Raw genomic sequence first — 113331 nt, forward strand, 5'->3', positions numbered from 1 at the left:
CCTATTCCCGCAGGTCAACCAGCAAGGTAGCGTGAGATCAACTTATCGACCCTGTCCGTCAAGCCGGGTCAACCCCACGCAGCCTACGACCGGGTCCACCTGGTCACGCTGAGGACGACCTTCCAGGACTCGGTGGCCATCCAGGTGCCGGCGACCTCCCAACCCATAGCGGTACGCGCCTCCTGCCGGCTCGCAGTCCTGCACACCAGCAGCGCGAACTCCGTGCTCGAACTGGACCTGTCATGGACCCGTACCGGCGGAACACGGCCGACATCCCGGAAACCCAGGGCGCCCAGTACCTGGCCTGCCCGTCCCCTGACAGCCAGCACCTGACCCGGACCATCGACCCTGCCTGGCTGCCCCGGGCCGAAAACCAACTCCGGCTCACCTGGCGACAGCTGGACACCTTCGCCGACACCCCCTCGGCCTCCCCCGCCTCCTGGGCCCTCGCCGTCTACACCGCCCCCTAAAACCGAACTCCACCCACCTACAGCGGGTTGATCATGAGGTTGACGGCACTCATTGATCTCCACACTGCCGTCAACCTCATGGTCAACGGAGGCAGCGTCTGCGCGCGCGACGTAAGCGCTTGGCTGTACGGATGGCTGTAGTCGGACCGAGATCAGCCAAGGGAAGTGCTGGTGGAGCCCAGGGGACTCGAACCCCTAACCCCTGCCTTGCAAAGGCAGTGCTCTGCCAGTTGAGCTAGGGCCCCGTAGCGGCCAGAGCCGCCAAGCGGTCGGAACCTACGCGATCAGCGCAGGTCCGGCGAGGTGGTCGCCTCGTGCCAGAGGGCACGCTCGTCGTTGGCTTCCTTGATCTTCATGGCCACCACGGCAGCCACGCCGACGACACCGGCCAGGATCAGCAGCTTCTTGAACATCGGGGCTACCCCTCACGCTCGACGTGGCCGTCGGACCAAGTGCGGTGGGGCTAGCTGGAATCGAACCAGCGACCTCAGAGTTATCAGCTCTGCGCTCTAACCGACTGAGCTATAGCCCCGCGTAGCGACGAGCAACATTAACCCATCCGCCCACGCCGCCCCAAATCGGGGTCGGCCTGGAGCCCTGCTCAACGCCGTCGCCCCTGAACCTACCGGAGAGCACGCGCCGAGCCCACCGAGATACCTGTGCCGGCGGAGTCCAGTCGGGCGACGACGGGAGACTCTTGCCCATTCGCGCGCCTCCGGCGAGGACCAGGCACGGTGATCGACTCCGTTACGCCGAAACGGTGGCTTCCCAGCGCCATGCACCCCGCCGTTTCGGCGTAACGGCGGGGTCAGGCGCCCACGTCAGCGCCCCACTTCGGTGGGAGACAGTCAGCCGGGCCGACCCTTGGGTCGGCCCGGCTGAGATGTCCAGAAGGGCTGTCAGTCGCGCTCGGCGAGGGTCAGCTCGATGCCGCCCACCAGGTCCGCGCAGACGTTGTAGACGAAGGCGCCGAGGGTGGCGAGGGCCGTGAACAGCACGACGTTGACCGCGCCGATCAACATCGAGCTGAAGATCACGCCCTTGGCGGTGATCTGGAAGCCGTTGGTGCCCTGACCACCACCGGCGTTGACCAGATCGCTCAGGCTGTCGTTCACGCTGGAGAACACGCCCATCGCATCCAAGGCCAGGTACAGCACCGAGGTCGCGACGACGATCACGATGAACAGCACCACCGACACGGCGAAGGCGAACTTCATCACGGACCAGGGGTCGATCCGCTTGAGGTTCAGCCGAGCCCGGCGAGGTCCACGCGAGGCAGCCGAACTCACCGAGGAACGGGCGGCGCGTACCGCCTCACCCACCCGCGCCGCTCCCACTGCGGCCGTGCCGACCCCCGGGGGCAATCCGCCCCCGCTGGCCGGACGACCGGTGTTCAGCGGGCGGGAGGGGTCCGGCTTCGGGGCCAGTCCGGTCACCCGCGGCTGGCTGCCGGTCATGCCCGTACCGGTCGTCGGCAACACACCCGTGGTGCCCGCCGAGGCGGGCTGGCCGGCTCGGGTGGTGATCGGCTGGGTGACCGAGGGCTTACCCGCAGCGCTGGCGGACCCCGCCGCAGCGGCAGCCTCGCCACCCGACTTCTCGTCCGCCCCCGCCTCGGCCGCCTGGTCGCCGCCGGGCTTGTCAGGCGGCGGAGTCATGCCGGGAGCTCGTGTGAACTTCGGGGCAGGCGCGTCGGCGGGAACGGTGGCCCGGCCTACGGCCGCACGGCCGGTCGCTGGCGTGCCGTTCTGCGCGGCCTCCTCGTCGACCGGGTTGGCCGAGGTCCCCGCGTTCCCCGACTTCGCCTGTGTCTCCGTCATTCAACTAGTCCTGTTCGTCAGGCTCGTCGGCATTGCGAGCAATCGCCACGATAGTCACGCCATCCGGAAGGTCCATCAGCTTGACCCCCATTGTGTTCCTGTCACGCGTGCGGCGTACAGGCTTCACCGGAGTCCGGATGACGCCACCGTTGCTGGTGATGGCGAACAGCTCGTCGTCCGGGTCGATCACCACAGCGCCGACCAGACCACCGCGCCGCTCGGTGATCTTCGCAGTCAGCACACCCTTACCTCCCCGGCCCTGCACCGGGTATTCCTCGATCGGGGTACGTTTCGCGTACCCGCCGTTCGTGGCCACCAGAACGTCCAGGCCCTCCCGGACGACCTCCATGGCCAACAACTCGTCCTCATCGCTGAACCGCATACCGATCACACCCGAAGTGGCCCGCCCCATCGGCCGCAGCGCCTCGTCGGTGGCGTTGAACCGGATCGCCTGGGCGTTCTTGGAGACCAGCAGCAGATCATCCGTGGGGCCGGCCAGCGCAGCGCCGACCAGCTCGTCCTCATCGCGCAGGTTGATCGCGATGATGCCGCCGGACCGGTTGGAGTCGAACTCCTCAAGCCGCGTCTTCTTCACCAGGCCGTTCTTCGTCGCCAGGACCAGATAGGGAGCCACCTGGTAGTTCGGAATCTCGATGATCTGCGCGATCTGCTCATCCGGTTGGAAGGCGAGCAGGTTCGCCACATGCTGACCCTTGGCCACCCTACTGGCCTCAGGAAGCTCGTACGCCTTGGCCCGGTAGACCCGCCCCTTGTTGGTGAAGAACAGCATCCAGTCGTGCGTCGAGCACACGAAGAAGTGGCTGACGATGTCGTCCTGCCGCAGGGTCGCCCCGCTGACACCCTTGCCACCACGTCGCTGGGAGCGATACAGGTCGACCTTCGTCCGCTTGGCGTACCCGGTGCGGGTGATCGTGACCACCACGTCCTCCCGGGCGATGAGGTCCTCCATGGAGACCTCGCCGTCGAACGGGATGATCTGGGTACGCCGATCGTCGCCCCACTTCGCGACGATCTCGCCCAACTCCTCCGAGACGATCCGCCGCTGCCGCTCCGGCTTGGCCAGAATGTCCTTGAGGTCGGCGATCTCCAGCTCCAGCTTGGCCAGGTCGTCGAGGATCCGCTGCCGCTCCAACGCGGCCAGCCGACGCAACTGCATGTCCAGGATCGCGGTCGCCTGGATCTCGTCGATCTCCAGCAGCCGGATCAGGCCCTGCCGGGCGTCCTCCACCGTCGGCGAACGCCGGATCAGGGCGATCACCTCGTCCAGGGCGTCCAGCGCCTTGGACAGACCGCGCAGGATGTGCGCCCGCTCCTCCGCCTTGCGCAGCCGGAACGCCGTCCGCCGCCGGATCACCTCGATCTGGTGCTCGACGTAGTAGCGGAGGAACTGCGCCAGGTTCAACGTGCGCGGCACCCCGTCGACCAGCGCCAGCATGTTGGCGCCGAAGGTCTCCTGAAGCTGGGTGTGCTTGTAGAGGTTGTTCAGCACCACCTTCGCGACCGCGTCACGCTTGAGCACCAGCACGATCCGCATACCGGTACGCCCGGAGGACTCGTCGCGGATGTCGGCGATGCCGGCTAGCTTGCCCTCCTTGATCAGCTCGGCGATCCGCTCGGCCAGGTTGTCCGGGTTCACCTGGTACGGCAGCTCGCTGACCACCAGGGCCGGCCGCCCGCGCTTGTCCTCCTCGACCTCGACCACGGCCCGCATCCGGATCGAACCCCGACCGGTCCGGTACGCGTCCTGGATGCCCGCCTGGCCGACGATCAGACCGTAGGTGGGGAAGTCCGGACCCTTGACGATCCCGAGCAGCGCTTCGAGGGTGGTCGGCTCGTCCGCCTCCGGATTCTCCAGGCACCACTGCACCGCCGCGCCGATCTCCCGCAGGTTGTGCGGCGGGATCTTGGTGGCCATGCCGACCGCGATGCCCTCGGAGCCGTTGATCAGCAGGTTCGGGATCCGCGACGGCAGAATGGTGGGCTCCTTGGCCCGGCCGTCGTAGTTGTCCTGCAGGTCGACGGTGTCCTCGTCGATGTCCCGCAGCATCTCCATCGCCAGCGGGTCGAGCTTGCACTCTGTATAACGCATGGCGGCAGCCGGATCATTACCGGGCGAACCGAAGTTGCCGTTGCCGTCGACCAGGGGGTAGCGCAGCGACCAGGGCTGGGCCATCCGGACCAGGGCGTCGTAGATGGCCGAGTCGCCGTGCGGGTGGAACTGGCCCATCACGTCGCCGACGACCCGGGAGCACTTCACGTAGCCGCGGTCGGGCCGGTAGCCCGAGTCGAACATGGCGTAGAGGATCTTGCGGTGGACCGGCTTGAGCCCGTCCCGGACGTCCGGCAACGCCCGCCCGACGATCACGCTCATCGCGTAGTCGAGGTAGGAGCGCTGCATCTCCACCTCGAGCCCGACCGGCTCGATCCGGTCGTGCGAGACGACGGCGGCCAGTGCCTCGGGGACCTCGGGCTCGTTGGGTGTGGACTCGGGAGATTCGGTCACTGTTTACCCTTATCAGACTCAGAGTCGTACTTGTGCTGTGGATAACAGCTGTGGATAGCGGCCAAGCTGTGGATAACTCTGTGGACCGACGGCCGGCGCGGATCGACTCCGGCCGGCCGCCGGGCCGCTCAGATGTCCAGGAAGCGGACGTCCTTGGCGTTGCGCTGGATAAATGAGCGGCGCGCCTCGACGTCCTCACCCATCAGCACGCTGAACAGCTCGTCGGCGGTCGCCGCGTCGTCCAGGGTGACCCGGCGCAGGGTACGGGTGGCCGGGTTCATCGTGGTCTCCCACAGCTCCGGGTAGTTCATCTCACCCAGGCCCTTGAACCGCTGGATGTCGTCCGGCTTGGCGTTCGGCTTCTTCTGCTGGCGCAGTGCGATCAGCCCGTCGCGCTCCCGGTCGGAGTACGCGTACTGGGCGTCGTCACCCTTCTTGTTCCACTTGATCTTGTAGAGCGGAGGGGCGGCCAGGTAGACGTGGCCCAGTTCGACGAGCGGGCGCATGAACCGGAACAGCAGGGTCAGCAGCAGGGTCTGGATGTGCTGGCCGTCGACGTCGGCGTCGGCCATCAGCACCACCTTGTGGTAGCGCAGCTTCTCCATGTCGAAGTCGTCGTGGATGCCGGTGCCCAGGGCGGTGATCAGCGCTTGGACCTCGTTGTTCTTCAGCACCCGGTCGATCCGGGCCTTCTCCACGTTCAGGATCTTGCCGCGGATCGGCAGGATCGCCTGGGTACGCGGGTCGCGGCCCTGCTTGGCCGAGCCGCCGGCCGAGTCGCCCTCGACGATGAAGACCTCGGATTCGCGCGGGTCGGTGGACTGGCAGTCGGCCAGCTTGCCGGGCATCGAGCCGGATTCCAGCAGCGACTTGCGCCGGGCCAGCTTGCGCGCCTGCTGGGCGGCGATGCGGGCGCGGGCGGCCTGGGAGGCCTTGGTGATGATGATCTTCGCCTCGGCCGGGTTGCGGTCCAGCCAGTCGACCAGCCGGTCGTTGCAGACCCGTTGGACGAAGCTCTTGACCGGGGTGTTGCCGAGCTTGGTCTTGGTCTGACCCTCGAACTGCGGGTTGGTCAGCTTGACCGAGATGATCGCCGCCAGGCCCTCGCGGATGTCCTCCCCGGAGAGCTTCTCGTCGCCCTTGAGCAGCTTCTTGTCAGCACCGTACCGGTTGACCACGCTGGTCAGCGCGGCCCGGAAGCCTTCCTCGTGGGTGCCGCCCTCGTGGGTGTTGATGTTGTTGGCGAAGGTGTAGACCGACTCGCCGTACGACTCGTTCCACTGCATTGCGATCTCGAGGGACATGCCGTCTTCCTCGGCCCCGAACTCGATCACGGTCTTGTGCATCGGGTTCTTCGAGGCGTTGAGGTGTCGGACGAAGTCGGCGATGCCGCCGTCGTACTTGAAGGTGACCTCGCGCGGCTTGCCGTCCTCGTCCTCGGCGACCCGCTCGTCGAGCAGGTGGATGGTGAGGCCGCGGGTGAGGAAGGCCATCTCCTGGAGGCGCCGGTAGATGGTCTGGAAGTCGAAGTCGGTGGTCTCGAAGACGTCCGGGTCGGGCCAGAAGGAGACCGCCGAGCCGGTCCGGTCGGTGGGCTCGCCCTTCTCCAGCGTGCTCGGCTTGGAGTGGTCGTACTGCTGCCGCCAGACGAAGTCGTCCTTGTGAATCTCGACGGCCATCTTGGTGGAGAGCGCGTTCACCACGGAGACGCCGACGCCGTGCAGGCCGCCGGAGACGGCGTACGCCTTGCCGTCGAACTTGCCGCCGGCGTGCAGTACGGTCAGGGCGACCTCGACACCCGGCTTCTTCAACTTGGGGTGCAGGTCGACCGGGAAGCCACGGCCGTTGTCGGTGACCCGGACCCCGCCGTCGGCGAGCAGCACCACGTCGATGGTGTCGCAGTGTCCGGCCATCGCCTCGTCGACCGCGTTGTCGACGACCTCCCACACCAGGTGGTGCAGTCCGCGTTCGCCGGTCGAGCCGATGTACATACCGGGCCGCTTGCGGACCGCCTCCAGCCCTTCGAGGACGGTGATCGACTCGGCCCCGTACTGCTGATTTTCCTGCGCTGCCACCCTCGGCCACTTTCTCGCACCCGGCGTGCCGGCAGGCACGTCGGACGCGGGTTCGGCGGACAGGGCGCGACGTCGGCGCGCGGACCGGTACCTGGGACAATTCCGGAGTACGGGTCGAACGCGCCGGTCGCCGCGGTTGCCCGCGGATCGCGATCGGCTCGACCCGAGTCGGACAAGTTTCGCCGGCCCGCACCGGGCCCACGAAGCGTCGCTCCGCACCGGGTCTTCGTCTCACGCCAATCTTACTGTGCGCGGGCGATAGAACCACCACTCGGCACCCCTTCGCGCGGGCTCAGATTCACGTAGCGGGCCGAACCGCGCCGTCTGCGACTCCCCCTACACGCCAAGGCATGATCAGCCGATCTGCCGCGTGACGGCGATGCAGGCCGGGGGTCCGACACTCCCCGACCCGGAGCCGGTACCGTCCACGGCGGGCGTTTTCCGGCACCAGGGTCAACGGCCGGCCTTGATCTTTTTGGGCCGGAACCGGACGATCGACCCGATCAGACTCGACCTGTGCATGTGAGAGGTGGACACCAGATGGGGCTGGACAACGTCGCGGTCCAGTGGCCGCGGACCGGCCGCTTCTACGACCCGGTCGCACCGGCCGAGTTCGTCGACTTCGGCGACATCGTCGATGTGCCGGGGATCTCGGCGCCGACCGCCGCGCTCGCGGAACTGATCGCGAAGACCGGCACCGTCCGGGCGACCGCGTACACCGAGGTGGTGGATCTGATCCTCGGCCTGGACGGGGTGCTCTACGCCACCGAGGCGGCGGCGGAGGACGAGGACCCGGTCATCGACCCGGACGGGTGCGCCTGGATTGCCGGCGGCATCGAGCGGTTCGTGGCGGCGCACCGGCCGCACGGCGAGGCCGTCAGCTTCGAGTCCGTCGGGGTGGTGCTGCGCTCGTTGCTGGCCGACGGTCGCTTGGCCGAGCAGCAGCTGCGTTGGTTGGACAGTCGGCTGGAGGCGCTGCGCGACGACAGCGGGGCCGCGCCCCAGTGGACCTTCACCTGTGCGGAGCTGAGTGTGGTGGCGGCCTTCTACCGGCGCTGCGCGGACCGGGGCTTCGCGGTGTACGCGGACTCGGCGGCGCCGCGCCGGGCGGTCCAGCCGTAGGCCGCCAGCCGTCAGCCGTAGGTGTCGCGGGGGCCTCGGCCGCGTACCCGGCGGGGGCCCCGGGACCAGGAGGGCGCGGCCGGGCCGTGGATGTGCAGCTTTCGTACGACGTTGTGGCCGATCTCACGGCCGATCTGTTGCAATAGTGAGCCGGCGAGCAGGCGCAGTTGGGTGGCCCAGGCGGTGGATCGGGCTTCCACGGTCAGTTCGCCGTTCTCCAGCTTGACCGGTCGGCTGTGTTGGGCCACCTCCGCTCCGACGACCCGTTCCCAGGCGCCGAAGACGGTCGCCTCGGCGGCCGGTTGTTGCCAGCCGCGTGCCTTGACCAGTCGGTTCAGCACGGCGCCGAGGGGTTGGGGGTCGCGGGGGTCCGGTCCGGGGCCGGAGTAGCCGCGCAGTCGCCGTTCACCGCCGGCCCCGTCGGTCGTACGGCGGCGGGGCCGTGCGGCCGCGGCCCGGCGGGCCTTGGCCGCGTCGAGTACCGCCCGGGCCAGTTCCGGCCCGGCCACCCCCTCCGGCATCTCGGGAGTCCCGCCCGGTGTCCGGTCGCCGCCCTCGGCGGGGTGTTTCGACTCATCCGGCACGTCGTACCGTCCCCTCCGCCACCTCGTACCGGGCGCCCCGGAGGGCCTCGGGTACGTCGTCGGCGACCGCGCAGGTAACCAGCAGTTGACTGGCCCCACTGACCAGTTCGGCGAGCCGTTCCCGGCGGCCGGCGTCCAGTTCGGCGAAGACGTCGTCGAGGACGAGTACGGGTTCGAGGCCGTCGTCGCGCAGCAGGTCGTAGCCGGCCAGCCGAAGGGCCAGGGCGTACGACCATGATTCGCCGTGGCTGGCGTACCCCTTGGCGGGTAGTGGCCCGAGGCTGAGGGTGAGGTCGTCGCGGTGCGGGCCGACCAGGGTGGTGCCCCGTTCGATCTCGGCGGAACGTTGCTGCTCCAGGGCGGCGGCGAGCAGTTTGGCGAGGTTCTCCCGGTCGGTGATCGGCTCGGTCAGTTCGACGCAGGGCCGGTAGGCGATGGTGGCCGCCCCGCGCCCGGCGGCGACCGCCTCGTACGCCCTGGCGACGTGTGGGGTCAGCGCGGCGACCAGTTCCAGCCGCCCGGCGAGCAGTTCGGCGCCGTGTCGGGCCAGGTGGGTGTCCCAGACGGCCAGGGTGGACAGGTCACCGCCCCGGGTGCCGCCGGTCTTGCGGGCCAGGTACGCGGTACGCAGCAGGGCGTTGCGTTGTTTGACCACCCGGTCGTAGTCGGCCCGGACCCCGGCGTACCGGGGTTGGCGCAGCACCAGCAGGTCGTCGAGGTAGCGGCGGCGTTCGGCGGGGTCGCCCCGGACGAGTTCGAGGTCCTCCGGGGCGAAGAGCACCAGCCGTAGGGCGCCGAGCACGTCCCGGGCGCGGCGGGCCGGGGAGCGGCCCAGTCGGGCCCGGTTGGCCTTACCGGGCACGATCTCCAACTCGACGAGCAGTTCCCGGCCCTCGTGTACGACCGCGCACCGGATCACCGCGGCGGAGGCGCCCATCCGGACCAGTGGGGCGTCCGTGGCGACCCGGTGCGAGTCCAGGGTCGCCACGTAGCCGAGCGCCTCGACCAGGTTGGTCTTGCCGACACCGTTGGCGCCGATCAGGATGTTCGGTCCCGGTTCGAGGTCGACACCGACCCGCTCGTACGAGCGGAAGTCGACCAGTTCGAGCCGGCGGACGTACACGGGGCCGGGTGCCGGTCAGCGCTTGCGTACGGCGTGGCCGCCGAACTGTTGGCGCAGTGCGGAGACGGCCTTCAGGGCCGGCGACTCGTCCTGGCGGGAGCCGAACCGGGCGTACAGCGAGGCGGTGATGACGTGCAGGGGTACGGCCAGGCGGACCGCCTCGTCGACCGTCCAGCGGCCCTCGCCGGTGTCCTCGGTGTAGTCGGTCAGCTGGGCCAGTTCCGGGTCCTCGTCGAGCGCCCGGTCGAGCAGGTCCAGCAGCCAGGAGCGCACCACGGTGCCTTCCCGCCAGGACTTGATCACGCCGGGCACGTTGGTGACCAGTTCGGAGGCGGTCATCAGCTCGTAGCCCTCGGCGTAGGCGTGCATCAGGCCGTACTCGATGCCGTTGTGCACCATCTTGGCGTAGTGGCCGGCACCGACCGGACCGGCGTGCACGAAGCCGTACTCGCCTTCGGGCTTGAGGGCCTCGAAGATCGGCATGAGTCGGTCGACGTGTTCCTGGGAGCCACCGACCATCAGGCCGTAGCCGTTCTGCCGGCCCCAGACGCCCCCGGAGACACCCACGTCGACGTAGCCGATGCCGCGCTCGTTGAGGCGTTCGGCGCGGGGGGCGTCGTCGCTGAATCGCGAGTTGCCGCCGTCGATGATGATGTCGCCTTCGCCGAGTACCTCGGCCAGTTCGTCGATGGTGGCGTCGGTGACGGCGGCGGGCACCATCACCCAGACCGCGCGGGGGGCCGCCAACTTCTCGGCCAGTTCCGCGGCGTTCGCGACATCACTCAGCTCCGCGTTGTGGTCCAAACCGACCACCTCGTGTCCGGCGGCGCGCAGTCGCTCGCGCATGTTGCCGCCCATCCGACCGAGGCCTACCAGGCCGAGCTGCATCTCGTGGTTACCTTTCGTGGGGTGCTGGTGCTCTGCGATCAGCGGGATACGCGGATCGGCATGATGAGGTACCGGTACCCACCGATGAGCTCGCCATCCTCGCCGGCAGGAGATATCACCGCGGGCTTGAAGGCGTCGACGAACTGAAGTACGGCGAACTGGGCGCCGAGGTTTGACAGCCCGTCGATGAGGTACTGCGGGTTGAAACCGATGGTCAGGGCCTCGCCGGTGAAGGTGGCCTCCATCGCCTCGCTGGCCCGGGCCTCCTCGGTGCCGCCGGCCTCGACGACCAGTCCGTCGGCGCTGAAGCTGAGCAGGACGGGGGTGGTGCGTTCGGCGACCAGGGCCACCCGCTTGACCACCTCGATGAGGGTGCTCACCGGCACCCGGGCCTCGGCGTTGTGGCTGGCGGGGAAGAGCGAGCGCACCGGCGGGTAGTTGGCGCCGTCGAGCAGCCGGCTGGTGGTGCGCCGGGTGCCGCCGGAGAATCCGATCATCCCCTCGCCGGCCGAGCCCTGGGACAGGGCCATGGTGACCTGGCCGCCGAGCGGCCCGAGGGCCTTGGCGGTGTCGTTGAGGGTGCGGGCCGGGACCAGTGCGTTGATGCTGATCTCCGGGTCGTCCGGGTTCCACTCCATCTCGCGCAGCGCCAGGCGGTAGCGGTCGGTGGCGAGCATGGCCAGGGTGCCACCGGACAACTCGACCCGGACCCCGGTCATCATCGGCAGGGTCTCGTCCCGGCTGGCCGCGACGGCCACCTGGGCGACGGCGGCGGCGAAGGCGGCCGCGTCGATCGTGCCGGCGCTTTCCGGCATCTCCGGCAGGGTCGGGTAGTCCTCCACCGGCATGGTGGGCAGGGTGAACCGGGCGCTGCCGCAGACCAGTTCGAGGTGTGCCCCCACCGCGGCGATGTCCACCGGCTTGCCGGGCAGGGCCTTGGTGATCTCGGCCAGTAGGCGGCCGGAGACCAGCGCGGCGCCGTCGGCGTCGCCCTGCACCTCCACGGTCACCTGGCTGGAGACTTCGTAGTCGAAGCCGGAAACCTGCAGGGTGCCGTCGGTGACACGGAGCATCACGCCGGCCAGCACCGGTACGGACGGCCGGTTGGGCAGGCTCTTAGCGGTCCAGGCCACGGCCTCGGCGAGCGCGTCGCGCTCCACTCGGAACTTCATCAATGCCTCCGCGTCGACGTCGACGTCGTCAACTCTCTCATGCCGGCCGCTGCCCACTGACCCGCCTGGCGTGCGGTACCCCTCGCACCTTAGGGCGCGAGGGTATCGGCTGTGTGTCCGACCCCGTGGATCGTGTCGGTGCTGATGCGGTCTGCGGCAGCAATCGAGACGATCCACAGGAAGTCCAACGGTGATGATTGGTTTTCGTTCTTTTAGAAGAGATAACCCATCGTCTTCATCGCACCTGTGCAAACTGTGGAGAACTCTCGTCTGCCCTGGTCAGGGCGCTGCGGGCCGGTGGTTTTCTTGTGGACAACCCGGGGTACAACCCGCTGCTTCGTCCACAGGTGGTCTCCGCGTCCCCAGTTGTCCACCGTCGTCCACTGGTTATCCACCGGTTATCCACCGACTTTCTCCCCAGCCCTGTGGATCGGGATGGAGAGGATCGGGCTCGTTTTCCCCAGAACCTTCAACAGGTTGCCCACAGGGGGGTCGTGGGCGGTGGACAGAGTGAGCGGTTGTCCACAGGCGTCCACAGGCGTCCACAACCTTGTCCCCAGCTTTTCTCCACAGCCTGTGGGTAACCGGCCATATGCAGCGCGTGGTTATCCACAGCCTGTGGGCGACAAGTTGTGGACAACGAGTGGGCGCCTGTGGGGTCACGGCCTCGATGCTGTGGTCTACACCTCGTCGAGAGTCAACTCGTCGACACCAAAAAGCCCGGCCGGATGGTCCCGGCCGGGCTCCTGTGGAGACGTACGTCTCCTCTAGGTGTTCTGCTTGATCCGGTTGGTCAGCTCGGCGATCTGGTTGTAGAGCGAGCGGCGCTCGGCCATCTGCTGACGGATCTTCCGGTCGGCGTGCATCACGGTGGTGTGGTCCCGGCCACCGAAGGCCTGACCGATGCGGGGCAGCGACAGGTCGGTCAGCTCGCGACACAGGTACATGGCCACCTGGCGGGCGTTGACGAGCACCCGGGAGCGGGAGTGGCCCCGCAGGTCCTCCAGGCTGACGCCGAAGTAGTCGGCGGTGGAGACCATGATCTGGTCGGCGGTGATCTCCGGGCCGGCGCCGTCCGGGATGAAGTCCCGCAGCACCTCCTCGGCCAGCGACAGTTCGACACTGGAGCGGGTCAGGCTGGCGAAGGCGGTGACCCTGATCAGGGCCCCCTCCAACTCCCGGATCGAGTTCGACACCCGGGAGGCGATGAACTCCAGGACGTCCGGCGGGGCGTACAGCCGCTCCTGCGCCGCCTTCTTCTGCAGGATCGCGATCCGGGTCTCCAGGTCCGGCGGCTGGATGTCGGCCAGCAGGCCCCACTCGAAGCGGGTCCGCAGCCGGTCCTCCAGGGTCGCCAGCTGCTTCGGCGAGCGGTCCGAGGTGATCACGATCTGCTTGTTGGCGTTGTGCAGGGTGTTGAAGGTGTGGAAGAACTCCTCCTGGGTCCGCTCGCGGTTCTCCAGGAACTGGATGTCGTCGATCAGCAGGATGTCGACGTCGCGGTAGCGGCGCTGGAAGGCGCTGGTCTTGTCGTCCCGCAGGGAGTTGATGAAGTCGTTGGTGAACTCCTCGGTCGAGACGTACCGGACCGAGCGGGCGTTGCCCAGGGTGGTGGCGTAGTGCCCGATGGCGTGCAGCAGGTGGGTCTTGCCCAGCCCGGAGCTGCCGTAGATGAACAGCGGGTTGTACGCCTTCGCCGGTGATTCGGCCACCGCGACGGAGGCGGCGTGGGCGAACCGGTTGGACGAACCGATGACGAAGGTCTCGAACATGTACTTCGGGTTGAGACGGTTACCGCTGCTGTCCGCACCGGCCGCCAGCCGCCGGTCGTCGCGGGAGCGATGGTCCGGGCCACTGCGGCCGGGACCGCTGTCGGTGCCGCCGTCGCCGGGCATCGGGCGGATCAGGTGTTGGTCGCGAGGGCTCTCGCCGTACCGGCCGCCGTATCCGTGTGTGGACGGCGGGTCCACCCGGCCGGCCTGTTCGGTGTAGCCGAGTCGCTGGGCTGGCCGCCGGGCTTCACCCGGCCGGCTCGGTTCGACGAAGGCCGTACCGAAGAGGGTTTCCTGACCCTCGGCCACGGGCGGACCGGTACGCGGGCCGGTGGTGGCGTCGGGGTGGGGAGCCTCCGGTGCGGGACGATCGAACCGGTGGGGGTGGTGCTGCTCGGGAATGAGCGGCAGCTGCTGGCGGTCGTCGGCCGTCGCGTCCGGCGCGGCAGGGCCGTCGAAGCCGACCGGGCCGCTGTCATGGGCCCCCGCACCCGACTCCTGGGCGCTGCGGTAGACCGTGCCTTCGGTACGGCCGTCATCGGGCAGCCGAACGGTGACCGCCACCTGGATCGGTCGACCGAGTCGGCGGGTGAGTGCCTCGGTGATGGCCGGCCGCAACCGCGACTCGATCACGTCTCGGGTGAAGGCGTCGGGCACGGACAGCAGCACGGTGTCCTCGACGATGGCCCGCAACCGGGTCAACCGCAGGTACGCCCGCTGCTGCGCGGAGATGATCTCATCGGCGAGTTCATCCGTGGTCGCCGTCCACACCGCGGCAAGGTCGGTCGTACCGGCCACCGTCGTGCCACCCCCTCGCCTCTGCTCCCGGATGCCGCCGTCCCCCCGGAGGCCCAGTGCCGGGCAGGTGTGACCGGTAGCTCACCCGTCGTCCCACCCGGTCGTTCTCCACAAGTTATCCACAGCCTGTGTACCGACCGATTGTGGCCGCCTGCCGGGCGTGGGTCGGACCTACCCCCTGCCGTGGCCGGGTGCTGAAGCGGGGTTCACCGTGCCGAACGATTCACCACCGTGTCCGGTCTTGCCCCGCCGACGACATCCCGGACCTGGAGACGCGGACCGCAATCGGGCACGGTAACAGCGATGTCGCCGCGTCATCAACCGTCGACGCGCCTGGCGCCTTGTCGGTATCAGTGAAAACGGCCGCTTCGGTCCTCCTTCGCCCCAGGTGACCGTACGGGTCGGCCGGTTTGACGGTGATTGCACCCCGACCTACGCTGGAGGGGCTGCTCTCACGCCCTCTGCTAGGGTGATGGGTGCTCGCTGCCTGTGGGGGGCTCCCGACGTTCCTGAGATGTCGCGGAGTGTGCGCTCGTCGCACCCGTCCGGGCAGCACCGATCGAGGCCGCCATGCGGCGGCCTGGCCCACCATGACCTCGGCGATTCGTGCCGTGGCCGTCCGACAACGGAGAGCCTGACGTGAGCAAGCGCACCTACCAGCCGAACAACCGCCGGCGCGCGAAGACCCACGGCTTCCGGCTGCGTATGCGCACCCGGGCCGGCCGCGCCATCATCTCGACCCGCCGCGCCAAGGGTCGCGCCCGCCTGTCGGCCTGAGGCCGACCGGGCCCGCTCCCGGGGAACTGGCAGTCGTGCTGACAGCCGCGCATCGACTGCGGCGCAGTAGCGACTTCGCCGCAGCGGTTCGCGGTGGCCGTCGGGCTGGTCGAGGCACCCTGGTGGTGCACCTGACACTACCGACGGCTACCGGAGGTACACCCGACGTAGCACCGGAACCGGCACGGGGTGGCACGGAGGAAGACTCCGCGCCGGTGTCCCGTGCCGGTTTCGTGGTTTCCAAGGCCGTGGGCCCGGCGGTGGTCCGGAACAAGGTCCGTCGCCGGTTGCGGCATCTGGTCCGGGAGCGGCTCGCGGACCTGCCGCCCGGGAGCACCCTCGTCGTACGGGCCCTGCCGGCCGCCGCGGAGGCCACGTACCAGCGCCTCGGTGCCGACCTGGACGACGCCCTGAGCGCCGCCCGGACCAGCCGGGGACGGCGACGGTGAGCACCCAGCCGCCGATGGGTCCGCCGACCAGCGTCGGTGCCCGGATGCTGGCCCTGCCCATCATCGCGTACCGTCGGTGGATAAGTCCGGCACTGCCGGCCCGCTGTCGGTTCTACCCGTCGTGTAGCGCGTACGCCCTGGAGGCGGTCACCCGACACGGAGCCTTTCGGGGAGCCGGACTGACGGTCCGGCGGCTGTCGCGCTGCCATCCATTCAATCCTGGTGGATACGACCCGGTACCGGAGCCGGGCGACCGCCGAGCTGCCGACGTGACTGGAGCCTGAGTGTTTAGTCTCGACTGGATCTACTACGCGATCTCGTGGATCCTGCTGGCCTGGCATTCGGCCTGGGACGCCATCGGGGTGCCGGACACCACGGTCATCGGTACCAACTGGTCCTGGATCCTGGCCATCGTCTTCCTGGTGGTCACCGTCCGGGTGATCCTCTTCCCGATCTTCGTCAAGCAGATCAAGTCGCAGCGGGCGATGCAGGCGCTTCAGCCGCAGGTGAAGGCCCTGCAGGAGAAGCACAAGGGTGACCGGGAGACGCTCCAGAAAGAGATGATGGAGCTCTATCGGAAGGAAAAGGCCAACCCGCTGATGGGCTGCCTTCCGATGTTCCTCCAGATCCCGGTCTTTCTCGGCCTCTTCCACGTGCTGCGCCGGTTGAACCCGGACCCGGGGAAGACCAACAAGGACATCTACGGCTGGACGGTCGAGCAGTTCAACAGCGCCTCGGACGCCACCCTGTTCACCGCCCCGATCGCCAGCAAGTTCGGCTCCACGGCGGCGGAGCTGGCCCAGCTCGGCGCCAACGGCACCACCGTCAAGATCATGGCCGGGGTGCTGGTGCTGGTGATGATGGGCACCACCTACCTCACCAGCCGTCAGATGATCCTCAAGACCGGCTGGGCGGAGGATCCCCAGCAGCGGATGATCCAGCGCCTGATGCTTTACGGCATCCCGCTGTCCCTGTTGGTCTCCGGCGCGATCTTCCCGATCGGTGTGATCATCTACTGGGTCACCAACAACCTCTTCACCCTCGGCCAGCAGCAGTGGGTGCTGCGGAAGTTCCCCCCGCCGGTGACCGCGACCAGCAAGCCGGGCACCGGTAAGCAGCAGCCGGCGAAGACCACCGGCCTGTTCGGCCGCAGCAAGCCCGCCCCGGAGCCGACCAAGCCGGCTGCGCCGAAGGTCGCCGGCCCGAAGCCGGGGGCCAAGCCGGCCAACCCGAAGAAGGGTCGCCCCGCCAAGCGGCAGGGCTGAACCGTCCGGGCCGTCGCCGGGAAGCCGGTGACGGCCCGTCGCGTGACGTGCTGCCGCCGAGAGGCCGGCGCCGCAGGCGGGAAGCGCCGCGCAGGTCGCGGTGGAGGGGCGAGACTGCCCTACAGACGTGCCCGTGGGCACCGGCGAGGTCCCGCCGGCCCCGGGGAACCAGCGGACCGCAGGTCCGGCCGAGCGAGTACGGAGATGAACCGTGACCGACACCAGCATCCCCCGCGCCGACCAGCCCACGGACGACGAGCCGACTGCGGCGGCTCCGGTGGACGCCGAGCCTGAGGCGACCGAGGCGGCGCCGTCCAAGAGTGAGGGCGACCTGTTCCGGCAGAGTGAGATCGCAGCCGACTACGTCGAAGGGCTCCTCGACATCCTCGACTACGACGGCGACATCGACGAGTTGGTGTCCGGTGGTCGTCCGGTGGTCGAGGTGGTCGGCGGCCGTCTGCAGAATCTCGTCGGCCAGCGGGGTGCCACCCTCGAAGCCCTCCAGGAGTTGGCCCGGCTGGCCGTGTTCCGGCAGACCGGGTCGCCCAGCCGACTACTGCTCGACGTGGGTGGCTACCGGGCCGGCCGGCGCAAGGAACTGGCCGCGGTGGCGCGTAACGCCGTCGAGAAGGTCAAGGAGCACGGCGAGGCGGTGCGGCTGGAACCGATGTCCGCCTTCGAGCGTAAGTGCGTGCACGACGTGGTGAACGCGATCGACGGGGTGGAGAGCGAGTCTGAAGGTGTCGAGCCCAACCGGCGGATCGTCGTCCGCCCCGCGGACTGAGCGGGTGAACCGAGACGACCTCCAGGGTGTCCCGACCGGCCCGGGTGGTGCGCCGCCCGGGCCGCCGGCTGTCCGGCCTGGACACCGCGCCTCGGCCGATTCCTCGCCCGACCCGGCCGTGGCGGTGTTGCCACCGGAGTTGGCCGAGGCGGCCGGGCGACTCTTCGGTGATCGGCTCGACCTGGCTGCCGCGTACGCCGAACTGCTGGCCACCGACGGTGTCGTACGCGGCCTCATCGGGCCCCGGGAGGCACCTCGGATCTGGGACCGGCATCTGCTGAACTGCGCGGTGGTGGGTGAGCTGATCCCGACCGGCGCCACCGTGATCGATGTGGGGTCCGGGGCGGGCCTACCCGGGCTGGTGCTCGCCATCGCCCGTCCCGACCTGCGGGTGACCTTGCTGGAACCGCTGGCTCGTCGCACCGCCTTTCTCACCGAGGCGGTGGAGGAGTTGGGGCTGGACGTTCAGGTGCGGCGAGGACGGGCCGAGGAGGTCGCGACGGGACCCGACCCATTGCAGGCCGACGTGGTGACCGCCCGCGCGGTGGCGCCGTTGGACCGACTGGCCGCCTGGTGTCTGCCGCTGGCGGTGCTGGGTGGCCGGTTGGTGGCCCTCAAGGGCGCCTCTGCGGCAGACGAGATCGTCGAACACGCCCCGGCGGTGCATCGCCTGGGCGGGGCGGAGCCCGTGCTGCACCGGTGCGGCGAGGACCTCATCGATCCGCCCACCGTCGTGGTCGAGATCGCGCGAGATCGCCTGGTGGGTCCCGCGGCCCGTGCTTCGGTCAAGAAGGCCCGGGGCAAGAGGTCCCGCCCACAGCGGTGAGCGGGGTTCACATCCCACTCCGGGTGGCGGTCAATGTGGGTGTAATCCGGCGGGTTGCGAACCCAACATGGACCGGCCACGCCCATGGGCCGTAGGCTGACCGCGCGTCGATAGTGTTGGAGCGGGCGGCGATGGATCTTCTCTTGGCCTGCCCCTCCTGCCGGGCGACACCTCTGCGAGACAACGCGAGTGGCCCGGCTGACGGGTGCGGACCGACCATCCGAAGCGGGCAGGGATGACAGGTGCATGACGACGGCAGGTATGACGATCCGCGCGTGACCGGGTCCGCGAGTGACCCTGTTTCACGTGAAACCGAGCACCCGGGTTGGCGGCCCTCCGGGGCCGCGCAAAACCCGTCGGACCCTCAGGCGGGGGGGTCCCCGGCGGATGCGCCGTGGCCGAGCAGCGGAGAGGCGGCATCGGGTCGGGAGGGGCCGGACTCAGCGGCTCGCCCAGGCAATGCCACCCCGGAGGCGCGGGTGATTCCTATCCGTCGTAACACCTCCGCCTCGGCACGGTTCGAGGCGGCACCCTCGTACCAGCCCGTGCCGGATCCGCGGCCTGCATCCGACACGCCCGCCGGCCCCTACGAGCCGGCAGCACCTGAGGCCGCGTACGTTTCACGTGAAACCCCGACGCGCGAAGAGGATGACCCACCGTTGGCTATGGAGGCGATGCGCGCCGTGCAGATCCTGAATCCCAGTGGCGAGGTGACCATGCCTCGGCCGGAACGGACCCGGGTGATGTGCGTCGCCAACCAGAAGGGCGGCGTGGGGAAGACCACGACCACGGTAAACCTTGCAGTGGCGCTGGCCCTGCACGGCAACCGGGTACTAGTGGTGGACCTCGACCCGCAGGGCAACGCCTCCACCGGGCTGAACGTTCCGCATCACACCGGGGTGCCGGACGTGTACGACTGTCTGATCAACAGCGTGCCCCTGGAGGAGGTGGCGCAGGGGGTCGAGGGCATCCCGAACCTCTGGTGCGTACCGGCCACCATCGACCTTGCCGGCGCCGAGATCGAACTGGTCTCCGTGGTGGCCCGCGAGTCCCGGCTGGCCCGAGCCATCGCCGCTTACCCCGGGCACTTCGACTACGTCTTCATCGACTGCCCGCCGTCGCTGGGCCTGTTGACGGTGAACGCCCTGGTGGCCGCCCAGGAGGTGCTCATCCCCATTCAGTGCGAGTACTACGCGCTGGAAGGGCTGAACCAACTGATCAACAACATCAACCTGGTCCGCCAGCACCTCAACCCGCGGCTTGAGGTGTCCACCATCCTGCTCACCATGTACGACCGGCGTACCCGCCTCGCCGACGCCGTCGAGCAGGATGTGCGGAACCACTTCGGCGACAAGGTGCTGCAGGCGGTCATCCCCCGTAACGTCCGGGTCTCGGAGGCGCCCAGCTACGGCCAGTCGGTGGTGACCTACGATCCCGGATCGCGGGGGGCGACGAGTTACTTCGAAGCCGCCCAGGAGATCGCCGAGCGGGGCGTCAAGGAGCCGGTGGGCCGGAATGCGTAGTGCGGATGAGGCGCTGGGAGGCGTGGCATGAAGAACCGTCCTAGGGGCGGTCTGGGACGGGGCCTGGGGGCCCTGATCCCGACCGGGCCGGCACCGGATGCCGGTGCTGGTTCTGCCGCGATCCCGGCCGAAGCGAGCGCGGCGCAGGCCGTCGAGGTGGCACCTGCCGCGCTGTCGCCGACTCCGGCGATCGCTCCTGATCCGATCCTGACCCCGGTGCCCGGCGCACGCTTCGCCGAGATCTCGGTCGACTCGATCGTGCCCAACCCGAAGCAGCCTCGGCAGGTCTTCGACGAGGATGCCCTGGAGGAGCTGAAGATCTCGATCCGGGAGGTCGGCTTTCTCCAACCGATCGTGGTCCGGCAGCTTGACGACGAGAAGTTCGAACTCGTCATGGGCGAGCGGCGCTGGCGAGCAGCCCAGGCGGTCGGCCGGGAAACCATCCCGGCGATTGTCCGGGACACCCGCGACGACGCCATGCTCCGCGACGCGCTGCTGGAGAACATCCACCGGGCCAATCTGAACCCCCTGGAAGAGGCTGCGGCCTATCAGCAGCTGCTGGAGGAGTTCGGGGCTACCCACGAGGAGCTGGCCCGCCGGATCGGCCGCAGCCGGCCGCAGATCTCCAACACGATCAGACTGCTGAACCTGCCGGCACAGGTGCAGCGCCGGGTCGCCGCCGGGGTGCTCTCGGCCGGACACGCTCGGGCGCTGCTGAGTCTGGAGGACTCAGAGGCCCAGGAGCAGCTGGCGCTGCGGATCGTGGCCGAGGGCCTGTCGGTACGAGCGACGGAAGAAATCGTCGCACTCTCGCTGAGCGAGGACGCCGGAAAGAAGGAGCCGAGCAAGCGTCGGGCCAAGCCGCACGCCCCCGGGCTGAACGATCTGGCCGACCGGCTCTCCGATCGCTTCGACACCCGAGTCAAGGTCGACATCGGCCGGAGCAAGGGCAAGATCACTATCGAGTTCGCCACGGTCGACGATCTGGAGCGAATCGTCGACCTCATCGGGGTGGACCGGAAACAGCCGGAAAGCTGAGGGCAACCGCCCGGCGACAACGGCCGCATCTTCTTCGGAAGGTGCGGCCGTTGCGCGAGGCGAGTTTCACGTGAAACCGCGCCGAAGACCGCCGCCTGAGCGCATGGAACGCTCGTTCCGAGCCGAGTGCGGGCCGGCAGGGTCGCGGCGGGCGGGAAGGCCGAGGAGCGTCGTCCCGCTGAGTGGCGCTCCGGGTTGAGTGAGGTCTGGCGGAACGAGGGCTGGACCGGAGTGGCGCGCCGGGTTGAGTGAGGGCCAGTTGGAGGGCCGGCACCGTCGTGGTCACCCTGAGGGCTGGGATGAGGGCCAGAGTGATTGGGAGCCAGTGCGGTGGGTGGTGGGGTGGGTGCCGCACCAGCGTCCGGGCGGTTCTCAGGGGCGACCCGCGGCGGTGGTCCGCAGCGCCCGACGCCGCGTCGAACTCCCTCGCCCGTCAACGGCCAGGCCGTTGGCGCAGGTGCTCGGTTTCACGTGAAACGGCACTCCCCTTTGTCCGGCGCAGGCGCGGCCTCAGGTCACCCGGGCCTGGAAATGTTATCCACACCCGTTATCCACAGCCTGTCGTCGTTTCACGTGGAACAAATACCGAAAGCCCTTGATGAAGCAGGGCTTGCCGGTCTGCCGAGACCATCGGACAGCCTGTGGATATCCCTGGGGACAACCGCCAGGGACGTCCCGAGTCGACGCCGACGCCGCCGGCTGAGGCGAACTCGATGCGGGTAGGGACAGGGGGTGCCGGACTCGGTTAGGGTCAGCCTCGTGCCCGACACCCCTCCCTCAGTCCCGGACTTCACCCAGTGGCCGTCCTTCCCCTTCGAGGGCGACCTGCGGGTCAAACGCCTCAACGATCCCGTTCCGGTCGAGCCGCCCCGCAAGGGCGAGGCGCACCGGGAATGCACCGCCTGCCAGGCGCCCGACGACGCCTACATCTGGGTCGGTGAGCGGTGGCGGGTACGCGCGATGGACCGTCCCACCGGCCTGCCGATGGTCCTCATCCTGGAATCCCGATCCCATCTGGACCTGGGGGACCTACCCAACCTGCTCGCCGCCGAGCTGGGTGTGATGACCGTCCGACTGGAACGCGCCATCCGGTCCCTGGACGGGGTGGCCCGGGTCCATGTCAACCGCTGGGGTGACGGCTCGGCCCACCTGCACATGTGGTTCCTCGCCCGCCCGTACGGGCGGCTTCAGTTGCGGGGCACCTTCCTCTCCCTCTGGGATTCGATTCTGCCGCCCATCTCGGAGGGGAGGTGGCGGGAGAACCTGGCCATGGTCGCCGCCTGGCTGGCTGAGTTCGGTGGACGCCCGCTGGCCGAGCCGCCCCGTATTCAGTGGCAGGCACCGTCCAGCATCGCCGCGCAGTCGGCCCCGGCCAAGGGTGAACCGACTGAGGGCGGGTCGCTGCTGGACGCCATCGGGGAGACCGCGGAGCCTCCCGACGCGCCGGGCGGAGTGGTCGAGCATTCCGCTGAGGCACCGACCACCACCCCCTCAGCCGAGGCGGCCGAGGTGCCACCGCAGCGCAGCATTCCGGAACAGGAGGCTGGGTCCGACGCGGAGGAAGTCCCGGCCGAGCCGGGACAACAGCCGGCCGAGGAGGCCGATGCGGTGACCCCGGCCGGGCCTACCGCGGGGAATGAGAATTCGACCCCCGGCCCGTAGGGATGAGCGAACGGCCCCGGCAGGCACCAGCGAACCCGCGCCCGCAGGCGTAGGTCAACGGCCCCGGCAGGCGCGAGCTAACGGCGTGAGGAGCCGCCCAGGCCGAGCGGGCAGGCAATCGGGTACCCGGGCCAGAGGGCCGTCGAGCTGGCCCAGGAGCCCAGGCTGTAGCCGGGACGCCGTGCCGTAGCTGGCGTGCTGCGGCTGGCGTGCTGCGGCTGGCGCGCTGCTCGCGCGGTAGCGGGTCAGCGGCGAGCTGCGGCGCGGGCGACCAGGGAGCCGATCATCCGGCCGAAGTTCAGCCCGGCAGCCTGCACGGCCAGTGGCAGCAGCGAGGTCTCCGTCATCCCCGGGGAGACGTTGACCTCCAGCACATGCGGATGCCCGGCCGAGTCGACGATCAGGTCCACCCGGCTGAGGTCGCGTAGCCCGAGTGCCGTGTGGGCGGCGAGCGCTACCTGGCCCACCGCCTCGGCGACGGCCGGTTCCAGTCGTGCGGGGGTGTACCAGGTGGTCCGGCCGGCGGTGTAGCGCGCCGCGTAGTCGTAGACGCCGTTGCGTGGCACGATCTCGACCGGCGGCAGAGCCTGGGGCCCGTCACCCAGGTCGATGACGGAGACCGCGACGTCCATGCCGGGCACGTACCGCTCCACGAGCGCGGTGGGGTCGTACGCGAAACAACCGACCATGGCGGCCGGCAGCGACCCTGCGTCCCGGACCACGGCGGCGCCCAGGCCGGAGCCGCCCTGGGCGGGCTTGACCATCAACGGCAGTCCCAGCCGGTCGACGATGCGATCCAGCACCGCCACTGCACCCAGCTCGCTGAACCGGTCGTGAGGTAGCGCCACCCAGTCCGGGGTGGCGATGCCGGCCTCCCGGAGCACGGCTTTGGCCGAGGGCTTGTCCCAGGCCAGGCGGGAGGCCCGGGCGTCGCATCCGACGTACGGGACGCCGCAGAGGTCGAGCACCCCGCGCAGCGAGCCGTCCTCGCCCGTGGCTCCATGCAGGGCGATCACCATGGCGTCCGGCGGATCGGCGGCCAGCGCCGGCAGTAGCGCCACGTCGGCGTCGCGCAGTTCGGCCTGTACCCCGACCGACCGCAGGGCGTCCAGCACCCGGCGGCCCGAGCGCAGCGACACGTCCCGTTCGTACGACAGGCCACCGGCCAGGACGACCACGTGCAGGTCTTCGGCGGTGGGACCGGACACGTCAGTTCCTTCGGTAGCGGCAGCACCCATGTCGGGCATCATGCCAAGTCGGGTCCCGGGGTGTCCGAGCCGGCCTGGCCACGCCGGGTGCCCGGCCCGCCTACCGTGCCGAACACCCGCCGCATGGCGATGTCCTGCTCCATCACGCCGGCCAGCCGGCGCACCCCTTCCCGGATCCGCTCCGGCGGTGGGAAGGAGAAGTTCAGCCGGATGTTGCCGGCCCCGTTGCCGTCGGCGTAGAAGCCGGTGCCCGGCACGTAGGCGACCCGGGCGGCGATGGCCCGCGGCATCATCGCCTTCGAGTCCAGCCCATCCGGCAGGGTCGCCCAGACGAAGAGACCACCTGCCGGGTTGGTCCACCTGGTTCCGGCCGGCATCAGATCGGCCAGGGCGGCTAGCATCGCGTCCCGCCGTTCCCGGTAGACCTCCTGGTACACCTTCAGCTGCTCACGCCAGGGCATGGTGCTCAGGTAGGTGCTGACGGCCGCCTGCGCGTACGCGCTGGGGCAGAGGATCTGGGCCTCGCTGGCGATGACCAACTTGTCGCGTACGGCGTGCGGGGCCAGGATCCAGCCCACCCGCAGCCCCGGGGCGAAGGTCTTGGAGAAGGTGCTGAGGTAGAAGACGCCGTGGCGGCGCCGGGCGCGCAGGGGTGCGGGGGCCGGTCCCTCGAAACCCAGCTGCCCGTACGGGTCGTCCTCGACCACCAGCAGGCCGGCCCGCTCGCAGATGTCCAGCACCCGCTCCCGGCGCTCCTCGGTCAGCGTCACTCCGGCCGGGTTCTGGTAGGTCGGAATGGTGTACAGGAACTTCACCCGCCGACCGGCCCGGGCCTGGTCCGCGATGACGGTCTCCAGGGCCTCCGGGATCAGACCGTCCTCGTCCATCGGTACGTGCACGACCTGCGCCTGGGCGGCCTGGAAGACACCGAGCGCGCCGACGTAGGTCGGCCCCTCGGCGAGTACCACGTCACCCGGGTCCAGGAAGAGTCGGGCCACCAGGTCGAGGGCCTGCTGCCCTCCGACGGTCACCACCACGTCGTCCGGTGAGGCCCCGCAGGAGGCGTCGATGCCGGAGAGGGACATCACCTCGCAGATCCGCTCGCGCAGTTCCAGGGCGCCCTGGCCGATGCCGTACTGGAGGGTGGTGGTCCCGTGCTCGCTGCTGAGCCGGCCGAGCATCTCACCCACCGCGTCCAGCGGCAGCGCGGCGATGTACGGTGCACCACCGGCCAGGGAGACGACCTCCGGTCGGCTCGCGACCGCGAACAGGGCGCGGATCTCCGAGGCGGTCATCCCCCGCACCCGGCGGGCGTACCGGTCGGTGTAATCGTCGAGTGTCGTGCCGGTCATGACATCACCTCGATGCTGCGCAGACGGCTCCCGCCCCGGATACCCGGGACTACGGCGACCATGGCGGTACGGCGCGCCGAGTGCCGATCCTAGCCGCCGAACAGCGCCGACGGCTCGTGTGATTCTTCGCCCGTCCACATACCGGACCGGCCTGCAACCGTCCTGAGGTGGGCGTTTAGCTGTCCTCTCCCGCGTAGCCGATCGGCGGCGTACGATCGCTCGTCGGGGCGGGATGCGGCGGGTGGCGGCCGAGCCTGCCCCATTGCCGAGCCTAGTGTGGGGAAGCACTCAATGTCGCGACGTCTGGTCAGCCTGACCCTGGACACCCTGGAGGACCTGCCCCGTCCGTGCCGGCAATGTGTCTACTGGGAGCTGGATCCGGTTTCCGCCGACCGTGCCTGTGCGGCTGGTGACCCCGGCCTGGAGAAGGAGGCCTGGGTCTCGCAGACCCTGCTGGAGTGGGGTTCCTGCGGCAAGCTGATCTACGTCGACGGGATGCCGGCCGGGTTCGTCATGTACGCCCCACCGGCGTACGTGCCCCGTTCGATGGCGTTTCCGACCTCACCGGTCTCCGCCGACGCGGCGCTGCTGATGACGGCGAACGTAGTTCCCGCCTTCGCCGGCGGCGGGCTGGGCCGGATGCTGGTGCAGGGGGTCGCCCGTGATCTGACCAAGCGGGGGATCAAGGCGATCGAGGCGTTCGGCGACGCCAAGTTCGGCGACGCGGCCGACCCGGCGGGTGCCTGTGTCGCCCCTGCCGATTTCTTCCTCTCGGTCGGCTTCAAGACCGTCCGGCCGCACCCCCGCTATCCCCGCCTGCGACTGGAACTGCGGACGGCGTTGAGCTGGAAGTCAGACGTCGAGTACGCGCTGGAGAAACTGCTCGGCTCGATGAGCCCGGAGTCGCTGCTGCGCCCCGTGCGCCCCACCCCGGCCACCCGCTCGACCACCGTCTGAGGCAGCGGGCAGCGGGCAGCGGTGCGGGACGGCGGCCGTCAGTCGACCACGTTCCCGGCGGCCACGGCGGCCCGCAGTTCGCTGACATCGAGGGATCCGGTCGGTACGTCCCGTTCGTCCGGTAGATACATCCGTTGCACCCCCGCCACGATCGCCTCGACCAGGGTGTCCCGGAACCGGGGTTCGATCAGCCGGGCGCGATCCGTCGGTGAGGTGAGGTAGCCGACCTCGATGCGTACCGCCGGCATCCGGGTGAGTCGCAGCAGGTCCCATGCCTTGGCGTGGGTACGGCAGTCCCGCAGCCCGGTACGAGCCACGATCTCCCGCTGCACCAGCCCGGCCAGCCGTTCCCCGGTGGCCGAGGTAACCCCGTTGTCGGTGCCGTAGTGGTAGGTGGCGACCCCCTCGGCAGCCGGATTGGGGTGCTCGTCGGTGTGCAGGGAGACGAACACGTCCGCGCCGAGGGAGTTGGCCAGGTGCGCCCGGTCGATGTCGGGCAGGCAGGTCTCCGGCGCCGGTCCCCGGGTGAGCTGCACCCGGACCCCCGAGGCGGCGAGTCGACCCTCAAGCCGGCTGGCCAGGTCGTGCATCAGATCCGCCTCGGTCCACCGCAGGGGCCCGTCGGGTACGACCACCCCGCAGTCGGTGCCGCCGTGGCCCGGGTCGATGACCACCGTCCGACCGACCAGGGTGGGACCGGACTGCCGGATGGCGTCGGATTCGCGCAGCCACTGCGGTCGACCGCCGACCACCTTGCGGCCGAGTCGGCGTAGCGCCCCCATGGTGTGCGGGCCGCAGGTGCCGTCCGGGGTCAACCCCACCTCACGCTGGAACTGGGCCACCGCCCGGGAGGTACGGATGCCGTAGATGGCGTCGGCTCGGCCGGTGTCGTACCCCATCTCCAGGAGTCGTTCCTGTAGCGACCGGACATCTTCACCGGTGAGCGGCACCGGCACCGCGTGGTAGAGGGTGCGGGCCCCTAGGCGCCAGCGGGCGGCGTCCAGGGCCCGCCAGGTCTCGGCGCCGACCCGACCGTCGACGCTGAGCCCTCGGGACTGCTGGAAGGCCCGTACCGCCCGCTCGGTGGCGGCGTCGAACTCGTCGTCGTACGGGCCGGTGGTCTTCGAGAGGAGGTCCAGGCCGGTGAGTACCGCGCGGATCTCGATCACCGCGGGTCCCCGGTCACCGGGACGGATCGGACGCACGCACGACCCCCTCTGTGTACGGTCGGTGGCTGGCCGGGCCCGTCGGCGGCACGTGCACCACGGACGAGGACCAGGTGGTCACCGGCCTCCGGCGGCCTCCCGGTTCGAGGTTATGCGCTGGCGATCCGCAGGGATGCAAAACGCCTCGACCCCGTGCCGGCGGGCCGGGCACGGGGTCGAGGCAGCGGTGCTGCGAAGCTCAGAGGGCCGACTGGATCAGCTTGACCAGCTCGCCCTTGGGCTTGGCGCCGGCGATCGACTGCACCGGCTGGCCGTTCTTGAAGACGGTGAGGGTCGGCACCGACATCACCCGGTAGGCGCGGGCCGTCTCCGGGTTCTCGTCGATGTTGAGCTTGACGATGCTGACCTGGTCGCCCATCTCAACGGCGATCTCTTCCAGCAGCGGCGACACCTTGCGGCACGGTCCGCACCATTCAGCCCAGAAGTCCACCAAGACCGGCTTGTCGGACTGGAGTACGTCGACAACGAAACTAGCGTCGGTGACCGACTTGGTTGCTCCCACTGTTTGGCTCCTCCTGCATCGGTGTGTCTCGTTCAGCCCTGAGGCAGCGTGGCGATGAAGCGTTCTGCGTCGAGTGCGGCGGCGCAACCGGTGCCGGCTGCGGTGATGGCCTGCCGGTAGGTGTGGTCGACCAGGTCACCGGCGGCGAAGACACCCGGGATGTTGGTCCGGGTGCTCGGTGACTCGACCTTCACGTACCCCTCGTCGTCCATCTCCACCTGCCCGCGGAACAGTTCGCTGCGGGGGTCGTGGCCGATCGCCACGAAGACGCCGGTGACGTCGAGCACCTTGGTCTCGCCGGTGTGCACATTGCGGACCCGGGCCCCGGTGACCTTGCCGTCCGCGCCGAGGATCTCCTCCACCACGGAGTTCCACTCGACCTTGATCTTGTCGTTGCTCAGCGCGCGCTCGGCCATGATCTTGCTGGCCCGGAAGGAGTCCCGGCGGTGGATGATGGTCACCGACTCGGCGAAACGGGTGAGGAAGTCGGCCTCCTCCATCGCGGAGTCACCGCCGCCGACCACCACGATGTGCTGGTTACGGAAGAAGAAGCCGTCGCAGGTGGCGCAGGAGGAGACACCGTGGCCCAGGTACTCCTGCTCACCCGGTACGCCCAGCGGACGCCAGGCGGAGCCGGTGGCGAGGATGACCGCCCTGGCCCGGTAGGCGCTCTCGCCGACCCAGACGGTGCTTACCGCGCCCGGGTGGCCGGTGTCGGTCAACTCGACCCGGGTGACGTCATCGGTGAGGAACTCCGCGCCGAACCGCTCGGCCTGCTTGCGCATGTTGTCCATCAGCTCGGGGCCGAGAATGCCGTCGGCGAAGCCGGGGAAGTTCTCCACCTCGGTGGTGGTCATCAGTGCGCCGCCGGACTGGACGCCCTCGATGATCAAAGGCTTGAGGTTGGCACGGGCGGCGTAGACCGCCGCGGTGTAGCCGGCCGGCCCGGAGCCGATGATGATGAGGTTGCGGACCTCGTCCACTGCCGTCTCCCAATCGTGTTGACTTAGTCGGCAGCGGCGGATGTGCCGATGCCGAGCCGAGTGCCGACGCGGCGGCAACTGACTTGCAGAACGTCATCGTAGGAACCGGGGATTCCCGAGCCGGTCATCCGGTGGGTCGCGTCACGGGGGCGGCCAAACTTCTCGCCGGCCGCGGACTCACCCTACCCGCGTCCGATAGCGGCTGTCCGAGCCGGACCCGGGGATGCCACACTCGGGACCGCTGACCCACGCCCAGCGGGCACCGGAGGCGTCGACGAAACGGATCACCAGCGCCGGGAGCCCTTGGAAGCGGGCGTACTCGATGTCCTCGAAGACCAACGGCCGGGCACCGTGTTCGGTGCCGATGTCGGCCAGGCAGGCGGTCAGCGCCGACTGGTCGTCGAGTCGGGCCAGGTCGGCGGGACCGGCCATCCGCTCGTCGCCGGTGTCCGGTGCCGCGGTACCGGCGAAGGTGCTGATCTTCGCCTCCGGCTCCTGCGCCAGTTCCTGCGGGGTGTAGTCCCGGGCGGTGTGCCGTTGCGGGGTGCCTTGCGTGACCGGGGCCCGGTGCGGTTCGGCACCGGCCGCGGCCTGCTCGGGGCCCTCCTGGCCCTCGTGCACGTACGGGCTGGTGACCGGCTCGTTCAGCGCGGTGTCCGCCGTCATGTCTCCGCCGGAGTCCGGCCGGACCAGTTGCAGGGCTCCCAGGCCGACGACTGCCGCGGCGGCGAGGGCTACCGGCCCGGCGACCCGGGCCCAGCGTCGGCTTCGCCGAGCCGGCCGGGTGGCCGTACGGTCTCGACCGGGTCGCGGTGCGCCCTCCGGACGGCGGCCCCCGAGCGGCTGGGCCGGCACCAGGGGCGGTAGCCCACCCCCGGCCGAAGCGTGGTCCACATCCGTGGCCGGGAACTCCGGGTCCGGCAGGTCGGGGCCGGCGCCGGCCGGCAGGTCAGCGGCGTCGAGCGCGGCGAGGATCCGGTCGGCGACGTCGACCGGCATCGTCAGGGTGGGTTCACCCCAGCCCAGCAGATCGGCGCGGACCTCGGCTACTGCCGGCGCGAGCAGCGCGTACGCCTGCGCCCAGGACGGATCCTGAGCGATCAGCCGGGCCACCTCGTCCTGTTCCGGGGTGCCCTCCAGGGCGCCGCCGAGGTAGTCGGCGAGCAGGTCGTGGTCGACCTCGCTGAACTCCTCGGCAGTCACGCTTCCTCCTGGTCGACATCCGGCCTCCGGGACCGTCCCGACCCCGATCGGACGCCCCGCCGGGCTTCCGGGTTCCCTCGGGTGACCGTCGGCACTACCGGGGCCGGCTCGTCGCCCCCGGTCCGCAGGTTGCGCAGGAGCACCGCCAGCCGGGCCCGACCGCGGGCGCACCGACTCTTGACCGTCCCCTCGGCCACGCCGAGGATCAGGGCTACCTCGGCCACCGGGTATCCCTGCACGTCCACCAGAATCAGCGCGGCCCGCTGCTCGACCGGCAGGGTAGCCAGGGCCGCCCGGACGGCCAGGGCGGTGTCGTGGTCGCGTACGGGTGCGGCCGGCTCCACCCCGCCGGTGCCGTGCCCCTCGCGCGGCTCCCGGGTACCGTCGGGCAACGGCACGGTCGGATGTGCCTGGCGTCGACGGATCCGGTCCAGGCAGGCGTTCACCACGATCCGGTGCAGCCAGGTGGTGACGGCCGCGTCGGCGCGGAATCGGTCGGCCGCCCGGTGCGCCGACAACATGGCGTCCTGGAGGGCGTCGGCGGCCTCCTCGCGGTCGCCGAGGGTACGCAGGGCAACCGCCCAGAGCCGGTCCCGATGCCGTTGGAACAGCTCACCGAAGGCATGGCGGTCACCGGCCACGTGGGCGCGCAGCAGGTCGAGGTCACTGACCGTCGCGTCCACCGCCGCTCCACCCGTCCGGCCCGAACCGGCACCACCCCTCGCTGTCGCCATCGTCAGGCCCGGTCGGGGCACCGGTCCGGTCGGACCCGGCTCATGACCCCTGGACCGTGATCTCGTTGACCCCGACCTTGTAGCCACTGCCGTTCGGGGGCAGGTCGGTGATCCAGAACAGCAGGTAGCGGTACTTCTTGTCGGCGTCGAAGCCGTTGAAGGTCATCGTCGTGCCGTCGTGCTCCTCGAAGGGCTGACCGATCGGGTTCTTCTTGTACGCCTTGAGGATCTCGTCGTCGCCCTTGTTGGTCGAGGGCTGGTCGATGGTGCCGGTGAGCAGTTCCGCAGAGGCACCGGTGTCGGAGAGGTTCACCTGCACCGACTTGACGGTGTGCTCGCCACCCAGGTCGATCCAGACGCCCATGCCGCGCTTGTAGTTGCCGAAGTTGCTGGTACCGCGGTAGGTCTGGGTCGACCAGCCTTCGTCCCGGTTGCCGTCGAACACCTTCTCGGCGTCACGGACCTCGGCCCGGTCCCGGCTGTCCGGGTCGATGATCCGGGCCGCACTGATCTTCAGATTCCGGACCGCGGGTGCTGCGGGTTCCTCACTCAGCGGCGCGCTGGAACTGGGGGCGGCGACCGGGCTGGTCTGTGGCTTGTCCTCGTCGTCGCCGAGGGTGCTGATGCCGATGAGCAGGCCCACCAGGGCTACCGCGAGCAGGCCCGCGATGCCCAGGGCGACCTTGCGGCCACCGGCGGCGGCCAGGGGCGAGGGCTCCTCACCGGTCTCGGCGGCGAAGCGCAGCGGACCGTGGGTGTCCAGGTAGTCGTCCTCGGGCACGTCGAGCCGGGCCAGTTCCGCCGCCAGGACGTCCGAGGACGGCGGGGCGGTGTCGGCGTCGAGCAGATCCATGGTGAGGTCGTCCAGGTAGGCCGGCACCCCGGCCCGGACCTGACGGGGAGCCGCCGCCGCACCGTTGGCGTCCCGCACCGCGTCGGGGATTCCCGCCCTGCCGTGCCCGGCGGTGGCGCCTCGCAGCGGTGCCTCGGTGTGCGGCCAGTAGCCGGTCAGGGCGAAGTAGAGGAGGCCGCCGACCGCTCGGACATCGTTCTCCTGGCTGTCGGCGCCGTCGGTACGGGCGTCGGCCAGCACCACCCGGCCGTCATCGCTGATCATCACGGTGCCCGGGTGCACGTTGCCGTGCACCATGCCGGTGGCGTGTACGGACGCCAGAGCGCTGGCGACCGCGTTGCCGACGGCGGTGGCCCGCGCGGCGTCCAGGGGGCCGTCGGAGACCAACTCCCGTAGCGACTGACCATCGACCCACTCGCGTACCACGTAGGCCCGCTCGGCCTCGTCGATCGCGTCGTAGACCCCGACGAGATTGGGGTGGATGACCCGACTGGCCGCGACCGCGGCTTGGAGCATCTCGGTGGCGGAATCGCCACCCGGGTAGCGCATCACGACCGCTACGGGACGGCGCAGCACGACATCGACCCCACGCCACACCAACCGGCCGGCACTGTCGTTGTTGATGTGCTCGACCAGTTCGTAACGCTCGGCGAGGACCTCACCGGCCGTCGGAGCACCGAAGGTCATGACCGACGGAGTGGTCTCGTCCGCGTCCTGACCCTCGCCGACCTGGGTCACCCGTCCTCCCTCGGTGATCTTGTCGATCGATGGACCCGCGCTGCTGGGCATGTGACTTCCCGCTCCGCATTCGTCTGGCACGGGGCGACCGGTTCCGACGCGAGCCGGTGCCTGCCGTACCCGTCGAGAGCGACCTTACCTGGATTGGCCGTCTCCCCGACATGTCATCTTCCCGCCGCGACCAACAGGGGAGTCCGCCCTACGGCGTACTCGTCCGGTTACGACCGATGTCAGCCACGTTGCTGGTACATGTACCAGCCAATCTAGAGGCCGCCGCCGACCAGCCGTCGCCGGGGCGGGACAGGCAGTAGGCGGTGGGTAAGGCGTCAGCGGGGTTCCCGTCGACCGGCCGAACACACTCCGACTTCCGGTTGGTTATCCACAGGCCGATCCGGTAGTTGAGCGGCGACGCGCGGAGTTATCCACAGGCCCATCCCCAGCCTGGTGATCCTCGATCACGCTCGGTGAATATCCGGCGATCAGCGCCCGAGTCGACGCCGGACCATGGCGACCACATCGGTGATCTCGGAGATCCGCAGCACCATCGCCAGGCCCAGGTAGGTACCACCGATCACCGCCCCGCCCACCACCAGTTGGACGAGGGCCTCCAGGCGGGTCGGCGTGTCGCCACCGGGCAGCAGGGCGACCACCAGCAGACCGACCAGGGCGGCACCGAGGGCGGCCACCGCCACCCGCCCCAGGGTGCGCACGATGCCGCCCAGCCCGATCCGACCCACCCTCGGCCGCAGCAGCCAGGCGGAGGCGATCGCGGCGGCCAGGTACGAGATCGTGTTGCCGATCATCATTCCGGAGGCCGCGAAGCTGGCCGAGAAGGCCGCGAACAGTCCGATCTGCACCAGCGCCCGCAGCGCCACCACCGGAATGTTGATCAGGGCCGGGGTGCGGGTGTCCGGCAGCGCGTAGAAGGCGAAGGTGAACAGCTGACTCACCGCGAAGGGCACCAGCGCCAACGCGGCGAACAACAGCACCGGGGCGGTCGCCCTGGCGTTCTCGTCGGTGAAGGCCCCCCACCGGAACAGGGTGAAGGCGATCGGGGTGGCCAGCACGGCGTAGCAGACCGCGATCGGGGCCAGCACCGCGGACACGGTGCGGGTGCCCCGGGACAGGTCGGCCGCCAGGTCGGCGAACCGGCCGTCGGCGGCGGCGGCGCTCATCCGGGGCATCAGGGCGGTGATGATCGAGACGGCGATGATGCCGTGCGCCATCATCAGCAACAGGAACACGTTGTTGTAGATCAGTGCCCCGGCCGCCTGCCCGCTGGTGCGGCTGAGCAGGTTGAACACCACGATCAACCCGATCTGGCTGACCGCCACGTAACAGAACATCCAGGCGCCCAGCCGGCCCAGCTCACCCAGCCCCAGGGCCCGGAAGTCGAACCGGAACCGCCACCGGAAGCCGACCTTGCGCAGGGCGGGCAGCAACCCGGCGGCCTGGACGGCCACCCCCAGCAGGGTGCCGCCGCCGATCAGCAGGATCCGCCCGGTGGTCATCTCGTCCGGGGCGAGGATGTCCGTGCTGAAGATCGCGATGTAGAGGCCGGCGGTGGCGATCACCACGATGTTGTTCAGGATCGGTGCCCACATCGGGGCGGCGAAATGCCCCCGGGTGTTGAGTACCGCGCTGATCAGCGCACTCAGGCCGGTGAAGAAGATCATCGGCAGCATCAACCGGGCCAGCGAGGTGACCAGCGCCTGGTAGTCGGCCGGTGCCTCGTCGCTGGCGTACAGCCAGGTGAGCACCGGTGCCATGGCGACCGCCAGCAGGGCCGCCGCGCCGAGGGCGACCACCGCCAGGGTGAGCAACCGCTGGGTGTACGCCTGGCCGCCGTCCGGGTCGAACTTGCGCCGACGCACCAGCACCGGGATCAGCACGCTGGTGAGGATGCCGCCGAGCAGGAACTCGTACACCATCCCGGGCAGGATCTGAGCGGTGGTGTACGCGTCACCGATCGCCGAACCGAGCGCGGCGGTGATCGCCAAGGTACGCAGGAAACCCGTACCCCGGCTGACCAGGCTGCCGATGGCCATGACCGCGCTGTTGGTCGCGGCGCTGCTCTCGGCTACCTGCTCCGGAGGTGGGGCGACCGACTCGGCGGCGGGTTGGTTGAGGGGATCGGCGGAGATGAACGTCGCGCCGTCACCCGGCCGGCCGCCGGGCGCACCGTCGCGCTGGGCATTCGCGCTGCGGTAGAGCCCGCCGCTCATCAGTGCCTCCAAGGAGTAGGCCGGAGCCGGCACCGGCCCGCACGTTCCAAACCTTAGTAAACCCCGGCCCGCTTCCCGCGCCCGGCGGAGGAGATGCCCGTCAGGACCGATAGGCTGCTGATCCGATGTCCGACGCCGCCGCATCCCACGCCACCGACCGCCGCGAACTCAGCGCCGCTCAGCGCAACGCCGTCGCCGAACTGCTCCGGGTCTCCCCGGTCGCCGACGAGTTGGGCCGCCGGTTCGCCGCCGCCGGTCACGAACTGCATCTCGTGGGCGGTTCGGTACGTGACGCCCTGCTCGGCCGCCTCGGCGAGGATCTCGACTTCTGCACGGATGCGCACCCGGATCAGACCCTGGGCATCCTGCGCGGCTGGGCCGAGGCGATCTGGGAGACCGGACGCGAGTTCGGCACCATCGGCTGCCAGCGCGACGGCCTGCGGCTGGAGATCACCACCTTCCGCGCCGAGTCGTACGACCAGGTCAGTCGCAACCCGCTGGTCGAGTACGGCACCAGCCTGACCGAGGACCTGCGGCGGCGGGACTTCACCATCAACGCGATGGCGGTGAGCCTGCCGGATCACCGGTTCACCGATCCGCACGGCGGCCTGGCGGACCTGGCGGCCAAGGTGGTGCGTACCCCGGGCACCCCGGCGGAGTCCTTCGGCGACGACCCCCTGCGGATGCTGCGGGCCGCCCGCTTCGCCGCCCAACTGCGCTTCGCGGTCCACCCGGACGTGTACGCGGCGATGACCCGGATGGCGGCCGACCTGGACCGGATCACCGCCGAGCGGATCCGGGACGAGTTCACCAAGCTGCTCTGTGCCGCCGACCCGATCACCGGGCTGCGCCTGCTGGTCGACACCGGGCTGGCCGAGCGCTTCCTGCCGGAGTTGACCGGCCTCAAGCTGGAGATCGACGAGCACGCCCAGCACAAGGACGTCTACGAGCACACCCTTACGGTGGTGCGCAACGCCATCTCGTACGAGCAGGACGGTCCGGACTTCATCCTGCGGATGGCCGCGTTGATGCACGACGTCGGCAAGCCGGCGACCAAGGCGGTCGGCTCCGACGGCCGGGTCAGCTTCCATCACCACGAGGTGGTCGGGGCCCGGCTGACCAAGGCGCGGATGAAGGCCCTGCGCTACCCGAAGGACATCACCGCCAAGGTCACCGCCCTGGTCGCGCTGCACCTGCGCTTCTACGGGTACGGCCGGGGCGAGTGGACCGACTCGGCGGTACGCCGGTACGTCACCGACGCCGGTGACCTGCTGTCCCGGCTGCACAAGCTGACCCGGTCGGACTGCACCACCCGCAACCGGCGCAAGGCGGCCCAGTTGGCGGCGGACTACGACGCCCTGGAGGAGCGGATCGCCCGGATCGCCGCCGAGGAGGACCTGGCCCGGGTCCGCCCCGACCTGGACGGCAACGCGATCATGGAGTTGCTCGGCGTACCGCCGGGTCCGATCGTCGGACAGGCCTGGAAGCATCTGAAGGATCTGCGCCTGGAACGCGGGCCCCTGGACCGCGACACGGCCGAGGCCGAACTCCTGCGCTGGGCCCGCGAGCAGGGCATCGGTAGCTGACGGTCGCCCCGCCCGCATCGGCTGGGGTCGTCCTGGATCGACGGTCGCTACGACGAAACGCCCACGTTCCGACCAAACGGTGGAACCGGAGCTTGCGCGGTTCATTCATGATGTTGGAGCGTCCCTACTCGCGTAGTGGACAATTCCATTGCCCGTTCGACCGCTGATGACGGTCGACGACAAACGGGGAGATCGCCTAGTGAAACGACGTGGCGTACTGCGCCGCACGGCGGTAGCGGGGCTTGCCCTCGCCACCGCCTCCTCCATCCTGACCGTCGCCACCGGCGGCGTCGGAATGGCTGCTCCCGCCGACCCGGCCCGCGCCGAGGTACGCGGCAGCGACGGCACCGGTGTCGTGCCGGGCCGCTACATCGTCGTCCTCAAGGACAAGAAGGCTGGCTACAGCGCGGCCCGCGCGCTCGCCTCGCAGCTCGCCCAGCAGCACGGCGGCAGCGTTCGGCAGGTGTACGAGAAGGCTCTCGTCGGCTACTCGGCCGCGATGAACCAGGGGCAGGCGGACAAGGTCGCCGCGGATCCCGCAGTGGCCTACGTGGAGCCGGTGCGCCGACTGTCGGCCAACGGTACCCAGAGCAGCCCGCCCTGGGGCCTCGACCGCCTGGACCAGTACACGGCGAAGCTGAACAAGACCTACAAGTACCCGAACACGGGCAGCAAGGTCACCGCGTACATCCTGGACACCGGCATCAACGTCAAGCACCAGGACTTCGGCGGCCGGGCCACCATGGGGTACGACGCGATCGACCCGCCGCCCCCGCCCCCGCCCACTCCGACTCCCACTCCCGACCCTGAGCCGACCGACCCGCCGAGCGGCGTGCAGGCCAACGCGAACGGGGACTGCCACGGTCACGGTACCCACGTGGCCGGCACCGTCGGCGGCACGAAGTACGGTGTCGCCAAGGGCGTCAAGCTGGTCGGCGTCCGGGTGCTCGACTGTGACGGCTACGGCACGACCGAGCAGGTCATCGCCGGTGTCGACTGGGTGACCGCGAACGCGAAGAAGCCGGCCGTGGCCAACATGAGCCTCGGCGACGTCGTCGCCATCCCGTCGCTCGACGAGGCCGTGAAGCGCTCGATCGCCTCCGGCATCACCTACGCGCTCGCTGCCGGTAACTCGATGATGGACGCCTGCAAGACGTCCCCCGCCCGGGTGCCGGACGCGATCACCGTCGGGGCGACGGACCGGGTCGACATGCGGGCCTGGTTCTCGAACTACGGCAAGTGCCTCGACGTGTTCGCGCCGGGCGTCAGCATCGTCTCGGCCCGGCACGACAGCAACACCGGCAGTGTGGGCTTCAGCGGCACCTCCATGGCCGCTCCGCACGTGGCGGGCGCCGCGGCGCTGCTGCTGCACTCCAACCCGACCTGGAAGCCGAAGCAGGTCCGCGACCGCATCGTCACCACCGGCGTCGCCGGGGCGGTCTACGACACGAAGGGCTCGATCGACCGGATGTTGACGGTCGGCTCGGTCACCTCGACCCGCAGCGGCTTCGGCTTCAAGGCCAAGTCCAACGGGAAGTTCGTCACCGCCTCCAGCACCAAGAAGGCGCTGGTCAACAACGGCAAGAGCCTGGGCACCTCGCAGCTCTACGACTTCGTCAACGCCGGAAGCGGCCTGATCGCGCTGCGCTCCAAGACCACCGGCCGGTACGTGGTGGCGCCGAGCAAGGGCACCAAGCCGCTGATCGCCAGCCACAAGACGATCGTCACGTCGGCGAAGTTCCAGATCATCAACCACACCGACGGTACGGTCAGCCTCAAGTCCAAGATCAACGGCAAGTACGTCACGGCGCCGAAGTCCGGTACCTCGTCGTTGAAGGCGAGCAAGACCAGCATCGGTACGTCGGAGAAGTTCACCGTCGACCGGCCGGCTCCGGTGATCAGCATCAAGTCGAAGGCCAACGGCAAGTACGTCGTGGCCGGCAGCAAGCCGCTGATCGCCAGCAGCAGCAAGGTCACCAAGTCGACGAAGTTCCAGATCGTCAACATCGGTGACGGCTTCTTCGGCCTCAAGGCCCTGGCCAACGGCAAGTACGTGACCGCCGCGAGCAAGGGCACCAAGCCGTTGATCGCCAGCGCCAAGTCGCGCGGCGTGTGGGAGAGCTTCGACTTCCTCGACTACAACGGCGACGGCACGGTCTTCTTCCGGGCCAGCGACAACCAGGCGGTCTCCGCCGGATCGGCCGGCACCAAGCAGCTGATCTCGAACAAGAACATCAAGTGGTTCGAGTACGAACTGGGGCTGAGCAAGGGCGAGAAGTTCACCGTCTCGGCCGCGTAGCACCACCCGCACCACCCGGCGCCCGCCGGAGTACCCCGATTCCCGGGGCCGCTCCGGCGGGCGTCGCCCGTTGAGCCACCCGCATCCGGGCGTCGCCCGTTGGGGCTCCCGCATCCGGGCCGCTCCAGTTGTTGGGGCGTCGCCCGTTGGGGCACCGGCACACTCGGGCCGCTCCAGTTGGGTGTCGGCTCGCCCGGCGTGGGTCGGTGGCCTCCACCACCGCCCGATGAAGATCACGCTTGATCTGGGATCGAGTGGCTTCCTCGGCTCGGGAGACCACTCGATCCCAGATCGAGTGCCAGTCGAGTGGGGGTGATGGGGCTGGCGGGCGGGTGCAGGCGGGCGGGGGGCGGCGGGTTGGTGGTCGAGTGGCCGTTGGGCGGGGGCGGTGGGGTTGGCGGGCGGGTGGCCGTTGGGCGGGGCGGTGGATTCGTGGATGGGTGCGGCGGGGGCGGGGGCGGGGTCGTGGGTGCGGAGTCGGGCGTCGGGGAGAATGGGGGGATGCGTTGGACGCTGCTCGACCTGCCGATCGGAATCTTCTGCGTGGCCACCGACGGTGACGCCGTGTGCGGGGCGCACTTCGGGCCGGTCGAGTCCGCGAGCGAGACGCCGGCCGGCCCGATCGCGGCGCGGGCGGTGGCGGAGCTACGGGCCTACTTCGCTGGAGAGTTGACCGAGTTCAGGACGCCGGTGCGGGTGCCGCGCGGCTCGGACTTCGAGCGGGCGGTGTGGCGGGAGATGACCCGTATTCCGTACGGGGAGACGCTGACCTACGGGCAGGTGGCCCGGCTGGTGGGTGATCCCGGTGCGGCACGGGCGGTCGGGGTGGCCTGCAACCGCAACCCGATCCCGGTCATCGTGCCCTGCCATCGCATCATCGGCGCGGGCGGCAAGCTGGTCGGTTTCGGCGGCGGCCTGGACCTCAAGGTCAAGCTACTGGAGTTGGAGGCCGGGGTAGCCCTGCAGCAAGCCTGGTCCTGACCGCCACCTGAGGGGACTTGCCCTGATGGCCGCCTAGGCCCCTGTTCCTGACGTGCGCGCAGCCCTGGAGCCCTGGGTCCTGACGTGCGCGCAGCCCGAGTTCGGCGAGGCAGGGCAGATCGACTCCGTATCGCCGTAACGGCGGGGTCCGCCGCAGCGGGAGACCGCCGTTACGGCGATACGGCGACGCCCATGAACACGGCGCGCGCCAGTGCGACGGTCGGCCAGGAGAGCGAGGCAGCCCGTCAGGAGCGACGGCGGGTGGGTCAGCCTGGGGCGGGGAGGCATCCGCCGTCGGCGACGCGGGTGCCGAACTCGACCGTGACCTTTTCGGAACGGACGCTGCCGAAAACGCAGGCCCGGCCGGTCCATCCGGAGAAGAGCAGCCCGTCGCCGGGGCCGAGGTCGAGTCGGCCCGGCGGGCGGACGGTCACATCCATCAGCCCGGTGCCGGCCACCGCCTGCCGTACCGTCTCCTCGCCGGGCGTCTCCTGATCGTCAGCGGTCAGCAGGTCGAGGACGTACTGCACCTGCACCGCGCAGGTGTGGGCGCCGCCGGCCGCCGCCGGATCCAGGGTGCCGCGCTGTCGGAAGGCCTTGTTGGCCGCCTGCTGGCGCAGGAACTCCTCCTCGCGCAGTTGCTCATCGGTCATCGGATGTCCGCTGCCGGCTGCGGTCGGGGCGGCCGGGGAGGTGACCGTCCCTTCGGGCTCGGCCCCTACCTCCGGCGGGGTGCCGGCCCCGACCGCACAGCGGGCCTCGACGACCGGGGTCGCCGACCCGTCCGGTCCGGCCGACGGGTCGGTGCCGGGCAGGGCACAGGCGGCCAGGGTGGACACGAGCAGGAGGCCGACGACCGCCCGCCACCCCACCCCGGCATCACGAAAGTCGTCGATGGACAGCACGGGGCTCAGCCTAGCCCGGGTCTGGTACGAGAATGCCCCTTCCGTACCGGACGGCGAAGGGCCGGGTCCGTGTGGACCCGGCCCTCACAGATGTTGCTGCCTCAGCGCTCGATCTCGCCGGCGATGAACGCCTCGACGGCGGCGTGCGCGTCGTGGTCGGCGTACTGCACCGGGGGGGACTTCATGAAGTACGACGAAGCCGACAGGATCGGGCCGCCGACCTTACGGTCCAGGGCGATCTTGGCGGCGCGGACCGCGTCGATGATGACACCGGCCGAGTTCGGCGAGTCCCACACCTCGAGCTTCAGCTCGGCGTTGAGCGGGGTGTCACCGAACGAGCGGCCCTCCAGGCGGATGTAGGCCCACTTGCGGTCGTCCAGCCACGGCACGTGGTCGGACGGGCCGATGTGCACGTCGCTCTTGGCCATCTCGTGCGGGATCTGGGAGGTGACCGACTGGGTCTTCGAGATCTTCTTCGAGATCAGGCGGTTGCGCTCCAGCATGTTCATGAAGTCCATGTTGCCGCCGAAGTTGAGCTGGTACGTGCGCAGCAGCTCGACACCGCGGTCCTCGAAGAGCTTCGCCAGCGCGCGGTGCACGATGGTGGCGCCGACCTGGCTCTTGATGTCGTCACCGACGATCGGCAGACCGGCGTCGGTGAACTTCTGCGCCCACTCCGGGTCGGAGGCGATGAAGACCGGCAGCGCGTTGACGAACGCGCAGCCGGCGTCGATCGCGGCCTGGGCGTAGTACTTGGCGGCGTCCTCGGAGCCCACCGGCAGGTAGGCGACGACCACGTCGACCTGGGCGTCACGCAGCGCCTTGGCCACGTCGACCGGCTCGGCGTCCGACTCCTCGACGATCTCGCGGTAGTACTGGCCGAGACCGTCGAAGGTCGGGCCGCGCTGGACGGTGACGCCGGTCGGCGGCACGTCGCAGAGCTTGATGGTGTTGTTCTCGCTGGCGACGATCGCCTCCGCGAGATCCATGCCCACCTTCTTGGCGTCGACATCGAACGCCGCGACGAACTGCACGTCCGAGACGTGGTAGTCGCCGAAGGTGACGTGCATGAGACCCGGGACGCGGTCGTTCGGGTCGGCGTTCCGGTAGTACTCGACGCCCTGCACGAGGGACGAGGCGCAGTTACCCACACCGACGATGGCGACGCGGACGGAGCCCATCGCGTGTGCCTCCTTCTTTTCTGTCACGGCCGCTCTTTCCTGGACTCTCCAGGCGGAGGCGGGCTGTTGTCTTCTCGTCGGCCACCGGCCGTCCCGTCGTTCGGGACCGTCGGGGCACGGCCGGAGCGCTCGTTGGCGATGAGCTCCTCCAGCCAGCGGACCTCACGCTCACAGGCCTCCAGGCCGTGGCGTTGCAGCTCCAGCGTGTACGCGTCGAGGCGCTCGGCCGCTCGGCCCAGCATGTCGCGAAGTCCTTCACGACGTTCCTCGATCGTGCGGCGGCGACCTTCCAGGATGCGCAGTCGGGTCGCCTGGTCGGTTCGGGAAAAGAACGCGAAGTGCACGCCGAATCCGGTGTCGCCGTACGTTTCCGGTCCGGTCTGCGCGATGAGCTGGGCGAAGCGTTCCTTGCCCTCCGCGGTGATGGTGTAGACCACCCGACCTCGTCGGCTGGTCAGCGCGGGAACCTCCTCGGCGGTGGCGGGTGTCTCGGCGGCCTCGGCGATCCAGCCCGCCGCCTGCAGACGGCGCAGAGTGGGATAGAGCGAACCGTAACTGATCGCTGCCCGGATCGCCCCAAGCTTGGCGGTGAGCTCCTTGCGCAGCTCGTAGCCGTGCATGGGTGCCTCCTGGAGGAGGCCGAGGATGGCCAGCTCAAGCATCGGACCACCCTCCCCATTACCCTGTGCGTGGATCGCTAACCACACGATGTATCGGACCGATACATCGCACCGTAGCGTCTCGGTTCGACTGGGGCAAACCCCCTCCGGTAAACCCTCGTATCCGAGGTCTGCTGATCACAGATCGTGACGGTGGTCGCCTCGTCTGACGAGACCGCGTACCCTTTGCCGCATGCGTACGCAGCGGCAGGTCGTCGACTACTCGCTCCGGAGGCGAGCGCTGCTGCGTGAACTCGTCGCCGGTCGGGTCGGCACCTACGACCTGTGTGACGCCTCTCCGTACCTGAAGAACGCGGCTCGGTTCCACGGCGAGCCCACCGACCAGCGGTGTCCGATCTGCCGAAGCGAGAACCTCACCCACGTCCACTACATTTACGGCGACGAACTCAAGCAGTCCGCCGGCCAGGCCCGGACGGTGGCCGAGTTGTCGATGTTGGCGATGACGCTGCGTGAGTTCCAGGTGTTCGTGGTGGAGGTGTGCCTCGGCTGTGACTGGAACCATCTGGTGGAGCAGTACCTGCTCGGACGGGACGGACTGACCGACAGCGAGGCGGAGCAGGAAGCGGCCGGCGGGGTAGCCGCCGCTGCTGCTGGCGCGAACGCTCCGCGAAGGCGAGAGGCCCAACGGTGATTCGAGCGCGATCGGCCGGCCCCGGCCGTGAGGTACCTGGCCGGGGTCACCGACAGCTCATAAGTGCGAATGGTCCGAATGATTCGGATCTGATGCCCACTCCACGGCGCCCCCGTGCCGTGCGCGCGGGTGTCGCATCTCACGGCAAACCGGTGGCGGCGCGACAGCGCCCCACTGCGACGGCAGGGTGTGAGGAATGAACTCGTACGGTGATCCCAGCTCCTCGCGCGGCCGGGCCCGAATACCGGGCCAGGACGACCCGGGGCAGGCGGACGACGCGTACCGCGGCCCGAGTGGTGACCCGCGCGGAGTCCACTGGTCGACCGGACCGGAAGGTGCGGGCGACTCGGCTCGTGCCTCGGTCGGCGGGCGAGCCTCTGTCGGCGGCTCGGCGAGCGTTCCGCCGCCGGGTCGACCCGCCGGTTCGGCCTCGGTCGGTCGCGCCGGATCCGGTCGGGCCTCCGTGCCGGTTTCACCGGCTCCGGGCGGTCGAGCCTCCGTGCCGGTCTCACCCGCTCCCGGTGGTAGGGCCTCCGTGCCGGTCTCGCCCGCGCCGGGTAGGGCCGGTCGGGCCTCCGTGCCGGTGTCGCCAGCGCACGGTGGGCCGGCGGGCCGGGCCTCGGTAGGAGCTGCCGCCGTCGGCGCGGCGCCGGCCGGGCGGGCGAGTGTCGGCTCGGCCTCGGTGGGCGGTCGGGCCGCGGTGGCGCGGGCCAGCGTCGGCGGTCCGGGCGGGCCAGGCGGTCCGGGAGGGCCAGGCGGACCCGGTGGACCCGGTGGACCGGGTGGTCCCGGACGGGGTGGGCGCGACCCGAAGGCGGGCGCCCGGGCCCGCAGGCGCAAGCGGATGAACCTGCTGATCGCCAGCTTCGCGGTCTTCATCATGCTGGCCGGCATCGGTGTCGTCGGGTTCACCTACTACTCGACCAACGTGGTGCTGCCCAAGGAGATCCCGCTGCCGCTGTCCACCACGGTCTACGCCAAGGACGGCAAGACCCTGGTGGCCAAGCTCGGCAACGAGAACCGCACCTTCGTCACCATCGAAAACATCCCCCAGCATGTACGCGACGCCGTCGCCGCCGCCGAGGACCGGAACTTCTACCGGCACTCGGGTGTGGACTACAAGGGCATCGCCCGGGCCGCCTGGAACAACCTCTCCGGCGGCGAGAAGCAGGGTGCCTCGACCATCACCCAGCAGTACGCCCGCAACGCCTACGAGAACCTGCGGGACGACAGCTACGCCCGGAAGGTGAAGGAGGCGATCCTCGCCTCGAAGCTGAACGACCAGTTCACCAAAGACGAGATCATGGAGAACTATCTCAACGTGATCTACTTCGGTCGCGGGGCGTACGGCATCGAGGCGGCGGCGCAGACCTACTTCAACACCACCGCCAAGAAGCTGAACGTGGCGCAGGGGGCGGTGCTCGCGGCACTGATCAAGCAGCCCGTGGCCAGCGCCGGCCACAAGGGGTTCGACCCGGAGGTCAACCCGACCGAAGCCAAGACCCGTTGGGATTACGTGCTCAACGGCATGGTCGCGGAGGGCTGGCTGGGTGTGCCGGGTAAGCCCGAGCGCCCGGCCGAGTACCCGAAGATCCAGAAGGTCAAGAAGGACAACGGCTTCGGCGTGGCCTCCCCGCGCGGCAACGTGATCAACTACGTCCGCAAGGAGATGGAGGAGTGGGGGCTGTGCTCCAACTCCGGCGCCGCTGACAAGCCCAGCTGCCGCGACGAACTGCGCGAGGGCGGCTACCGGATCACCACCACCCTCGACCCGAAGATGCAGAAGGCCCTGGAGGAGATCGCCCAGGTCGGCCGCAAGGGCACCTTCCTGGCCGACCAGCCGAAGAACCTGATGCCGGCGGTGGTCTCCGTCGACCCGAAGACCGGCCGGGTGCTGGCCTACTACGGCGGCAACAGTGGTGCGGACTTCGACTACGCGGGCATGAACACCGACCAGAACGGCAACCTGGTCGGCGGTCACCCGCCGGGCTCGACCTTCAAGGTCTACACCCTGGCCGCGGCCATCGACGCCGGCATCTCGGTCAAGTCCCACTGGGACGCCACCCCGTTCACGCCGGAGGGCTACCGGGATCAGATCCGCAACGCCAACCGCGACCTGCGCGGGCAGTGCGACAAGTGGTGCTCCTTGGAGCAGTCGACGATCCAGTCGTACAACGTGCCCTTCTTCCACATCGCGGACAAGATCGGTGCGGACAAGGTCGTCGACTTGGCCCGACGGGCCGGCGTCCGCACGATGTGGGACGACGACTCGAAGCCCTTCGACCTGATGAAGAACAAGCCGGAGGACCTCGCGCCGAAGCACTTCGACCGGGTGGTCGCCTACGGTCAGTACGGGATCACCGTGCTCGACCACGCCAACGGTCTGGCCACCCTCGCCAACGGCGGCAAGTACAACAAGGCGCACTTCGTGCGGACGGTGGAGAAGCAGAACAAGGCAACCGGTAAGTGGGACAAGGTTCCGGGCACCGGTGAGAAGCTCAAGCCGCAGCAGGTGATCCGCCCGGAGGTCGCCGACGAGGTGACCGCCGTGCTCAAGGAGATCCCCGGCAAGAACAACGCCAGCGTGGCCAACCGTCCGCTGGCCGGCAAGACCGGTACCTGGCAGCTCGGCGACACCGGCAAGAACCAGGACGCCTGGATGGTCGGCTACGACAAGAACGTCGCCACGGCGGTGTGGATCGGTAGCCGCGACACCAAGAAGCGGGCCATCCTCGACCGGGGCGGCAGCAACATCAGCGGTGGCGGCCTGCCCGCTCAGCTGTGGAAGCGGTACATGGAGCAGGCCCTCAAGGGGTACGACCCCTCCGACCTGCCCAACATCGCCGGCATCGGAGACGAGGAGGCCGGCAACGGCATCCGGCCCGCACCCCCGGCGAACGAGGAGCCCGACTGCGAGCCGACGGACTTCCTCTGCCGGCTGGGCGGCGGCAACAACGGTGGCGACGGCGGTAACCGTGGCGGCGGCCGGGGCAACAACCCAGGCCCCCCGACCAGCCCTCTGCCCGGGGGCCCCGGTGACACCCGACCGGGTGGCGGCGGCGGCGGGCTGCTGCCACCAACGAGATCGACAGATCGGGATTAGACATCTCGCCCCGTGGGCGGCCGGACACCTGTCCGGCCGCCCACGGCGGTTTCCGGCAAGGGTTCTGCCGGCGGCCGGACGGCGATCTGTGATGTCGGGGCGGTTTCGGCTTCTACCCGGGCAACTGATACGGCAGGATGCACGGTCATGAGCACGAAGTCGACGCCGGGCATCGATGAATCTGATGCCATCGACCACCCGTCCCGCTCCGACGGCTTCGTTCGCGGGCTGTCCGGCCTGATCGGCGGTCCGCTGGGCGACCACGCCGTCAGCCGCGACCGCCAACGCGGCGGGCGGTTCTGGAACGCGGTACGGGTCGTCCTGGCGCTGACCTGCCTGACCCTCGTCCTGCACTGGGTGCAGAAATCACCCTGCCAGGACGGTGCCTGGGCGGACAACGAGCAGTACACCCGGTTCTGCTACACCGACGTGCTGGCGCTCTACTACGCCGAACGGCTCAACGAGGGCGCCGTGCCCTACCGGGATCACCCCGTCGAGTACCCCGTGCTGACCGGGTACTTCATGGGTGCCCTGGGGCTGCCGGTGCACGGCGTCGGTGAAGGCAACCCGGAGATCAACCAGGGGCAGTGGTTCTACAACCTCAACGCACTCGTGCTCGGTGCCCTGGCGCTGGCCACGGTGATGGTGCTGCTGTCGCTGCGCCGCCGACGACCCTGGGACGCGGCGCTGTTCGCGCTCTCCCCCGCGCTGCTGCTCACCGCCACCGTCAACTGGGACTTCCTGGCCATCGGCCTGGCCGCCCTGGGTCTGCTGGTCTGGGCGCGGACCCGCGACGGCCGGTCCGGGCTGATCCTCGCGGCCCTGTCCGGAGTACTGATCGGGCTGGGCGGTGCGGCGAAGATGTGGCCGCTGTTCATCCTGGGGCCCATTCTGGTGCTCGCCATCCGTGCCAACCGGGTGTGGGCCGCCGTGGTGCCAATCATCACCGCAGCGGTGACGGTGGTGCTGGTGAACCTGCCGGCCGCGATTCCGTACCGGGAGAACTGGAACCGGTTCTTCGAACTGAACACCGAGCGTCCGATCGACTGGGGAACCCTCTGGTACATCGCCCGCTACCTGGACGGCAAGTTCGGCGACCCGGCCGCCATCGGCCCGTTCCAGTGGCTGGATGCGAACATCCCCACCCTCAACTACCTGTCGTACGCACTGTTCGGACTGGCCTGTCTCGCCATCGGCGCACTGGGCCTGCTCGCACCGCGCCGGCCCCGCCTGGCCCAACTCGCCTTCCTGGTGGTCGCCGCCTTCCTCGTCTTCAGCAAGGTCTGGTCGCAGCAGTTCGTGCTCTGGCTGCTGCCGCTGCTGGTGCTGGCCCGACCCAAGTGGGGAGCCTTCATCGCCTGGCAGATCGCCGAGGTCGGCTACTTCGTCGCCTTCTACGGTCAACTGCTCGGCTCCGCGACCAGCACCCCGGTCATCCCGGAAGGCGTGTTCGTGCTGGCCGCCAGCCTGCGCCTGGGCACTGTGGTGGCGCTGTGCGTACTCGTGGTCCGGGAGATCCTGCACCCCGAGCAGGACGCCGTACGCCGCAACTATGCCGACGATCCCGACGGGGGTCTCCTCGACGGCACCCCGGACGCGCCCTGGCTCGACCGCTTTCGGCAGCGTCGAGAGGCCCCGGCGGCCGTCACGCCCACCCCGGTCCCGACGAGCTGAGCGTCCGGGGCACCCCGCCCGGGTGCCCCGGAGCCTCAGAGTCGGAACAGGACGACCAAGCCCATCTCCTCGCGGGTGATGTCCAACCCGTCCAGGGGCGCGTCGACACTGACCTCCCACGGCGTACCGGTGATCTCCTCGCGCAGCACCAGCACATTCTGTACGCCGAGGGTGCGCAGATAGTCCACGCTGGTCTGGTCCGGGAAGGTCATGGTCACCTGGCGGACGTCGTTGAGCTGGCGAGGGGTGAACCCGCTGCCGCCGTTGACGATGTCCTGGAACCGGGTGGTGGACCACAACATCACCGGCTGGTCGTGGTTCTGGCTGCTCGGCAGCACCAGCAACGGGCCGTCGACGGTCCGCATGGCAGCCGGCTGCTTCGGCACCACCGGATGCGGGGTGGTGTTCGTGCCCTCCACGATGACCAGCAGCAGCGGCAGCAGAGTGGCCAGCCGCAGCCACGGGCTGGGCCAGGACGGGATCCGCTCGGCGTAGACCTCCCGCACCCGCTGGGAGAAGGCACTCACCGCACCCGCCGCCAGCAACCCGAGCAGCAGGGTGGCCCAGAGCATCAGCCGACCGGGGGTACGGATGCCGTTCCAGCCCGGTAGATACTCGAACAGGGGCACGTAGGTGAAGTCGCCGCCGAAGAACCGGGTGCCCATCGACAGGATCATCGCCACCAGGACCCCGGCCAGCAGGAACAGGCGTTGCCGGATCGTCCAGATCGAGAAGAACAGGCCACCGAGGGCCAGCGCGTAGAGCGCGAAGCCGGGCAGCAGGGTCATCTCCGGATGCCACGGCAGGATGGCCCGGGCCCCCTCGTGCAGCCCACCCCAGATGCGGGACTCCCCCGGAGCGGTGACGAAGCTGCTGGCAGGCGGCGAGTAGGCGGCGATGTCGTCGATGCTGCGCTCGGCGTTCGGATGCAGTTGCGCCACCGTGAAGTAGGGCATGGCCAGCAGCACCCCGACCCCGGCGAAGATCAGCCCGCCGATCAGGTCGGCCGCGAACAACCGCTGACCGAAGGGCCGCTTCACCCGCCAGAAGATCCGCTTGGCGAACCAGATCAGCAGGGCCACGAGGACCGTGCCCGCGAGGACGTACGCGAACGGCAGACCGATGCCGAAGCCCAGGCTCAACTGCCAGGCGGCGACCAGCCAGCCGGTGTAGACCCAGCCCTCATGTCGGCGTTCGGGCCGGTAGCCGTGCCGCAATGACCAACCGTGCCCCCGGGCCAGCATGGCCAGGGCCAACGGAATACCCCCGTTGGAGATCACGTGCAGGTGTCCCGCCTGGGACAGCAGCCAGGGTGCGTAGGCGTAGCTGACCCCGGCCACCGCGGAACCGATCCGGCCCGCCCCGAGCTGACGCGCCAGCACGTACGCCCCGAAGGTGGCCAGCGCGTGGGCCAGCACGAACATGATGTTGTACCGGAGGAGGGCGTCCTCGGGCCCGCTCCCGATCAGCCCAGCCGGCGCGTAGCCGAGCAGGGTGTCGGAGAAGGCGAAACTCCACCGCTCCGGGAAGAAGGCGTTGGAGTGCCACAGTTGGGCCGGGTCGGTGCGCAGGGCCTGCCCCGACCAGGCCATCTGCCACGCCTGCAGGCTCGGGTCCCAGTAGTCGTGGGGCAGGGTGTGGCGGGGGTAGCGCAGGGTGGGCCAGGTCATCAGCACGGCCAACGCCAAGGAGCCGAGTACGGCCAGGGTCCACTCGTGGATCAGGAGCCGACCGGACCTGCGGGCCAGCCGCCCGTACCACCTGGGCACCGGCTCGGGCGCGGGCCCGAACGCCGCCCACGGATCCTTGTCCTCGGCCTTGTCCTTGCCGTCGCTCTCACCCTCGTCGGTCCCCGGCTTCTTGCCCGCATCGTCCTTGGGCTTCTTGTCCTTGCCGGCCGGCTTGCTGCCCGCATCGTCCTCGGGCTTCTTGCCCTCGTCGGTCGGCTTCTTGCCCTCGTCGGTCGGCTTCTTGCCCTTGCCGGTCGGCGGCTCCTCGCTCTCACCGGGCCCTGGTTTCTTGGCCGCACCGGTGGTCGGCTTCGTGCTCGTGCCGGGCTGGTCCGTGGTGCTGGTCGCCTTCCCCGAAGCCTTCTTCTCACCCTTGCCGGAGGGGGCCGTGGGCCCGGTGTCCTTGGCCGTCTTCGCCTCGCCCGGCTTGGCGGTGCCGTCCTTGTCGGCAGGCTTCCGACCGTTGCCGTTGTCGGGCCGTGCTGCGGTGCGGTCGGACTTCGGGTGCTTCGGGGTCGGGTCGATCTCGGCCGGCTTCTCGCCACCGGAGGTCGACTTTCCCGCTACCGGCTCGGTGTCGGGCTGCCCGTCGGCGGGATCGCTGCGGGGCGGATCGTCACCGGTGGTCGGCCGTGGGCTGCCGGAGGAGGACTGATCGGTCGTCATCGCACCGCCGTCTCCGGGTCGAGCTGGGTGCGCAGGAAGGCGATGTCCTCGCTCTGCCCAGTGGTGCCGCCCGGGGTCTCCACGATGACCGGAGCTCCCGCTGCCCGGATCACCGCCACCAGCAGTTGCGGGTCGATCGTCCCGCCGCGCAGGTTGTCGTGGCGGTCCCGACCGGACCCGAAGCCGTCCTTGGAGTTGTTGGCGTGCACCAGGTCGATCCGCCCGGTGATGGCCTTGACCCGGTCCACCAGGTCGAGGAGTTCCTCGCCACCGGCATGGGCGTGGCAGGTGTCGAGGCAGAAGCCGACCTCGTGGTCACCGACGGCGTCCCACAGCCGGGCCAGGGCGTCGAGTCGTCGAGCGCAGGCGTTCTCGCCGCCGGCGGTGTTCTCGATCAGCACCGGCAGTCCGAAGCCGCCCCCCTCCTGGGCGTAGGCCAGGGCCTTGCGCCAGTTGTCGAAGCCGGTCTGCGGGTCGTCACCGGCGTTGACATGCCCACCGTGGACCACCAGGCCCTTCGCGCCGATGGCCGTCGCCGCCTTGGCGTGGGCGAGCAGCAGCTTGCGGCTGGGAATCCGGATGCGGTTGTTGCCGGTGGCGACGTTGATGACGTACGGCGCGTGCACGTAGACGTCGACTTCGGCGGTGCGTAGCCGCTCCGCATCGTCTCGCGGCTGTGGCGCCTTCCAACCCTGCGGGTCGGCGAGGAAGAACTGCACGGCGTCGGCCGCTCGGGCAGTCGCCTCCGCCAGCGGGTCGGTCGGATCGACGTGGGCTCCGATACGCATGCAGGGGAGCCTACGTCGCGTACCTGACAGGCACGGTGACCCACCACCGGGTCGCGTCACCGTGGCTGACCGGAGTCGTTGATCCCGGTGGATGTCGACAACTGCAATCCGGTCGGTAGGAGTGCCGACGGCCGGTGGTTGAGAAATTTGTCGGTAATTCTGGGATTTCGACCGCGAAGCACTGACTTCAGCGATAACGTCAGATAACAACATGATAAAGCTCCGCGGGGCGTCTCCGGTCCAACCTCATCGGTGTGGTCGTTCCTCCCCAGGTCCCACCCAAGGAATGCGGACGAGGCGCCTCGCGGTCATCTGAACCGGGGGTCCGGGTCGACAGCGACGTCGACTCGGACCCCCGGCTCGCTGTGCCCGGTCACCTCGCGGCTGGTGATCGTCTGGGCCGGGTATCCTGGTCAGGTTGTCCGCTCCCGTATCGGGTTCCCCTGGTCGGGGCGGGCGACGACGCACGACCTCCTGCCACGGATGGACCGTGGCCGCATAGCCCACAGGAGGTGAGAAAGTCTTGCGTCATTACGAGATCATGGTGATCCTCGACCCCAGCCTCGAGGAGCGCACCGTCGCCCCGTCGCTCGACACGTACCTGAACGTGATCAGGACCGCGGGTGGCTCGGTGGAGAAGACCGACGTGTGGGGCCGCCGGCGCCTCGCGTACGAGATCAACAAAAAGGCCGAAGGCATCTACGCCGTCGTCGATCTTCAGGCGACCCCGGAGGCCGTGGCGGAGCTGGATCGTCAGCTCCGGCTCAACGAGTCCGTGCTGCGCACCAAGGTCATCCGGCCGGAGATGCGCTAAGCAATCCACCCAGCCCCCCACCCGGATCAGCCTCATCCGTGCTGTCGGAGGGTTCTGAGAACCTGTACGGCATACGCATGAGTGCGCGAGGAGATGGTCATGGCAGGAGACACCACCATCACGGTCATCGGCAACTTGACCGATGACCCCGAGTTGCGGTTCACCCCCTCCGGGGCCGCGGTCGCCAAGTTCCGGGTCGCTTCGACGCCCCGGTTCATGGACAAGGCCTCCGGCGAGTGGAAGGACGGCGAGCCGTTGTTCCTCGCGTGCACCGTCTGGCGTCAGGCCGCGGAGCACGTGGCGGAGTCGCTTCAGCGCGGCGCCCGCGTGATCGTGTCGGGCCGGCTGCGTCAGCGGTCCTACGAGACCCGCGAGGGCGAGAAGCGCACCGTCATCGAGCTGGAGGTCGACGAGATCGGCCCATCACTGCGCTACGCCACGGCGAAGGTGCAGAAGATGTCCCGCTCCGGTGGCAGTGGCGGCGGCTTCGGCGGCGGCGGTGGTGGTGGTGGTGGCCAGGGCGGCGGCGGAGGCAACTTCGACGACCCCTGGGCTTCGGCCGCACCGGCACCCTCACGTTCGGGTGGCGGCAACTTCGATGAGGAGCCACCGTTCTAATGGCGCCGAGCGCCCGTGATCGTAAACCAGGAGCAAGAGCAATGGCGAAGGCTGCGGCACTGCGCAAGCCGAAGAAGAAGGTGAACCCGCTCGACAAGGACGGGATCACCTACATCGATTACAAGGACACCGCACTGCTGCGCAAGTTCATCTCCGACCGCGGCAAGATCCGCGCTCGGCGGGTGACCGGCGTCACCTCGCAGCAGCAGCGGCAGATCGCCCGCGCGGTCAAGAACGCCCGTGAGATGGCGTTGCTGCCGTACACGGCGACGGCCCGCTGAGAGGAGGTGCCGACATGAAGATCATCCTGACTCAGGAAGTGTCCGGGCTCGGCGCCCCGGGCGACATCGTGGAGGTCAAGAACGGCTACGGCCGTAACTACCTCCTCCCGCAGGGCTTCGCGATCGCCTGGACCAAGGGCGCCGAGAAGCAGGTCACCCTGATCAAGCGGGCCCGCTCGGCCCGGGAGATCCGCGACCTCGGCCACGCCAACGAGGTCAAGGGCCAGCTTGAGGCCCTCAAGGTCAACCTCAAGGCCCGTGCCGGCGAGGGCGGTCGGCTGTTCGGCTCGGTCACCCCGGCCGAGATCGTCGACGCCGTCAAGGCGGCTGGCGGCCCGCCGCTCGACCGTCGTCGGCTGGAGGTGTCCGGTCACATCAAGTCGATCGGGTCGCACCCGGTGCGGATCAAGCTGCACCCCGAGGTGACCGCTACGTTCAACCTCAACGTCGTGCAGGGCTGACCCCGCAAGACGGCAACTGACCGGGCCTGCACCATCACTCAGATGGTGCAGGCCCGGTCACGTCAAGTGGGGGTAGGTCCGGTCGCGTCAAGCGCACCATCGCAGGTGCCGGGCAAGCCCAGCGCGTCATCGCAGGTGCCGGGCACGCCTTGGTCGCCGATCCCTCAGCCGATGGGCTGGCCGGTCACCGCGCTGATCAACACCGTCGAGAGGCCGCCACCGACCACCGCCGCCGCTAGCGCCACCGTCGTCGGCTTCCAGGTGGTGCCGACCCGCCGCAACAACATGGCGACCACCAGGCTGCTTACCAACGCCAGTCCGAAGCGGGGGGTTCCCGCCACCATCGCTCCGAAGGCTCGGGCCCGGGGCGACTCGCAGCCCCCGCCGCTGATGTCGGTCACACAGCCCGTCGGCGGTGCACCATCCAAGGTCAGCAGCCAGATGAAGATCACCACTGCGGGTAGCAGATAGCAGCCCGCAGTGTAGAGCAGCGGCAACCAGGGTGCCCCGGGATCCGGGTCCAGCAGGTCGTCTTCCAGCCGCCGGCTCCACCCGCCGGTACCGACCGCCTCGATGCGCCGCCGTACCGAGGCCATACCCGTCTGCCGCGGCGCAGGCGCCGCGACCGGGCGCCGCCGGGCAGTCGTACGCGGGCGAGGCGCGGTGTAACCGACGACCGGCGACCTCGGTGCGGAGGCGCTCGCCTCCACCCACCGCGGATCGTCACCGGCCAATCGGGTGCCGGGCCAGAAACCGTTCTGCACCGGCTCCGGCTCGGCCGGCTCAGTCCAGGACCACTGCCCGGCACCCGAGGTGGCTCGCGAGCCCGGAGGCTGCGTACGGTCCCACCGATCCGGCTCGGAATACCCTTCCCACCGGTTCTCGCCACGCCGCCGGTCCCACTGTTCGGTCTCGGCCGCCGCACCCTCCCACTGGCCGGTGCGGTCCGGCTGAAGCCACTGACCTGTCTGGTCCGGCGCAAGCCACTGGCCTGTCTGGTCGGGCTCAAGCCACTGATCCGAGGCGGAGGTTCGCAGCCACTGACTGGTGCTGTCGGCGTCCCAAGGGTCGGCGGAAGTCGGCTCCCCCCGGGTACCGGCCTCGGCAGGCTGGTGCCAGGCGTGCAGACCGGAGGCGTCCCAGGGATCGACCGCTGGCCGCATGCTTTCCGGTCTGGCCCTGCGCTCCCACGGCTCCGCCGCCCGCTCCCAGGGCTCGGCCGCCCGCTCCCAGGGATCCACCGCCTGGGCGGGAGCGGGCTCCGGGGCGCGACGACGACGCCGCGCCGGCTGCGTAGCGCTCGGCTCCGAGCCGGCTGGCTGCTCACTCTCCTCGGGCAGGTCCGACCAGGTCACCTGGCGGTGCCGGGACTGCGCCCGACGGGGCCGGCTCTGCGGCGCCACACCGGACACCGGGTCATCGTCGGCCGCTCGTCGGCTGCCGACGTACCCGTCGTCCTGGGGTCGGTCGAACCGCCACTCCCGGATGTGGTCCGAGGAGGATTCCTGAGCGGCGAACGGGAAGTCACGTTCCGCCGAACGGGCGGCCCGCCGGCCACGGCCGGTCGTCTCCGGGGTACGACGACTGCCCGCATAGCGGGGACCGGCCTCGTTGTCGGCGTCGGCGTCCGGGGCGGCGTGCCGGCCGCCGCCGTCCACGCTGCTTACGCCCGACTCCAGCGCCCATCGCGGCAGGTACGGCTCGGCAGGCTCGTCCTGTCCACGCTCGATCGCCCGGCGGCGGCTAGGGGTGCGGTAACGCTCGACGGCGGAGTCGTAGCGGTCCTCCGGACCGCTCTCGACGGGATCGGCCCACGACGCGGCCGGCCGTCGCTCACGCGGGCCGTCCTCCCCGCGTGCCCAGTCCCGGTAACTCACGGACGGAGCGTGACCCTTCTCAACCGAAAGTGCAATCCGCTGTCCAGGTGTAGCCGTAGGCCACCGATTGTCCAGGTGTAGCCGTAGGCACCGATCCTACGGGAGTATCGGGACAAAGCCCTACCCGGAAATTCGTATCCACAGGCTGTGGATTATGTCTGTGCAGGTCAGCATGGAAATGCGGAGGGATCTTCAAGAGTTATCCACACCCTGTGCACAACCTGCGCACAGCTCTGCCCGCCGGTGTCCACAGGTTGTCCCGAGGCTCGTCCACCGCGGCGGTTGAGTGCCTGACCTCGGGTTCCGTATGGTGGCCCAAGCCGCCCGCCCGATGGCCCCCGATCGACGCGGACGTCAACCTTGGTGGTACCCCGGGCGAGCCTGCCCGGAGCCGCACCGACGCAGTGGAGGGGGGCCAGTGTCGGTCACCGACGACATGCGGACAGAGCCGTTCAGGGGCGGTCCATCGTCCGGCCCGCCGCAATCCGACGGCCACTTCGACAAGACCCCGCCGCAGGACATCGCCGCCGAACAATGCGTCCTGGGCGGCATGCTGCTGTCCAAGGACGCCATCGCCGACGTCGTCGAGATCCTCAAGACCAACGACTTCTACCGGCCGATGCACGCCACCATCTTCGACATCATTCTGGAGATCTACGGCCGCGGTGAGCCCGCTGACGCGATCACCGTGGCGGCGGCCCTGGCGGACTCCGGTGACCTGGCCCGCGTCGGTGGTGCGCCCTACCTGCACACCCTGATCGCCAGCGTGCCCACGGCCGCGAACGCGGCCTACTACGCGCGGATCGTCAGCGAGCGTGCCGTGCTGCGGCGACTGGTGGAGGCGGGTACCCGCATCGTCCAGCTCGGCTACGGCACCGCCAGTGGCGGTAGCCGAGACGTCGACGACGTCGTCGATCTGGCCCAGCAGGCCGTCTACGACGTCACCGAGCGGCGGGTGAGCGAGGACTTCGCCGTACTCGCCGACATGCTCCAGCCGACCCTGGACGAGATCGAGGCCGTCGGCGCCCAGGGCGGGATGATGACCGGGGTACCCACCGGCTTCACCGACCTGGACCGACTGCTCAACGGCCTACACGCCGGCCAATTGATCATCGTGGCAGGCCGACCTGGTCTCGGAAAGGCGCTCGCCCTCGACACACCCCTGCCGACCCCGACCGGCTGGACCACGATGGGTGAGGTGCAGGTAGGCGATCAGCTGATCGGTGCGGATGGCCGACCCACCACTGTCACCCACGCCTTCGAGGTCCGCCACGGTCGCCCTTGCTACGAGGTCGAGTTCTCCGACGGTTCGGTCATCGTCGCCGATGCCGAGCACCTGTGGACGACGACCACCAGAGCCTCGCGCCGTCAACAGAACGAGCTCCGGCCGCGCCACCAGTGGGACGCTCCGTCACGCGCCAAGGCGGCAGCCGTACACCGGGCCGTCGCCGCCGCCCCTGACCGACTCGTCACCTACCGGGAAGCCGTGGAGATCGCCGGCTCCGAGTTCCGGAACGTCCTGCACGTCGTGGCTGCCAAGGTCGGGGTCGCCGGTACGGTCGAACGTCAGTACTCCCGCAACGGCAGGCCCTGGCGTCGGACGGTCGACGCCTACAGCGCCCACGCGTTGTTCGACGCACACCTGAGCCGGGTGAACCGGGTCATGAACAGCGAGACGACCGTGGCGCACCCCCGGGCCGTCACCACCGAGCACATCGCCGCGACCCTGCGCCATCCGACTGACGGGCGTGCGAACCACGCGGTGGACAATGCTCGGCCGCTGTCCCTGCCGGCCCGCGAAGACCTGCCGATCCCCCCGTACACCCTCGGGGTGTGGCTGGGCGACGGGCACTCCGCAGGTGCCCGATTCACATCGGCGGACCCGGAGATCGCCCAGTACGTCGAAGCCGACGGCTTTCTGGTCACCCCGGGAAGCGGAACCTACTCCTACAACCTCAAGCTGCCGCCACCGGCACCACTCGACGAGCGGTGCTGCGTGGTCTGCGGGGTCACCTTCACTCCCCGCTCGGCTGTGGTGCGGACCTGCGGAAGGACGTGTGGCGCCAGGTCGAGAGGCATGGTCGAGACCGCCGACCGCCAGGGTTGCCAGACCTGCGGTGCGACCATGAAGTCGAGCTGGAACGGTGCCCGCCACTGCGCATCGTGTCGCCGGTTGCACGGCTCGTTCACCGGCCTGCTCCGAGCCGTTGGTGTCCTGAACGACAAGCACATTCCGCAGCCCTACCTCCGAGGGTCGGAGCAACAGCGGCGGCAGTTGCTGGCCGGACTGCTCGACACCGACGGCACGGTCGCACCGTCCGGACACGTCCAATACACCACCACCTCGGAGCGGATGGCCGAGGACGTGTACGAACTCGTCGTCAGCCTGGGCTACCGATGCTCGATCAACCGTAGGCGAGTCAACGGTCGTACTCCCGAGAGCTCGACGGCTTTCACGCTGAACTTCTCGACCTCGGACGAGGTGTTCCGGTTGACCCGGAAGCGGGAGTCGCACGCGGCGCGCCGATCTGCGGTCGGTCGTGCGGGTACCCGGTCCCGCTACATCGTGGACGTGCGACCGGTGCCGAGCGTCCCGGTGCGGTGTGTGACGGTCGACAACGAGGACCATCTGTACCTGGCCGGTCGGTCGATGATTCCCACCCACAACAGCACCGCGAGCATGGACTTCGCCCGGAATGCTGCCATCAGGGCGAACCAGGCAGCGGCCATCTTCTCGCTGGAAATGAGCAAGGTCGAGATCGTCATGCGACTGCTCTCGGCCGAGGCCCGGGTGCCTCTGCACGTGCTGCGTAGCGGGCAGCTCTCCGACGACGACTGGACCAAGCTGGCTCGCTGCATGGGCGAGATCAGCGAGGCTCCGCTGTTCGTGGACGACACCCCGAGCATGAACCTGATGGAGATCCGGGCCAAGGCCCGCCGCCTCAAGCAGCGACACGACCTCAAGCTGATCGTGGTCGACTACCTCCAGCTGATGACCTCACCGAAGCGCACCGAGAGCCGGCAGCAGGAGGTCGCGGACCTGTCCCGAGGGCTGAAGTTGTTGGCCAAGGAGGTCGAGTGCCCGGTCATCGCGGTCAGTCAGCTGAACCGTGGCCCGGAGCAACGCACCGACAAGCGGCCGCAGCTGTCCGACCTGCGTGAATCAGGCTGTCTGACGGCCGAAACCCGACTCATCCGCGCCGACGACAACTCCGAAGTCACTCTCGGTCAGCTTCTCGCGCAGGGGGCCAGAGATGTGCCTGTTTGGGCGCTGGACGAAAGCCTGCGATACACCCCACGCACGATGACGCACGTTTTCCCGAGTGGACGCCGAGCGGTGTTCCGGCTGAGGCTGGCGTCGGGCAAAGAGATCGACGCGACGGCCAACCACCCGTTTCTTACCTTCGCCGGCTGGATGCCGCTCGGCGAATTGACTGCGGGTACGCGTCTCGCCACGCCCCGGCACCTACCGCCACCGTTGAGCGTTCGACCTATGGCTGAGCCGGAGGTGATCCTGCTTGCTCACCTGCTCGGTGACGGGTCGTTCGTCCGGCGTCAGCCGGTGCGATATGCCAGCGTTGACGAAGCCAACTTGCAGGCCGTCGCCGAGGCAGCCAAGCACTTCGGCGTCACGGCTGTCCGGGATGAGTATCCGGCGGCTCGGGTCACCACCCTGCGGCTACCTGCTCCCTATCGGCTTGCCCGGGGCCGCCGCAATCCGATCGCTGAATGGCTTGACGGTTTCGGTCTCTTCGGGCTGAGGTCGCACGAGAAGTTCGTGCCGCAGCAGGTATTCAGCCTGCCCAAGGAACAGGTGACGCTGTTTGTCCGGCACTTGTGGGCCACCGATGGGTGCGTTCACGTCAACAAGTCCGGGCGCGGTGGTCGGATCTACTACTCGTCAACTAGTCGACGGATGCTTGAGGATGTCTCTCGACTGTTGCTTCGGTATGGCATTACCGCGCGTTTGAAGGCCGTACCGGTGGCACGTTACCGCACGCAGTACACGCTCGACGTCTCTGGGCGGGACGACCAACTGCGGTTCCTGCGTGAGATTGGTGTGCACGGAAACAGAGCGATCAATTGTGGGCGCTTGCTTGCTGCCTTGGAATCTACGAACAGCAACACGAACGTCGACACCGTGCCCCGTGAGGTCTGGGAACGAGTCCGCGAGATCCTCGTTGACCGGGGCATGACCCACCGCGAGTTTGCCAGGGCGGTTGGCACACAGTTTTGCGGTAGTGCGATGTGGAAGAGATCACCGAGCCGCTCACGGCTGGCGAGCATCGCCCAGGTGCTCGACGCAGTCGATCTCGACTTGCACGCCACCAACGATATTTTCTGGGACGAGATCGTATCCATCGAACCGATCGGCGAGCAGGACGTCTTTGACGCGACCGTGCTGGGTACGCACAATTTCGTCGCCAACGGAATTGCCGCTCACAACTCGATCGAACAGGATGCCGACGTTGTCATCCTGCTGCATCGTGACGACTACTACGACAAGGAGTCGCCGCGTGCGGGGGAAGCGGATTTCATTGTCGCCAAGCACAGAAATGGCCCGACCGACACGGTGACGGTGGCGGCTCAGTTGCACCTGTCGCGCTTCGTGGACATGGCCATCGTCTGACCTTCCGGCCGTCGAGGCGGCCAGGACTTCCTGCCGACAGCCTCCCGGCTCCGGCGCCGTCTGATCCGGCACCGGAGCGGAGGACCTGCGGGCTGGATCAGCCGAACATGTCGTCGAGGAAGCTCTTGCGCTTCTTACGCCGGTAGTGGCCGTGGTAGCCGTAGTGCTGTTGCCCCTGGCCGTACATGGGGGCGGGCGCGGGATAGCCGGGGGGCGGAGGCACCGCGCCGTAGCCCGGCTGGTGCGGGGCGGGCGGGGGCGGCGGGTAACCACCCGGCGGGGTGACGCGCTGGGTCGGCTGCGGAGCGGGCGGGGTCTGCTGGGCGTTCCAGTTGGCCTCGGCCTCGAACAGCTTCTCCAACTCACCGCGGTCGAGGAAGATGCCCCGGCACTCGCCGCACTGGTCGATGACGACGCCGCTGCGCTCGTACTGGCGCATGTCTCCACGGCACTTGGGACAGGTCAGGCTCATGAATCGAAGGTACCTGGTCGGCTCATGCGGTGGCGGTCAGCGCCTCGGTGACTTCCTCGTCGGAAATCTCGTGGAAGTCGTCGTAGTAGGCCCCGACCGCACCGAAGTCGGCTGGTCGTCGGGCGCAGATCGCCTCGTCGGCCTCGACGTTGAGGATCTCGCAGGCCTCTTGGGCGCCGACCGGCACGGCGAGCACGACACGGCGGGCGCCGAGTTGCCGGGCGACCTGGACGGCCGCTCGGGCGGTCGCGCCGGTGGCCAGGCCGTCGTCGACGATCAGAGCCGTACGACCGGTCAGGTCCAGTGGTGGGCGGCCGGCGCGGTAGAGCCGTTCCCGGCGGTCGAGTTCTGCCTGCTCGCGTTGCTGGACCTCGGCGATGTCGTCGGCATCGAGTTGGCTGGCGACCAGGTCGTTGAGCACCCGTACCCCGCCGGGGCCGAGGGCGCCGAAGGCCACCTCGGGCGCCCAGGGCATACCGAGCTTGCGGACCACGAGCACGTCCAGCGGTGCGCCGAGGCGTTCGGCGACGACCCGGGCGACCGGCACTCCGCCGCGCACCAGGCCGAGCACGGTGACGTCCGGTCGGCCGGTCAGTGCGGTGAGCCGGTCGGCGAGTGCCCGACCTGCGTCGCTGCGGTCGCGGTAGGTGCTCATGTCCTCAGGTGTACGCCTCGCGGAGCCTCTTCGTCCTCCGGTTGCCGGATCCGGGGAGGGTCCAGCGCCAGGGCCCAGACCAGAAACGCGATCGGGTACAGCAGGTAGCCGAACCGGGTGGTGGGCATCAGCAGGATCGCCGTGAGCAGCCCGTACCCGCAGATCAGGCTGGTGGTCCGGGCGGTGCGGGGTGGGCGGCGGGCGAGTCGGACGGCGATGGCCAGGCCGGCCGCGACCAGCAGCGCGGCGGCGACGATGCGACCGGCCGGTACGTTGGCCGCGACCAGGTATCCGGGGAAGGGTGACTGTGCGGGGCTGGCGACCAGGCCGTGCCCGAGGGGGAAGCGCAGCACGTTCTCCACGAGGGCTTCGTGGTCGACCAGCAGGGTGGGTAGCAGCGCCAGGGCGGGCAGCCCGAACGCGCCCGCAGCGACCCGCAGGCCGGCATGTCGGGTGAGTCCCCAGATGACCAGCACCGCGGCGACCGGCCAGGCGAACAGCTTGAGGGCACCGGCCGCCCCGACCGCGATGCCGGCCCAGCCGGGTCGTGCGGTAGCGGCGAAGGCGAGGGCCAGCAGGCAGAGGGCGAGCACGGGCAGGTCGTCCCCACCGGTGGCGAGGGTCAGGGCACAGACCGGGAGTACGGTGGCGGCCTGCGTGGCGCGCAGCAGGGTGGCCGGGTCACCTGCCGGCCCGGCGAGGGCCGGCCGCAGCAGCAGACGCAGGGTCAGGACCAGGGCCAGGGCGGTGCCGACGGCGAACCAGACCCGGGCGTCGGTCCACCAGGCCTCGTGCAGCGCGCGGGGCAGCCCGAACAGGGCCATGCCCGGCTGGTACGGGGTGTAGCCGAGCAGTTGTTCACCCGGTGGCAGGGCGGCGATCGCGTCGGGGCCGAGGTACGGGGTGCCGGTCTCCAGCAGGCGACGACCGGAGTCCTCGACGACCAGTACCTCCTCCTGCGCCCGGTCGGTGCGTCCGGCTGCCCGCTGGACGCTCTGCCAGGTCAGCGGCAGCAGTGCGGTGGCGGCCCAGGCCAGGCCGGTGACCAGCCAGCGGGCCGACACGCCGACAAGGGCGGAGCCGGGGCGCCGGCGACGGACCAGAAGCTGGCCGGTGGCCAGGAGCGCGGCGGTCAGGTAGCCGAGGGCGGCCAGGCCACCCCAGTGCCGGTGCGGGACCAGGGTGGAGGTAGCTGCGGTGATTGCCGCGAAGGCGGCTGAGACGGCGTAGATGCCGAGGTCGACGCTGAGGCCGCCGCCGGTGGAGTCGAGACGGTGCCACCATTTCAGGCGGGAGGGGGTCGCGGTGGCGATACTCACCCGGGTGAGTGTGTCAGGCCGGCTGGTGGCCGCCCTCTGCCACCCTGACGGCGTCCGGGTGCCAGCCGGACCACCGCACCGGCGTCGTGCAGTGCGGTCGCCAGGTGACCTGGACGGCCCGCGGTGCCGCGTTGCAGGGTCGCGAGCAGGGCCCCGGCGGCCAGTGGACGGGCGAAGAGGTGCCCCTGACCGGCGACACAGCCGAGTTCCCAGAGGGCGCGGCGCTGCGGCTCCCGTTCCACCCCTTCGGCGACCACGGCGAGATTGAGGCTTCGGCCGAGGTCGAGAGTGGAGCGGACGATGGCGGCGGCTTCGGCGGAGGACTCCATCGCCGTGACGAAGCTGCGGTCGATCTTCAGCTCGTGTACCGGGATCCGGGAGAGCAGGGACAGGGAGGAGTAGCCGGTCCCGAAGTCGTCCAGGGCCAGGCGGACGCCGGAGTCGCGTAGCCGGGTGAGCACCTGGTCGACCACGTCGAGCTGGCTGAGGGTTAGGGTCTCGGTGAGTTCCAGCATCAGCCGGTCCGGGGGCAGGTCGTGGGCGCGCAACCGGGCCAGCACGGCCCCGGGGAATCGGGCGTCGAGCAGGCTGCGTGGGGAGACGTTCACCGCCACCGGCACGTCGAAACCGGCGTCCCGCCAGGTGCCGGCGGCGATCAGCGCCTGGTCGAGGATCGCCTCGGCGAACGCGGGGAGCAGGCCGGATCGTTCGACCGTCTCCAGGAACCGCAGTGGGTCGATCATGCCGTGGGCGGGGTGACGCCAGCGGGCCAGTGCCTCGGCGGCGATCACCTCACCGGTGCCGAGGTCGACGATGGGCTGGAAGTTGACGGTGAATTCCTGGTCGGCGACGGCGCGGGGCAGTTCCCCACCCAGGGCCAGTCGACCCAGATCGGCGGTGTCCCGGGCGGGTGCGTAGGTGGCGACCCGTTGCCCGGCCCGTTTGGCCTGGTACATCGCCACATCGGCGCGGCGCAGCAACTCGACCATCCCGCCGGCGGCCGGCGCGACGGCGATGCCGCCGCTGGCCTCGACGCTGATCTGGAGACCTTCGATGTGGAACGGTTCGTGCAGCGCTGCCAGCAGGGTCTCGGCCCGGTGTGCGGCCACCGCAGGGGCGGGCAGGGTGCGCAGCAGTACGGCGAATTCGTCGCCGCCGAGCCGGGCGACCAGGTCACCCGCGCGGGCTGCGGCGCGGAGTCGTTCGGCCACCTGGATCAGCATCTGGTCACCGGCGGCGTGCCCCAGGGTGTCGTTGACCTCCTTGAAGTGATTGAGGTCGATGAGGACCAGGGCGGTGACCCCGTCGGCGTGCCGCTGGTGCAGTTGTTTGTTGCCTTCGTCGAGCAGTTGACGCCGATTGGCCAGCCCGGTCAGCGCGTCGTGGGCGGCGGCGTGGGCGTGGGCCTGCGCCACCCGGGCGAGTTCGGCGTACGCCTGGGCGTTGCGCACTGCGGTGCACAGCGCCGAGGCGAAGGTACGCAGGGTGTAGCGCTCCCGTTCGTTGAGCTGCACGGTGCCCCGGAAACGCAGCCGCAGCTCGCCCACGTCGATGGACCGGTCGTGCCCCTCCAGGGGTGCGGGCACGACCGTGCCCGGCGTGGCGGGAGCCGCGGTGGTGGGGCCGTCGTAGCTGATCCCCTCGCAGTTGCCCCGGACCAGCCGGGCGTCGTCGCGTAGTTCCACCTCCACCTCGTCGGCGGAGAAGAGTTCGGTGGCCCGGGTGACCGCGGTGGTGAGGACCTCGTCCAGTCTGACGACATTGAGGGCGTCCGTGGTCTGGGCGAGGCGCTGCCAGGCCTGCTGCTCGGTGCGGCTGCGGACCCGGGCCAGGTAGAGCAGGTGCAGGCTGAGTACCAGCGGGGGTACGGCGAGGAGCATCCGGATGTCGGTCTTGATCATCAGGACCGTGCCGACGATGACGACCAGGCGGGTGACGGTGGCGGCCAGCCGCAGACCCCAGTCCTCGCGGAACAACTTCCCCAACGAAGTGCCGGTGGCCATCGCGATGACCGGCAGGGTGACGAACTCGTCGAGCAGCACGGCGGCGAGGTAGGCGGCCGTCAACGGGACGATGGTGCCGGTGATGTCGGAGTTCGCCGGCGGCCACTGGAACAGTTGCAGGACCAGGCTGGCGGCGGTGGCGACCATCATGTTCTTGCCGATGCCGAAGAACTGTTTGATCGGCGGTAGCCGGATCAGGGTGGTGGCGATCGCCACGCCGAAACCGGTAGCGAGGATCACCACCGACGGGGGTGCCACCGCCAGGCCGATCACGATCGCCGTCTCGGTCCAGGCGATGTGGTGGTTGGTGGAGCGGATTCGGACCCGGACCTTGAAGATGAAGCCGAGCGCCACCAGGGTGATCAGCGCGGGCCAGAGGAGAGTGGCCGTGAGGGCGCCGTAGTTCGGCAGGTAAGCGACGGACACGGCGCCGGCGGTGGCGGCCATAACGACGACGAGACCGACTAGCGGCCGTAGCCGCCGATCGGTCCCGGTCTGTCGGTCTTGCGGAGTCAACCGTCATCCCCATTCGTTACCGAGGGGCTGCGCTCCGCAAGCGTACTGTGCCTGCTTCTCATCGAGAAGCAGGGATCACGCCCACTCGTGCGACTTCATTTCGACCCCCAGCTCTATTCGGCTTGTGCTGCTGCCGAATCTAGAGCGACTCAGGCCCGGTTGGTACCGAAATATGTCGTATTGCGCAGAATGGGCTAATACGGCAATTCTCTGTCACGTTCCGTTCCCAGGGCCCTGACGGAGGGTCTACTCCGTCATCGGGTCGTTTCGACTTCCAGCCTCTCCGTTGGCGGAATTCCTGGTCGGACAAGTGTCCCCAGGCAGGTTTGCCGGCTACATCATCGCTTCGGTCGGGATCGCCGCAACCGGCAGGCGTCAGTCTGACGGCCGAGCGCGCAGCGTGATCCTAGGGCTGCTCATCGCGGTCGCCCGCCAGCCACTGGCCCGGCAGTGGGCCCGGCGGCCGAATCGACTGCGGGGCGACCGCGAGATCGACATCGCCCCAGCAGCCCGGACGCCCGTGGGCTGGGCCGACGGCACCTCGGGCGGCATCCGGAGCGGACCGCCGAAGAGACCCGAACGGGTGTTGATCAGCCGGCCGGTCTGTCCGGCGATGCCGGTGCTGGTGGCATCAAATGTTCAGCGGTCCGTTACGGGCGCCGTCCTTTATCGCGATCAAGTTCGCCACGACGTACGTGATGTTGTTCGACTCGTGGAAGTCGGTGGAGGGGTCGGTGCAGATTCAAATCCTCGGCGGTCTCGCGGTGCGTCACGATTCGATGGTGCTGCCCCTCGGGACACCGAAACAACGGACCGTCCTGGCAATGCTCGTCTGCAATCCGGGGCGACTGGTATCAGTCGATCAACTTATCGACGAACTGTGGCCCGACGGGCCGCCGCAGTCAGCCATACCCAATGTCCGCGTTGGCGCGGTGGTGAGGTGCGGCCCTCGTGGGAGTCGCGCCGCCCCTTCCACTCATCTGGTGGGTGCCCTGCGGTGACAGATAGGCTCGCCGACGTGACGCAGCCCGCCGAACTCACCCATGTCGACCAGGCCGGTGCCGCCCACATGGTCGATGTCTCCGGCAAGGAGGTCACCGGCCGCTTGGCGATCGCCGCCGGCCGGTTGCGGACCACCCCTGAGGTCATCGAGCTGCTGCGCCGCGACGGGTTGCCCAAGGGTGACGCCCTGGCGGTCGGCCGGCTGGCCGGGATCATGGGCGCGAAACGTACCCCCGATCTGATTCCGCTGTGCCACCCGATCGCGCTGCACGGCGTCACGGTCGACCTGGCCCTGACCACGGACACGGTCGAGATCACCGCCACCGCCCGCACGGCCGACCGGACGGGTGTGGAGATGGAGGCGTTGACTGCGGTGGCGGTCGCCGGGCTGGCCCTGGTCGACATGGTCAAGGCGGTGGATCCGGCGGCCAGCGTGGAGGCGGTCCGGGTGCTGCGCAAGGAGGGCGGCAAGACCGGCCTGTGGCAGCGTCCGCAGGACCGGCCGTGATCCGGGCCCGGGTGGTGGTGGCCTCCAATCGGGCGGCCGCCGGTGTCTATGCCGACACCAGCGGTCCCCTGCTGGTCACGGGCCTGCGCGAGTGGGGCTGCACGGTGGACGCGCCCGTGGTGGTGCCCGACGGCGAGCCGGTCGGCCAGGCGGTGCGTGCGGCCGTGGCGGAGGCCGTCGATGTGGTGCTGACCAGCGGGGGCACCGGAATCACCCCGACCGACCGGACCCCTGAGGTGACCCGCGCCCTGCTGGACTACGAGATTCCCGGCATCGCCGAGGCGATCCGCGCCCACAGCCGGGACAAGGTGCCCACGGCTGCGCTGTCCCGAGGGGTGGCCGGGGTGGCGGGTCGTACGCTCGTGGTCAACCTGCCCGGTTCGACCGGAGGGGCCCGCGACGGCCTGGCCGTGCTGGGGCCGATCCTCAGGCACGCGGTCGAGCAGTTGCGCGGTGGCGACCACCAGCCAACCCGATAGGCTCTCGCAGGTGAGCACGGAAACCAGTTCCGACGCTGACCTGGCCGCCCTCTCACCGCCGCTGGTCTGGGCACAGGCACGGTCTCGGGTGTACGAGGTCGGCCTGGCCGCCGCGCTCCCCGCCCTCGATGTGCCACTGGCCGAGGCCGACGGCCACACCCTCGCCGAGCCGCTGGCTCCCCGTACCGATCTGCCGGCCTTCCCTACCTCCAGCGTGGATGGTTGGGCGGTCCGTGGTCCCGGCCCGTGGCGGATCGTGGGTCGGGTGCTGGCCGGCACGACTCCGGCTCCGTTGACCGAGGACGGGACGACGGTCGAGATCGCGACCGGTGCCATGGTGCCCACCGGGGCCTCGGCGGTGCTGCGGGTGGAGGAGTCGAGGCGTACCCCGGAGGGGTTTGTCGAGGGTGTGCCACGGCCGGCGCCGGAGTGGCGGCTGCCCGGCGAGGAGGCCGCCGCCGGCGAGGAGCTGCTGCCGGCCGGGACCCCGGTCGATCCCTCGGTGATCGGCCTGGCCGCCTCCTGCGGACACGACACCCTGCGGGTACGTGCGCAGCCCCGGGCCGCGTTGCTGGTCTTCGGCGACGAGCTGCTGACCAGTGGCCCGCCCGCCGAGGGCCGGATCCGCGACGCCCTTGGCCCGGCCGTGCCGGCCTGGCTGCGACGGTACGGCTGCCAGGTGCGCACGACCGATGTGGTCGGTCCGGTCGCGGACACCCTGCCCGCCCACGAGGCAGCCCTGCGCCAGGCCCTGGCCGAGGCCGATCTGGTCTGCACCACCGGCGGCACCATGCACGGACCGGTCGACCACCTGCATCCCGCGTTGGCGGCCCTGGGCGCGGACTACGTCGTCAACACCGTCGCGGTGCGGCCCGGCTTTCCGATGTTGCTGGCCCGGGTGGTCGGCGCGGATGGGCGGACCCGGTTCATCGCCGGCCTGCCGGGCAACCCACAGTCCGCCGTCATCGCTCTGGTCTCCCTCGTCGCGCCGCTGCTGGCCGGTCTGGCCGGTCGGCCGATTCCGGTGCTCGCGCACGCCACCCTCGCCGGTCCGGTGCCCGGTCGGGGCGACTACACCCACCTGGCCCTGGTCCGGCTCGACCGGGTGGCCGGGACCGCGCATCCGGTGCGGCATGTCGGGTCGGCGATGCTGCGGGGCCTGTCCGGGGCGGACGGGTTCGCGGTGATCGCCCCCGGCACCTCCGGCGCCGCCGGTGACCGGGTGCCGGTCGTACCGTTGCCGTTGTTCCCGGGGGAGCGGACATGGTGATCCTGATCGGGGCCGTCACCGACCAGCCCTTGGAACTCGCCGCGCACGAGGCCGCGGTGGCCGACCACCGGGCCGGCGCGGTGGTCTCGTTCGCCGGGGTGGTCCGCGACCACGACCACGGGCGGGCCGTGGCCAGCCTGGAGTACGAGGGTCATCCCAGCGCCGAGCAGGTGCTGCGGGAGGTGGCCGCCGAGATCGCCACGGACCCCGAGGTGTACGCGGTGGCCGTGTCGCATCGCATCGGGCCCCTGGCCATCGGCGAGGCGGCCCTGGTGGCGGCGGTCAGCACCGCGCACCGAGCCGCCGCCTTCGCCGCCTGCGCCCGCCTGGTGGACGAGGTGAAGGCCCGGCTGCCGATCTGGAAGCGGCAGGTCTTCACCGACGGCACCGAGGAGTGGGTGAACTGCCCCTGAGGCCTACCGACGGCCGTGCAGCAGGGCGTTGCGGGCCGCCCGGTCGGTCAGGAAGGCCGGCTCGGCCCCCGGCCGCCACGGCAGCGCGGCGACCAGCACGATCAGGGCCAGGATCAGGGAGTTCTCCATCAGGGCACCGAACAGGCCGTCGGCGTAGTGCGAGACCTCCGGCAGCTGGTGCTCGTACGGCCAGATCGGCGAGATCAGGAAGAGCAGGTAGAGCCCGACGGCGGCGCTGCCGTGCCGCATTCCGGTCCAGGTCGGGTACCAGATCGGCGGGCGTAGCGCGGACACCCCGGGTGGGCCGCCGTAGGGTCCGGCCGTGGCGCGGGCGATCAGTCCCCGGCTGGCGTCGTGCCGGCGGATCGCCGCGTCGGCCAGCACGATGATCGCCGGAATCACCCAGACGAGGTGGTGGGTCCAGGAGATCGGGCTGATCACGTTGGCGGTCAGGCCGACCAGGGTGAAGGCGGTCAGTTCGTCACCGTCGGAGTGCGAGTTGGCGGCCCGGGACAGACCGAGCGCCAGCACCAGTACGGAGAACGCCAGCCAGAGCAGCCCGGGGGTTTCGATCGAGTCGTAGAGGCGGGCCAGCAGCCCGGACAGGGACTGGTTGGGCGTCATATCGGCCGCGCCCACCCGCTCGGTCTGCCACAGCACCCGGCCGAAGTAGGCCCGAGACTCGGCCCCGACGATGCCGAAGCTGCCCAGGGTCACCCCGATGGCCGTGGCGATGGCGGTCCAGGCCACCCGCCACTGCCGAGTGATCATCAGGTAGAAGATGAACAGGGCAGGGGTCAGCTTGATCGCGGTGGCCAGGCCGATGCCCACACCGGCCCAGGCGCCGCTGTAGACGAACCGCAGCAGTGGACCGTCCGTGTCGGCCTGATGGGTACCGCGGCGGGAGCGCCAGCGCAGGGCCACCAGGTCCGCCATGATCAGGGCGAACAGCAGCAGGTTGACCTGCCCGTACCCGATGGTCTCCCGGGTCGGCTCGATGGCGACCGCCAGCGGGGTGGCGATGGCCACGGTGTACCACAGGGGCCAGCCCATCCGGTCGACGATCGGGCGCAGCAGCGCGGCCAGCACCACGGCCAGGGCGGCGATACTCACCACCGCGTTCACCAACCCGGCCATGGTCACCGGCAGATGGGCCATCGGCAGCATGGCCAGGCCCGCGAAGGGCGGGTAGGTGAAGCCCAGGGTGGTGTCGGGTGCGACGAACTCGTACAACTCGTGACCGCTCGCCCACCAGACCACCGCGCCGTGGTAGATCTTCATGTCGAAGAAGTTGTACGGACGCCCGAACGCGCCGATGGCGAGCCATGCGGCATAGGCGACGGCGGCCACGATGCCGCTCCGTACGACTGTCCTTCGATCGATCCCACGCGTTACGCGACGGACTGCGGCGAGGCGGTCCAGCCCTCTACCGACATTAGTCGGCATGGCGTGGCCACCCCCGTATAAAGATCGTCCTACCCGTCCAGGTCCGGTACGGAGCCTAGAACGGCGCCTCACGTCAGTGCCTCCCGCGTTATGCGACCGTGTCCGATCCCACACCATGTTTTGATATTTCCACCGCGTTAACGCCTAGCGGGCGGTTCAGGTGATTCGCGGCCTTATTCGAGGGGTGTGGGCCGTAGTCGCAGCTCAGCCGGGGAGTCGGCGGGCGGTCGCGGCGGACACGGCGGCGATGCGGGCCTCCCGACGGGCGGTCCGCACGGCGCGACGCACGGACCGTCGAGAGTGGCCGATCCGGTGCCCGGCTCGCCAGCGCAGTCCCGGCTTGCCCTCGGTGTCGGCGGCGGCGAGCAGCAACCCACCGAAGAGGCCGAGGTTCTTCGCGAAGTGGGACTGGTGGTTGTAGCGCTGTGCGGGATCCTCCTGTCGCCAGAAGGGATGCCCGGCCAGGGTCACCGGGATCAGGGTCCCGGCCAGGACCAGGGCCGCCGGCCGGGTGAACCGCCCGGTGGCGAGCATCAGCCCGGCACCCAGTTGGACGGCACCGGTGGCCCGGACCAGGGTCATAGTGTCGGTGGGGAGGCGGGGGGCGACCCGTTCCAGCAGTGGGGTCACCCGATCGGTGACCGGCTTGGCCACCGGCACCAGTCGCTGCGGGTTGGCGACGCTGCGGGCACCGCTGATCACGAAAATGCCGCTGAGCATGGCGCGGGCGAGAGACCGTACGGGCGTCATGGACCAGTCATACCCCCTGCGACCCGAGGTCAAGCCCCACAACGGCGGATATCGATCGACCGGGTGATGCCCGAATCGGCGCGCCGATTCGAGCGACCGTCTCGGATGGACGGGCCACAGGCGGTAACCTCGCCGCGTGACGACCCTGCGGCTACGACCCGAGGACACGGCCGACACCGGCGCGGTCCGGCGGGTGCTGGCCGCGGCCTTCGCCCGTCCCGACGTGGCCACCCCGCCGGAGGTACGACTCGTCGACGAGTTGCGCGGCAGCGATGCCTGGCTGCCGGAGCTGGCGATGGTGGCCGAGTACGGCGGCGAGATCGCCGGCTACGCCTTGTTCACCCGGGTCACCGTCAGCGCGCCGGGGCAGGTCGCCTCGGCCCTGGCTCTCGGCCCGGTGGCGGTGGCCCCCCACCGTCAGCGGATCGGCCTCGGCGGGGCCGTCGTGCAGGCCGGCCTGGAAGCCGCCACGGAACTCGGGGAACGGCTGGTCGTGGTGCTCGGCGACCCGGGCTACTACCGGCGCTTCGGGTTCAGCCGGGCCGACCGGATGGGCCTGACCAGCCCCTGGTCCGGGCTGGGCGAGCCCTGGCAGGCCCTGGTGCTGCCCCCCTCGACCAGCGACGAACCCGCTCCCCCGCAGGGTGAGGTCGTCTTCCCACCCCCCTGGTCCAAGGTCTGACCGTCGTTTCAAAAAACCCGCCCCGAGACCGTGACGGGGGAGTGCCACGGGCCCGGGGCGGGAGTCTTCACTTCGAGCGGCGGACCGGTACCCAGTCCGTGAACCTCCGGTGCAGGCTCTCCGGTGGCACGCCCGAGGTCAGTTCGGCTAGTTGTTCAGCGGCTTCCTCCCTGAGTGCCACCAGGTAGACCATCAGGGATGGCATGTTGTCCGCGTACTCGGTGAGCAGGCGCAGCTTCGCCGGTTGACACGGCCACGGTGCGCCGCAGGCCCGGCAGCGCCACGCGGGGCGGGCCGGGAGGTGCTCCCCGTACGGGCAACTCCGGTCCGGGGGTCCCGATGGTCGGTCACCGCACATCGCGGCGGGAATGCTGTGCGGACACGGTGGCCCTCCTCGATCGGTGGATCTGGAGGGGCCGCCCCGGAGGTGCTCGCCGGTCGGGGCGGCCCCGACAGCGTGACCAGCGGGTTCGGGTCCTCCACTGGCCGCGCCGTCCTGACTTCCACCTTTCCGGCTCTCGCCTCCCGCATACACCCCGTATCGCAGTGGATACTGAGCGTCCCCGGACGTCCAGGAAGGAACTGTGCAGTGAACCGTGCTGTTGTCGCAGCCATGACCGAGGCGGGCGAGACCGCCGATTCCCTAGCGGCCCAGGTCGGGGTCGACCCGAAGACCGCCGCGCGGTGGGCAAGCCATGGACGCATCCCGCGTCCGCAGACACGCAGGAGGGTCGCGTCGGTGCTCGGCCGCGAGGTGACCGAGCTGTGGCCGGACGTTCTCAAGCGGCGCGAGCCGGCGTGGTTCCGACGGTGGGTGGACATCGAGCGCGAGGCGGTGGCGCTGCGCGCTTTCCAGTTGACCTGGGTGCCGGGCCTGCTCCAGACCGAGGCGTACGCGCGGGCGACACTGGCCGGCGAGAAGCTGACCACGGACGATGTCGGACGATTAGTGGAGGCCCGCCTTCAGCGGCAGGCCCTCCTGCGGCGGGACAACCCACCGATGCTGGTCGTGGTGATGGACGAGTTGGTGCTGCGTCGGTCCGCCTACGGTGACCGGGCCCTGATGCGGGAACAGTGTGAGCACCTGGTGGCCTGCGGCACCCAGCCCACCACCACGATCCACATCGTGCCGGCCTCGGTCGGCATGTACCCCGGCCTGGGCGGACCCTTCACCCTCGCCGAACTGGACGACGGCAGCGTGCTCGGTCATGCCGACAGCCAGGCTGAAGCGAAGATCGTCGATCAAGCCGCAGATGTTGCTACCCTGGGCCGCAGGTGGGAACGCATCCGTGGCGAGGCCCTGTCGCGGACGCAGTCCCTGGAGCTGATCAGGGAAGCGGCAGCATCATGGACATGACCGGCGCCCAGTGGCGTAAGAGCAGCAAGAGCGGCAACAACGGCGGCGACTGTGTCGAGGTGGCCGACAATCTTCCCGGCGTCGTCCTGGTCCGGGACACCAAGGACCGCGACGGCGGGACTCTGGCCTTCGAGTCGGCGGCCTGGCGCTCCTTCGTAGCCCTGACCAAGGCCGGCAGCCCGACCGCCTGACCCCCTCAACCGGAGCCCTCGCCCCGCGTGGTCGAGGGCTTCGCTGTGCCTGACCCCCCGCTTCGTGGCTGGTCCCGGTGCGGCCTGCGCTGCGGATCAGGACTGGGACGCCGCAGTGAGCTTCGCGAAGTCGGGGGCGTAGACGGTCATCCAGTGCGGATGTAGCCGGTAGTAGACCACCTCGTTTTCCCAGTCGAAGAGGTCGTCGTCGTAGAAGTCCTTCAGGTACGCGAGCAGGTCGGGCCAGTCCGCGGCTGGCTCGCCGTCCTGGGGGTTGAGGATCTCCACCTTGCCGTGCGTGAACACGCCCAGGTCCTCACCGCGCATATGGGCGGCGCTGACGGCAGGACGCGCCGCGAGATGGCGCGCCTTGACGGCGTTGCGCGCCGTGCCAAAGTGCCACTTCCCGTGCAGGAAGTGCCCGTCCACACCGCTGATCCGGGGCTCGCCCTTCGCCGTCACGGTGGACAGGGCGAGGGTGCACATGCCGGTGAGGACCTGGGTGAGCTGCTCCGCGGTCAGTGCGCTTTCCGCCTTGATGATCGAGCGGAGGTGCGAGGAGGAGCGGGAGAGGGAGGCGTCAAGGAGGGCCTGAAGCTCTTGGAGATCTGCTGAAGTTTCGCGCATGGAGGTCCTCACCTGTCCCATATGTAACGGTCGTGCCCAGTCCGCGCCATCGACACCGACCGGTGAAGCCATCCTCGCCCCAAACCCTGACACCATGCGTCAGTCTTTCTCCCTCCGTCTTGCGGCCACCCCCGGATGCCCGAGCCCAACACCACCTACCGTGGCAGTGGAGCTGTACGACACGCCGGGTGATGAGCTGCTGGAGTGCCACAGCCCGGGTGGTGACTGCGGGCCTCAGGCCGGTTGGGTGCGCAGGTAGCGGCCGAAGTGGGGGACGGTGAAGGCGACCGTGCCGCGTTCACCGGAGTAGATCAGGCCCTTCTTGATCAAGGCGTCGCGGGCCGGGGAGAGGCTGGCGGGCTTGCGGCCGAGGGCCCGGGCGATCTCGGCGGTCGGTACGGCCGCGTCCATGTCGTCCCGTCCACCCCCCTCAGTCGCCCCCTCGACCAGGGAGAGCGCGGCCATCGCCCGCATGTACTCCCGTTCCGCCGGGGTGGCCCGCTCGAAGCGGGAGCCGAAGAAGCCCACCGCCAACTCCGCCTCGGCCTCCGGGGCGGCCACCCGTACGTCCGCCGCGGTGATCGGGGAGCGGGGCGCGTGATCCCAGGTCGCCTTGCCGTACGCCTGGACGAAGTACGGGTACCCGCCGGACTTGTCATAGAGCAGGTCCAGCGCCTTGGCTTCGTACTCCACGTCCTCGCGCTGGGCCGGGGCGCAGAGTGCCTGGTCGGCGGCGATCCGGTCGAGCCGGTCGATGCGCTGGTAGCGGAACAACCGCTCGGAGTACGACTTGGCCGCGCTCAGCACCGCCGGCAGGTGCGGCAGGCCCGCGCCGACCACGATCAGGGGTGCGCCGAGTTGGGACAGCTCGTGGCAGGCGGCGCAGAGGGCGGAGACCTCCTCCGGCCCGAGATCCTGCATCTCGTCGATGAAGATCGCCACGCCGGTGCCGACGTCACTGGCGACCGAGGCGGCGTCGGTGAGCAGCTCCACCAGATCGATCTCGATGTCACCGGAGTCGGCACGTCCGCTGGCCGCCGGTACGTCGATGCCGGGCTGCCACCGGTCCCGCAGCTTGGGGGCGGTGCCGCCCCGGCCGGTCGTCGGGGCCCCCCGGTGGGCGAAGGCCTTCAGCACCCCCAGGAAGGCGTCGATGCGGTCCGGTGCCCGGTGCCGGGGAGCGAGTTCCCGGACGGCCATGTGCAGGGCGGCGGCGATCGGTCGGCGCAGGGACTGATCCGGCCGGGCCTCGATCTTGCCGCTGCCCCAGAGCCGGTTGATGGCCTGCGACCGGAGGGTGTTGAGCAGGACGGTCTTGCCGACGCCCCGCAGGCCGGTGAGCATCAGGCTGCGTTCCGGTCGGCCGCGCGCGATCCGCTCCAACACGATGTCGAAGACGTCGAGTTCCCGCCCCCGCCCGGCGAGTTCGGGCGGGCGCTGACCGGCGCCCGGAGCGTACGGATTGCGGACCGGATCCACGAATCGCAGAGTATCGAGCCGTCTAGCCGAGGAGCTAGACATCAGTAGACGGGGCTACCGGCGTGTCGACAGTCGACCGGAAACTAGTGCTGTCTAGCGTGGATGCTAGACATCGCTAGATCTAGCGATGGTCGGCGTAGCCACCCGTTTCCTGCTCCTCGGCTTCAGTCGCGCAGCTTGAGGCAGAGCACGAAGTCGAGCGAGTCCAACTCACTGTCGTAGAAGTACCAGTTCGTGTAGCCGTCCACCCGGGCGCACTTCGCCTCGGCGTCCCTCTCACCGCTGGTCGTGCCGTCGACCCGCCGCAGCACCTCATAGGTCGAGGGCGCGCAGTCAGTGATCAACAGTTTCGGCTTGGAGCCGGCCGGAGCCTCGTTGCGTACGCACTGTCCCTGCTCGACGAACCGGGGATCGGTCGACGAGTTGGCGGTCGGGGAGGCGGTCGAGTCGGGGTCGGAGTCATCCGGGGCGGCGGTCGGCGCCGGTGGATCCTGGGTCGGCGCGGACACCACGGTCGGAGAAGACTCGTCATCCTGCCCGAGCAGGTAGTACCCCGTCCCACCGACGACGGCCAACACCAGCACCACGATCAGGGCGGCGATCACCGGTGTACGACCGCGCCGACGCGGTGGCGCGGGCTGACCGGCGTACGCGGCGACCGCCGGGTCGTCCTGGTGGGCCCGGCCACCCGGCTGCGGATATCCGCCAGGCACCGATTCCGACCCGTAACCAGGCCCGGACCCGTAACCAGAGTCGTAACCCGGCCCAGGCCCATAGCCCTGACCAGAGTCGTAACCCTGCCCCGCCCCGTAGATCTGTCCAGGGCCGTAACCCTGACCGGAGGCGTAGCTCTGACCCGGGTGGTAACCCTGACCGGAGTTGTGGCCCTGGTTGGGGCCGGGCGGCTCGTCGGGGTGCGGCTCGTGCCACGGTTGCGGGCCGCCGCCCGGTGGTCCGTAGTTCGCCATGCCCGCCCTCCTGATCGGGTACCCCGGCTAGACCATCGTTGATGGCTCAGCCGTCACCTCGGTCACGGTAGCGCGTACACCCCGGCACCTCGGCCCGGACGGCGTTCGGGTCAGCTATCCGGCAACAGGGTCAGATCAGGCGTAGTTGACGGTCCTTCGGGCGGCGAGGACCGGTGCTGTCGCCCAGCCGCTCGAACAGGCCCGGATCGATCACGTCGAGGAAGGGGGAGGGGCGACAGTCGTGTTCCGAGCCGTGTCGGACGCGGCGAGCGGCGTGGCTGACATAGAGCCGATCCTGCGCCCGGGTCACCCCGACGAAGAACAACCGGCGTTCCTCCGCGATCGCGTCCTCGTCCGGCGTCGAGCCCGGCCAGCGCAGCGGCAGCAGCCCGTCCTCCGTACCGACCAGGAAGACCACCGGGAACTCCAGGCCCTTCGCGGCGTGCAGGGTCAGCAGGGTGACCGCCTCGGCACGAGGGTCCAGCGCGTCCACCTCCGCGCCGGTGGCGAGCTGGGACAGGAACATCTCCAGGTCATCGCCGCACCGGCGGGCCAGGGGGGTGAGCAGGTCGACCGCGGTCCGGACCTCCTCCGGGCGTACCCCGCTGGAGCCGTCCAGGGTGGGGATGGCGAACCGCTCGGCGAGGACCTGCCCGGCCAGGCGTACCCGGGCGGGCAGAGCGCCCTCCACGCCCGAGGTGTGCCGCAGTTCGCGGGCGATGGCCAGCACCCCGGGCCGGTCCCGCAGCCGGTCGTGTGAACGCTTCTGCACCGGGATGTTCGCCCGGGACAGGGCATCCACGATCGGCGCGGCCTGCGCGTCGGTCCGGTAGAGCACGGCGATGTCGGAGAAGGACAGGGTGGTCGACCGGCCGTCGATCCGACCGGAGTCCAGCGATCGGTGGGAGAGGCCGCCGACCAGTTCGTCGACCGTGCGTACCACGAAATCGGCCTCGTCGGCGACGGAGGCCGCGGCGTACCGACCCACCAGGGGGGCCTCGGGGTCGAGCCGGGCCGGATCCAACCGGCGGCCCCGGACCAACGACGAGGGCGCGATGGCCTGCACCGCGGCGGCCAGGATCGGCGCGGAGGACCGGTAGTTGCGGTTGAGCCGCACCAGCCGGGCGTCGGTGAAGTCCTGGGAGAAACGCAGGAAGTACCCGACGTCGGCACCCCGGAAGGAGTAGATCGCCTGGTCCGGGTCGCCGATCGCACAGAGGTTCCCGTCGGCGGGGCTGAGCAGTCGCAGCAACTCGTACTGCACCGCGTCGACGTCCTGGTACTCGTCGACGAAGATCCACCGCCAGCGGTTGCGGTACCGCTCGACCAGCTTGCGGTCCTCGCGCAACAACCCGACCGGCAGGGTGAGCAACTCGTCCAGGTCGACCATGCCCTGCTTGCGCAGCAGTCCGGCGTACCGGGCCGGGTCCGCACCGGCCTCGGTCCTGGCCGCCGCCCGCTCGGCGTCGTCGGCGATCCGGAAGTCGTTGGGCAGGCCCGCCGCCTCGGCGTTCTCCCGCAGGATGGTCAGCCCCAGGGAGTGGAAGGTGCCCACGGTGACGTCCTCGGCGACCGGGCCGAGCAGGCCGTCGAGGCGGTGACGCAGTTCCTCGGCCGCCCGCCGGGTGAAGGTGATCGCCAGGCACTCCTCGGGAAAGACGTTCAGCTCGGCGCAGAGGTACGCGATCCGGTGGGTCAGGGTGCGGGTCTTGCCGGTACCCGGACCGGCGACGATCAGCAGCGGGCCACCGGGGGCGGAGGCGGCCACCCGTTGCATCGCGTCGAGTCGGTCGAGCAGCCCGGTGCCGACCTCCTCCATGCCGGCGAGCATCGGCTCGAAGGGCTCGTGCGGGGAGGGCTGCGGCGCGATCGGTGGGGCCGGTGGGGCCGGCTTGCGCTTCGGTTCGGCCTTGGTGGCCGCCCGCTTGATCTTGGCCGTAGGTCGGCCCGCCTCGGCCGGTCGACGCTGCGCCGGGACCGGCACGTCGAACAGCGTCTCCTGCCCGCCCGAGGAACCGGCGCCGCCCAGTTCAGTCGGATCGAACAGAGTGATCACCCCGTACTCGCCGTCGTAGCCGGGTACCCGTCGTACCTCGCCCCGGCGCAGCCGACCGATGCCCTCGGCGAGCAGTTCCCCGCCGACCCGGCCGATCTCCTCCACCGGGGTACGGGTGAGGATCTCCAGCTCGGGACCGAGGGCGGCGACCAGTTCGGTCAGCTTGCCCTCGACCTTCTTGGATCGCGGCCCGACCTTGTTGATCTCACCGAGGATCTCGGCCAACTGGATCAGGTGGGTCACCTCACGGGCCTGCTCCGGCCGGTACCCCTCGGGCCGATCGGCCAACTCCTCGACCCGGCTGAGGACCCCCACGGTCAACGGCTTGCCGCATTCCGGGCACCGTCCCCCGGCCTCCCGGGTCCGCTCGGGTGCCCAGTTCACCCCGCACAACCGGTGGCCGTCGGCGTGATACTTGCCCTCCTCCGGGAAGAACTCGATCGTGCCGGCCAACCCCTCGCCGGTGCGCAGCGCCTCCCGGATGCCGAAGTAGTCCCGTGGTGCGGCGAAGACGGTGGCCTCCCGGGCCAGCGCGGGCGGGGAGTGGGCGTCGGAGTTGGAAACCAGTCGGTAGGCGTCCAGGCTGCCGACCCGCCAGTTCATCTCCGGATCACTGGACAGCCCGGTCTCCACCGCGAAGATGTGCTCGGCCAGGTCGGCGTAGCAGTCCGCGATGGCGTCGAAGCCCGACTTCGAACCCAGCGCGGAGAACCAGGGGGTCCAGATGTGGGCGGGGACCAGATAGCCGTCGGGGCTGGCCTCCAGGGTGATCTCCAGCAGGTCCCGGGAGTCCAGGCCGAGGATCGGCCTACCGTCCGAGCCCAGGTTGCCGATGCGGCCCAGGGCGGCGTTGAACCGGCCCGCCGCGTCCAGATCCGGCAGATAGATCAGGTGGTGCACCTTGCGGGTCCGGTCGTCCCGCTTGTAGATCGTGGAGATCTCCACGCTGAGCATGAACCGGACCGCATCGGCCTCCGCCTCGCTGGCCAGCCTCGGCGGCAGGCGGCGGGCGATGTCCCGCTCCGTTTCCGCCGACAGCCGATACAGGCCGGGTTCGGCCGGTTGCAGGGTCTCGCGCAGGTGGTCGTACCAGGCAGGGTGGGTGAAATCGCCCGTGCCGAGCACCGCGATGCCCTTGCGCCGCGCCCACCAGCCGAGGTTCGGCAGGGTCAGGTCCCGGCTGCACGCCCGCGAGTACTTCGAGTGGATGTGCAGGTCCGCGACGAAGGGCGGGAGGCCACCGGGGGGTACGGCGCTGAACGGGGGCACGCCGCATCCTGCCACGACCGGCGGTGCTCCCGCTCGGCGCCACGCACGAAGGTGAGGTGCGCTATGCCGAGCGCAACTCCACGAGGGTGATCTGTGGCTCCGCGCCGACCCGTACCGGGGGACCCCAGAAACCGGCACCGTTGGTGACGTACACCTTCGTGCCGTCCACCTCACCCAGCCCGGACACCACCGGCTGTTCCAGCCGGACCAGCAGGTTGAACGGGACGATCTGACCACCGTGGGTGTGGCCGGACAGTTGCAGGTCGACGTCGTACTTCGCCGCCTCGAAGGCGGCCACCGGCTGGTGCGCCAACAGCACCACCGGCCGGGAGGGATCACGGTCGGCAAGGGCGGCGGCGTAGTCCGCCGGGGCGGCCACCCCGGTACCGGCCGCGCTGACGTCGTTGACCCCGGCCAGGTCCAGTACCCCGCCCCGCGCGGCGATCTCCAGCCGCTGGTTCTGGAGCACCCGCAGCCCGAGCCGGTCGACCTCGGCCACCCACTCCTCGACCCCGGAGTAGTACTCGTGGTTGCCGGTGACGAAGTAGCTGCCGTGCCGGGCCCGCAGGTCCCGCAGGGGTGCCGCGGCCTGACCCAGCTCGGCTACCGTACCGTCGACCAGGTCGCCGACGACGGCGACGATGTCGGCGTCCAGTCGGTTGATCGCGGCGACGATCCGCTCGGTGTGCACCCGACCGCGCAGCGGACCGATGTGAATGTCGGAGACGGTGGCGATCCGCAGGCCGTCCATGCTGCGCGGCAGCTTGGCCAGCGGAATCTGCACCCGGTCCAGCTGCGGGGGACCCATCGCGGTGCGTACCCCGCTGCCGACCAGACCGGCGGCGGTGAGACCGGCGAAGATCGCGGCGCCTCGGGCGAGCAGCAGCCGTCGCCCCGGATCGTGGTCCGGCCCGATCGCACCGGCGGCCGGGGGTTCGCTCGCCTGGTCGGCCACCGGCGGAGTCGGGTTGGTCGCCGACTCCTCGGGCGCCGCGCTCGAGCCGACCAGTGCCGGCTCCTCGGCCGTGCTGGCCGGACCGACCAGCACCGGCTCCGGTGCGGCCACCGCGGCCCGGCGGCGCAGCACCAGGCGGGTCACCAGCATCGGGACTTCCAGCACGACGAGCAGCACCAGCAGGTAGAACATCAGGGCGAGCCAGACGTAGCCCGGCCAGGCCAGCCAGTACAAGCCGGCGCGGGTGCCCATCATCGTCGCCGGTACGAGCAGCGCCAGCACCACCGTGGTGACCGTGCCGATCCGCCGCCAACGGCCCGCCCTGGTGGTGTCCTTGACCAGCCGCTTCCAGAGATAGAGGTGGATCAGCCCGGTGATCAGGGCAAGGGTGGCCACGAAACCGAGTACCGCGAGCACGTCTGATGTCCCCTCAGCCGCCGGCGAAGGGAGGAAGGACGTCGATCGTCACTCCGGCCGGCAGCAGTTTGTCGCGATCATGACAGGTCACGCCATCGACTAGAAAGCTTGCCACGGTCAACACGGGGACCAGCCGCTCACCGTGCCGCTCGGCCAGCTCGCTCAACACCCCGTCGAGGGTACGGCCGGCGGAAACGGTCTCCTCGCTGCGCCCGGCCGCCGCTCGCGCCCCGGCGAAGTAACGCACGGTGACGGTTTCCATGGTCATCCTCCGATGGCCGACATCGGCCTAGCGGGTTGCAGGAAGCTCGGGTCGTCGATGCCGTGACCGGCCCGCTTGCCCCAGGTCGCCGCCGTCCACCGCCGCACCAGCTCGTCGTCGTCCGCACCGGCGCGCAGGGCACCCCGCAGGTCCGTCTCCTCCGTGGCGAACAGGCAGTTGCGGATCTGACCGTCGGCGGTGATCCGGGTCCGGTCGCAGTCGCCGCAGAAGGGGCGGGTCACCGTGCCGATCACCCCGACCTTGGCCGGGCCGCCGTTCACCAGCCAGGTCTCGGCCGGTGCCGCCCCCCGTCCGGCCGGATCCGGGCTCAGCTCGTACGCCGTACCCAGGGTGGTCAGGATCTCCTGCGCGGTGACCATGCTCGCCCGGTCCCAACCGTGCTGGGCGTCCAGCGGCATCTGCTCGATGAACCGCAGCTCGTACCCGTGATCCAGGGCGAAGCGGAGCAACGCCGGTGCCTCGTCGTCGTTGACCCCGCGCATCAGCACACTGTTGATCTTGACTGGGGTCAGTCCGGCGACGGCCGCCCCGGCCAGACCGGTCAGCACCTCGCCCAGTCGGTCCCGGCGGGTGAGCCGGAGGAAGCGCGCGTGATCCAGGGTGTCGAGCGAGACGTTCACCCGGTCCAGCCCGGCGGCGCGCAGCGCCGGTGCCACCCGCGCCAACCCGATGCCGTTGGTGGTGAGCGAGATCCGGGGACGCGGATCGAGGGCCGCCACCGCAGTCACGATGGCGGTCAACCCCGGGCGGATCAGCGGCTCACCGCCGGTGAACCGGACCTCCTCGATGCCGAGTCGGTGCACCGCGACCCGGATCAGCCGGATCACCTCGTCGTCGGTGAGCAGTTGCGGCCCGGCCAACCAGGGCAGCCCTTCGGCGGGCATGCAGTACGTACAGCGCAGGTTGCACTTGTCGGTCAGGGAGACTCTCAGGTCCCGGGCGGTTCGGCCGTACCGGTCGACGAGGAGGCCGCCGGGCGGTACGACACTCATCCCACGACGGTAGCGCGACCGAGCCCACCCAGAGCGGCGCGGGCGAGGTCGCGGACCGAATCCCGGTACGCGCTGCCGAACAGGGCGGTGTGCACGAGCATCAGGTGCAACTGGTGCAGGGACACCCGCTGCCGCCAACCCTCGGCCAGCGGCCAGCATTCCTCGTACGCGGCCAGGATCCGGTCTGCGTACGGCGGTCCCCCGAACAGCGCCAGTTGGGCCAGGTCAGTCTCGCGGTGCCCGCCATGGGCGGCCGGGTCCACCAACCAGACCCGGTCGTCGACACCCCAGAGCAGGTTGCCCGGCCACAGGTCACCGTGGACACGGGCCGGTGGCTCCTCCCCACCGAACTCGCCGATCCGGGCGACGACCTGCTCGACGAGCGCGGCGGTGCTGTCGTCCAGGGCCCCGTCGTCGACCGAGCGGCGCAGGTAGGGCAGCAGCCTGGCCTGGGCGAACCACTGCGCCCAGGGACCCTCGTGCGGGGTGTTGTCCGCCGGCAGGGCTCCGATGAACCCGGGCCACGACGCTCCGAATGCGGGTGCCCCGGCCCGGTGCAGACCGGCGAGTTCCCGGCCGAAGCGCTCGGCGGCCTCGGGGCTCGGCTCACCCGGCTCGATCCACTCCAGGGCCAGCAGTTCGGGCAGGGCCACCAGCACCTGGGGAACCGCGACCGTCCCGGCCTCCCCCAGCCAGCGCAGCCCGGCCGCCTCGGTGGCGAAGAACCCCTCCGGCACCGGTCGGTCCGCCTGCTCCGGCCAGGTCTTGGCGAAGACCGAGTGACCGTCGTCGAGGGTCAACCGGGAGGCGGCGCAGATGTCCCCGCCGCTGACCGGGGTCTCCCGGATCCGTTGATGGGTCAGGAAGGTCGGCAGCTGCTCGGGATGCGCCCGCAGATACGCCAGATCCATGCCCGCAAGGTATCCCCTCCAGGGGAAGGAAGGGCCCCTTGTTAACGCCTCCGGTAGAGCAGGGGTCCCTTATTAACGGGCTGCACGCGTGCTGGGGCATGCCGAGGGTGCTGGTGGAAGGGTGGCGATCCCCTATGACCAGGGAAAACACGCTGAGTAGCTGTGGATAACCGGCGTGTCGTCCACAGGGGCAGCGGCACCCGCCGTACGGCTCGCAGGCTGGACCCATGAATTCGACGGAGATCCCTCGGTTGACCGTCCGCTCGCCCGCCGACCTCATCGCCGCGGTGCCGTACCTGCTCGGCTTCCACCCGAGCGACAGCGTCGTGGTGGTGGCCTTCTCGGCCTCCCGGGTCGTCTTCGTGGCCCGTGGGGACCTGCCCGGCGACACCGATCACGGCGAGGCGGCCGGGCGCCTGACTGCGGCCGGGCACCTCGCCGCGGTCACCGCCCAGCAGGGCGCCGACTCGGCGACGGTGATCGGGTACGGCCCCGCCGCGCGGGTGACCCCGGCCCTCGACGCGATCCGGGAGGCGTTGACCAAGGTCGGGATGCCCGTGCTCGACGCGCTGCGGGTCACCGACGGGCGGTGGTGGTCGTACCTCTGCACGGAACCGGAGTGCTGCCCGCCGGAGGGAACCGCGTACGACCCCGAGGGCAGCGCGGTGCCGGCGGCGGCCGTCTTCGCCGGCCAGGTGGCCCTGCCGGACCGGGCGGCCCTCGTCGCCCAACTGGCCCCCACCGGTGGGACCGCCGCCCGCCGCGCCGCCGAGCGGGCCGAACAGCGGCTGTCCGAGTTGCTGGCGACCGCACCTCCGGCAGACCTGCTCGGCGCGCGGGCCCTGCGGGCGGCCGGGGTGGCGGCCTACCGTGCCGCCCGCCGCCGGCACGACCGGGGAGGGCAGCTCACCGACGACGAGATCGCCTGGCTGGGCCTACTGCTGACCCACCTTCCGGTACGCGACCACGCCTGGGAACGCACCGACGGCCGGGACGAGGATGTGGCGTTCTGGACGGAGCTGCTGCGCCGGATCGCGCCCCACCTGATCGCGGCGCCCGGGGCGCTGCTGGCCTTCGCGGCCTGGCGGGCCGGGCAGGGTGCCCTGGCGGCGGTGGCGCTGGAGCGGGTGTTGGCCGAACATCCGGACTACTCCCTCGCCCTGCTGATCGACGACCTGCTCCGTCGCGGAGTGCCACCCTCCCGGCTGGATGGTTGGCCGGCCGGCGATCCGTCGACTCCCCCGCGCCGAGTACGGCGCAGGTCGCGCCGCCGCCCACGATGACCCACCCGGACAGGGACAGCCAGACCTGCTGCGGCCCTGGATAATCGATGGATGCTTCGATCGACCTACGGACGCGGATGAGCCTCGGACTGCTGCTGTCGCTGGCCGGGCTAGCCCTGATCGACAGCACCAGCATCGGCACCTTGTTCATTCCGGTGTGGTTGCTGCTGGCACCCGGCCCGGTCAGCGGTCGCCGGATCCTGACCTACCTGGGCACCATCGCCGGGTTCTATTTCCTGGTGGGGTTGGCCCTCTATGTCGGAGGCAGCAGCCTGGCGGGGCTGCTGGGTGGCGCCCTGGACAATCGCCCGGTCATCTGGGCGCAGTTGGTGCTCGGGGTCGGTCTGCTGGTGGTGAGCTTCCGCTTCGACGGAAAGCGCGGCACCGGAACGGGCCGGGTACTGCGCTGGCGGGACCGGGTGACCGCGGGTGACTCGTCGGGGCGGTGGCTGATCGGGCTGGCCCTGTTCGCCGCGTTGGCCGAGGTGGCGACCATGCTGCCGTACCTCGGTGCCCTGGGTCTGTTGGGCACCTCCGGTCTGGACATGGTGACGGTGGTCGCCCTGCTCGGCGGGTACTGCCTGGTCATGGTGCTGCCGGCGATGGGGTTGCTGGGCGTGCGGCTGGCCTGGCCGAGGTTGGTCGAGCCGGTGCTCGCTCGGCTCAACGCGTGGATCCTCAAATCATCCGGGAGCATGCTCGGCTGGGTCCTGGGCATCGCCGGCTTCCTGATCGCCCGGGACGCCGCGATGCGGCTGGGGCTGTTCGAAATGCTCGCTAACCGCTGAACTTCAGGCGGTGAGCTGAGGTCCGGCGGTGATCCGGTGTGGGCTGGTATAGACGTTCATGGTGCGGCCACGGAGGAAGCCGACGAGAGTCAGTCCGGCCTCGACGGCCAGGTCCACCGCTAGGGTGCTCGGTGCCGAGACCGCCGCGAGCAGCGGCACACCGGCCATCCACGCCTTCTGGGTCAGCTCGAAACTGGCCCGTCCGGAGACGAGCAGAATGTGCCCGGCCAGGGGGAGCCGACGCTCGCGTACGGCCCAGCCGATCACCTTGTCCACAGCGTTGTGTCGGCCCACGTCCTCGCGCAGCACCACCAGGTCACCCTCGGCGGTGAACAGACCGGCGGCGTGCAGCCCGCCGGTCCGATCGAAGCCACGCTGCCCGGCGCGCAGCCGCTGCGGCAACTCGGCCAACAGTTCCGCCGGCACGGTCAGCGGATCGTCGGCCACCTCGAACATCGACCGGGTACGCACCGCCTCGATGCTCTCCTTGCCGCAGACCCCGCAGGCGCTGGTGGTCAGGAACTGCCGATTGGCCTCGACAGTCGGCTCCGGTACACCGGGCGCCAGCGCCACATCGACCACGTTGTACGTGTTCGGGGTTTCCGCACCGGCACACAACTGCGCGGTCGCCACATCCTCTGCCGACCGGATCAGCCCTTCGGCGAGCAGGAAACCCAGTGCCAGGTCCAGGTCCGCGCCGGGAGTACGCATGGTGACCGACAGTGGGCGGCGGCGTCCCGGCCCGGCCGCACCGACCCGGATCTCCAGCGGCTCCTCGGCGGCGAGGGTGTCCGGCCGACGGGTCAGCACACCCCGGTCGGCTGCGGCGTCGAGATCCACGCGGAGCACCACGCGGCGGTCAGTAGCCCGTCCCACCCCACCATCCTGCCCCGACCTCCACCCGGCCACACGTCCACCCCGCCACCAGCCCTGCCCGGCCACCCTCCACCTCGGCCACCGCCACCTCGGGCGGCAGGGCGGAGGCTACGGTTGGCCGGTGAAGGCGTACGCCGCGGTGGTGCTCGCCGGAGGTGCGGCCCGGCGGATGGGTGGACTGGACAAGCCTGCGCTGCCGGTCGGTGGGGTGCCGATGCGGGAGCGGGTGCTGGCGGCGGTCGCGGATGCCGCGCCTCGGGTCCTCGTCGGGCCGGGACCGGCCCCGGCGGGCGTACGACTGACCCGCGAGTCGCCACCGGGCGGCGGGCCGGTGGCCGCCACCGCAGCCGGGCTGGCCCTGCTCGACCCCGAGGTGTCGGCCGTTGCCCTGCTGGCGGCCGATCTGCCGCTGTTGACCCGGGCCGCCGTCGGTGAGCTGCTGCATCACCTCGACGACGCCTCGACCATCCGATCACCGGTCGACGGGGTCTGTTACCTGGACCAGTCTGGGCGACGGCAGTCGCTGTGTGGGGTGTGGCGTCCGGCGGCGCTGCGCGCGGCCCTGGACCGGGTGCGGGTGCGGCGGGGCGAGTTGGCCGGAGCATCCTTGCGGGACCTGTTCACCGGGCTCGCCGTACGCGAGTTGCGGTGGTCCGGCGACGGCCTGCCGCCCTGGTTCGACTGCGACACTGAGCGGGACCTGCGGTGGGCGGAGGAGTGGTCGCGATGAAGGTGTTGGACGACTGGCTCACGGCGGCCTGTGCGGAGCTGGGGGTGGACCCGGCCGAGGTGCCGGTACAGCCCGTGCTCGACCTGGCCCGGGAGGTCGCCCACCAGGTGGTGCGGCCGGGGGCCCCGGTCACCGCGTACCTGCTCGGGCTGGCCGTCGGCCGGGGTGCCGATCCTGCCGTGGCAGCCGCCCGGTTGACCGAGTTGGCCGACACCTGGCCGATCGAGTCAGGTGGTGACCACAGCACCGGCTGATCGCCCGGCGAGGGTGTCCGATCACTGTCCGGGCTGACGCCTCTCCCCGGCCGGCTCGATAGGGTGGCCGGAACGGACGGAGGCGATCATGACGGCAGAGCACCCCTCAGCACCGCCCGGTACGCCGGCACACCACGAGTCGATCCTGCTCGACGAGCCGAGCACCGCAGACCTGCGGGCCAAGGTGACCCATGCGTGGCGGGAGTTCGCCCGCGCGCTGGCCGACCGGCTGGCCGGCCTGCCGCACGGCGCTCACGTGGAGTTGACCCTCGACCCGACCGCCTCCGGCATCGAGGAGGCCGTCTACTCCGTCAGTGTCGACGTCGGCGAGGACGGTGGGTTGACCGCCCGGGCGGTGGGCAACGCGGCCCTGCCCCAGGGCTACCGGCTGGACCGGGCGGCCGTGGCCGACATGGTCGCCCTGGGTTGGTCTCCCCCCGGGGTGCTGGAAGGCTCCGGTGACCAGTTCGGCCTGCACTGCGGAGTCTCGGAGAGCACCCGGCTGGCCGCCCTGCTCTCGCGTACGCTGCGCGACATCTATGGGGCGCCGCACCCGGCCTTCCTGGTCTACGTGATCACCGACGCCGAGGGTGAGCCGGTGCCGGGTGAGCCGTTGGGCACCGCCCGCAGCGAAGTCGGCACCGGGCAGGAGATCGAGGACGACCTGGCCCAGGCGCTTGCCGCCACGGAGGGTTCCGGTGCGGACGATGAGGTGCTGGAGCTGGCCGAGCGGGTCCGGACGGTGGTTTCCACCATGCTCAGGTCCGACTCCGACCGGGTCCAGGTCGACTCCGACGGCGACATCAACATCCGGGCCGGTTCGGCGATGGTCTTCGTCCGGGTGCGGGACAATCCGCCGCTGGTCGACGTCTTCTCCCCGGTGCTCACCGAGGTAGAGCCGACCGAGCGGCTCTACGTCAAGCTCTCCGAGCTGACCAACCGGATGCCGATCGGCCGGCTCTACTGTGCCGACGACACCGTCTGGGCCTCGATTCCGGTCTTCGGCCGCAACTTCCAACCCACCCATCTGATGCTCGCCGTGCAGGTGATGACCGGCCTGGCGGACGAGTTGGACGACCGGCTGCACGGCGAGTTCGGCGGCAAACGCTTCTTCAGTGAGGGGGACAAGCCGGGGCGGGGCGAGCACCGCACCGGCATGTACCTGTGAGCAGGTTGGTCAAGGGGTGAGGCCCGGAGATCCCGAGAAACCGGGCCCCACCCCTTGAGGGGAGGGAGAGTCAGGTATTCGGGATCCAGTCGAGGCTTCGAGCGGTGACCGGATCGCAGGCGCGCAGGCCCGCATCGGAGACCGTCCAGAGGATGTCCCCGATCATCAGTGCGCGGTGTACGACCGGCCGTAGCCGGGCTCGGCCCGATGTCGTGACCGGGTGGGTGACCTGGCCGATCTCGCTGATCTTGTCGGCGTCGACCCGTAACAGGCGTACTCCGGCGTCCACCGGCAGCACCACCAGCCCGGTGGCGGGCCAGTGCAGGAAGGCGTGCGGGTCGTACTCCGCGGCGGACCAGCCCCCAGGCAGGTGCCACTGGTCGAGTCGGGTCGGCCGGTTCGGGTCCCGCACGTCGAAGAGGGACACCTGCACCCCCTCCGTACGGCCCTGCCCGTCGGCCTCCTGACCCACCCCGAGCAGCCGCCCGTCCGGCAGCGGATGCAGGTACGCGGAGTAGCCGGTGATCTTCAACTCTCCGGTCATCCTCGGGGCGGTCGGATCGCTCAGGTCCAGCGAGTAGAGCGGGTCGGTCTGCCGGAAGGTGACCACGTACGCCACCGGCCCCAGGTAGCGCACGGAGTAGATGCGTTCGCCGCGCCCGAGCCCGTCGACCCCTCCGACCGGCACCAGCGCCCCGCCCTGGCGACGCAGCACCCGTACGGTGGATTCGGAATCGCCTGCTTCGCCCCAGACCTCGCCCAGGGTGGTGGCCACCCGCAGGTGTCCGTCCCATTCGGACAGCGCGTACTGGTTGATCAGCCAGCCTGGTACGGCACCGGAGGCCAGATAGCGGGGGCGGCCCGGTCCGCCGGTGTCGAACTGGAAGATCTCGGTGACCTGGTCGCGGACGCGGGGCAGCCAGCGGAGCAGCCCCGGTTTCCGGGACGGCTGCTGCCCGGCGAGGTAGAGGCTGTTCGGGGTGCCGTAGACCGTGGTGGCGTCGGCGGCGACGCTGACCGGGTCGCCGTCGCCCAGCCGGTCGGTGCCGAGGTCGAAGCTGAGCACGGTGAGTATCGAGGTGCCGGTCATCCGTTCCGGTCGGCTCAGCCGATCGCAGTCGACCCGACCGGTGTGCCGCTCGTTCCCGGCCGTCCACTCGTACTCCGGCAACCAGGATTCGATCCCGGCGTGGTCGATCACCGCCCGGTTCTGCCGGGTCCGGGTCCGGTCGCTGCCGTCGACGTCGTACGGGAACTCGAGGCGGGGCGCCGAGCGGATCACCACCCGGGCGGTGGTGCCGGTCAGTCGACCGTCGAGCAGACTGCCCTCGATCCGGTACGTGCCGATCAGCGCGGGCGCACCGGTCAGGCCTACCAGGAACAGGCGGGCCGCTTCGGTCGACGGCCCTGGCCGGGACCGGTCCATCGCGATGAACGGCGTCCCCTCGGCGAGCACCAGGGCCCGGTCACCGAGCAGCAGCAGCCGGTACGAGCCCCAGTAGGCGCCCGCCTTCTCACCGGGCAGATCGAGTCGGCCGGTGACCCGGCGGCTGGCCGGATCGATCACCCGTAGGGCACCCCCGGTGACGGTGACGATGCGGCGCCCGTCGGTCTTCACCACGTCCGGCTCATCCGCGCCGGCCTCATGGTTGTTGGTCGTCGAGTGGTCCGGCGGGGCGCTGCCGCCGGGCTCACCCTTTCCCAGCGCCCCGCCTTCGGCGGCGACCGCCCGGGTGGACAACAGCGTGCCGCCCTCGAAGCCGTACGGACCGACCGCCTCGCGGGCGGCAGCCCGCAGTTCGGTCAGGGCGTCCGCACAGGAATCGAAGGAGACCAGGCCGGCCACCGGCACCATCACCGGCGCGGTCGGCCGGCCGGGTGCCGGGGCCGAGGTACTCCCGGCGAGCAGGGTGAGGGCGATCAGGATGCTCCCGGCGACGACCACCTTGGCTGCCCGCGTCATGAGTGCTTCGACGCCGCCGGTCGCCGTCCGGTTCCGCACCGATGCGCCGGTCTCCACCGGCCGGGTCGATCAGATGGAGGGCCCGACCCCGGGGGACTCGACCAGGCGGGAGAGCACGATGGTGCTGCGGCTGGAGGTCACGAAGCTCTCCGCGCGCAGCCGCTCCAACGCCTCCTCCAGGTGGGAGATGTCGGCGGCCCGCAGGTGTACGAGAGCGTCGGCCTCCCCGGACACGGTGTACGCGCCGATTACCTCGGGATGGCGGCGTACGGCGGCACCGATCTGTGCCGGGGTGGTGCGGCCGGCGCAGAACAGTTCGACGAAGGCCTCCGTGGTCCAGCCGACCGAGGCCGGGTCGACGACGGCGGTGAATCCCCGGATGACCCCGGTGGCACGCAGCCGGTCCACCCGCCGCTTGACGGCCGGAGCGGAGAGTGAGACTCGGGTGCCGATGTCCGCGTAGGAGGCACGGGCATCGGCGACGAGCAACGCAATGATTCGCTTGTCTACGCCGTCTATCTGCAAGATTCTGCTCCTGAGAAGCAATGATCATGGCTGTTCCGAAACTCTCAGCCTACCTACTCTTGGTGACCGTGAACCCTAAGCGAGTGCCGCGAAAGCGCACGTACCTCATGTGCTCGCCGGAGCATTTCGCGGTCGAGTACGCGATCAACCCCTGGATGGACGTGACCACCCCGGTCGACCCGGAGCTGGCCGTCAAGCAGTGGGATCGCCTACGGGAGACTCTGGTCGGCCTGGGGCACGAGGTGCACCTGCTCGCCCCCGAGTCCGGCCTGCCCGACATGGTCTACGCCGCCAACGGTGCCTTCATGGTCGACGGCACGGTCTACGGCGCCCGGTTCAAACACCACCAGCGCACCGCCGAGGCGGCGGTGCACCGGGCCTTCTACGAGGCGCAGGGCTGGCGGTTCATCGCCCCGAACGAGACGAACGAGGGTGAGGGGGACTTCGCCTACCTGCCGGAGGCGCACGGCGGGCTGATCCTCGCCGGGTACGGGTTCCGCACCGAGCTGCCCGCGCACGCGGAGGCGCAGGAGGCGCTGGGTAGGCCGGTGGTCTCGCTGCGGCTGATCGATCCGCGCTTCTACCACCTGGACGTGGCACTGGCCTCGATCGACGACGGCAACATCGTCTACTACCCGGGAGCCTTCTCCGCGGCCAGCCAGAAGGTGCTGACCCAGCTGTTCCCCGACGCGGTGCTGGCCGAGGACGAGGACGTGCTCGCCTTCGGGCTCAACCTGGTCAGTGACGGCGCGAACGTGGTGCTCAACAGCGAGGCGACCCGGCTGGCGGGTCGACTGAAGGCGGCCGGCTACACCCCGGTGCCGGTGGAGTTGGCCGAGCTGAAGAAGGGCGGAGGCAGCGTGAAGTGCTGCATCGCCGAGCTACGGCACTGACCCGTCAGCCGGGCCGAACCGTCAGCCCAGCGTGGCCAGCTCGCTGAGCAGGACGTTGGATAGCACCTGCCCGTCGTGCTGCACCTCCCGCAGGTACCACTTCTGCTGGGGGGTGCGCGGCTGGTTGAACTGCCAGGCCCCGCGCGGGCTGTCGATCTGACCGATCCGGCCCAGCGCCAGGTTGAGCTCCTGCGGGGTGGGGTCCGCGCCGGCCAGCCGGATCGCCTGGTCGAGCACCTTCGCCGCGTCGTACGAGGCCATCGCGTAGGTGGTCGGCGAGGCGCTGTGCTTCTTGCGGTACGCCGAGGCGAACCGGCGGTTGGCGGCGTTGTTCAGGTCGGCGGAGTAGTTCAGGGCGGTGCGGATGCCCAGGGCGTCGTCGGCCGGCTTGATGCTCTCCAGCACGGTGCCCTCGGTGAGGAAGCCGGGAGCGTAGATGCCGCCCTGGAAGCCGGCGTCGCGGAGCTGCATGACGAACTCCGCCGCCGCCGGGCCGGCGAAGAAGCAGAAGACCACCGAGGGGTTGCGGCTCAGTGCGCGGTCGATGTCCCTGACGAAGGCGCCCTTGCCGGGGTTCGCGTTGTTGGAGGTGAAGACGACCGGATCCGCGATGCGGGGGTCGGATTCGCCGAACTCCTGCCGGAAGCCGCGCAGCACGTCGTCGCCGCCGAGGGCCGACTCCGGCATGATCATCGCCACCCGGTCGTCGGGACCCAGGGCGTCGCGCAGATGGCGGCCGAGGGCCCGGCCCGCCTCGTCGAGCACATACGAGGTACGCCAGATGTAGACGACGCTCTGCAGGCTGGTGGGTGAGGCGTTGGAGCCGATCAACGGCACCCGGGCCTGCTCGACGACGTCCCGGATGCCGGACATCACCGCCGAGGACGAGACCCCGGTCAACGCCAGAACACCCTGCTTGAGCAGGCCGTCCACGGCGGCCTGACCGGACTTGACGCTGTCTCCCTCGTCGGCCACGAGCAGGTTCACCGGATGGCCGCCGAGGACTCCCTCGTTGAGGTCCAGGTAGAGCTCGAAGCCGTTGCGCAACTCGTCACCGACGGCCTTGCCGGGGCCGGACTGCGGCGCGATGAGCCCGACTTTGACCGTACTCTTCGGCTCGGTCGGTTCCTCGGAGTCCGAGGCGCACCCGGCCGCTAGTCCGCCCGCACCGAGCGCGGCGAGCAGTTGAAGTGCCCGCCTACGGTTCATCTGCGACACCGGGTTCCCTTCGGATGGCCTGCTGGAGTCTCCGCCCCTCCGGCGTTCTACCTGCTTAGCGACGCTGGGTCAATGGTTAATGATCGGTGTGAAGAGAACGGAACGCGGCGGTTACCTGCGGCCAGGCCGGAGAGAGGGGGTCGATAAGCCCGAAGTGTTCGCATTCCGACAACTCGACAAGGTGCATATCCGCACCTAGCACCTGTGCGGCGGCGACATACCTCCTGCTCATCTCCACCGGTACCTGCTGATCCAGAGTGCCGTGAATCACTACCGTCCGTATTGGCAGAGGGGTCGTGATGCGGGGGTCGGCGACCTCGTACCGCTCGGGGAAATCGGCCGGTCCGCCGCCCAGCAGCGCGGCCACCGCGCCCGAGTCCAGGTCCAGCCGGTACGCCTCGGCCAGATCCGCGACCGGGGCCAGGGCGAGCACCCCGCCGACCGTCTGCGGTGACCGGGTGGCGGTGTGCAGGGCCAGATGACCACCGGCCGAGTGCCCGACCAGGATCGGCGGCACCGGTGCGACCCGACCGGGCAGGGCCTCGGCGGCCAGCCCCGGCAGAGCCGCCACCCCGGCCCGTACGTCGGTCAGGGTGCCGGGCCAGCCACCACCGGGCTGCCCGGTCCGGCGGTACTCCAACTGGGCCACCGGGAAGCCCAGCCCGGCCAGCGCGTCGGCCAGTGCGTCGGTGTGCCGCCGGTCGTACTCCACCCGCCAGAAACCGCCGTGCACCACGATCACCAGTGGCCGGGGCGGGCCCTCGCCGAGGGGGCGGCGCAGATCGGCGATCTGGTCGGGGTGCTCGCCGTAGGAGACCGTGAGGTCCGGCTCCGGTGCGGGTCGGGTGAGTACGGCGCGGGGGTCGGGCGACATCGGCCGACGGTAGCGCGATTCCTCGCCACCCGAGGCCCCGGCCCGGACGCCGCCGTTGCCGCCCGGCCCGGAGCCACCGTTCCCGCCCGGACGACGCCGCATGCCCACCCAGGTCCAGGCCGCATGCCCACCGGGTCTGGGCCGCGTTGCCGGCCGGGGCGGCGGGCGCCGACGGCGGTGACTGAGTAAAGATGGATGCCATGACCGAAGCGCATACCGCTGGACAGAACGACGAGCCTGGCCGGGACGGCACCGGGCACTCGGGCACCGTGGTGGTGGTCGGGCCCGATGGCCGACCGGTCGGCACCGTGCAGACCGACGACGGGACGGGCGAGGACCCCACCCGCCTGGTCGAGCAGCCGGCGAAGGTGATGCGGATCGGCAGCATGATCAAGCAGCTGCTGGAGGAGGTCAAGTCCGCGCCGCTGGACGACGCCAGCCGGCACCGGATGCGGGAGATTCACGAGCGCTCGATCGTCGAGCTGAAGGAAGGGCTGGCCCCCGAGCTGCGCGAGGAACTGGAACGGCTCTCCCTGCCGTTCGCCGAGGACCAGGCGCCGACGGAGGGTGAGCTGCGGATCGCCCACGCTCAGCTGGTCGGCTGGCTGGAGGGGCTGTTCCACGGCATCCAGGCCGCCCTGGTGGCCCAGCAGATGGCGGCCCGGGTGCAGCTGGAGCAGATGCGCTCCGGGCGGCAGGCGCTGCCCAGCGGGGTGGCCCTGCCGGGAATGCCCGGCCTGGGTCAGGGGCCCGGCGGCGAGGGCCACAGCACCGGTCAGTACCTCTGACGAAGCCGGGGTGCGGAGCCCTGCCGCACCCCGCAGTCGTCAGTCCACCCCGAAGACCTTCTCCAGGTACGCCGCCACCCCGTCGACCGAGTTCGCCGAGGTGACCTCGTCGGCGATCGCCAGCACGGCCGGGTGCGCGTTGGCCACCGCCACCGCCCGGCCGGCCCAGGTCAGCAGGGGTACGTCATTGGGCATGTCGCCGAAGGCCAGCACCTCGTCGGCCCCGATGCCGAGCCGGTGGCAGTACCAGGCCAGCCCGGCCGCCTTGGTCACCCCGGCCGCCGAGATCTCCACCAGCCCCGACCGTGAGGAATGGGTGGCCTCGGCCAGACCGGCGAGGGCCTCGGCGATCACCTGGGTGAACCGGTCGGGATCCCGTTCCGCGTCGGCCCGGGCCAGCAGCTTCACCGCCGGCAGCGAATGCAGCTCCTCCGGATGCCGTACGGCCCGGATCGCGGTCTCGTCGGCATCCCAGCGCATCGGGTAGTGCGCGTCGTGTCGCATCTGCCGACCGTCGATGATCTCCACCGCCAGGCTCACCCCGGGCACCTCGGCCCGTAGCCGGCGGGCCACCTCCGCGAGCAGTTCGGGGGCCAGCGGGTCGGCCCGCAGCACCTCGTCGCCGACCGGGTCGTAGACCACCGCACCGTTGGCACAGACCGCCGGCAGCGGCTCGGCCAACTGGTCGTACACCAGTCGCAGCCAGCGGATCGGTCGGCCGGTGACCAGCACGACCGGGGTGCCCCGGGCGGAGATCCGGGCCAGCACCTCGGCGGTGTGCGGGCTGAGGGTACGGTCGTCGCGCAGCAGGGTGCCGTCGATGTCGCTGGCGACCAGGCGGGGAATTGCCTCCATCACCCGGACAGTAGCCGGTCCAGATACACGGCCACTCCGTCGTCGTCGTTGCGCAGGGTCACATTGTCGGCGATGGCCCGCAGTTGCGGGTGGGCGTTGGCCACCGCCACCCGACCCCAGCCGGCCCACTCGAACATCGGCAGGTCATTGGGCATGTCACCGAAGACCAGCACCTCGGCCGGGTCGACCCCCAGGCTCTGCGCCACCACACTGAGCCCGGTGGCCTTGTCCACCCCGGAGGGGCTGATCTCGATGAAGCCGAGCCCGGCCTGGGTGAGGGCGGCCAGGTGCGGCGGGATGATCTCCCTGGCGACCGCCAGCAACTCGTCGACATGATGATCGGCGGTACGCGCGAAGGCCTTGATCACATCGCCCGCCAGGCACTCGTCGCGGCTGCGTACCTCGAACCGGTCCTGGTAGGGCCAGGCGGGGTGGTAATCGCCCCACAGGGGCGCGTCGTGCTCGTCGGAGGCCTCGACCATCACGGTCAGCGGGCCGACCACGGCCTCCAGGCCGGCCAGCAGGGTGGCCAGAACCTCGCTGGACAGCCGCTCGTCACGCAGCACCACCGGTCCGGCCGGGTCGCTCTGGTCGACCACCCGGCCGCCACCGGCCATCACCAGGAAGTCCGCCGCACGGATGTCGTTGCGGGTCAACTCGGTCAACCGGGGGCCCCGACCGGTGGCGCCGACCACCGGAATCCCGGCCGCACGAACCCGGTCCAGAACCTCATGGGTGTACGCCGACACGGTGTCGTCGCTGCGGACGAGAGTGCCGTCGAGGTCGGTGGCGATCAGCTTGGGCAGGCCCGGACGGGTCATCTTTCCTCCTTCGCCCACCGCCGTCACAGCCAGCCGTTCCAGTCGTTGGTCGACCACCCGGCGGGCGGCGGGCAGCCACCTTACCTCGCGGAACGGGTCGCAACCATGGCTTTCCGACGAATCGGGTGTGACGCAGGGAAGGGACCCTTCTTAACGTCTGGCGTACCGCAGGGGTGGCTCCGGTGACCGATCAGTCGGATCGGGCCTCGCGGGCGAAGGGCACCGTGGGGGTGACCGTGATGTCGATCGGTCCCCGGCCCTCGGCCTCGTCGGCGAAATCGGCCGGGCGGCGGGGACGCGGCTGACGTCGAGCCGGCTCGCCGGCCGTGCCGTCCGGTGCGGAGGTGGCGCGGACCAGGGCCGCGGCGAACAGCAGGACAGCCAGGAAGGCCATGATCAGCCCTCGTCCGTACTCGATGCGGAAGCCGTCCTCGACCGAGTAGCCCATGGCCCGCCGACGGTCGTCGTCCAGCGAGGCTGCCGTGCCCACCAGTACGGCGACCAGACCCAGGGCCAGGGCCAGGCCGGCGACCCGGGCATTGGCCCGTACGGCGAGGGTGCCGCGCAGCGTCAGTGCGGCCGTTACCCCCAGGATGAGCATCCCGACCACGTAGCCGACCCCCAGATTGCCGATCTCGGAGACGCTGCTCAACAACTCGACCGGATCGGCCCCCTCACCCCCGCCGGTGGGAAAGGTGACCTTGGCCCACTCGCCGAGCAGGGAGGCCAGGGCGGCGGCGGCACCGAGCCCGGCGAGCAGCAGGGGCAGCCGGTGGTCGCGGCCGAGGCCGCCGAGAGCCGTACGCCATCGGTTGGAGCCGGTCGGCTCCTCGTCCTGCGCTCCCCACTCGAGGACGCTGGCGTCGTCGGAGCGGTCGTCCTGCCGGGGGATGGGGAGGTCGTGGGTCACCGCTGCGCCTCCTTGTGGCCGGACCGAGTGCCCAGGCGAGGTCTGTCCCGAATCATGGCACAGCGGGCCAGCTACGTCATGGAAGGTGCAGGCAGCTGCCCGGTCGGTCGGCCGACGGGCGCGGATTCGGCTAGCGTCAGCTCCATGCCTATTCGTACCGCTTCCGCACGCTGGCAGGGCAACCTCCCCGAAGGGTCCGGCACCATCCGCACCGGCAAGGGTGGCCTGGAGGGCAACTACTCCTTCAAGTCCCGCTTCGAGGAGGGTGAGGGCACCAACCCCGAGGAGCTGATCGGCGCCGCGCACGCCGGCTGCTTCTCGATGGCCTTCTCCAAGGCCCTCGCCGACGCCGGCACGACGCCGACCTCGGTGGAGACCACCGCGAAGGTGCACCTGGACAAGACCGAGGCGGGCTTCACGGTGACCCGCATCGAGCTGGAGACCGTCGGTGTCGTACCCGGCATCGACGAGGCGCGCTTCGCCGAGCTGGCGGAGACCGCCAAGCAGAACTGCCCGATCTCCCGCCTGCTCTCCCCCGCCGCCACCATAACCCTCACCACCCGCCTAACCTCCTGACCCCGAACCCGCCCCACGCACCCTCACTCCACCCCATGTCCCCGTCGATCTTGCACTTTCGGTCGCCGCATTACGGTGCAAAAGCCGTGTAAGGGAGACCGAAAGTGCAAGATCGCGGTGTGGGGGTGGGGTGGGGGTGGGTGAGAATGGGCGGGTGGCGGTGGAGATGGAGCGGGAGCGGTTCGAGGAACTCGTGGGGGAAGCCCTCGATGAGGTTCCCGAGGAACTGCTGACGCTGATGAGCAATGTGGTCATCCTCGTGGAGGACGATCCTCCGCTGGGGGAGGATCTGCTCGGCCTCTACGAGGGACACGCGTTGACCGACCGGGGGTGGGACTACGCGGGGGTGCTGCCGGACCGCATCCTGATCTACCGCAACCCCATCCTGCGGATCTGTGAGACCGAGGACGATGTCGTCGAGGAGGTGGCGGTGACCGTGGTGCACGAGATCGCCCATCACTTCGGCATCGACGACGAGCGCCTGCACGACCTCGGCTGGGGCTGACGGTTGCGTCGCTGCCCTACCGTCTCGACCAGGTACGGCGAGTACGGAGGAAGACATGCGCAGCGAACTGTTCTCAGCGGCGAACCTGGAGCGGGAGTCCGCGCAACCCGGCATGCGGCTCCAGAACGCCAAGATGCTCAAGGTCGAGCTCAATGGTGAGATGTTGGCCCGGGTCGGCTCGATGGTCGCGTACCAGGGGCAGGTGCAGTTCCAGGCGCTGGGCTCCGGCGGACTGGGCAACTTCCTCAAGCAGAAGCTCACCGGGGAAGGCGTCCCGCTGATGAAGCTCACCGGCCGGGGTGACGTCTTCCTGGCCGACTTCGCCAAGGACGTACACATCATCGATCTCGAACCGGGCGACGCGCTGTCGATCAACGGTTCCAGCGTCCTGGCCTTCGACCCCACTCTTCAGTACGACATCAAGATGGTCGGCGGGGCCGGGATGGCCTCGACCGGCCTGTTCAACTGCGTCTTCACCGGGCAGGGCCGGATCGCGGTGACCACCCGGGGCACCCCGGTGGTGCTGGCCGTCGACGCGCCCACCTATGTGGATCCGCAGGCGGCGGTCTGCTGGTCGGCCGGGTTGCAGACCGGCTACCACCGGGCCGACCAACTCGGACTCGGCACCCTGCTGGGCCGCACCACCGGCGAGGCGTACACGATGAGCTTCGCGGGGCAGGGCTTCGTCGTCGTCCAGCCGTCCGAGGAGCCGCCGATCATGGGCAGCGGCCAGCAGGATCAGGGTGGGGTGCTCGGCGGCCTGTTCCGCTGAGCCGACCCTGGACCAGCGCGACGACCACCCACGCGAGGCCCGCCCACGCGACGGCCGCCGACCTGGCGGCCGGGACGGTCAGCTCAGTTCGCCGGCTCTGAGTCGGGCGAGCCAGGCGGCGGCGTCGGCGTAGTCGGCGTCCGAGAGACCGGCGGGGGCGGGAACCGGGTGCCCGCCCGTGCTCCCGCTCCACCGGTGTCGCGGATAGGAGCCGAGGAAGCGTACGTCGGAGCAGACCCGGCGTAGGCCCTGAAGTGCCTCACCCAGCCGGACGTCTGCGACGTGACCGGTGCAGTCGAGGAAGAAGACGTACTCGCCGAGGGCCTTGCCGGTGGGGCGGGACTCGATCCGGCTGAGGTTCACCCCTCGGACCGCCAGCTCCATCAGGACGGACAGCAGGGCACCGACCCGGTCGTGCGCGATGTACACCGCCAGCGATGTCACATCGTCGCCGGTGGGCGGGGGAGGCGGACCGGGCCGGGCGACCAGGGCGAACCGGGTCACCGCGTCCGGATGATCGGCGATCTTGTCAGCCAGTACGGCCAGACGGTGCCGGGTGGCGCCGATCGGAGCACAGACCGCCGCGTCGTACTCGCCCGTGGCCGCCCCGGCCGCCGCCGCTCCGTTGGAGAGTACGTCGATCACGGTCGCGTCCGGCAGGTATGCCCGCAGCCAGTCGCGGCACTGGGTGGAGGCCTGCGGATGAGCGGCGACGCTGCGCACCGTCGACAGCAGGGTGCCCGGACGCGCACCCAGGACGAACTCCACCGGCAGGATCACCTCGCGGGTGATCATCAGCGGCTCCCCCTCGGCGAACTCGTCGAGGGTCACCCCGACGGCGCCGCCGATCGAGTTCTCCAGGGGGACCAGGGCGGCGTCGGCCTCCCCGGCGCGTACCGCGTCCAGCGCCTCGCCGACGCTGCGGGCCGGTGTCCGGGTGCCCCGCTCGGCTGCGGGCAGAGTGCGCAGGGCCTGTTCCGCGAAGGTGCCCTCGGGACCGAGGAAGGCGAAGCGTGTCGGCGGTGTTCCCGGCATGGTCTCCAGCCTACGCACCCGGGGTGGACGCAGAGACCGAAGGAGTCGCAGCAGGTGTCGTCGGCAGCGGGGTCGGAACGATCGGCGCCAGGGTCGGCAGGGGCGCGGTGACCCCGGAGTCGTCGCCGCAGGCCAGGGTACGGATGCCGGGGGGTGCGGTGACCCGCACCTCGACCGCGCACACGTCGGTACCGGCGGTGACCAGGCGCAGATTGCCCGCCTGCCGGCGGGTGACCACGTGCAACGGCTCGTACCCGGTCACCTCCAGGGCGGTGAAGTGCCAGTCTGCGGCGCAGGACGGACCACTGCTGACCTTGACCTTCGCGTTGCGGGGCAGCAGGCCCTGGCGACCACGGACCAGGTTGATGACCTGCTGCGCGGAGGGTTCGCCCCGACAGGCCACCGCGACTCGACCGGTATCCGTCGAGGGTGCGACCGTACTCGCGACCGGTGGTACGGCGACCGAGGGTGGCGGGGTGCTGGGCCCGCCCATGGTCGGGCTCGCCGCGACGGTCGGCACCCGGGATGTGCCGCCGTCGCGTGACTCCGGAGGCTCGCCACAGCCGGACAGCAGGAGCCCGGCCAGCGCCAGGGCACCGCAGAACCGCCCGGTGAACCGATACGGGTCGCGGCCGACCCGCGAGCGGCCGACAGCGGCGCGACGGAGAGGGCTGGGCGGCACAGGAGGGGTCCTTGCGGCAGGCGGGGGTGTGCTGGGGTGGCCGGGGCCGAACCCATCGTAGGAGGAGCCGCTGCCGAGGCGGAAGGGCAGCGGCCGACCCGCCGGTCGGTGCGGGGTGGCTCAGACCTCGGAGAAGAAGGTCAGCGAGCCGGCCACGGCCCCGGCGGCCAGTACCGGTGTGGAGACCGCGTCGACCGTGGCGTCGGACCCACCGGCGGCGGACTCGATGCGCAACAGCCCTCGGGCCAGGCGACCCGAGGTGAGCGCCAGCAGCGGTGGGATCTTGTCGATCTCCGGCTCGGTCAACTCACCTCGGTTGGCGGTGAAGTCCAGCAGCCGCAACCCACCGTCGAGCAGGGGCAGGCCGATCAGCTCCTCCGGGGTGCCCAGGCAGAGCAGGTCGCAGCCGGCGGCGGAGACGGCCAACACCCGCGTCTGGGCGTCGATCAGCAGACACGGCTCATCGGCGCTGGACACCGTGGCTGACCAGCGACCGATGTTGTCGTACTCCAGCTCTGTCGGTGTCCCCGTCGTGGGCGCGAACACTTCCGAGAGCGAGAGTTCGACGTGGGCCACCGCGCCTCCTATGTACACCGACGGTACGTCCACGCTAGCCGGTCGCCGCAGTGGCCGCTGACCGTTGCGTCGCGCATCGGATCGTCGATGCGATCGGTGCCCCGGGCGGCAACGGCGCGGGCCTGGTGGAGTACCGAACCGGGACGACCCGGCCGCGTGGCGTCGCCGCAGACGTTACCGGTGGGTGGCCGCCTTGTCAGCGGCCGTTCGGCCGTCCTCGTACCACCGGTAGTCCGCCACCGGATGGTGACCACCGGTGGTCCAGGTGCTGGGATGCTGGGCGACCCGGGACAGCTTCTCCGCGGTGGCCGGGCTGATCCGGTTGCCGCCCGCGACGAGCAGCCGGTCGAGTTCCCGGTGGGTGGCCATGAGGCAGTCCTTCGGCAGGCCGTAGACGCTGATCACCCCGGAACCCACGAAGGTGAGCACCGGGGTGACCGGAATCGGATGCCCGACCGCCGAGGTGAGGGCCTTGCTGGCACGCCTGGCGTCCCGGCGGGCCTCGGTCACGTACGGCGGACGCTTGCCGTTGATCTGCACCACGTCACCGGCGACCAGTACGCGGGCCCGGCCGTGGTCGGCGATGGTGACCGCGAAGAGGCCGCTGGGCCCGATGGCGAGGAACCCGGCCCGGTTGTCGTCACTGCCGTCCAGCAGCACATCGGTGGGATCCACCCGGGGCCAGTCGACGACGTGCCAGGCCGGCCCGAGGTGGCCCAGTTGGCCCAACGCGCGGGCGCCGGCGGCTTCCAGCCGTCGGGCTCCCCGCTCGGCCCGGCGACGCCGGGCCCACTCCAAGGGGGACGGACGAGGGGCCGCGGTCACCCCTGACGGCTCCGTCCGGGGATGCGGTACCGCCACGGGCGGCAGTGCCCGGGGGGAGGGTACGGCTCGACGAGCGGGAAACACAGTCATCGCGACCTCCGGCAAAAGGTCCCTCGAAGTTACTTTCTCACTACCCTACGTTGCCGGTCCGGGTGGTCGGCAAGCCGGAACGCCGGAATGACTGCGGATGAATGCCGTATTCATTCACAGCCGTTTTCCCGGATGCCGCCAAACCCTGTCCTACGCTGCGACTGTGACCCACTACGTGGACAGTGAGGTCGGTCGACTGGGCACTGTGCTGTTGCACCGTCCGGGGCCGGAACTCGCCCGGCTGACCCCGCGCAACAACGACTCCCTGTTGTTCGACGCGATCCCGTGGGTGGGGCGGGCCCAGGAGGAGCACGACGCCTTCGCCGACGCCCTGCGCCTGCGCGGCGTCGAGGTGCTCTATCTCACCGATCTGCTCACCGAGGCGTTGGCGGTGGCGGACGCCCGGGTCGAACTCACCGAACAGGTGCTCAGCTCGCCCCGGCTCGGCGACACCCTGCGGGCCCGGGTCGCCGCGCACCTGTCCTACCTCGATCCGGCCGCTCTGGCCGGGGCCCTCGTGGCCGGTCTGGCCCACGAGGAACTGAAGATCGGCCGGGACCGTCCGGGCGGGCTGGTCTACACCCTGATGGACCGGCACGACTTCGTCATCGACCCGCTGCCCAACCTGCTGTTCACCCGGGACTCCTCGCTGTGGATCCGCGACCGGGTAGGGGTGACCAGCCTGGCCATGCCGGCCCGTCGGCGGGAGACCACCCTGACGGACGCGATCTACCGGCACCACCCCCGGTTCGCCAATACGGAGTTCGTCTACCGGCCCGATCTGGAGCATCTGGAGGGCGGTGACGTCCTGCTGCTGGCCCCCGGGGTGCTGGCCGTCGGGGTGGGCGAGCGGACCACCCCGGCGGGCGCCGAACGGCTGGCCCGTCGGGTCTTCGCCGCCGAACTGGCCCACACCATCCTCGTCGTGCCGATCGCTCAGGAACGGGCGACCATGCACCTGGACACCATCTGCACGATGGTCGACGTGGACGCGGTGCTGATGTACCCGAACGTCGCCGCCTCGCTGTCGGCGTACACCGTGATCGCCGGGGCCGACGGCGACGCCCCCCGGGTCGACGGCCCGGCGCCCTTCCTGCGGGCGGCGGCCGATGCGATGGACCTGGACCAGCTCCGGGTGATCGACACCGGTCTGGACCCGGTCACCGCCGAGCGGGAGCAGTGGGACGACGGCAACAACACCCTGGCCCTGGCCCCCCGGCTCTGCGTCGGCTACGAACGCAACATCGAGACGAACGCGCAGTTGGAGCGGGCCGGCATCGAGATCATCCCGATCGCCGGCTCCGAACTGGGCTCCGGCCGGGGCGGTCCCCGCTGCATGTCCTGCCCCCTGCTGCGGGGTTGAGCGGGGCCCGGGGGCCCCGCTCAACACCTTCGAACGGTCAGCGCAGGGTCAGCTGGCGCCCGAGCAGCCCCTGCCGGGACCGGCGGGCCGCCGCGTCCAGTGGCCCGGCCTCGGCGAGCGCTGCGGCGTACCGCTTGGCGAACTCGGCGACCGGCTCCTCCCACTCCTGCGCCGGGGCACTCTCGGGCAGGTCCCAGACCGGTACCAGTCGCCCGTGCGCCCGGAACATGCCCGCGAACTTGGTCGACTCGCCGAGGGTCAGCGAACCGGCCGCGCTCAGCCGCGCCAGAGCATCCAGGGCGGCCTCCTCGTCCTCCGGCAGCACCCAGCGCACATGCGCCTTCTCCGGCACCCGGCACCAGTACGCGGCCGGCGCGGTAGTCAGGCGTACGGTCGGGTAGATCGCCGCGTTGGCCCGCTCCAGCGAGGCCTGCACGGTCGGGTCGTCGACGGCCTCCGGAACCAGCCAGAACTCGAAACCCTCGTGCAGGGTGATCTCCAGCGGGCCGTCGACCAGGATGTCCTGGAGGCGGGGCCCGGGACCGGGCAGGGGTGGCACGGTGACCGGGGCGCCCGGTTCCGTGCGCAGCGCGCAGAGCAGCGAATCGGCCAGATCCCGGGACACGTCACCGGACTGCTGGTGCCGCTGGAGCCCGATGAAGACCCGCCCGTCCTGCCGGCTCATCGCCGGTGCGGCCATCGGCAGCACGGTGGCCAGGGTTACCGGACGATCGCCGTACTCCTCGGCCACCTCCGGGGTGAGGCGCAGCGGCGCGGAGGCCGCGGGCACCAGCTCGCGCAGGGCGATCCACTGCGGCTCGTCGGCCAGCCCTTCGAAGGGACGGGGCACGAAGACGTCGCGTACCCGCTCCCGCTTGACGCTCGGAGTGGCTGCTCGCTGGTTCTTTCGACGCTTGCTCACGGCGAGACAGCCTAGAGGCCCGGGCGGCCCGGCGTGGGCCGGACCCACCCCGCCACCCCGGCGGGCCCCTCAGCCTTGGCACCAAGGGCGCTCAGCCGCCGCCACCAAGGGTGCTCAGCCGGCGGCCACCAGGGGGGTGCGTTCCGGCGCGGGGTCGAAGTCGGCCCAGACGCTCTGCCCCAGGCCGTCCCGTTCCACCCCCCACCGGCTGGACAGCCCGGAGACGATGTGCAGCCCACGACCGTCGGCCGCGCCGGAGTCCGCCGGGCGCACCTGCGGACCGCAGGCGGCCCCGCCGTCGGTGACCTGGAGCCGGACCTGGGTCCCCTCGGCCGTGCAGCGCAGCCGCCAGGACACCCGGACCACCCCACCGGGCAGGGGGTCGGCATGTCGGACGGCGTTGCCCACCAACTCGGCCAGGACCGCCACCAGGTCGGCCAGGACCGCCGGAGTCACCACCTCGGCCAACTCGGTGGCGAGTCGCTGCCGGGCGATCCGTGCCCCGGTGGCGTGGTGGGGCACCACCACACACCATGCTCGTTCGACCGCTGCCGTCGACACCTCTGCCCCTCTTCCGACCTGTGAATCCCGCCGTTCACCTGCGGGGCAGTCGTACCTCCGCGACCGTACCCCCACCTGTCCTCGGTTGAAGGAATACCCAGCCATTCTGCTGTTCAACGATCCGGCGGACGAGATAGAGGCCCAGACCGGTGCCGGGATAGCGCCGCCGGTCCCCGGAGTCGCCCTGCCAGAACCGGTCGAAGGCGCGTTCGACATGCTCCGGGCGTACGCCGATGCCACGGTCGCTGACCCGGAGATTGACGGTCCGGGCGTCTGCCGAGGCGCTGATCTCGATCGGCGAACCGGGGGGTGAGTACTTTCCGGCGTTGGTGACCAGTTCGGTGAGCACGGTGGCCAGGCTCTGCCGGTGCCCGACCGCCCGGGGCAGCTCGGGCGGCACCTCCACGCTGGCGCGGCGGCGCAGATCGGTGGGCAGGTCGGCGATCGCCGCCCGGAGGGTCTCGCCGAAGTCGAAGGGCGTCGGTGGGCCGTCCCCCGGCCACACCTCCGCAGCGGAGGAGAGCAGCCGGTCCAGCAGCCGAGCCAGCTCGTTCGCCCGCTGCCGGATGACCCGGGCGGCCTGGCGCCGGTCGGCCTCGCTCAGCGAATCCCAGTGGTCGCTGAGGGTGTCGGCGTACCCCTTGATCACGGTTACCGGGGTACGCAGCTCGTGACTGGTCACCGCGACGAAGAGGTCACGTTCCCTCTCGGGATCCTCCTGGTCGTCGGGGTCGTCGACGGTGGGGCGGTCGGTGACCGCCGGGGCGTCACCGTGCACCGGCAGGCCGTTCTGGTCGCCGTACAGGTGGGCGATGCAGGTGCCGAGATAGGCGATGACCCCCCGCTGTTCCGTGCTGGGCTCCTCGAAACCGGCCAGGTAGAGGGCGTGCAGGCTGCCGACGGTGTGCCCGCCGAGCTCCGCCCGGGACACCACCATCCGCCGCAGGCCCCGGTCGGCCAGTCGCCGGGCCAGGTCGTTGGTCAGGTGGTCGGTGCGTACGCACCGCACCCGTGGCCCGGCCAGCAGGCAGGCGGTGGCCGGGTCGTTGGCCGGCAGGGGCCAGCCCAGGGCCCACTCGGCGGCCCCGGTGGCGGCGATCACCCGCCCGCCGTTCGGCGCGAACTCCACGAACGCCATGCCTGCGGCCCCGAGTGTCGGCTCGGCCATCCGCAGCAGGCGGGTCAGGACCGGCAGGCCGGCATCACCGGAGTTGATCATTTCGATGATCGCGGTGTGTCCGGCGATGAGGGCGGAGTAGTCGGTGGAGTCCGGCATGACCCCGAGTGTGCACCGCCCCTCCCCTCCTGGGCACCCCCGAGCGGACTACCGGCTCAGTCGAGCCAGGGTGTGGGCCGGACGATCGGTGATCACCCCGTCCACCCCGGCCGCCAGCACCAGGTCGAGGTCGTCCGGCTCGTTCACCGTCCAGACGTAGACCTGGTTGCCGGCCGCTCGCAGGGCCGGTACCAGCATCGGGCGGGACCGCACCAGCCCGATGCCCGGACCGGCGATGCCGGCGCCGAAGGGCAGGCGGCCCAGCCGCAGAAAGCGCGGCAGCACATCCAGCAGCAGCACGGTCGGCAGGGCGGGGGCCAGCGCCCGGATCCGGCGTACGGCCAGCGGGGAGAAGGACATCACGGTCACCCGTACCGGGGTGTGCGGGCGCGGCTCGGCCAGGCCGTACCGGCGCAGCAGGTCGACCAGTCGACGTTCGACCTCCCCGCCGTGGCGGGAGGGATGTTTGGTCTCCACCAGCAGCCGTACCGGTCGACCGGCGGAGAGCACCGCCTCCAGCAGCCGTTCCAGGGTGAGCAGCCGGGTGTGCGAGGCGTCGAGCAGCTCCGCACCCTCGGACGGTACGCAGCCCGGGTGCCAGGAGCCGAAGTCCAACTCCTCCAACTCGGCGAGGGTACGGGTGCTGACCGGTCCCCGGCCGTTGCTGGTCCGGTCCAACCGGCGGTCGTGTACGCAGACCAGGTGCCCGTCACGGGTCAGCCGGACATCGCACTCCAACCCGTCGGCGCCCTCCTCCAGAGCCCGCAGGTAGGCCGCGAGGGTGTGCTCCGGCAGGTCGTACGAGGCGCCGCGGTGCGCGAATACGAGGGGTGCGCCCATCGGGTCCGCCTACAGGACCCGGCCCGGCTGTCCGTCGCCGGCCACCACCGGCCGCCCGGCGTCGGCCCAGCCGCCCATGCCACCGGCCACGTTGCGCACCTGGTCCCATCCGTTGCGCATCAGGTAGGTCACCACCTGGGCGGAACGTCCGCCGGAGCGGCAGATGACCGCCACCTCGCGGTCGTTCGGCACCTCGGCGATGCGGGCCGGCAACTCCATCATCGGCAGGTGATGCGCCTGCGGCGCGTGGCCGGCGGCCCACTCGTCGTCCTCGCGCACGTCGAGCAGGTAGGTGTCGTCGGTGATCTCGGAAACGGTCACTGTGGGTATCTGGGATCCGAACACGGGTACCAAGGGTAGATCCCCGGCGGGCCGGACGCCGCCGAACGGTCCTCAGAGGGTGGTGACCCAGCGCGGATGCGCTCCGGCCCACTGCGGCATCCGGGTGCCGCGTACCGCCTCGAACAGCCCTTCGCCCCCGTTGTCGAGCACGACGTAGGAGACCTGATCGATGGTCTGCGGGTACGAGGGCACCTGTACCCCGCGCAGCCCGTCGGTGGACAGCCCGCGCAGCGCCAGCAGCAGGTCCTCCACCGGAACCCCGTTGGTGTCCACCGTCAACGACTCGCCGACCGCCTGGATGAGCTGATGCACCTGGAGGGGATTGCTGCGGATCCGGGTCTGCCCGGCACGTTCCAGCATCGCCCCCAGGAGTTGCTGCTGGTGGGTCTGCCGGTCGTAGTCGCCACCGGGCAGGTCGTAGCGCTGGCGTACGTAGTCGAGGGCCTGGGCGCCGTCCATCCGCTGGCAGCCGGGCGGGAAGACCCGGTCGGTGTGGATCGAGCGCACCTCGTTGCGTACGCACATCTCCACCCCGTCGAGCAGGTCGATGACGCGGCGCAGCCCGGCGAAGTCGACCACGGCGGCACCGTCGAAGCGGATGCCGGTGAGCCGGGTCAGGGTGGTGGAGAGCAGTCGGGCCCCGGAGGTCCCGCCTCCGCCGTACTCGTAAGCGCTGTTGATCTTGTCTTCGCCGCCCGGCCAGCCGGTGCCGGGCGGGATGGTGACCAGCAGATCGCGCGGTACGGAGACGAGGTAACCCTCACGTAGCCCGGTGGGGATGTGCACCATCAAGATGGTGTCCGTGCGTTGCTCCGGACCGGTGTCGCCGGGACGCCGGTCCGATCCCACCAGCAGGTAGTTCAGGGGCCCGTCCAGGTCGGTGCGGGCGGTGCGGGCGGAGGGGTCCAGCAACTGCTCGTGGGCGATGGTGCGGGTGTACCGGTCGGTGAGCACCCGGAGGCCGACCACGGCGACCGCCGCCAACAGCACCACCACCAGCCCGACACCGAGCAGTACGCGGGCCCATCGCGGGTGCCGGGAACCCTGCCCCGGCGACCGCGTCCCGCCGTCGCCCGTCCGCCTGGCCGTGACGCCCCTCCCTGAGCCCGACATGAACCCTTCTCATGTCAGGCTAGGAGAGAATCACGCAGGGTGACCGGGGTTTCCGGGCATCCGCTGCCCGCCGTCACTTCCGGTTGGAGATCACCTCGGGGTTGTAGAACACGAACTCGGCCAGCTTGTCCTGCCGGATGGCCCGGAACATGTCCAGGGTCTGCTCGTCCAGGGTCTCGTTGCCGCTGCCCGTGGCGTTGTAGGTGCCGCCGTTGGTCTTCAGCATGATCAGCTCGTTGCCGGTGACGCCCCGCATGGTGAAGACGAAGTCCTCCACGGAGACACCGCCGGTGTCGAGGATGAAGGCCTTGCCCGCCGCCTTGATCAGCTCGTTCAGCTTGATCGGGTTGGTCAGGGTGCCGTTCTGGCTGGCCTTCTTGGCCATCGCCTTGATCAGTTGCTGCTGGTTCTGCTGGCGGTCGTAGTCGCTGTTGGCCAGGCCGTAGCGCTGCCGGGAGAAGTCCAGCGCGGCCCAGCCCTCCATCTCCTGGCAGCCCTTCTTGTGCACCACCGGAGTACGCGGCTTACCGGTCTTCTTGGCGTCCGCGTTCCACATCGGCTTGCCGTCGACGTACGACATGTGGATCGACTCGATGTCCTGCTTGGGGCAGATCCGCACCGAGCCCAGGGCGTCGATGATGTTCTTGAAGCCGCCGAAGTTGATGATCGCCGCCCCGTCGAAACTGACGCCGGTCATGTTCTTGATCGTCTGGGCCATCAACTGGGCGCCACCCTCCCAGCCGCCGCCGTTGCTGGCACCGGCGCGGAATGCCCCGTTGATCTTGCCGACTCCACCCGGGTAGTTGGTCTTGGGAAAGGCGGGGATCTGCGCCTCGGTGTCCCGGGGGATCGAGATCAGGTACGCCTGGTCATGGGTCGCCGGGATGTGCAGCACGATGATGCTGTCCGCCCGCACGTTGTCGGCGGCCCAGCGCTCCCGGGCGTCCACGCCGAGCAGGAGCAGGTCGATCGGGCCCTTGAGGTCGGACCCGCCCTCCGCCAGGGTCTTCCCCGCGTCGCCGATCAGATTGCGCTGGGTGATGTTGCCGGTGGCCTGGCTGATCACCGCCTTGCTGCCGACGATGGCGACACCGCTGGTCATCATCAGCGCGGCGCCGAGCACCACGGTCAGTCGGGCCCAGAGGGGATCCTTGCGCCGCGGACGCCCCTTCCCGGCCTTACCGGATCGCTTCTTGCCCCTGGAGGTCGGCGGTGGGGTGGCAGCCGTATGAGGTGGTTCGAGCAAGGCGGGGCTGTGAACCGGCATGCGCGCTCCAGCTCGTCTGTAGCAAAAGGGGGCGGAGACACTTTACGTACGCATACCCACCGAAGCGAGTCCTTCCGACGGCCAGTTCTCGTTCTCCGCCGCGTCATCCTGCCGAAATGACCGAATGGGCAGAATCAAATGTACGATCGCCGATTGGCTCACCGGAGGTGCGCGATCACCGTCAGTTCGTGGCGGAGGGTTTGTTGGCCCGCATCCAGTCGGTCATCGTGTCGGCGGACATCGCACGGTACATGGTCAGGGCCTTCTCCCGGTCGGAGACCACCACGGACTCACCGTCGATGTTCTGGCTGCCCAGATGCGGGCTGGTGACGAAGGTGAGGTTCTCCCCCCGCAGGTTACGGAACTGAATGGCCATGTCGGTCAGGGAGAAGCCGTTGTCGACCGTCACCGCGTCGGTCACCGACCGGAGGAAGGCGTTGAGCTTCTTCGGGTTGGTCAGGGTGCCCGTACTCGCCGCCTTGTCCATCAGGGCGCGCAGGAACTCCTGCTGGTGGCGCATCCGGGCGAAGTCGCCGTCCGGGAACTGCTTGCGCTGACGGATCCAGTCCAGGGCCTCGGTGCCGTTCATGTGGTTGGTGCCCTTGGTGAACTTCCGGTACGGCTTGTGGATCGAGGTGATCGTCTGCTCCACCTCCAGATCCACTCCGCCCAGGGCGTCGGTGACCTGCTTGAAGCCACCGAAGTCGATCGCCATGACGTGATCGATGTGCACGTCGGTGAAGCACTCGACCGTGCGTACCGCCAACGGCAACCCGCCGAAGGCGAAGGCGGCATTGATCTTGCGGCGCTGGCCGGTGCCGCAGTCCGCCCCGGCGCTCTCCGGAATCGGCACGTACAGGTCCCGGGGGATGGAGACCAGGTATGCCTTCTGATGGTCGGAGGGGATGTGCATGACGATGATGGTGTCGGCCCGCCACTCACCGGCCTGGTCCATCGGGGCGTCCGGGTCCCGCGAGTCCGTGCCCACCATCAGGATGTTCAGCGCACCGTCCACGGCCTTCGCCGGCCGATCGCCGGTGAGCTCCGAGAAGGGGTCGGTCCGGGCCATGTTGTTGTCCAGGCTGCGGGCGTAGAACCAGGCCCCGGTGCCACCGATCAGGGCCAGGGCCAGCACCGCGATGCCGGCCACCAGGGCGATGCGTCGCCAGTGCGGCCGGCGCCCGCGGGGCCGACCACCCCCCGGTCCGCCCGGTCCGTTCGGCCCGCCGGGTCCACCCGGGCCCCCCGGGCCCCCCGGACCGCCCGGTACGACCGGCTCCTCGTCGTAGCCGGGGCGCCACCTGGTGGTGTCGGCCACCCGGGCGGCACGCCCACCGCGACCAGGGCCGGGCACCGCCGCGCGCCCGGCGCTGCGGTGCAGGTGCGGGAGCCGGAGGGCGGCGGAGTTGGTCGCTGACATGTAACTCAGGGTACGCAGCCGTAGCCACTGCCGCCCTGCGTCGAGCCCTCACGTCGGGGCCGGAGCGGCTAGCCCAGCTGCTGCCGGAAGTGGTCGATCGTGCGGCGCAGGCCCACCTCGGGGGTGACCGTCGGCTCGTAACCGAGCAGCTCCCGGGCGAGGGTGAGATCGGGTCTGCGCATCTCCGGGTCGTCCGCGCTGCGCGTGACGTAGGTCACCTCGGACCTGCTCTCGCAGAGCGACACGATCGTCTCGGCCAGCTCCCGCATGCTCATCTCGTCCTCGGTGCCGCAGTTCACCGGCCCGCTCTCGGTCGAGTCGAGCAACAGCAGGATGCCCCGGACCAGATCCGCCACGTAACAGATCGAGCGGGTCTGGTCGCCGGTGCCGTGCACGGTGATCGGCTCATTCCGCAGCGCCTGCGAGATGAAGGTCGGGATGGCCCGCCCGTCGTCCGGCCGCATCCGGGGACCGTAGGTGTTGAAGATGCGTACGATCGCGGTGTCCAGCCCTCGGCTGCGCCGGTACGCCATCGTGGCGGCCTCGGAGAAGCGCTTGGCCTCGTCGTACACGCTGCGGATGCCGATCGGGTTGACGTTGCCCCAGTAGGTCTCCCGCTGCGGGTGCTCCTTGGGGTCGCCGTACGCCTCGGAGGTGGAGGCCAGCAGGAACCGGGCGCCGTCGGCCACCGCGCGGTCCAGCAGGTGCAGGGTGGCCACCGAGCCCACCCGCAGGATCTCCACCGGCAGCTTCTCGAAGTCGGTCGGGCTGGCCGGTGAGGCCATGTGCAGGATCGCGTCGAACCGCTCCGCCAGCGCGGGATGATCCGGCAGCCCGTCGGAGACGTCCGCCTCGACCAGGGTGAAGGTCGGCGTGTCGAGCAGTTGGGCCACGTTGTCCTTGGAACCGGTGACGAAGTTGTCCACCGCGACCACCGTGCAGCCCCGAGCGATCAATGCGTCCACCAGATGCGAGGGCACGAAGCCGGCGCCGCCGGTGACCAGGACCCGGTGACCGGGACCGAAACGCTGCTCAACCTTCATACCGAGAGCCTAAAGGAGGGGCCCCCTGTTAACGCCTCGCGTGGTACAGGGGGCCCCTTTTCAACCGGTCCAGGTCAGTGTGCTCCGGCACCGGTGAGGGAGCGCACCTCCAGTTCGGCGTACTTCTCCTCGTCGCTCTCCTTGGAGATCACCGTGCCGATCCAGCCGCAGAGGAAGCCGAACGGGATCGACAGGATGCCCGGGTTGGACAGCGGGAACCACTGCCAGTCGTGGTCCGGGAACATCGCCGTGGGGGCACCGGAGACCACCGGCGAGAAGAACACCAGCACCACGGCCGCGAGCAGGCCGCCGTAGATCGCCCAGACCGCTCCGGAGGTGTTGAACCGCTTCCAGAACAGGCTGTAGAGGATCGCCGGCAGGTTGCCGGAGGCGGCCACCGCGAAGGCCAGCGCCACCAGGAAGGCCACGTTCAGGTTCTGCGCGTAGATCGACAGGGCGATGGAGACCGCGCCGATCACCAGGGCGGAGATCCGGGCGACCCGCACCTCCTGCCGTTCCGAGGCCGTCCCCCGCTTGACGACATTGGCGTAGAAGTCGTGCGCCAGGCTGGAGGAGGAGGCCAGGGTCAGACCCGCGACCACGGCCAGGATGGTGGCGAAGGCGACCGCTGCGATGATGGCCAGCAGTGCCGCACCGCCCAGGTCGCCGCCGAAGAAGTCGATCCCCAGGGCCTCGGCCAACTGGGGTGCGGCTGTGTTGCCGGCCCGGTCCTGTTCCCGGATGGCGTCGCCACCGACCAGCGCCGCCGCCCCGAAACCCAGGGCCAGGGTGAGCAGGTAGAACGAGCCGATGATGCCGATCGCCCAGAGCACGCTCTTGCGGGCCGCCTTGGCCGTCGGGACGGTGTAGAAGCGGATCAGGATGTGCGGCAGACCGGCGGTGCCGAGCACCAGCGCGATGCCGAGGGAGAGCAGGTCGACCTTGTTGTAGAAGGTCTGTGTCGCGTTGCCGGCGACCTCGACCCCGTACCGCAGACCGGGTTCCAGGAAGGCGGTGCCCTGCCCGGAACTCGCCGCCGCGTCACCGAGCAGCGAGGAGAGGTTGAACTTGTACTTCGCCAGCACCAGCAGGGTCATCAACAGCGCGCCACCCATGAGCAGGAACGCCTTGACGATCTGCACGTAGGTGGTGCCCTTCATGCCACCCACCGTGACATAAATGATCATGAGGGCGCCGACCATGATGATGGTCGCCACCTTGGCGGTGTCCGCGTCCATGCCCAGGAAGGTGGTGCCCGGCCGGATGCCGAGCAGCAGCGCCACCAGGGCCCCCGCGCCGACCATCTGGGCCAGTAGGTAGAAGATCGACACGGTGATGGTGGAAACCGCCGCCGCCGTACGCACCGGACGCTGCCGCATCCGGAAGGCCAGCACATCGGCCATCGTGTACCGGCCCGAGTTACGCAGCAGCTCCGCTACCAGCAGCAGGGCCACCAGCCAGGCCACCAGGAAGCCGATGGAGTAGAGGAAGCCGTCGTAGCCGTACAGGGCGATGATGCCGGCGATGCCCAGGAAGGACGCGGCGGACATGTAGTCGCCGCCGATCGCCATGCCGTTCTGGAAGCCGGAGAAGGACCGG

102 protein-coding genes, 2 tRNA genes and 1 pseudogene (1 of these 105 only partly in view) are annotated in these 113331 nt (G+C 70.1%); 42 read left to right on the forward strand and 63 right to left on the reverse strand.

Annotation, left to right across the window (positions count from 1 at the left end):
* The first annotated feature begins 242 nt into the window (after positions 1-242).
* Entirely contained in the window at positions 243-470 is a 228-nt protein-coding gene (locus ACLQ2T_RS20705; protein WP_425768000.1) for a hypothetical protein, read from the forward strand.
* Between the two features lie 169 nt (positions 471-639).
* On the opposite strand, the gene ACLQ2T_RS20710 is transcribed toward ACLQ2T_RS20705, so the two are convergent.
* The 6 genes from ACLQ2T_RS20710 to gyrB all read right to left on the reverse strand — a co-directional run bounded on the left by ACLQ2T_RS20710 (position 640) and on the right by gyrB (position 6889).
* Positions 640-715, reverse strand: a tRNA-Ala gene (locus ACLQ2T_RS20710).
* 39 nt (positions 716-754) lie between these two features.
* Positions 755-883 carry a DLW-39 family protein gene (locus ACLQ2T_RS20715; protein WP_223884585.1) on the reverse strand — a complete coding sequence of 43 codons (129 nt, stop codon included), beginning with the start codon at positions 881-883 and terminating at the stop codon, positions 755-757.
* Between the two features lie 45 nt (positions 884-928).
* Positions 929-1002 (reverse strand) — tRNA-Ile (locus tag ACLQ2T_RS20720).
* Positions 1003-1369: 367 nt separating this feature from the next.
* Positions 1370-2290 carry a DUF3566 domain-containing protein gene (locus ACLQ2T_RS20725; RefSeq protein WP_425768001.1) on the reverse strand — a complete coding sequence of 307 codons (921 nt, stop codon included), beginning with the start codon at positions 2288-2290 and terminating at the stop codon, positions 1370-1372.
* Between the two features lie 4 nt (positions 2291-2294).
* Positions 2295-4814: a DNA gyrase subunit A gene (gyrA, locus tag ACLQ2T_RS20730; protein ID WP_425768002.1), complete on the reverse strand. Its 2520-nt coding sequence runs from the start codon at positions 4812-4814 to the stop codon at positions 2295-2297.
* A gap of 128 nt (positions 4815-4942) precedes the next feature.
* Positions 4943-6889 carry a DNA topoisomerase (ATP-hydrolyzing) subunit B gene (gyrB, locus tag ACLQ2T_RS20735; protein WP_425768003.1) on the reverse strand — a complete coding sequence of 649 codons (1947 nt, stop codon included), beginning with the start codon at positions 6887-6889 and terminating at the stop codon, positions 4943-4945.
* A 540-nt stretch (positions 6890-7429) separates the two neighbouring features.
* Here gyrB and ACLQ2T_RS20740 point away from each other — a divergent pair.
* The gene (locus ACLQ2T_RS20740; RefSeq protein WP_327023506.1) at positions 7430-8011 is read left to right on the forward strand and encodes a hypothetical protein; all 582 of its coding nucleotides are present in this window, start codon (positions 7430-7432) and stop codon (positions 8009-8011) included.
* 11 nt (positions 8012-8022) lie between these two features.
* On the opposite strand, the gene ACLQ2T_RS20745 is transcribed toward ACLQ2T_RS20740, so the two are convergent.
* From ACLQ2T_RS20745 to dnaA, 5 genes are all read right to left on the reverse strand, one after another.
* A complete protein-coding gene (locus ACLQ2T_RS20745) occupies positions 8023-8532 on the reverse strand; it encodes a DUF721 domain-containing protein (RefSeq protein ID WP_425768116.1) in 510 nt (169 codons plus the stop codon).
* Positions 8533-8584: 52 nt separating this feature from the next.
* On the reverse strand, positions 8585-9718 hold the full coding sequence (recF, locus tag ACLQ2T_RS20750) for a DNA replication/repair protein RecF (protein ID WP_425768004.1): 1134 nt from the start codon (positions 9716-9718) through the stop codon (positions 8585-8587).
* 15 nt (positions 9719-9733) lie between these two features.
* Positions 9734-10606, reverse strand: a complete 873-nt coding sequence (gnd, locus tag ACLQ2T_RS20755) for a phosphogluconate dehydrogenase (NAD(+)-dependent, decarboxylating) (protein ID WP_425768005.1) — start codon at positions 10604-10606, stop codon at positions 9734-9736.
* Between the two features lie 38 nt (positions 10607-10644).
* The gene (gene dnaN / locus ACLQ2T_RS20760) at positions 10645-11778 is read right to left on the reverse strand and encodes a DNA polymerase III subunit beta (RefSeq protein WP_425768006.1); all 1134 of its coding nucleotides are present in this window, start codon (positions 11776-11778) and stop codon (positions 10645-10647) included.
* 767 nt (positions 11779-12545) lie between these two features.
* Positions 12546-14348 (reverse strand): chromosomal replication initiator protein DnaA, encoded by a 1803-nt coding sequence (gene dnaA, locus ACLQ2T_RS20765; RefSeq protein ID WP_425768007.1) that lies wholly within the window; start codon positions 14346-14348, stop codon positions 12546-12548.
* 639 nt (positions 14349-14987) lie between these two features.
* Here dnaA and rpmH point away from each other — a divergent pair.
* From rpmH to ACLQ2T_RS20810, 9 genes are all read left to right on the forward strand, one after another.
* The gene (gene rpmH / locus ACLQ2T_RS20770; RefSeq protein ID WP_013736606.1) at positions 14988-15125 is read left to right on the forward strand and encodes a 50S ribosomal protein L34; all 138 of its coding nucleotides are present in this window, start codon (positions 14988-14990) and stop codon (positions 15123-15125) included.
* A gap of 35 nt (positions 15126-15160) precedes the next feature.
* Entirely contained in the window at positions 15161-15574 is a 414-nt protein-coding gene (gene rnpA, locus ACLQ2T_RS20775; RefSeq protein WP_425768008.1) for a ribonuclease P protein component, read from the forward strand.
* Between the two features lie 44 nt (positions 15575-15618).
* The gene (gene yidD / locus ACLQ2T_RS20780) at positions 15619-15858 is read left to right on the forward strand and encodes a membrane protein insertion efficiency factor YidD (RefSeq protein ID WP_357531336.1); all 240 of its coding nucleotides are present in this window, start codon (positions 15619-15621) and stop codon (positions 15856-15858) included.
* Entirely contained in the window at positions 15859-16839 is a 981-nt protein-coding gene (gene yidC, locus ACLQ2T_RS20785) for a membrane protein insertase YidC (protein ID WP_425768009.1), read from the forward strand.
* 211 nt (positions 16840-17050) lie between these two features.
* Positions 17051-17623 (forward strand): protein jag, encoded by a 573-nt coding sequence (locus ACLQ2T_RS20790; RefSeq protein WP_425768010.1) that lies wholly within the window; start codon positions 17051-17053, stop codon positions 17621-17623.
* A gap of 118 nt (positions 17624-17741) precedes the next feature.
* On the forward strand, positions 17742-18449 hold the full coding sequence (gene rsmG / locus ACLQ2T_RS20795) for a 16S rRNA (guanine(527)-N(7))-methyltransferase RsmG (protein WP_425768117.1): 708 nt from the start codon (positions 17742-17744) through the stop codon (positions 18447-18449).
* Between the two features lie 242 nt (positions 18450-18691).
* Complete coding sequence (locus ACLQ2T_RS20800) at positions 18692-19972, forward strand: AAA family ATPase (protein ID WP_425768011.1); 1281 nt, start codon at positions 18692-18694, stop codon at positions 19970-19972.
* Between the two features lie 27 nt (positions 19973-19999).
* Positions 20000-21010, forward strand: coding sequence for a ParB/RepB/Spo0J family partition protein (locus ACLQ2T_RS20805; protein ID WP_425768012.1), 1011 nt, complete (start codon positions 20000-20002; stop codon positions 21008-21010).
* A 759-nt stretch (positions 21011-21769) separates the two neighbouring features.
* Positions 21770-22672, forward strand: a complete 903-nt coding sequence (locus ACLQ2T_RS20810; RefSeq protein WP_425768013.1) for a hypothetical protein — start codon at positions 21770-21772, stop codon at positions 22670-22672.
* A 245-nt stretch (positions 22673-22917) separates the two neighbouring features.
* On the opposite strand, the gene ACLQ2T_RS20815 is transcribed toward ACLQ2T_RS20810, so the two are convergent.
* The gene (locus tag ACLQ2T_RS20815; RefSeq protein ID WP_425768014.1) at positions 22918-23910 is read right to left on the reverse strand and encodes a D-alanine--D-alanine ligase family protein; all 993 of its coding nucleotides are present in this window, start codon (positions 23908-23910) and stop codon (positions 22918-22920) included.
* 8 nt (positions 23911-23918) lie between these two features.
* Positions 23919-25232: a PLP-dependent aminotransferase family protein gene (locus ACLQ2T_RS20820; protein WP_425768015.1), complete on the reverse strand. Its 1314-nt coding sequence runs from the start codon at positions 25230-25232 to the stop codon at positions 23919-23921.
* 291 nt (positions 25233-25523) lie between these two features.
* Here ACLQ2T_RS20820 and ACLQ2T_RS20825 point away from each other — a divergent pair, with 291 nt between their 5' ends.
* Positions 25524-26189, forward strand: coding sequence for a GNAT family N-acetyltransferase (locus ACLQ2T_RS20825; RefSeq protein WP_327023521.1), 666 nt, complete (start codon positions 25524-25526; stop codon positions 26187-26189).
* Between the two features lie 38 nt (positions 26190-26227).
* On the opposite strand, the gene ACLQ2T_RS20830 is transcribed toward ACLQ2T_RS20825, so the two are convergent.
* From ACLQ2T_RS20830 to murJ, 7 genes are all read right to left on the reverse strand, one after another.
* Positions 26228-27394: an N-acetylmuramoyl-L-alanine amidase gene (locus ACLQ2T_RS20830; protein ID WP_425768016.1), complete on the reverse strand. Its 1167-nt coding sequence runs from the start codon at positions 27392-27394 to the stop codon at positions 26228-26230.
* Between the two features lie 199 nt (positions 27395-27593).
* Positions 27594-27917 carry a thioredoxin gene (gene trxA, locus ACLQ2T_RS20835; RefSeq protein ID WP_425768017.1) on the reverse strand — a complete coding sequence of 108 codons (324 nt, stop codon included), beginning with the start codon at positions 27915-27917 and terminating at the stop codon, positions 27594-27596.
* A 32-nt stretch (positions 27918-27949) separates the two neighbouring features.
* Positions 27950-28900, reverse strand: coding sequence for a thioredoxin-disulfide reductase (trxB, locus tag ACLQ2T_RS20840; protein WP_425768018.1), 951 nt, complete (start codon positions 28898-28900; stop codon positions 27950-27952).
* A gap of 177 nt (positions 28901-29077) precedes the next feature.
* Positions 29078-30103 (reverse strand): hypothetical protein, encoded by a 1026-nt coding sequence (locus ACLQ2T_RS20845; protein WP_425768019.1) that lies wholly within the window; start codon positions 30101-30103, stop codon positions 29078-29080.
* On the reverse strand, positions 30100-30837 hold the full coding sequence (sigM, locus tag ACLQ2T_RS20850) for an RNA polymerase sigma factor SigM (RefSeq protein WP_425768020.1): 738 nt from the start codon (positions 30835-30837) through the stop codon (positions 30100-30102). Before sigM ends, ACLQ2T_RS20845 begins: the two co-directional genes overlap by 4 nt.
* A gap of 40 nt (positions 30838-30877) precedes the next feature.
* Entirely contained in the window at positions 30878-32479 is a 1602-nt protein-coding gene (locus ACLQ2T_RS20855) for a protein kinase family protein (protein WP_425768021.1), read from the reverse strand.
* A 428-nt stretch (positions 32480-32907) separates the two neighbouring features.
* Positions 32908-34653 (reverse strand): murein biosynthesis integral membrane protein MurJ, encoded by a 1746-nt coding sequence (murJ, locus tag ACLQ2T_RS20860; RefSeq protein ID WP_425768118.1) that lies wholly within the window; start codon positions 34651-34653, stop codon positions 32908-32910.
* A gap of 125 nt (positions 34654-34778) precedes the next feature.
* Between murJ and ACLQ2T_RS20865 the strand changes: the two genes are divergently transcribed.
* The 3 genes from ACLQ2T_RS20865 (at position 34779) to ACLQ2T_RS20875 (ending at position 39519) form a co-directional block, all read left to right on the forward strand.
* Positions 34779-36239 carry a CCA tRNA nucleotidyltransferase gene (locus tag ACLQ2T_RS20865; protein WP_425768022.1) on the forward strand — a complete coding sequence of 487 codons (1461 nt, stop codon included), beginning with the start codon at positions 34779-34781 and terminating at the stop codon, positions 36237-36239.
* Positions 36240-36438: 199 nt separating this feature from the next.
* Positions 36439-38538, forward strand: a complete 2100-nt coding sequence (locus ACLQ2T_RS20870) for a S8 family serine peptidase (RefSeq protein ID WP_425768023.1) — start codon at positions 36439-36441, stop codon at positions 38536-38538.
* A gap of 501 nt (positions 38539-39039) precedes the next feature.
* Positions 39040-39519 (forward strand): methylated-DNA--[protein]-cysteine S-methyltransferase, encoded by a 480-nt coding sequence (locus ACLQ2T_RS20875; RefSeq protein ID WP_425768024.1) that lies wholly within the window; start codon positions 39040-39042, stop codon positions 39517-39519.
* A gap of 266 nt (positions 39520-39785) precedes the next feature.
* Here the strand turns inward: ACLQ2T_RS20875 and ACLQ2T_RS20880 are convergent, their stop codons facing one another.
* From ACLQ2T_RS20880 to ACLQ2T_RS20890, 3 genes are all read right to left on the reverse strand, one after another.
* The gene (locus ACLQ2T_RS20880; protein WP_425768025.1) at positions 39786-40424 is read right to left on the reverse strand and encodes a hypothetical protein; all 639 of its coding nucleotides are present in this window, start codon (positions 40422-40424) and stop codon (positions 39786-39788) included.
* A 101-nt stretch (positions 40425-40525) separates the two neighbouring features.
* Positions 40526-41605 (reverse strand): inositol-3-phosphate synthase, encoded by a 1080-nt coding sequence (locus ACLQ2T_RS20885; protein WP_425768119.1) that lies wholly within the window; start codon positions 41603-41605, stop codon positions 40526-40528.
* A gap of 23 nt (positions 41606-41628) precedes the next feature.
* The gene (locus ACLQ2T_RS20890; RefSeq protein ID WP_425768026.1) at positions 41629-42267 is read right to left on the reverse strand and encodes a PadR family transcriptional regulator; all 639 of its coding nucleotides are present in this window, start codon (positions 42265-42267) and stop codon (positions 41629-41631) included.
* 190 nt (positions 42268-42457) lie between these two features.
* Here ACLQ2T_RS20890 and ACLQ2T_RS20895 point away from each other — a divergent pair, with 190 nt between their 5' ends.
* The 3 genes from ACLQ2T_RS20895 (at position 42458) to ACLQ2T_RS20905 (ending at position 47693) form a co-directional block, all read left to right on the forward strand.
* Positions 42458-42916, forward strand: a complete 459-nt coding sequence (locus ACLQ2T_RS20895; RefSeq protein WP_425768027.1) for a DUF5318 family protein — start codon at positions 42458-42460, stop codon at positions 42914-42916.
* Between the two features lie 196 nt (positions 42917-43112).
* Entirely contained in the window at positions 43113-46019 is a 2907-nt protein-coding gene (locus ACLQ2T_RS20900) for a transglycosylase domain-containing protein (RefSeq protein WP_425768028.1), read from the forward strand.
* Between the two features lie 147 nt (positions 46020-46166).
* Complete coding sequence (locus ACLQ2T_RS20905) at positions 46167-47693, forward strand: glycosyltransferase family 87 protein (RefSeq protein WP_425768029.1); 1527 nt, start codon at positions 46167-46169, stop codon at positions 47691-47693.
* Positions 47694-47728: 35 nt separating this feature from the next.
* Here the strand turns inward: ACLQ2T_RS20905 and ACLQ2T_RS20910 are convergent, their stop codons facing one another.
* Positions 47729-50089 carry a hypothetical protein gene (locus ACLQ2T_RS20910; protein WP_425768030.1) on the reverse strand — a complete coding sequence of 787 codons (2361 nt, stop codon included), beginning with the start codon at positions 50087-50089 and terminating at the stop codon, positions 47729-47731.
* Positions 50086-50877 (reverse strand): deoxyribonuclease IV, encoded by a 792-nt coding sequence (locus ACLQ2T_RS20915; protein WP_425768031.1) that lies wholly within the window; start codon positions 50875-50877, stop codon positions 50086-50088. Before ACLQ2T_RS20915 ends, ACLQ2T_RS20910 begins: the two co-directional genes overlap by 4 nt.
* Positions 50878-51400: 523 nt before the next feature.
* Here ACLQ2T_RS20915 and rpsF point away from each other — a divergent pair.
* From rpsF to rplI, 4 genes are all read left to right on the forward strand, one after another.
* Entirely contained in the window at positions 51401-51691 is a 291-nt protein-coding gene (gene rpsF, locus ACLQ2T_RS20920) for a 30S ribosomal protein S6 (protein WP_013736576.1), read from the forward strand.
* A gap of 81 nt (positions 51692-51772) precedes the next feature.
* The gene (locus ACLQ2T_RS20925) at positions 51773-52309 is read left to right on the forward strand and encodes a single-stranded DNA-binding protein (RefSeq protein WP_425768032.1); all 537 of its coding nucleotides are present in this window, start codon (positions 51773-51775) and stop codon (positions 52307-52309) included.
* A gap of 41 nt (positions 52310-52350) precedes the next feature.
* Positions 52351-52590: a 30S ribosomal protein S18 gene (rpsR, locus tag ACLQ2T_RS20930; RefSeq protein ID WP_007073789.1), complete on the forward strand. Its 240-nt coding sequence runs from the start codon at positions 52351-52353 to the stop codon at positions 52588-52590.
* Positions 52591-52604: 14 nt separating this feature from the next.
* Positions 52605-53051 carry a 50S ribosomal protein L9 gene (gene rplI, locus ACLQ2T_RS20935; RefSeq protein WP_425768033.1) on the forward strand — a complete coding sequence of 149 codons (447 nt, stop codon included), beginning with the start codon at positions 52605-52607 and terminating at the stop codon, positions 53049-53051.
* A gap of 164 nt (positions 53052-53215) precedes the next feature.
* Here the strand turns inward: rplI and ACLQ2T_RS20940 are convergent, their stop codons facing one another.
* Positions 53216-54928, reverse strand: a complete 1713-nt coding sequence (locus ACLQ2T_RS20940; protein ID WP_425768034.1) for a hypothetical protein — start codon at positions 54926-54928, stop codon at positions 53216-53218.
* Between the two features lie 436 nt (positions 54929-55364).
* Here ACLQ2T_RS20940 and ACLQ2T_RS20945 point away from each other — a divergent pair, with 436 nt between their 5' ends.
* The gene (locus tag ACLQ2T_RS20945; protein ID WP_425768120.1) at positions 55365-59558 is read left to right on the forward strand and encodes a replicative DNA helicase; all 4194 of its coding nucleotides are present in this window, start codon (positions 55365-55367) and stop codon (positions 59556-59558) included.
* Positions 59559-59655: 97 nt separating this feature from the next.
* Here the strand turns inward: ACLQ2T_RS20945 and ACLQ2T_RS20950 are convergent, their stop codons facing one another.
* The 4 genes from ACLQ2T_RS20950 to ACLQ2T_RS20965 are packed head-to-tail and all read right to left on the reverse strand — an operon-like array spanning position 59656 to position 64454.
* Complete coding sequence (locus tag ACLQ2T_RS20950; RefSeq protein ID WP_327023541.1) at positions 59656-60030, reverse strand: zf-TFIIB domain-containing protein; 375 nt, start codon at positions 60028-60030, stop codon at positions 59656-59658.
* 22 nt (positions 60031-60052) lie between these two features.
* Positions 60053-60685, reverse strand: a complete 633-nt coding sequence (locus ACLQ2T_RS20955) for a phosphoribosyltransferase (protein ID WP_425768035.1) — start codon at positions 60683-60685, stop codon at positions 60053-60055.
* Positions 60682-61998, reverse strand: coding sequence for a glycosyltransferase 87 family protein (locus ACLQ2T_RS20960; RefSeq protein ID WP_425768121.1), 1317 nt, complete (start codon positions 61996-61998; stop codon positions 60682-60684). Before ACLQ2T_RS20960 ends, ACLQ2T_RS20955 begins: the two co-directional genes overlap by 4 nt.
* A gap of 2 nt (positions 61999-62000) precedes the next feature.
* Positions 62001-64454 carry a putative bifunctional diguanylate cyclase/phosphodiesterase gene (locus ACLQ2T_RS20965; RefSeq protein ID WP_425768036.1) on the reverse strand — a complete coding sequence of 818 codons (2454 nt, stop codon included), beginning with the start codon at positions 64452-64454 and terminating at the stop codon, positions 62001-62003.
* Positions 64455-65158: 704 nt separating this feature from the next.
* Between ACLQ2T_RS20965 and ACLQ2T_RS20970 the strand changes: the two genes are divergently transcribed.
* Genes ACLQ2T_RS20970 through ACLQ2T_RS20990 form a run of 5 tightly spaced genes read left to right on the forward strand, consistent with a single transcriptional unit; the run spans position 65159 to position 68195 of the window.
* On the forward strand, positions 65159-65524 hold the full coding sequence (locus tag ACLQ2T_RS20970; RefSeq protein ID WP_425768037.1) for an AfsR/SARP family transcriptional regulator: 366 nt from the start codon (positions 65159-65161) through the stop codon (positions 65522-65524).
* Positions 65525-65541: 17 nt separating this feature from the next.
* Positions 65542-66033 carry a cyclic pyranopterin monophosphate synthase MoaC gene (gene moaC, locus ACLQ2T_RS20975; protein WP_425768038.1) on the forward strand — a complete coding sequence of 164 codons (492 nt, stop codon included), beginning with the start codon at positions 65542-65544 and terminating at the stop codon, positions 66031-66033.
* Positions 66030-66512, forward strand: coding sequence for a MogA/MoaB family molybdenum cofactor biosynthesis protein (locus ACLQ2T_RS20980; protein ID WP_425768039.1), 483 nt, complete (start codon positions 66030-66032; stop codon positions 66510-66512). The genes moaC and ACLQ2T_RS20980 overlap by 4 nt, the downstream gene beginning before the upstream one ends.
* 10 nt (positions 66513-66522) lie before the next feature.
* Complete coding sequence (locus tag ACLQ2T_RS20985) at positions 66523-67782, forward strand: molybdopterin molybdotransferase MoeA (RefSeq protein ID WP_425768040.1); 1260 nt, start codon at positions 66523-66525, stop codon at positions 67780-67782.
* A complete protein-coding gene (locus tag ACLQ2T_RS20990; protein WP_425768041.1) occupies positions 67776-68195 on the forward strand; it encodes a molybdenum cofactor biosynthesis protein MoaE in 420 nt (139 codons plus the stop codon). The genes ACLQ2T_RS20985 and ACLQ2T_RS20990 overlap by 7 nt, the downstream gene beginning before the upstream one ends.
* 3 nt (positions 68196-68198) lie before the next feature.
* On the opposite strand, the gene ACLQ2T_RS20995 is transcribed toward ACLQ2T_RS20990, so the two are convergent.
* Both ACLQ2T_RS20995 and ACLQ2T_RS21000 read right to left on the reverse strand, forming a co-directional pair.
* The gene (locus ACLQ2T_RS20995; protein ID WP_425768042.1) at positions 68199-69641 is read right to left on the reverse strand and encodes a glycosyltransferase 87 family protein; all 1443 of its coding nucleotides are present in this window, start codon (positions 69639-69641) and stop codon (positions 68199-68201) included.
* A gap of 204 nt (positions 69642-69845) precedes the next feature.
* Positions 69846-70391, reverse strand: a complete 546-nt coding sequence (locus ACLQ2T_RS21000; RefSeq protein WP_425768043.1) for a DoxX family protein — start codon at positions 70389-70391, stop codon at positions 69846-69848.
* A gap of 136 nt (positions 70392-70527) precedes the next feature.
* Between ACLQ2T_RS21000 and ACLQ2T_RS21005 the strand changes: the two genes are divergently transcribed.
* Complete coding sequence (locus tag ACLQ2T_RS21005) at positions 70528-71073, forward strand: GNAT family N-acetyltransferase (protein WP_425768044.1); 546 nt, start codon at positions 70528-70530, stop codon at positions 71071-71073.
* Positions 71074-71140: 67 nt separating this feature from the next.
* On the opposite strand, the gene ACLQ2T_RS21010 is transcribed toward ACLQ2T_RS21005, so the two are convergent.
* Positions 71141-71278, reverse strand: coding sequence for a hypothetical protein (locus tag ACLQ2T_RS21010; RefSeq protein ID WP_425768045.1), 138 nt, complete (start codon positions 71276-71278; stop codon positions 71141-71143).
* A gap of 384 nt (positions 71279-71662) precedes the next feature.
* On the opposite strand from ACLQ2T_RS21010, the gene ACLQ2T_RS21015 reads away from it, so the two are divergent.
* Together ACLQ2T_RS21015 and ACLQ2T_RS21020 are read left to right on the forward strand one after the other, a co-directional pair.
* Complete coding sequence (locus ACLQ2T_RS21015; RefSeq protein WP_425768046.1) at positions 71663-72430, forward strand: DUF5753 domain-containing protein; 768 nt, start codon at positions 71663-71665, stop codon at positions 72428-72430.
* Positions 72421-72621: a DUF397 domain-containing protein gene (locus ACLQ2T_RS21020; protein ID WP_425768047.1), complete on the forward strand. Its 201-nt coding sequence runs from the start codon at positions 72421-72423 to the stop codon at positions 72619-72621. Before ACLQ2T_RS21015 ends, ACLQ2T_RS21020 begins: the two co-directional genes overlap by 10 nt.
* Positions 72622-72717: 96 nt before the next feature.
* Here the strand turns inward: ACLQ2T_RS21020 and ACLQ2T_RS21025 are convergent, their stop codons facing one another.
* The 8 genes from ACLQ2T_RS21025 to ACLQ2T_RS21060 form a co-directional block, all read right to left on the reverse strand.
* A complete protein-coding gene (locus tag ACLQ2T_RS21025; protein WP_425768048.1) occupies positions 72718-73248 on the reverse strand; it encodes a pyridoxamine 5'-phosphate oxidase family protein in 531 nt (176 codons plus the stop codon).
* A 234-nt stretch (positions 73249-73482) separates the two neighbouring features.
* The gene (locus ACLQ2T_RS21030; RefSeq protein ID WP_425768049.1) at positions 73483-74727 is read right to left on the reverse strand and encodes an AAA family ATPase; all 1245 of its coding nucleotides are present in this window, start codon (positions 74725-74727) and stop codon (positions 73483-73485) included.
* A 164-nt stretch (positions 74728-74891) separates the two neighbouring features.
* Positions 74892-75440, reverse strand: a complete 549-nt coding sequence (locus ACLQ2T_RS21035) for an LppU/SCO3897 family protein (RefSeq protein WP_425768050.1) — start codon at positions 75438-75440, stop codon at positions 74892-74894.
* 385 nt (positions 75441-75825) lie between these two features.
* The gene (locus tag ACLQ2T_RS21040; RefSeq protein ID WP_425768051.1) at positions 75826-79020 is read right to left on the reverse strand and encodes a UvrD-helicase domain-containing protein; all 3195 of its coding nucleotides are present in this window, start codon (positions 79018-79020) and stop codon (positions 75826-75828) included.
* Positions 79021-79081: 61 nt separating this feature from the next.
* Positions 79082-80392, reverse strand: coding sequence for a metallophosphoesterase (locus tag ACLQ2T_RS21045; RefSeq protein WP_425768052.1), 1311 nt, complete (start codon positions 80390-80392; stop codon positions 79082-79084).
* A 13-nt stretch (positions 80393-80405) separates the two neighbouring features.
* Positions 80406-80654 carry a MoaD/ThiS family protein gene (locus tag ACLQ2T_RS21050; protein ID WP_425768053.1) on the reverse strand — a complete coding sequence of 83 codons (249 nt, stop codon included), beginning with the start codon at positions 80652-80654 and terminating at the stop codon, positions 80406-80408.
* A gap of 2 nt (positions 80655-80656) precedes the next feature.
* Positions 80657-81667, reverse strand: a complete 1011-nt coding sequence (gene moaA / locus ACLQ2T_RS21055) for a GTP 3',8-cyclase MoaA (RefSeq protein WP_425768054.1) — start codon at positions 81665-81667, stop codon at positions 80657-80659.
* Positions 81664-82578, reverse strand: coding sequence for a fructosamine kinase family protein (locus ACLQ2T_RS21060; protein WP_425768055.1), 915 nt, complete (start codon positions 82576-82578; stop codon positions 81664-81666). The genes moaA and ACLQ2T_RS21060 overlap by 4 nt, the downstream gene beginning before the upstream one ends.
* A gap of 227 nt (positions 82579-82805) precedes the next feature.
* Here ACLQ2T_RS21060 and ACLQ2T_RS21065 point away from each other — a divergent pair, with 227 nt between their 5' ends.
* The gene (locus ACLQ2T_RS21065) at positions 82806-83861 is read left to right on the forward strand and encodes a DUF4192 domain-containing protein (RefSeq protein WP_425768056.1); all 1056 of its coding nucleotides are present in this window, start codon (positions 82806-82808) and stop codon (positions 83859-83861) included.
* Positions 83862-83908: 47 nt separating this feature from the next.
* The gene (locus tag ACLQ2T_RS21070) at positions 83909-84649 is read left to right on the forward strand and encodes a GAP family protein (RefSeq protein WP_425768057.1); all 741 of its coding nucleotides are present in this window, start codon (positions 83909-83911) and stop codon (positions 84647-84649) included.
* Positions 84650-84652: 3 nt separating this feature from the next.
* Here ACLQ2T_RS21070 and fdhD read toward each other — a convergent pair whose 3' ends face one another.
* The gene (gene fdhD, locus ACLQ2T_RS21075) at positions 84653-85525 is read right to left on the reverse strand and encodes a formate dehydrogenase accessory sulfurtransferase FdhD (protein ID WP_425768058.1); all 873 of its coding nucleotides are present in this window, start codon (positions 85523-85525) and stop codon (positions 84653-84655) included.
* A gap of 121 nt (positions 85526-85646) precedes the next feature.
* Between fdhD and mobA the strand changes: the two genes are divergently transcribed.
* The 3 genes from mobA to ACLQ2T_RS21090 all read left to right on the forward strand — a co-directional run bounded on the left by mobA (position 85647) and on the right by ACLQ2T_RS21090 (position 87677).
* Positions 85647-86255 (forward strand): molybdenum cofactor guanylyltransferase, encoded by a 609-nt coding sequence (mobA, locus tag ACLQ2T_RS21080; RefSeq protein ID WP_425768059.1) that lies wholly within the window; start codon positions 85647-85649, stop codon positions 86253-86255.
* Positions 86252-86509, forward strand: coding sequence for a DUF6457 domain-containing protein (locus tag ACLQ2T_RS21085; protein WP_425768060.1), 258 nt, complete (start codon positions 86252-86254; stop codon positions 86507-86509). The genes mobA and ACLQ2T_RS21085 overlap by 4 nt, the downstream gene beginning before the upstream one ends.
* A gap of 88 nt (positions 86510-86597) precedes the next feature.
* A complete protein-coding gene (locus ACLQ2T_RS21090; RefSeq protein WP_425768061.1) occupies positions 86598-87677 on the forward strand; it encodes a T3SS (YopN, CesT) and YbjN peptide-binding chaperone 1 in 1080 nt (359 codons plus the stop codon).
* 70 nt (positions 87678-87747) lie between these two features.
* Here the strand turns inward: ACLQ2T_RS21090 and ACLQ2T_RS21095 are convergent, their stop codons facing one another.
* Complete coding sequence (locus tag ACLQ2T_RS21095; RefSeq protein WP_425768062.1) at positions 87748-89640, reverse strand: beta-propeller domain-containing protein; 1893 nt, start codon at positions 89638-89640, stop codon at positions 87748-87750.
* Positions 89641-89709: 69 nt separating this feature from the next.
* Entirely contained in the window at positions 89710-90165 is a 456-nt protein-coding gene (locus tag ACLQ2T_RS21100; protein WP_425768063.1) for an Lrp/AsnC family transcriptional regulator, read from the reverse strand.
* A gap of 59 nt (positions 90166-90224) precedes the next feature.
* Here ACLQ2T_RS21100 and ddaH point away from each other — a divergent pair, with 59 nt between their 5' ends.
* Complete coding sequence (gene ddaH, locus ACLQ2T_RS21105) at positions 90225-91058, forward strand: dimethylargininase (RefSeq protein WP_425768064.1); 834 nt, start codon at positions 90225-90227, stop codon at positions 91056-91058.
* Between the two features lie 21 nt (positions 91059-91079).
* On the opposite strand, the gene ACLQ2T_RS21110 is transcribed toward ddaH, so the two are convergent.
* Positions 91080-92276, reverse strand: coding sequence for an ABC transporter substrate-binding protein (locus ACLQ2T_RS21110; RefSeq protein WP_425768065.1), 1197 nt, complete (start codon positions 92274-92276; stop codon positions 91080-91082).
* 76 nt (positions 92277-92352) lie between these two features.
* On the reverse strand, positions 92353-93150 hold the full coding sequence (locus ACLQ2T_RS21115) for an alpha/beta hydrolase family protein (protein ID WP_425768066.1): 798 nt from the start codon (positions 93148-93150) through the stop codon (positions 92353-92355).
* Positions 93151-93341: 191 nt separating this feature from the next.
* Between ACLQ2T_RS21115 and ACLQ2T_RS21120 the strand changes: the two genes are divergently transcribed.
* Complete coding sequence (locus ACLQ2T_RS21120; RefSeq protein WP_425768067.1) at positions 93342-93938, forward strand: bacterial proteasome activator family protein; 597 nt, start codon at positions 93342-93344, stop codon at positions 93936-93938.
* Between the two features lie 39 nt (positions 93939-93977).
* On the opposite strand, the gene ACLQ2T_RS21125 is transcribed toward ACLQ2T_RS21120, so the two are convergent.
* The 3 genes from ACLQ2T_RS21125 to ACLQ2T_RS21135 all read right to left on the reverse strand — a co-directional run bounded on the left by ACLQ2T_RS21125 (position 93978) and on the right by ACLQ2T_RS21135 (position 96524).
* Positions 93978-94793 carry an HAD family hydrolase gene (locus tag ACLQ2T_RS21125; RefSeq protein ID WP_425768068.1) on the reverse strand — a complete coding sequence of 272 codons (816 nt, stop codon included), beginning with the start codon at positions 94791-94793 and terminating at the stop codon, positions 93978-93980.
* Positions 94793-95614 carry an HAD family hydrolase gene (locus ACLQ2T_RS21130; RefSeq protein WP_425768069.1) on the reverse strand — a complete coding sequence of 274 codons (822 nt, stop codon included), beginning with the start codon at positions 95612-95614 and terminating at the stop codon, positions 94793-94795. Before ACLQ2T_RS21130 ends, ACLQ2T_RS21125 begins: the two co-directional genes overlap by 1 nt.
* A gap of 190 nt (positions 95615-95804) precedes the next feature.
* A complete protein-coding gene (locus tag ACLQ2T_RS21135) occupies positions 95805-96524 on the reverse strand; it encodes a hypothetical protein (RefSeq protein ID WP_425768070.1) in 720 nt (239 codons plus the stop codon).
* Positions 96525-96668: 144 nt separating this feature from the next.
* Here ACLQ2T_RS21135 and ACLQ2T_RS21140 point away from each other — a divergent pair, with 144 nt between their 5' ends.
* The 3 genes from ACLQ2T_RS21140 (at position 96669) to ACLQ2T_RS21150 (ending at position 98377) form a co-directional block, all read left to right on the forward strand.
* Positions 96669-97100: an OsmC family protein gene (locus ACLQ2T_RS21140; RefSeq protein ID WP_425768071.1), complete on the forward strand. Its 432-nt coding sequence runs from the start codon at positions 96669-96671 to the stop codon at positions 97098-97100.
* A gap of 160 nt (positions 97101-97260) precedes the next feature.
* Complete coding sequence (locus tag ACLQ2T_RS21145) at positions 97261-97605, forward strand: metallopeptidase family protein (protein ID WP_425768122.1); 345 nt, start codon at positions 97261-97263, stop codon at positions 97603-97605.
* A 55-nt stretch (positions 97606-97660) separates the two neighbouring features.
* Positions 97661-98377: an AIM24 family protein gene (locus ACLQ2T_RS21150; protein WP_425768072.1), complete on the forward strand. Its 717-nt coding sequence runs from the start codon at positions 97661-97663 to the stop codon at positions 98375-98377.
* Between the two features lie 78 nt (positions 98378-98455).
* Here ACLQ2T_RS21150 and pheA read toward each other — a convergent pair whose 3' ends face one another.
* The 4 genes and pseudogenes from pheA to ACLQ2T_RS21170 all read right to left on the reverse strand — a co-directional run bounded on the left by pheA (position 98456) and on the right by ACLQ2T_RS21170 (position 101585).
* On the reverse strand, positions 98456-99412 hold the full coding sequence (pheA, locus tag ACLQ2T_RS21155) for a prephenate dehydratase (protein WP_425768073.1): 957 nt from the start codon (positions 99410-99412) through the stop codon (positions 98456-98458).
* A gap of 112 nt (positions 99413-99524) precedes the next feature.
* Positions 99525-100004: pseudogene (locus tag ACLQ2T_RS21160) on the reverse strand (hypothetical protein); the annotation flags it as partial.
* A 210-nt stretch (positions 100005-100214) separates the two neighbouring features.
* Positions 100215-100670: a hypothetical protein gene (locus ACLQ2T_RS21165; protein ID WP_425768074.1), complete on the reverse strand. Its 456-nt coding sequence runs from the start codon at positions 100668-100670 to the stop codon at positions 100215-100217.
* A gap of 174 nt (positions 100671-100844) precedes the next feature.
* Positions 100845-101585, reverse strand: coding sequence for a hypothetical protein (locus tag ACLQ2T_RS21170; RefSeq protein WP_425768075.1), 741 nt, complete (start codon positions 101583-101585; stop codon positions 100845-100847).
* Between the two features lie 163 nt (positions 101586-101748).
* On the opposite strand from ACLQ2T_RS21170, the gene ACLQ2T_RS21175 reads away from it, so the two are divergent.
* Complete coding sequence (locus tag ACLQ2T_RS21175) at positions 101749-102948, forward strand: arginine deiminase (protein WP_425768076.1); 1200 nt, start codon at positions 101749-101751, stop codon at positions 102946-102948.
* 37 nt (positions 102949-102985) lie between these two features.
* Here the strand turns inward: ACLQ2T_RS21175 and ACLQ2T_RS21180 are convergent, their stop codons facing one another.
* From ACLQ2T_RS21180 to ACLQ2T_RS21225, 10 genes are all read right to left on the reverse strand, one after another.
* Positions 102986-103870: a DUF5926 family protein gene (locus ACLQ2T_RS21180; RefSeq protein ID WP_425768077.1), complete on the reverse strand. Its 885-nt coding sequence runs from the start codon at positions 103868-103870 to the stop codon at positions 102986-102988.
* Between the two features lie 114 nt (positions 103871-103984).
* Positions 103985-104398: an ATP-binding protein gene (locus tag ACLQ2T_RS21185; protein ID WP_425768123.1), complete on the reverse strand. Its 414-nt coding sequence runs from the start codon at positions 104396-104398 to the stop codon at positions 103985-103987.
* Between the two features lie 67 nt (positions 104399-104465).
* A complete protein-coding gene (locus ACLQ2T_RS21190; RefSeq protein WP_425768078.1) occupies positions 104466-105707 on the reverse strand; it encodes a sensor histidine kinase in 1242 nt (413 codons plus the stop codon).
* A gap of 48 nt (positions 105708-105755) precedes the next feature.
* A complete protein-coding gene (locus ACLQ2T_RS21195) occupies positions 105756-106547 on the reverse strand; it encodes a glycerophosphodiester phosphodiesterase (protein ID WP_425768079.1) in 792 nt (263 codons plus the stop codon).
* 9 nt (positions 106548-106556) lie between these two features.
* The gene (locus tag ACLQ2T_RS21200) at positions 106557-106892 is read right to left on the reverse strand and encodes a rhodanese-like domain-containing protein (RefSeq protein ID WP_425768080.1); all 336 of its coding nucleotides are present in this window, start codon (positions 106890-106892) and stop codon (positions 106557-106559) included.
* A gap of 48 nt (positions 106893-106940) precedes the next feature.
* Complete coding sequence (locus ACLQ2T_RS21205; RefSeq protein ID WP_425768124.1) at positions 106941-107879, reverse strand: LCP family protein; 939 nt, start codon at positions 107877-107879, stop codon at positions 106941-106943.
* 196 nt (positions 107880-108075) lie between these two features.
* Entirely contained in the window at positions 108076-109269 is a 1194-nt protein-coding gene (locus ACLQ2T_RS21210; protein WP_425768081.1) for an LCP family protein, read from the reverse strand.
* 181 nt (positions 109270-109450) lie between these two features.
* A complete protein-coding gene (locus tag ACLQ2T_RS21215; protein WP_425768082.1) occupies positions 109451-110689 on the reverse strand; it encodes an LCP family protein in 1239 nt (412 codons plus the stop codon).
* A 68-nt stretch (positions 110690-110757) separates the two neighbouring features.
* On the reverse strand, positions 110758-111732 hold the full coding sequence (locus ACLQ2T_RS21220) for an NAD-dependent epimerase/dehydratase family protein (RefSeq protein WP_425768083.1): 975 nt from the start codon (positions 111730-111732) through the stop codon (positions 110758-110760).
* 74 nt (positions 111733-111806) lie between these two features.
* Positions 111807-113331: the 3' portion of a solute symporter family protein gene (locus ACLQ2T_RS21225; RefSeq protein WP_425768084.1), read on the reverse strand. It continues 152 nt past the right edge of the window; only the last 1525 of its 1677 coding nucleotides appear in the window; its start codon lies beyond the right edge, outside the window — the gene reads right to left on this strand; it ends in the stop codon at positions 111807-111809.

It is taken from the genome of Micromonospora sp. DT229 (genome assembly GCF_049844505.1).
Taxonomy (GTDB): Bacteria; Actinomycetota; Actinomycetes; order Mycobacteriales; family Micromonosporaceae; genus Micromonospora.

Excerpts from the sequence above, each read along its gene's own strand:
- ACLQ2T_RS20705 (WP_425768000.1), top strand. The coding sequence starts at position 243 with ATGGACCCGTACCGGCGGAACACGGCCGACATCCCGGAAACCCAGGGC.
- ACLQ2T_RS20715 (WP_223884585.1), bottom strand. The coding sequence starts at position 883 with ATGTTCAAGAAGCTGCTGATCCTGGCCGGTGTCGTCGGCGTGGCTGCC.
- ACLQ2T_RS20725 (WP_425768001.1), bottom strand. The coding sequence starts at position 2,290 with ATGACGGAGACACAGGCGAAGTCGGGGAACGCGGGGACCTCGGCCAAC.
- ACLQ2T_RS20740 (WP_327023506.1), top strand. The coding sequence starts at position 7,430 with ATGGGGCTGGACAACGTCGCGGTCCAGTGGCCGCGGACCGGCCGCTTC.
- ACLQ2T_RS20745 (WP_425768116.1), bottom strand. The coding sequence starts at position 8,532 with ATGCCGGAGGGGGTGGCCGGGCCGGAACTGGCCCGGGCGGTACTCGAC.
- gnd (WP_425768005.1), bottom strand. The coding sequence starts at position 10,606 with ATGCAGCTCGGCCTGGTAGGCCTCGGTCGGATGGGCGGCAACATGCGC.
- dnaN (WP_425768006.1), bottom strand. The coding sequence starts at position 11,778 with ATGAAGTTCCGAGTGGAGCGCGACGCGCTCGCCGAGGCCGTGGCCTGG.
- yidD (WP_357531336.1), top strand. The coding sequence starts at position 15,619 with ATGCTGGCCCTGCCCATCATCGCGTACCGTCGGTGGATAAGTCCGGCA.
- ACLQ2T_RS20805 (WP_425768012.1), top strand. The coding sequence starts at position 20,000 with ATGAAGAACCGTCCTAGGGGCGGTCTGGGACGGGGCCTGGGGGCCCTG.
- ACLQ2T_RS20815 (WP_425768014.1), bottom strand. The coding sequence starts at position 23,910 with ATGGGTGCTGCCGCTACCGAAGGAACTGACGTGTCCGGTCCCACCGCC.
- ACLQ2T_RS20820 (WP_425768015.1), bottom strand. The coding sequence starts at position 25,232 with ATGACCGGCACGACACTCGACGATTACACCGACCGGTACGCCCGCCGG.
- ACLQ2T_RS20825 (WP_327023521.1), top strand. The coding sequence starts at position 25,524 with ATGTCGCGACGTCTGGTCAGCCTGACCCTGGACACCCTGGAGGACCTG.
- sigM (WP_425768020.1), bottom strand. The coding sequence starts at position 30,837 with ATGGCGACAGCGAGGGGTGGTGCCGGTTCGGGCCGGACGGGTGGAGCG.
- ACLQ2T_RS20855 (WP_425768021.1), bottom strand. The coding sequence starts at position 32,479 with ATGCCCAGCAGCGCGGGTCCATCGATCGACAAGATCACCGAGGGAGGA.
- murJ (WP_425768118.1), bottom strand. The coding sequence starts at position 34,653 with ATGAGCGGCGGGCTCTACCGCAGCGCGAATGCCCAGCGCGACGGTGCG.
- ACLQ2T_RS20865 (WP_425768022.1), top strand. The coding sequence starts at position 34,779 with ATGTCCGACGCCGCCGCATCCCACGCCACCGACCGCCGCGAACTCAGC.
- ACLQ2T_RS20875 (WP_425768024.1), top strand. The coding sequence starts at position 39,040 with ATGCGTTGGACGCTGCTCGACCTGCCGATCGGAATCTTCTGCGTGGCC.
- ACLQ2T_RS20885 (WP_425768119.1), bottom strand. The coding sequence starts at position 41,605 with ATGGGCTCCGTCCGCGTCGCCATCGTCGGTGTGGGTAACTGCGCCTCG.
- ACLQ2T_RS20890 (WP_425768026.1), bottom strand. The coding sequence starts at position 42,267 with ATGCTTGAGCTGGCCATCCTCGGCCTCCTCCAGGAGGCACCCATGCAC.
- ACLQ2T_RS20895 (WP_425768027.1), top strand. The coding sequence starts at position 42,458 with ATGCGTACGCAGCGGCAGGTCGTCGACTACTCGCTCCGGAGGCGAGCG.
- ACLQ2T_RS20900 (WP_425768028.1), top strand. The coding sequence starts at position 43,113 with ATGAACTCGTACGGTGATCCCAGCTCCTCGCGCGGCCGGGCCCGAATA.
- ACLQ2T_RS20905 (WP_425768029.1), top strand. The coding sequence starts at position 46,167 with ATGAGCACGAAGTCGACGCCGGGCATCGATGAATCTGATGCCATCGAC.
- ACLQ2T_RS20910 (WP_425768030.1), bottom strand. The coding sequence starts at position 50,089 with ATGACGACCGATCAGTCCTCCTCCGGCAGCCCACGGCCGACCACCGGT.
- ACLQ2T_RS20915 (WP_425768031.1), bottom strand. The coding sequence starts at position 50,877 with ATGCGTATCGGAGCCCACGTCGATCCGACCGACCCGCTGGCGGAGGCG.
- rpsR (WP_007073789.1), top strand. The coding sequence starts at position 52,351 with ATGGCGAAGGCTGCGGCACTGCGCAAGCCGAAGAAGAAGGTGAACCCG.
- rplI (WP_425768033.1), top strand. The coding sequence starts at position 52,605 with ATGAAGATCATCCTGACTCAGGAAGTGTCCGGGCTCGGCGCCCCGGGC.
- ACLQ2T_RS20945 (WP_425768120.1), top strand. The coding sequence starts at position 55,365 with ATGCGGACAGAGCCGTTCAGGGGCGGTCCATCGTCCGGCCCGCCGCAA.
- ACLQ2T_RS20950 (WP_327023541.1), bottom strand. The coding sequence starts at position 60,030 with ATGAGCCTGACCTGTCCCAAGTGCCGTGGAGACATGCGCCAGTACGAG.
- ACLQ2T_RS20955 (WP_425768035.1), bottom strand. The coding sequence starts at position 60,685 with ATGAGCACCTACCGCGACCGCAGCGACGCAGGTCGGGCACTCGCCGAC.
- ACLQ2T_RS20965 (WP_425768036.1), bottom strand. The coding sequence starts at position 64,454 with ATGGCCGCCACCGCCGGCGCCGTGTCCGTCGCTTACCTGCCGAACTAC.
- ACLQ2T_RS20970 (WP_425768037.1), top strand. The coding sequence starts at position 65,159 with ATGTTCAGCGGTCCGTTACGGGCGCCGTCCTTTATCGCGATCAAGTTC.
- ACLQ2T_RS20990 (WP_425768041.1), top strand. The coding sequence starts at position 67,776 with ATGGTGATCCTGATCGGGGCCGTCACCGACCAGCCCTTGGAACTCGCC.
- ACLQ2T_RS20995 (WP_425768042.1), bottom strand. The coding sequence starts at position 69,641 with ATGCCGACTAATGTCGGTAGAGGGCTGGACCGCCTCGCCGCAGTCCGT.
- ACLQ2T_RS21000 (WP_425768043.1), bottom strand. The coding sequence starts at position 70,391 with ATGACGCCCGTACGGTCTCTCGCCCGCGCCATGCTCAGCGGCATTTTC.
- ACLQ2T_RS21010 (WP_425768045.1), bottom strand. The coding sequence starts at position 71,278 with ATGCCATCCCTGATGGTCTACCTGGTGGCACTCAGGGAGGAAGCCGCT.
- ACLQ2T_RS21020 (WP_425768047.1), top strand. The coding sequence starts at position 72,421 with ATGGACATGACCGGCGCCCAGTGGCGTAAGAGCAGCAAGAGCGGCAAC.
- ACLQ2T_RS21025 (WP_425768048.1), bottom strand. The coding sequence starts at position 73,248 with ATGCGCGAAACTTCAGCAGATCTCCAAGAGCTTCAGGCCCTCCTTGAC.
- ACLQ2T_RS21050 (WP_425768053.1), bottom strand. The coding sequence starts at position 80,654 with ATGGAAACCGTCACCGTGCGTTACTTCGCCGGGGCGCGAGCGGCGGCC.
- moaA (WP_425768054.1), bottom strand. The coding sequence starts at position 81,667 with ATGAGTGTCGTACCGCCCGGCGGCCTCCTCGTCGACCGGTACGGCCGA.
- ACLQ2T_RS21060 (WP_425768055.1), bottom strand. The coding sequence starts at position 82,578 with ATGGATCTGGCGTATCTGCGGGCGCATCCCGAGCAGCTGCCGACCTTC.
- ACLQ2T_RS21065 (WP_425768056.1), top strand. The coding sequence starts at position 82,806 with ATGAATTCGACGGAGATCCCTCGGTTGACCGTCCGCTCGCCCGCCGAC.
- ACLQ2T_RS21070 (WP_425768057.1), top strand. The coding sequence starts at position 83,909 with ATGGATGCTTCGATCGACCTACGGACGCGGATGAGCCTCGGACTGCTG.
- ACLQ2T_RS21085 (WP_425768060.1), top strand. The coding sequence starts at position 86,252 with ATGAAGGTGTTGGACGACTGGCTCACGGCGGCCTGTGCGGAGCTGGGG.
- ACLQ2T_RS21090 (WP_425768061.1), top strand. The coding sequence starts at position 86,598 with ATGACGGCAGAGCACCCCTCAGCACCGCCCGGTACGCCGGCACACCAC.
- ACLQ2T_RS21095 (WP_425768062.1), bottom strand. The coding sequence starts at position 89,640 with ATGACGCGGGCAGCCAAGGTGGTCGTCGCCGGGAGCATCCTGATCGCC.
- ACLQ2T_RS21115 (WP_425768066.1), bottom strand. The coding sequence starts at position 93,150 with ATGTCGCCCGACCCCCGCGCCGTACTCACCCGACCCGCACCGGAGCCG.
- ACLQ2T_RS21120 (WP_425768067.1), top strand. The coding sequence starts at position 93,342 with ATGGATGCCATGACCGAAGCGCATACCGCTGGACAGAACGACGAGCCT.
- ACLQ2T_RS21125 (WP_425768068.1), bottom strand. The coding sequence starts at position 94,793 with ATGGAGGCAATTCCCCGCCTGGTCGCCAGCGACATCGACGGCACCCTG.
- ACLQ2T_RS21130 (WP_425768069.1), bottom strand. The coding sequence starts at position 95,614 with ATGACCCGTCCGGGCCTGCCCAAGCTGATCGCCACCGACCTCGACGGC.
- ACLQ2T_RS21140 (WP_425768071.1), top strand. The coding sequence starts at position 96,669 with ATGCCTATTCGTACCGCTTCCGCACGCTGGCAGGGCAACCTCCCCGAA.
- ACLQ2T_RS21150 (WP_425768072.1), top strand. The coding sequence starts at position 97,661 with ATGCGCAGCGAACTGTTCTCAGCGGCGAACCTGGAGCGGGAGTCCGCG.
- pheA (WP_425768073.1), bottom strand. The coding sequence starts at position 99,412 with ATGCCGGGAACACCGCCGACACGCTTCGCCTTCCTCGGTCCCGAGGGC.
- ACLQ2T_RS21170 (WP_425768075.1), bottom strand. The coding sequence starts at position 101,585 with ATGACTGTGTTTCCCGCTCGTCGAGCCGTACCCTCCCCCCGGGCACTG.
- ACLQ2T_RS21190 (WP_425768078.1), bottom strand. The coding sequence starts at position 105,707 with ATGCCGGACTCCACCGACTACTCCGCCCTCATCGCCGGACACACCGCG.
- ACLQ2T_RS21195 (WP_425768079.1), bottom strand. The coding sequence starts at position 106,547 with ATGGGCGCACCCCTCGTATTCGCGCACCGCGGCGCCTCGTACGACCTG.
- ACLQ2T_RS21210 (WP_425768081.1), bottom strand. The coding sequence starts at position 109,269 with ATGCCGGTTCACAGCCCCGCCTTGCTCGAACCACCTCATACGGCTGCC.
- ACLQ2T_RS21215 (WP_425768082.1), bottom strand. The coding sequence starts at position 110,689 with ATGTCAGCGACCAACTCCGCCGCCCTCCGGCTCCCGCACCTGCACCGC.
- ACLQ2T_RS21220 (WP_425768083.1), bottom strand. The coding sequence starts at position 111,732 with ATGAAGGTTGAGCAGCGTTTCGGTCCCGGTCACCGGGTCCTGGTCACC.